The organism is Cupriavidus sp. C3SS-1 (genome assembly GCF_057073755.1).
In genome coordinates this window covers 963,751-1,075,975 of record NZ_CP172700.1, presented here as the reverse complement: position 1 = coordinate 1,075,975, position 112,225 = coordinate 963,751, and the positions used below count along the sequence as shown (strand labels likewise).

Annotated in this window: 109 protein-coding genes and 2 pseudogenes (2 of these 111 running past the window's edge); 45 read left to right on the top strand and 66 right to left on the bottom strand. The window is 65.6% G+C overall.

Going from position 1 to position 112,225, the window contains the following annotated elements:
* Together ACIGJC_RS20940 and ACIGJC_RS20935 are read left to right on the top strand one after the other, a co-directional pair.
* On the top strand, positions 1-131 hold the final stretch of the coding sequence (locus ACIGJC_RS20940; protein WP_483714075.1) for a LysR family transcriptional regulator. Its footprint begins 790 nt before the window's first position; the window shows 131 of its 921 coding nt (coding positions 791-921); its start codon lies off the left edge, out of view; the stop codon is at positions 129-131.
* A 131-nt stretch (positions 132-262) separates the two neighbouring features.
* A complete protein-coding gene (locus ACIGJC_RS20935) occupies positions 263-784 on the top strand; it encodes a DsbA family protein (RefSeq protein WP_483714073.1) in 522 nt (173 codons plus the stop codon).
* A gap of 265 nt (positions 785-1,049) precedes the next feature.
* Here ACIGJC_RS20935 and ACIGJC_RS20930 read toward each other — a convergent pair whose 3' ends face one another.
* Together ACIGJC_RS20930 and ACIGJC_RS20925 are read right to left on the bottom strand one after the other, a co-directional pair.
* Positions 1,050-2,450, bottom strand: a complete 1,401-nt coding sequence (locus ACIGJC_RS20930) for a dihydrolipoyl dehydrogenase (protein WP_483714072.1) — start codon at positions 2,448-2,450, stop codon at positions 1,050-1,052.
* 140 nt (positions 2,451-2,590) lie between these two features.
* Positions 2,591-3,322, bottom strand: coding sequence for a glutathione peroxidase (locus ACIGJC_RS20925; RefSeq protein WP_483714071.1), 732 nt, complete (start codon positions 3,320-3,322; stop codon positions 2,591-2,593).
* A 249-nt stretch (positions 3,323-3,571) separates the two neighbouring features.
* Between ACIGJC_RS20925 and ACIGJC_RS20920 the strand changes: the two genes are divergently transcribed.
* On the top strand, positions 3,572-5,326 hold the full coding sequence (locus ACIGJC_RS20920) for a dipeptidase (RefSeq protein WP_483714069.1): 1,755 nt from the start codon (positions 3,572-3,574) through the stop codon (positions 5,324-5,326).
* Positions 5,327-5,342: 16 nt separating this feature from the next.
* Here ACIGJC_RS20920 and lipA read toward each other — a convergent pair whose 3' ends face one another.
* From lipA to ACIGJC_RS20850, 14 genes are all read right to left on the bottom strand, one after another.
* Complete coding sequence (lipA, locus tag ACIGJC_RS20915; RefSeq protein ID WP_483710086.1) at positions 5,343-6,338, bottom strand: lipoyl synthase; 996 nt, start codon at positions 6,336-6,338, stop codon at positions 5,343-5,345.
* 149 nt (positions 6,339-6,487) lie between these two features.
* On the bottom strand, positions 6,488-8,449 hold the full coding sequence (locus ACIGJC_RS20910; protein ID WP_483714068.1) for a sigma-54-dependent Fis family transcriptional regulator: 1,962 nt from the start codon (positions 8,447-8,449) through the stop codon (positions 6,488-6,490).
* 131 nt (positions 8,450-8,580) lie between these two features.
* Positions 8,581-10,161: a GMC family oxidoreductase gene (locus ACIGJC_RS20905; RefSeq protein ID WP_483714066.1), complete on the bottom strand. Its 1,581-nt coding sequence runs from the start codon at positions 10,159-10,161 to the stop codon at positions 8,581-8,583.
* 32 nt (positions 10,162-10,193) lie between these two features.
* Positions 10,194-10,739: a twin-arginine translocation signal domain-containing protein gene (locus tag ACIGJC_RS20900; RefSeq protein ID WP_483714065.1), complete on the bottom strand. Its 546-nt coding sequence runs from the start codon at positions 10,737-10,739 to the stop codon at positions 10,194-10,196.
* 88 nt (positions 10,740-10,827) lie between these two features.
* On the bottom strand, positions 10,828-11,616 hold the full coding sequence (locus ACIGJC_RS20895; RefSeq protein ID WP_483714064.1) for a lipoate--protein ligase family protein: 789 nt from the start codon (positions 11,614-11,616) through the stop codon (positions 10,828-10,830).
* Complete coding sequence (locus ACIGJC_RS20890; protein ID WP_483714063.1) at positions 11,616-12,326, bottom strand: dihydrolipoamide acetyltransferase family protein; 711 nt, start codon at positions 12,324-12,326, stop codon at positions 11,616-11,618. The genes ACIGJC_RS20895 and ACIGJC_RS20890 overlap by 1 nt, the downstream gene beginning before the upstream one ends.
* Positions 12,323-12,574, bottom strand: coding sequence for a lipoyl domain-containing protein (locus ACIGJC_RS20885; protein WP_483714061.1), 252 nt, complete (start codon positions 12,572-12,574; stop codon positions 12,323-12,325). The genes ACIGJC_RS20890 and ACIGJC_RS20885 overlap by 4 nt, the downstream gene beginning before the upstream one ends.
* Positions 12,571-13,644 carry an alpha-ketoacid dehydrogenase subunit beta gene (locus ACIGJC_RS20880; RefSeq protein WP_483714060.1) on the bottom strand — a complete coding sequence of 358 codons (1,074 nt, stop codon included), beginning with the start codon at positions 13,642-13,644 and terminating at the stop codon, positions 12,571-12,573. Before ACIGJC_RS20880 ends, ACIGJC_RS20885 begins: the two co-directional genes overlap by 4 nt.
* A gap of 30 nt (positions 13,645-13,674) precedes the next feature.
* The gene (locus ACIGJC_RS20875; protein ID WP_483714059.1) at positions 13,675-14,685 is read right to left on the bottom strand and encodes a thiamine pyrophosphate-dependent dehydrogenase E1 component subunit alpha; all 1,011 of its coding nucleotides are present in this window, start codon (positions 14,683-14,685) and stop codon (positions 13,675-13,677) included.
* A 559-nt stretch (positions 14,686-15,244) separates the two neighbouring features.
* Complete coding sequence (locus tag ACIGJC_RS20870; protein WP_483714057.1) at positions 15,245-16,126, bottom strand: alpha/beta fold hydrolase; 882 nt, start codon at positions 16,124-16,126, stop codon at positions 15,245-15,247.
* Positions 16,127-16,184: 58 nt separating this feature from the next.
* Positions 16,185-17,492, bottom strand: a complete 1,308-nt coding sequence (gene mhpT, locus ACIGJC_RS20865) for a 3-(3-hydroxy-phenyl)propionate transporter MhpT (protein WP_483714056.1) — start codon at positions 17,490-17,492, stop codon at positions 16,185-16,187.
* An 85-nt stretch (positions 17,493-17,577) separates the two neighbouring features.
* Positions 17,578-18,366, bottom strand: a complete 789-nt coding sequence (mhpD, locus tag ACIGJC_RS20860; protein ID WP_483714055.1) for a 2-keto-4-pentenoate hydratase — start codon at positions 18,364-18,366, stop codon at positions 17,578-17,580.
* Positions 18,367-18,384: 18 nt separating this feature from the next.
* Entirely contained in the window at positions 18,385-19,344 is a 960-nt protein-coding gene (locus ACIGJC_RS20855) for a 3-carboxyethylcatechol 2,3-dioxygenase (protein WP_483714491.1), read from the bottom strand.
* A 2-nt stretch (positions 19,345-19,346) separates the two neighbouring features.
* Entirely contained in the window at positions 19,347-21,203 is a 1,857-nt protein-coding gene (locus tag ACIGJC_RS20850; RefSeq protein WP_483714054.1) for a bifunctional 3-(3-hydroxy-phenyl)propionate/3-hydroxycinnamic acid hydroxylase, read from the bottom strand.
* Positions 21,204-21,470: 267 nt separating this feature from the next.
* Between ACIGJC_RS20850 and ACIGJC_RS20845 the strand changes: the two genes are divergently transcribed.
* The 3 genes from ACIGJC_RS20845 to ACIGJC_RS20835 all read left to right on the top strand — a co-directional run bounded on the left by ACIGJC_RS20845 (position 21,471) and on the right by ACIGJC_RS20835 (position 24,970).
* A complete protein-coding gene (locus ACIGJC_RS20845) occupies positions 21,471-22,262 on the top strand; it encodes a DNA-binding transcriptional regulator (RefSeq protein ID WP_483714053.1) in 792 nt (263 codons plus the stop codon).
* A gap of 337 nt (positions 22,263-22,599) precedes the next feature.
* A complete protein-coding gene (locus ACIGJC_RS20840; RefSeq protein WP_483714051.1) occupies positions 22,600-23,943 on the top strand; it encodes a sulfatase family protein in 1,344 nt (447 codons plus the stop codon).
* Positions 23,944-24,130: 187 nt separating this feature from the next.
* Positions 24,131-24,970, top strand: a complete 840-nt coding sequence (locus ACIGJC_RS20835; RefSeq protein WP_483714050.1) for a tripartite tricarboxylate transporter substrate-binding protein — start codon at positions 24,131-24,133, stop codon at positions 24,968-24,970.
* A gap of 80 nt (positions 24,971-25,050) precedes the next feature.
* Here ACIGJC_RS20835 and ACIGJC_RS20830 read toward each other — a convergent pair whose 3' ends face one another.
* From ACIGJC_RS20830 to ACIGJC_RS20790, 9 genes and pseudogenes are all read right to left on the bottom strand, one after another.
* On the bottom strand, positions 25,051-26,073 hold the full coding sequence (locus tag ACIGJC_RS20830; RefSeq protein ID WP_483714049.1) for an MBL fold metallo-hydrolase: 1,023 nt from the start codon (positions 26,071-26,073) through the stop codon (positions 25,051-25,053).
* A gap of 77 nt (positions 26,074-26,150) precedes the next feature.
* The gene (locus ACIGJC_RS20825) at positions 26,151-27,242 is read right to left on the bottom strand and encodes a porin (RefSeq protein WP_483714048.1); all 1,092 of its coding nucleotides are present in this window, start codon (positions 27,240-27,242) and stop codon (positions 26,151-26,153) included.
* Between the two features lie 279 nt (positions 27,243-27,521).
* Positions 27,522-27,757 (bottom strand): annotated as a pseudogene (locus ACIGJC_RS20820) (carbonic anhydrase); the annotation flags it as partial.
* Positions 27,758-27,960: 203 nt separating this feature from the next.
* Positions 27,961-28,353, bottom strand: coding sequence for a hypothetical protein (locus tag ACIGJC_RS20815; protein ID WP_483714047.1), 393 nt, complete (start codon positions 28,351-28,353; stop codon positions 27,961-27,963).
* 153 nt (positions 28,354-28,506) lie between these two features.
* Positions 28,507-28,728 (bottom strand): hypothetical protein, encoded by a 222-nt coding sequence (locus ACIGJC_RS20810; RefSeq protein WP_483714046.1) that lies wholly within the window; start codon positions 28,726-28,728, stop codon positions 28,507-28,509.
* Positions 28,725-28,988 carry a hypothetical protein gene (locus ACIGJC_RS20805; protein ID WP_483714045.1) on the bottom strand — a complete coding sequence of 88 codons (264 nt, stop codon included), beginning with the start codon at positions 28,986-28,988 and terminating at the stop codon, positions 28,725-28,727. Before ACIGJC_RS20805 ends, ACIGJC_RS20810 begins: the two co-directional genes overlap by 4 nt.
* Positions 28,989-29,026: 38 nt before the next feature.
* The gene (locus ACIGJC_RS20800) at positions 29,027-30,637 is read right to left on the bottom strand and encodes a DHA2 family efflux MFS transporter permease subunit (RefSeq protein WP_483714490.1); all 1,611 of its coding nucleotides are present in this window, start codon (positions 30,635-30,637) and stop codon (positions 29,027-29,029) included.
* Positions 30,637-31,743, bottom strand: a complete 1,107-nt coding sequence (locus ACIGJC_RS20795; protein WP_483714044.1) for an HlyD family secretion protein — start codon at positions 31,741-31,743, stop codon at positions 30,637-30,639. The genes ACIGJC_RS20800 and ACIGJC_RS20795 overlap by 1 nt, the downstream gene beginning before the upstream one ends.
* Positions 31,740-32,288: a winged helix-turn-helix transcriptional regulator gene (locus ACIGJC_RS20790; protein ID WP_483714043.1), complete on the bottom strand. Its 549-nt coding sequence runs from the start codon at positions 32,286-32,288 to the stop codon at positions 31,740-31,742. The genes ACIGJC_RS20795 and ACIGJC_RS20790 overlap by 4 nt, the downstream gene beginning before the upstream one ends.
* A 122-nt stretch (positions 32,289-32,410) precedes the next feature.
* On the opposite strand from ACIGJC_RS20790, the gene ACIGJC_RS20785 reads away from it, so the two are divergent.
* A complete protein-coding gene (locus ACIGJC_RS20785; protein WP_483714041.1) occupies positions 32,411-33,886 on the top strand; it encodes an efflux transporter outer membrane subunit in 1,476 nt (491 codons plus the stop codon).
* A gap of 27 nt (positions 33,887-33,913) precedes the next feature.
* Here ACIGJC_RS20785 and ACIGJC_RS20780 read toward each other — a convergent pair whose 3' ends face one another.
* The gene (locus ACIGJC_RS20780; protein ID WP_483714040.1) at positions 33,914-34,432 is read right to left on the bottom strand and encodes a winged helix-turn-helix transcriptional regulator; all 519 of its coding nucleotides are present in this window, start codon (positions 34,430-34,432) and stop codon (positions 33,914-33,916) included.
* A gap of 65 nt (positions 34,433-34,497) precedes the next feature.
* Between ACIGJC_RS20780 and ACIGJC_RS20775 the strand changes: the two genes are divergently transcribed.
* Positions 34,498-34,662: a hypothetical protein gene (locus ACIGJC_RS20775; RefSeq protein WP_483714039.1), complete on the top strand. Its 165-nt coding sequence runs from the start codon at positions 34,498-34,500 to the stop codon at positions 34,660-34,662.
* A gap of 77 nt (positions 34,663-34,739) precedes the next feature.
* On the opposite strand, the gene ACIGJC_RS20770 is transcribed toward ACIGJC_RS20775, so the two are convergent.
* Positions 34,740-35,702 carry a GlxA family transcriptional regulator gene (locus ACIGJC_RS20770; RefSeq protein ID WP_483714038.1) on the bottom strand — a complete coding sequence of 321 codons (963 nt, stop codon included), beginning with the start codon at positions 35,700-35,702 and terminating at the stop codon, positions 34,740-34,742.
* Positions 35,703-35,811: 109 nt separating this feature from the next.
* Between ACIGJC_RS20770 and ACIGJC_RS20765 the strand changes: the two genes are divergently transcribed.
* Positions 35,812-36,612: an SDR family NAD(P)-dependent oxidoreductase gene (locus ACIGJC_RS20765; RefSeq protein WP_483714037.1), complete on the top strand. Its 801-nt coding sequence runs from the start codon at positions 35,812-35,814 to the stop codon at positions 36,610-36,612.
* Between the two features lie 74 nt (positions 36,613-36,686).
* Here the strand turns inward: ACIGJC_RS20765 and ACIGJC_RS20760 are convergent, their stop codons facing one another.
* Together ACIGJC_RS20760 and ACIGJC_RS20755 are read right to left on the bottom strand one after the other, a co-directional pair.
* Positions 36,687-38,015, bottom strand: coding sequence for an MFS transporter (locus ACIGJC_RS20760; protein WP_483714036.1), 1,329 nt, complete (start codon positions 38,013-38,015; stop codon positions 36,687-36,689).
* An 85-nt stretch (positions 38,016-38,100) separates the two neighbouring features.
* A complete protein-coding gene (locus ACIGJC_RS20755; protein ID WP_483714035.1) occupies positions 38,101-39,270 on the bottom strand; it encodes a M20 aminoacylase family protein in 1,170 nt (389 codons plus the stop codon).
* A gap of 130 nt (positions 39,271-39,400) precedes the next feature.
* Between ACIGJC_RS20755 and ACIGJC_RS20750 the strand changes: the two genes are divergently transcribed.
* On the top strand, positions 39,401-40,360 hold the full coding sequence (locus ACIGJC_RS20750) for a LysR family transcriptional regulator (protein WP_483714034.1): 960 nt from the start codon (positions 39,401-39,403) through the stop codon (positions 40,358-40,360).
* 81 nt (positions 40,361-40,441) lie between these two features.
* On the opposite strand, the gene ACIGJC_RS20745 is transcribed toward ACIGJC_RS20750, so the two are convergent.
* The 5 genes from ACIGJC_RS20745 to ACIGJC_RS20725 form a co-directional block, all read right to left on the bottom strand.
* A complete protein-coding gene (locus ACIGJC_RS20745) occupies positions 40,442-41,833 on the bottom strand; it encodes an FAD-dependent oxidoreductase (protein ID WP_483714032.1) in 1,392 nt (463 codons plus the stop codon).
* A 30-nt stretch (positions 41,834-41,863) separates the two neighbouring features.
* Entirely contained in the window at positions 41,864-42,982 is a 1,119-nt protein-coding gene (gene ald, locus ACIGJC_RS20740; protein WP_483714031.1) for an alanine dehydrogenase, read from the bottom strand.
* A gap of 53 nt (positions 42,983-43,035) precedes the next feature.
* Positions 43,036-44,478, bottom strand: coding sequence for a phosphonoacetaldehyde dehydrogenase (gene phnY / locus ACIGJC_RS20735; RefSeq protein WP_483714030.1), 1,443 nt, complete (start codon positions 44,476-44,478; stop codon positions 43,036-43,038).
* A gap of 98 nt (positions 44,479-44,576) precedes the next feature.
* On the bottom strand, positions 44,577-45,812 hold the full coding sequence (phnA, locus tag ACIGJC_RS20730) for a phosphonoacetate hydrolase (protein WP_483714029.1): 1,236 nt from the start codon (positions 45,810-45,812) through the stop codon (positions 44,577-44,579).
* Positions 45,813-45,841: 29 nt separating this feature from the next.
* Positions 45,842-46,531 (bottom strand): phosphonate utilization associated transcriptional regulator, encoded by a 690-nt coding sequence (locus tag ACIGJC_RS20725; RefSeq protein WP_483714028.1) that lies wholly within the window; start codon positions 46,529-46,531, stop codon positions 45,842-45,844.
* A gap of 193 nt (positions 46,532-46,724) precedes the next feature.
* On the opposite strand from ACIGJC_RS20725, the gene ACIGJC_RS20720 reads away from it, so the two are divergent.
* From ACIGJC_RS20720 to ACIGJC_RS20705, 4 genes are all read left to right on the top strand, one after another.
* The gene (locus ACIGJC_RS20720) at positions 46,725-47,732 is read left to right on the top strand and encodes a putative 2-aminoethylphosphonate ABC transporter substrate-binding protein (protein ID WP_483714489.1); all 1,008 of its coding nucleotides are present in this window, start codon (positions 46,725-46,727) and stop codon (positions 47,730-47,732) included.
* Positions 47,733-47,803: 71 nt separating this feature from the next.
* Entirely contained in the window at positions 47,804-48,934 is a 1,131-nt protein-coding gene (locus ACIGJC_RS20715) for a putative 2-aminoethylphosphonate ABC transporter ATP-binding protein (protein WP_483714027.1), read from the top strand.
* On the top strand, positions 48,931-50,661 hold the full coding sequence (locus tag ACIGJC_RS20710) for a putative 2-aminoethylphosphonate ABC transporter permease subunit (protein ID WP_483714026.1): 1,731 nt from the start codon (positions 48,931-48,933) through the stop codon (positions 50,659-50,661). The genes ACIGJC_RS20715 and ACIGJC_RS20710 overlap by 4 nt, the downstream gene beginning before the upstream one ends.
* Before the next feature lie 68 nt (positions 50,662-50,729).
* On the top strand, positions 50,730-51,857 hold the full coding sequence (locus ACIGJC_RS20705; RefSeq protein WP_483714025.1) for a 2-aminoethylphosphonate--pyruvate transaminase: 1,128 nt from the start codon (positions 50,730-50,732) through the stop codon (positions 51,855-51,857).
* 199 nt (positions 51,858-52,056) lie between these two features.
* Here the strand turns inward: ACIGJC_RS20705 and ACIGJC_RS20700 are convergent, their stop codons facing one another.
* Positions 52,057-52,968: a LysR substrate-binding domain-containing protein gene (locus ACIGJC_RS20700; protein WP_483714024.1), complete on the bottom strand. Its 912-nt coding sequence runs from the start codon at positions 52,966-52,968 to the stop codon at positions 52,057-52,059.
* A 93-nt stretch (positions 52,969-53,061) separates the two neighbouring features.
* Between ACIGJC_RS20700 and ACIGJC_RS20695 the strand changes: the two genes are divergently transcribed.
* The 5 genes and pseudogenes from ACIGJC_RS20695 to ACIGJC_RS20675 form a co-directional block, all read left to right on the top strand.
* On the top strand, positions 53,062-54,288 hold the full coding sequence (locus ACIGJC_RS20695) for a CaiB/BaiF CoA transferase family protein (protein ID WP_483714023.1): 1,227 nt from the start codon (positions 53,062-53,064) through the stop codon (positions 54,286-54,288).
* 1 nt (position 54,289) lies between these two features.
* A complete protein-coding gene (locus ACIGJC_RS20690; protein WP_483714022.1) occupies positions 54,290-55,435 on the top strand; it encodes an acyl-CoA dehydrogenase family protein in 1,146 nt (381 codons plus the stop codon).
* A gap of 241 nt (positions 55,436-55,676) precedes the next feature.
* Positions 55,677-57,104 carry a purine-cytosine permease family protein gene (locus tag ACIGJC_RS20685; protein ID WP_483714020.1) on the top strand — a complete coding sequence of 476 codons (1,428 nt, stop codon included), beginning with the start codon at positions 55,677-55,679 and terminating at the stop codon, positions 57,102-57,104.
* A gap of 226 nt (positions 57,105-57,330) precedes the next feature.
* Positions 57,331-57,903, top strand: coding sequence for an NADPH-dependent FMN reductase (locus ACIGJC_RS20680; protein ID WP_483714019.1), 573 nt, complete (start codon positions 57,331-57,333; stop codon positions 57,901-57,903).
* 324 nt (positions 57,904-58,227) lie between these two features.
* Positions 58,228-58,758, top strand: a pseudogene (locus ACIGJC_RS20675) (transketolase-like TK C-terminal-containing protein); the annotation flags it as partial.
* A gap of 30 nt (positions 58,759-58,788) precedes the next feature.
* On the opposite strand, the gene ACIGJC_RS20670 reads toward ACIGJC_RS20675, so the two are convergent.
* Positions 58,789-59,757, bottom strand: a complete 969-nt coding sequence (locus ACIGJC_RS20670) for a LysR family transcriptional regulator (protein WP_483714018.1) — start codon at positions 59,755-59,757, stop codon at positions 58,789-58,791.
* 167 nt (positions 59,758-59,924) lie between these two features.
* Between ACIGJC_RS20670 and ACIGJC_RS20665 the strand changes: the two genes are divergently transcribed.
* A complete protein-coding gene (locus ACIGJC_RS20665) occupies positions 59,925-60,830 on the top strand; it encodes a LysR family transcriptional regulator (RefSeq protein ID WP_483714016.1) in 906 nt (301 codons plus the stop codon).
* A 30-nt stretch (positions 60,831-60,860) separates the two neighbouring features.
* Here the strand turns inward: ACIGJC_RS20665 and ACIGJC_RS20660 are convergent, their stop codons facing one another.
* Positions 60,861-62,591: an FAD-dependent oxidoreductase gene (locus tag ACIGJC_RS20660; protein WP_483714015.1), complete on the bottom strand. Its 1,731-nt coding sequence runs from the start codon at positions 62,589-62,591 to the stop codon at positions 60,861-60,863.
* 219 nt (positions 62,592-62,810) lie between these two features.
* On the opposite strand from ACIGJC_RS20660, the gene ACIGJC_RS20655 reads away from it, so the two are divergent.
* On the top strand, positions 62,811-63,515 hold the full coding sequence (locus ACIGJC_RS20655; protein WP_483714014.1) for a YceH family protein: 705 nt from the start codon (positions 62,811-62,813) through the stop codon (positions 63,513-63,515).
* Between the two features lie 256 nt (positions 63,516-63,771).
* Positions 63,772-64,704 (top strand): patatin-like phospholipase family protein, encoded by a 933-nt coding sequence (locus tag ACIGJC_RS20650; RefSeq protein WP_483714013.1) that lies wholly within the window; start codon positions 63,772-63,774, stop codon positions 64,702-64,704.
* A gap of 40 nt (positions 64,705-64,744) precedes the next feature.
* Here the strand turns inward: ACIGJC_RS20650 and ACIGJC_RS20645 are convergent, their stop codons facing one another.
* From ACIGJC_RS20645 to ACIGJC_RS20630, 4 genes are all read right to left on the bottom strand, one after another.
* Complete coding sequence (locus tag ACIGJC_RS20645) at positions 64,745-65,251, bottom strand: hypothetical protein (RefSeq protein WP_483714012.1); 507 nt, start codon at positions 65,249-65,251, stop codon at positions 64,745-64,747.
* A 233-nt stretch (positions 65,252-65,484) separates the two neighbouring features.
* Positions 65,485-66,147 carry an Hpt domain-containing protein gene (locus ACIGJC_RS20640; protein WP_483714011.1) on the bottom strand — a complete coding sequence of 221 codons (663 nt, stop codon included), beginning with the start codon at positions 66,145-66,147 and terminating at the stop codon, positions 65,485-65,487.
* Between the two features lie 13 nt (positions 66,148-66,160).
* Positions 66,161-66,784, bottom strand: a complete 624-nt coding sequence (locus ACIGJC_RS20635) for a response regulator (protein ID WP_483714009.1) — start codon at positions 66,782-66,784, stop codon at positions 66,161-66,163.
* A gap of 207 nt (positions 66,785-66,991) precedes the next feature.
* Positions 66,992-69,022, bottom strand: coding sequence for a hybrid sensor histidine kinase/response regulator (locus ACIGJC_RS20630; RefSeq protein WP_483714008.1), 2,031 nt, complete (start codon positions 69,020-69,022; stop codon positions 66,992-66,994).
* A gap of 212 nt (positions 69,023-69,234) precedes the next feature.
* On the opposite strand from ACIGJC_RS20630, the gene ACIGJC_RS20625 reads away from it, so the two are divergent.
* Complete coding sequence (locus ACIGJC_RS20625; protein ID WP_483714007.1) at positions 69,235-71,136, top strand: ATP-binding protein; 1,902 nt, start codon at positions 69,235-69,237, stop codon at positions 71,134-71,136.
* A 421-nt stretch (positions 71,137-71,557) separates the two neighbouring features.
* Complete coding sequence (locus ACIGJC_RS20620) at positions 71,558-71,800, top strand: isochorismatase (RefSeq protein WP_483714006.1); 243 nt, start codon at positions 71,558-71,560, stop codon at positions 71,798-71,800.
* A gap of 29 nt (positions 71,801-71,829) precedes the next feature.
* Here ACIGJC_RS20620 and ACIGJC_RS20615 read toward each other — a convergent pair whose 3' ends face one another.
* Both ACIGJC_RS20615 and ACIGJC_RS20610 read right to left on the bottom strand, forming a co-directional pair.
* Complete coding sequence (locus tag ACIGJC_RS20615; protein ID WP_483714005.1) at positions 71,830-72,186, bottom strand: hypothetical protein; 357 nt, start codon at positions 72,184-72,186, stop codon at positions 71,830-71,832.
* Positions 72,187-72,271: 85 nt separating this feature from the next.
* Positions 72,272-72,556, bottom strand: a complete 285-nt coding sequence (locus ACIGJC_RS20610) for a hypothetical protein (RefSeq protein WP_483714003.1) — start codon at positions 72,554-72,556, stop codon at positions 72,272-72,274.
* Between the two features lie 221 nt (positions 72,557-72,777).
* Between ACIGJC_RS20610 and ACIGJC_RS20605 the strand changes: the two genes are divergently transcribed.
* Complete coding sequence (locus ACIGJC_RS20605; protein WP_483714002.1) at positions 72,778-73,014, top strand: hypothetical protein; 237 nt, start codon at positions 72,778-72,780, stop codon at positions 73,012-73,014.
* Positions 73,015-73,034: 20 nt separating this feature from the next.
* Here ACIGJC_RS20605 and ACIGJC_RS20600 read toward each other — a convergent pair whose 3' ends face one another.
* Positions 73,035-73,937: a LysR family transcriptional regulator gene (locus tag ACIGJC_RS20600; protein ID WP_483714001.1), complete on the bottom strand. Its 903-nt coding sequence runs from the start codon at positions 73,935-73,937 to the stop codon at positions 73,035-73,037.
* Between the two features lie 116 nt (positions 73,938-74,053).
* Here ACIGJC_RS20600 and ACIGJC_RS20595 point away from each other — a divergent pair, with 116 nt between their 5' ends.
* From ACIGJC_RS20595 to ACIGJC_RS20570, 6 genes are all read left to right on the top strand, one after another.
* Positions 74,054-75,043, top strand: coding sequence for a 2Fe-2S iron-sulfur cluster-binding protein (locus ACIGJC_RS20595; RefSeq protein ID WP_483713999.1), 990 nt, complete (start codon positions 74,054-74,056; stop codon positions 75,041-75,043).
* A 47-nt stretch (positions 75,044-75,090) separates the two neighbouring features.
* Complete coding sequence (locus ACIGJC_RS20590; RefSeq protein ID WP_483713998.1) at positions 75,091-76,344, top strand: aromatic ring-hydroxylating dioxygenase subunit alpha; 1,254 nt, start codon at positions 75,091-75,093, stop codon at positions 76,342-76,344.
* Between the two features lie 4 nt (positions 76,345-76,348).
* Positions 76,349-76,819 carry an aromatic-ring-hydroxylating dioxygenase subunit beta gene (locus ACIGJC_RS20585; protein WP_483713997.1) on the top strand — a complete coding sequence of 157 codons (471 nt, stop codon included), beginning with the start codon at positions 76,349-76,351 and terminating at the stop codon, positions 76,817-76,819.
* A 23-nt stretch (positions 76,820-76,842) separates the two neighbouring features.
* Positions 76,843-77,157, top strand: coding sequence for a non-heme iron oxygenase ferredoxin subunit (locus tag ACIGJC_RS20580; protein ID WP_483713996.1), 315 nt, complete (start codon positions 76,843-76,845; stop codon positions 77,155-77,157).
* An 82-nt stretch (positions 77,158-77,239) separates the two neighbouring features.
* On the top strand, positions 77,240-77,461 hold the full coding sequence (locus tag ACIGJC_RS20575; RefSeq protein ID WP_483714488.1) for a DUF3820 family protein: 222 nt from the start codon (positions 77,240-77,242) through the stop codon (positions 77,459-77,461).
* 218 nt (positions 77,462-77,679) lie between these two features.
* A complete protein-coding gene (locus ACIGJC_RS20570) occupies positions 77,680-78,129 on the top strand; it encodes a BON domain-containing protein (protein WP_483714487.1) in 450 nt (149 codons plus the stop codon).
* A gap of 48 nt (positions 78,130-78,177) precedes the next feature.
* Here ACIGJC_RS20570 and ACIGJC_RS20565 read toward each other — a convergent pair whose 3' ends face one another.
* The 4 genes from ACIGJC_RS20565 to ACIGJC_RS20550 are packed head-to-tail and all read right to left on the bottom strand — an operon-like array spanning position 78,178 to position 82,182.
* Positions 78,178-79,239: a VWA domain-containing protein gene (locus ACIGJC_RS20565; RefSeq protein ID WP_483713995.1), complete on the bottom strand. Its 1,062-nt coding sequence runs from the start codon at positions 79,237-79,239 to the stop codon at positions 78,178-78,180.
* The gene (locus tag ACIGJC_RS20560; RefSeq protein ID WP_483713994.1) at positions 79,236-80,246 is read right to left on the bottom strand and encodes a DUF58 domain-containing protein; all 1,011 of its coding nucleotides are present in this window, start codon (positions 80,244-80,246) and stop codon (positions 79,236-79,238) included. Before ACIGJC_RS20560 ends, ACIGJC_RS20565 begins: the two co-directional genes overlap by 4 nt.
* Entirely contained in the window at positions 80,224-81,237 is a 1,014-nt protein-coding gene (locus tag ACIGJC_RS20555; RefSeq protein WP_483713993.1) for an AAA family ATPase, read from the bottom strand. Before ACIGJC_RS20555 ends, ACIGJC_RS20560 begins: the two co-directional genes overlap by 23 nt.
* 12 nt (positions 81,238-81,249) lie before the next feature.
* Positions 81,250-82,182: a S1C family serine protease gene (locus ACIGJC_RS20550; protein ID WP_483713992.1), complete on the bottom strand. Its 933-nt coding sequence runs from the start codon at positions 82,180-82,182 to the stop codon at positions 81,250-81,252.
* A 74-nt stretch (positions 82,183-82,256) separates the two neighbouring features.
* Here ACIGJC_RS20550 and ACIGJC_RS20545 point away from each other — a divergent pair, with 74 nt between their 5' ends.
* Together ACIGJC_RS20545 and ACIGJC_RS20540 are read left to right on the top strand one after the other, a co-directional pair.
* A complete protein-coding gene (locus ACIGJC_RS20545) occupies positions 82,257-83,321 on the top strand; it encodes a VWA domain-containing protein (RefSeq protein WP_483713990.1) in 1,065 nt (354 codons plus the stop codon).
* A 145-nt stretch (positions 83,322-83,466) separates the two neighbouring features.
* Positions 83,467-84,234, top strand: a complete 768-nt coding sequence (locus ACIGJC_RS20540) for a ParA family protein (RefSeq protein WP_483713989.1) — start codon at positions 83,467-83,469, stop codon at positions 84,232-84,234.
* A 36-nt stretch (positions 84,235-84,270) separates the two neighbouring features.
* Here the strand turns inward: ACIGJC_RS20540 and ACIGJC_RS20535 are convergent, their stop codons facing one another.
* Positions 84,271-85,074 carry a BPL-N domain-containing protein gene (locus tag ACIGJC_RS20535; protein WP_483713988.1) on the bottom strand — a complete coding sequence of 268 codons (804 nt, stop codon included), beginning with the start codon at positions 85,072-85,074 and terminating at the stop codon, positions 84,271-84,273.
* A gap of 79 nt (positions 85,075-85,153) precedes the next feature.
* Entirely contained in the window at positions 85,154-85,627 is a 474-nt protein-coding gene (locus ACIGJC_RS20530) for an Lrp/AsnC family transcriptional regulator (RefSeq protein WP_483713987.1), read from the bottom strand.
* Between the two features lie 411 nt (positions 85,628-86,038).
* On the opposite strand from ACIGJC_RS20530, the gene hppD reads away from it, so the two are divergent.
* The 7 genes from hppD (at position 86,039) to ACIGJC_RS20495 (ending at position 94,995) form a co-directional block, all read left to right on the top strand.
* Complete coding sequence (hppD, locus tag ACIGJC_RS20525) at positions 86,039-87,118, top strand: 4-hydroxyphenylpyruvate dioxygenase (protein WP_483713986.1); 1,080 nt, start codon at positions 86,039-86,041, stop codon at positions 87,116-87,118.
* Positions 87,119-87,255: 137 nt separating this feature from the next.
* The gene (locus ACIGJC_RS20520) at positions 87,256-88,641 is read left to right on the top strand and encodes an amino acid permease (protein ID WP_483713984.1); all 1,386 of its coding nucleotides are present in this window, start codon (positions 87,256-87,258) and stop codon (positions 88,639-88,641) included.
* Between the two features lie 117 nt (positions 88,642-88,758).
* Positions 88,759-89,958, top strand: coding sequence for an amino acid aminotransferase (locus ACIGJC_RS20515; protein WP_483713983.1), 1,200 nt, complete (start codon positions 88,759-88,761; stop codon positions 89,956-89,958).
* A 215-nt stretch (positions 89,959-90,173) separates the two neighbouring features.
* A complete protein-coding gene (locus ACIGJC_RS20510) occupies positions 90,174-90,848 on the top strand; it encodes a (2Fe-2S)-binding protein (RefSeq protein WP_483713981.1) in 675 nt (224 codons plus the stop codon).
* A 9-nt stretch (positions 90,849-90,857) separates the two neighbouring features.
* Positions 90,858-91,847 (top strand): FAD binding domain-containing protein, encoded by a 990-nt coding sequence (locus ACIGJC_RS20505; RefSeq protein WP_483713980.1) that lies wholly within the window; start codon positions 90,858-90,860, stop codon positions 91,845-91,847.
* Entirely contained in the window at positions 91,844-94,054 is a 2,211-nt protein-coding gene (locus tag ACIGJC_RS20500) for a xanthine dehydrogenase family protein molybdopterin-binding subunit (protein ID WP_483713979.1), read from the top strand. The genes ACIGJC_RS20505 and ACIGJC_RS20500 overlap by 4 nt, the downstream gene beginning before the upstream one ends.
* Positions 94,055-94,110: 56 nt before the next feature.
* Positions 94,111-94,995, top strand: a complete 885-nt coding sequence (locus tag ACIGJC_RS20495) for a MipA/OmpV family protein (protein ID WP_483713978.1) — start codon at positions 94,111-94,113, stop codon at positions 94,993-94,995.
* A 74-nt stretch (positions 94,996-95,069) separates the two neighbouring features.
* Here ACIGJC_RS20495 and ACIGJC_RS20490 read toward each other — a convergent pair whose 3' ends face one another.
* Positions 95,070-95,252: a hypothetical protein gene (locus tag ACIGJC_RS20490; protein WP_483713977.1), complete on the bottom strand. Its 183-nt coding sequence runs from the start codon at positions 95,250-95,252 to the stop codon at positions 95,070-95,072.
* A gap of 275 nt (positions 95,253-95,527) precedes the next feature.
* Between ACIGJC_RS20490 and ACIGJC_RS20485 the strand changes: the two genes are divergently transcribed.
* The 4 genes from ACIGJC_RS20485 (at position 95,528) to ACIGJC_RS20470 (ending at position 99,165) form a co-directional block, all read left to right on the top strand.
* On the top strand, positions 95,528-96,031 hold the full coding sequence (locus ACIGJC_RS20485; RefSeq protein WP_483713976.1) for a hypothetical protein: 504 nt from the start codon (positions 95,528-95,530) through the stop codon (positions 96,029-96,031).
* 87 nt (positions 96,032-96,118) lie between these two features.
* Positions 96,119-96,448, top strand: a complete 330-nt coding sequence (locus ACIGJC_RS20480; protein WP_483713975.1) for a DUF3175 domain-containing protein — start codon at positions 96,119-96,121, stop codon at positions 96,446-96,448.
* A 19-nt stretch (positions 96,449-96,467) separates the two neighbouring features.
* Positions 96,468-97,499, top strand: coding sequence for a class I fructose-bisphosphate aldolase (locus ACIGJC_RS20475; RefSeq protein WP_483713973.1), 1,032 nt, complete (start codon positions 96,468-96,470; stop codon positions 97,497-97,499).
* A gap of 61 nt (positions 97,500-97,560) precedes the next feature.
* Complete coding sequence (locus ACIGJC_RS20470; RefSeq protein ID WP_483713972.1) at positions 97,561-99,165, top strand: sensor domain-containing diguanylate cyclase; 1,605 nt, start codon at positions 97,561-97,563, stop codon at positions 99,163-99,165.
* A gap of 45 nt (positions 99,166-99,210) precedes the next feature.
* On the opposite strand, the gene ACIGJC_RS20465 is transcribed toward ACIGJC_RS20470, so the two are convergent.
* From ACIGJC_RS20465 to ACIGJC_RS20400, 14 genes are all read right to left on the bottom strand, one after another.
* Positions 99,211-99,744 carry a cytochrome b/b6 domain-containing protein gene (locus tag ACIGJC_RS20465; RefSeq protein ID WP_483714486.1) on the bottom strand — a complete coding sequence of 178 codons (534 nt, stop codon included), beginning with the start codon at positions 99,742-99,744 and terminating at the stop codon, positions 99,211-99,213.
* Between the two features lie 22 nt (positions 99,745-99,766).
* Positions 99,767-100,033, bottom strand: coding sequence for a PepSY domain-containing protein (locus ACIGJC_RS20460; RefSeq protein ID WP_483713971.1), 267 nt, complete (start codon positions 100,031-100,033; stop codon positions 99,767-99,769).
* A gap of 181 nt (positions 100,034-100,214) precedes the next feature.
* A complete protein-coding gene (locus ACIGJC_RS20455; RefSeq protein ID WP_483713970.1) occupies positions 100,215-100,691 on the bottom strand; it encodes a nuclear transport factor 2 family protein in 477 nt (158 codons plus the stop codon).
* A 10-nt stretch (positions 100,692-100,701) separates the two neighbouring features.
* Positions 100,702-101,295 (bottom strand): TetR/AcrR family transcriptional regulator, encoded by a 594-nt coding sequence (locus tag ACIGJC_RS20450; protein WP_483713969.1) that lies wholly within the window; start codon positions 101,293-101,295, stop codon positions 100,702-100,704.
* A gap of 153 nt (positions 101,296-101,448) precedes the next feature.
* The gene (locus tag ACIGJC_RS20445; protein WP_483713968.1) at positions 101,449-102,216 is read right to left on the bottom strand and encodes an IclR family transcriptional regulator; all 768 of its coding nucleotides are present in this window, start codon (positions 102,214-102,216) and stop codon (positions 101,449-101,451) included.
* A 45-nt stretch (positions 102,217-102,261) separates the two neighbouring features.
* Positions 102,262-103,422 carry a CaiB/BaiF CoA transferase family protein gene (locus tag ACIGJC_RS20440; RefSeq protein WP_483713967.1) on the bottom strand — a complete coding sequence of 387 codons (1,161 nt, stop codon included), beginning with the start codon at positions 103,420-103,422 and terminating at the stop codon, positions 102,262-102,264.
* Between the two features lie 13 nt (positions 103,423-103,435).
* Positions 103,436-104,602, bottom strand: a complete 1,167-nt coding sequence (locus ACIGJC_RS20435) for an acyl-CoA dehydrogenase family protein (RefSeq protein ID WP_483713966.1) — start codon at positions 104,600-104,602, stop codon at positions 103,436-103,438.
* Positions 104,603-104,622: 20 nt separating this feature from the next.
* Positions 104,623-105,603 (bottom strand): Bug family tripartite tricarboxylate transporter substrate binding protein, encoded by a 981-nt coding sequence (locus tag ACIGJC_RS20430; protein WP_483713964.1) that lies wholly within the window; start codon positions 105,601-105,603, stop codon positions 104,623-104,625.
* A gap of 86 nt (positions 105,604-105,689) precedes the next feature.
* Positions 105,690-106,079, bottom strand: a complete 390-nt coding sequence (locus ACIGJC_RS20425) for a cupin domain-containing protein (RefSeq protein ID WP_483713963.1) — start codon at positions 106,077-106,079, stop codon at positions 105,690-105,692.
* Between the two features lie 108 nt (positions 106,080-106,187).
* Positions 106,188-106,781 carry a uracil-DNA glycosylase family protein gene (locus ACIGJC_RS20420; RefSeq protein ID WP_483713961.1) on the bottom strand — a complete coding sequence of 198 codons (594 nt, stop codon included), beginning with the start codon at positions 106,779-106,781 and terminating at the stop codon, positions 106,188-106,190.
* 30 nt (positions 106,782-106,811) lie between these two features.
* Positions 106,812-107,693, bottom strand: coding sequence for a TauD/TfdA dioxygenase family protein (locus tag ACIGJC_RS20415; protein ID WP_483713960.1), 882 nt, complete (start codon positions 107,691-107,693; stop codon positions 106,812-106,814).
* 12 nt (positions 107,694-107,705) lie between these two features.
* On the bottom strand, positions 107,706-108,686 hold the full coding sequence (locus ACIGJC_RS20410; RefSeq protein ID WP_483713959.1) for a tripartite tricarboxylate transporter substrate binding protein: 981 nt from the start codon (positions 108,684-108,686) through the stop codon (positions 107,706-107,708).
* Positions 108,687-108,817: 131 nt separating this feature from the next.
* Entirely contained in the window at positions 108,818-109,789 is a 972-nt protein-coding gene (locus tag ACIGJC_RS20405; protein ID WP_483713958.1) for a quinone oxidoreductase family protein, read from the bottom strand.
* Positions 109,790-109,816: 27 nt separating this feature from the next.
* Positions 109,817-110,875, bottom strand: coding sequence for a beta-keto acid cleavage family enzyme (locus ACIGJC_RS20400; RefSeq protein ID WP_483713957.1), 1,059 nt, complete (start codon positions 110,873-110,875; stop codon positions 109,817-109,819).
* A 279-nt stretch (positions 110,876-111,154) separates the two neighbouring features.
* On the opposite strand from ACIGJC_RS20400, the gene ACIGJC_RS20395 reads away from it, so the two are divergent.
* Positions 111,155-112,165: an AraC family transcriptional regulator gene (locus tag ACIGJC_RS20395; RefSeq protein ID WP_483713956.1), complete on the top strand. Its 1,011-nt coding sequence runs from the start codon at positions 111,155-111,157 to the stop codon at positions 112,163-112,165.
* Between the two features lie 39 nt (positions 112,166-112,204).
* Here ACIGJC_RS20395 and ACIGJC_RS20390 read toward each other — a convergent pair whose 3' ends face one another.
* On the bottom strand, positions 112,205-112,225 hold the end of the coding sequence (locus ACIGJC_RS20390) for a zinc-dependent alcohol dehydrogenase family protein (RefSeq protein WP_483713955.1). 981 nt of this gene lie beyond the right edge of the window; the window shows 21 of its 1,002 coding nt (coding positions 982-1,002); the start codon falls outside the window, past its right edge; it ends in the stop codon at positions 112,205-112,207.

Below are 112,225 nucleotides of genomic sequence, written 5' to 3'. Positions count from 1 at the left end.
TCACGTCGCCGATCATCATGAGCATGCGCGCGATGGACGAGTCACGCGATATCAGGGAAATGCTCGACCTGATCTATCGGCTCTACGAAGAAGAGCAGATTCCATATGTGCCTCGGGCGGACATGGGCTAAGGTTTGAACCGCATATGCCCTACACAACGCTTCGAGAGCGAAAATATGCACCTTATATTGCCCACGCCTGAGCCCCGTCTGCGCCTAAACTAAAAAGTCCCGGGCCGCCTGCCCATGCACCGGAGCGCCTTATGCGAGACGTCGCCATCACGGCCGCCGACCACGCGGTCGGCCCCGACACCGCCAGGGTTACTGTCGTCGAGTACGGAGATTTCGAGTGCGAGTATTGCCGCATGGCGTATGGCGCCATGAAGATCCTGATGGAGCACTACGGTCCGCAGGTGCGCTTCGTCTATCGCCACTATCCGATGTCGCACTGGCACCCGTCGGCCGAAGCCGCCGCCGAATGCGCGGAAGCCGCCGGCGCGCAGCAAAAGTTCTGGCCGATGTACCGCCTGCTCCATGAAAAGCCGGACGGCCTCAGGCCCGACGCGTTGCGCCACTACGCCGGCATGCTCGGCATGGACCTGGACCGATATGACGAGGACATGTCCGCGCATGCGCACTTGCCGCACATCCGCGACGACATGCATGGCGCTGCGCAGTGGCAGGTGCGCGGCACGCCGTCATTCTTCGTCAATGGCGTGGTGCAGGACGTAACGTTCGGCATGGAGCGGCTGCAGCATGCTATTGATGCGGCACTGGCCGCATGACCGTGCCGAGCGTCCGCGGCAGCCGCTGAATCTCACGCGACGAGACTCAGCTCGCCCGCTGCGGCGCTTTCCCGCAAGCGGAACTTCTGGATCTTTCCTGATCCCGGCCTACGGGGCATTTTGCGGCGGCAGGGCCGCGCGGCAATGGTCACGCAGTTCGGAAGCCGCGGGCAGCACTGCGTCCGCGTGCAGGCGGATTGCGGCAGCCACAATCTTCCCCCAGGTCGGGTCGGACAGGCCCCGCCGCCCCGGTGCGCTGGCCCGCTCAGCCCTCCAGCTTTGCCGCCGCATCGCGCAACGCCGTACGCAGGCCCTCTTCCACCACCGGGTGATAGAACGGCATGCCCAGCATCTGCGCGATGGTCAGGCCCTGCTGATATGACCACGCCAGCAGGTGCGCAATGTTCTCGGCGCGCGGGCCAGTCCATTCGGCGCCCAGGAAACGGCCGCTCGCCTTGTCGGCATACACGTGCATCAGGCCGCGGTTCTTCAGCATGACGCGGCTGCGGCCCTGGTCCTCGAAGCTGACCTCGCCGGTGACGAAGCTGCCTTCGGCCAGGTCGGCAAAGCGCTGGCCAACCATGGCGATCTGCGGGGCCGAGAACACCACCGCAATCGGCGCGCGGCGCGCGAGCGGCTTCACCTGCGGGTACGCGGCAGCGTTCTCGCCAGCGGCCTTGCCTTCATCGGCGGCTTCGTGCAGCAGCGGCAGGATATTGTTGGCATCGCCGGCAATGAACACCGGCGATACGCCGCACTGCAGCGTGGCCGGATCGAACACCGGCACGCCACGCGCATCGAGTTCCAGGCCCGCGTTTTCCAGGCCCAGGCCGCGCACATTGGGCTCGCGGCCGGTCGCGGACAGCACGTAGTCGAACGTCTCCGTGACGGATTTGCCCTCGCGATCGGTGTAGGTGATGCGAGCCAGGTCGCCTTCGCGCGCCATGTCCGTGACATCGGCCTCGGTATCGAGGTAGAACTCATTGCGGAAGGTCTCGTTCGCATGGCTGCGGATGACAGGGTCGGTCAGCGGACCGAGCGAGCCGCGCACGCCGAATACCCGGACCCGCACGCCAAGGCGCGACAGTGCCTGGCCAAGCTCCAGGCCGATCACGCCGGGGCCGAACACGACGACGCTGCGCGGCAAGTCTTCCCACGCAAATACATCGTCGTTGACGATCAGGCGGTCGCCGAACACCTTGAACGGCGCCGGCACGACCGGACGCGAACCCGTGGCGATCACCACGCGGCTGGCCCGCACGGTGATTTCGCCCTCGGCGGCAGCCACCTCCAGCGTGGTGTTGTCGATGAAGCGGGCATAGCCACGCACGCGGTCCGCCGCGGGAATGGTTTCCACGCCGCGCTCCACGAAACCGACAAAGCGGTCGCGCTCGCTGCGGACGCGGGCCATGACTTCGCGGCCATCGATGCGGATATTGCCGTCCACGTGCACGCCGAACGGGGCCGTGTGGCGCAGTTCGTGCGCGGCTTCCGCTGCGGCGATCAGCAGCTTGGACGGCATGCAACCCACGCGGGCGCAAGTGGTGCCGTACGGGCCGCCTTCGATGATCACGGCGCGCTTGCCTGCCGCAATGGCGGCGCGATAGGCGGCGAGGCCGGCGGTGCCTGCTCCGATGACGGCGACGTCGGTCTGGATGGTCTTCATGGCGTGCGGTTCCTTCCCTTCAGGGTTGTTCTTGAAATCGATCGGTCATCAATCGGCGGGCTGGATGGCGCCACGCAGGCAGCGCGGTGCCATCGGGTCCGGCGACTGCCGGACCGCGAAGTGCGGTCGTGAGACCGGAGTTACCTGGCCAGGTACTGTTCAAGCGCGGCGGCGCCGCCGACCAGCTTGCCGTTGATGAACACCTGCGGCGCGGTCATTTCACCGGACACGGCGCCCAGCACCTTGCCGCGCACCTTGTTGTCCAGCGGCACTTCGATGTACTCATAGCCGGCATCCGACAATTGCTGCTTGGCCTTGGCGCAGAACGAGCAGCCGATCTTCGAGAACACGACAACCTGGTCCGGGCGCTTGGCATCGGGGGCGATGTAGTTCAGCATGGTGTCCGCGTCGGACACCTTGAACGGGTCGCCCGGCTCATCCGGCTCGATGAACATCTTTTCGACCACGCCGTCGCGAACCAGCATCGAATAGCGCCAGCTGCGCTTGCCGAAGCCCAGGTCGGTCTTGTCCACCAGCATGCCCATGCCTTCGGTGAACTCGCCATTGCCGTCGGGGATCATGGTGATGTTCGCGGATTCCTGGTCTTTGGCCCATTCGTTCATCACGAAGGTGTCGTTGACCGAGACGCACAGGATCTCGTCCACGCCCTGCTTCGCAAACGCGGGCGCCAGCTCGTTGTAGCGCGGCAGGTGGGTCGACGAGCAGGTCGGCGTGAAGGCGCCGGGCAGCGAGAACAGCACGACGGTCTTGCCGTTGAACAGTTCACCGGTGGTGACCGTCTTCCATTCGTTGTCCTGGCGGATACGGAAAGCGACATTGGGAACGCGTTGGCCTTCACGGGATTGCAGCATCGGAATCACTCCTGGTTCTGTGGTTTGCTGCGTGCTGCAGCGATGAACCACATTCTGTCGATCGCGATGTGATTTGTACAATTCATCGTTTAAACCGATGCGATTAACATTTGCTATCGCAACGTGATCCGCCTCCCATTACCCACGGGCAAAAGGGGACTTAAAGTCACACATAACTTTCAGCCGGGCACAAAAGTGCCCTATCATGCGGCCATCTCCCGATATCCATCGGAATTACCGATAGTCCTGATGCTTCGCCCAGACACCCTGAATGCCGGCCGCCACCATGGCCGGCTGATCTCCCTGGCGCTATCGCTGGCGCTGGCGCTGGCCTGTCCGGCCGGGGCCGAGACGCTGCGCAAGCCCGCCCTCGACACCCTGATCGCGACCCATAAATCGAGCCCGCCGGCCAGCCTGGAAGCTTTCCTGGCGAGCGCGGCCAAGGCAGAGCCGGCCGCGGCGCCGGCCGTGGCCGCCTGGCAGGCCGGGACACCGCTCAGTGGCGACAACCTTGTCAATATGGGGCGCTTGCTTGGTGTCTATAACCGGCTGCGCAACGAGGCGGCGGTGATCGACGCCCTGGGCAAGATGGTCGCGCTGCGGACCGTGCGCGACGACAAGGTTCCGCCGCACGAGAGTCCCGCCATCATCGAGTTCGGCAAGCTGGTCGAAGGCATGGCGAAGTCCTTCGGCCTGGTCTATCGCAATATCGACAACCGCGTGTTCGAAGTCACGCTGCCTGGCGCGGGCCTGGACACCTTCGGCATCCTGACCCATGCGGATGTCGTCCCGGCGGTCGCCGACGAATGGGTGCTCGACAACGGCACCCGGCTGGACCCGTTCGCCGTCACGCGCGTGGACGGCTACCTGTACGGCCGCGGCACCATCGACGACAAGGGATCGATTGCCGCGGCGCTCTACGCCATGAAGACCGTCAAGGAAAGCGGCCTGTCGTTGGAGCGCAGCGTGCGCCTGATGATCGAGACCACCGAGGAAACCGGTGGCGACGGCATGAAGTACTACCGCGAACGCAACGCGCTGCCCGACTACAACATCGTGCTCGACAGCAAATACCCGGCCGTGGTGGCAGAGAAGGGTTCCGGCGCATTGCGCGTCATGTTTCCGGCGCTGCGCACCGACAGCAAGCAGCCGGCCATCGTGTCCATGCGCGGCGCCGCGTCCGCCAACAGCGTGCCCGAGACGGCAGTGGCGCGCATCGCCGGGGGCAATCCGGCGACGGTGATGGCGGCGCTCGACGGCGCCCGCGCTGCCTTCCTGCGCAAGACCACGCCGCAGGGCGGCAAGTTCAGCATCGACCTGAAGCGCGATGGCGACGTTGTCGAGGTCAAGGTAACGGGCGTGTCGGCCCACGGCTCGCGCCCCGAAGAAGGCGTCAACCCGCTGCCGCGCCTGGCCATGTTCCTGCAGGCCTCCGGCCTGCAGCTCGCCGACAACCAGTACCTGCGGGCCGCGCGCTACATTGCCGACCTGTATGGGCTGGGCTACCTGGGCGAGAAGATGGGGCTGGCCTATCGCGATCCGTTCATGGGCCCGCTGACCATGTCCCCGACCCAGGTGCGCGAGCAAGCCGATTTCGTCGAGGTCATCACCAATGTGCGCATGCCGCGCGGCAGCACGCCCGAGGCGCTGAGCGGCAAGGCCGTGCAGCGCATCTACAAGTGGGCGGCGTCCACGGGTTCGACGGTTGAGATCAAGTATGACCAGGGCAACTGGATGGCCCGCGACCCCAAGGGTGCGTGGCTTTCCACGCTGCTCAACATCTTCGGCGACACCACCGGCCTCGAAGCCAAACCCGTGGCCACCGCCGGCAGCACCACCGCCAAGCTGCTGCCCAATGCCATCAACTTCGGGCCAGCGATGCCGGGCAAGAAATACACCGCCCATAACGCCAAGGAATACAAGGAAGTCGCCGATCTCGACCTGGACCTGCAGATGTTCACCGAGATGATGGTGCGTATCGGTAACCTGGCAAAGATGCAGTAAGGCGGCAAGGAAACGCTCAGGCAAACCCGGCTTGATGCGCCTGCTGGTCGGCGTGGTACGAACTGCGCACCATCGCGCCCACGGCGGCATGCGTGAAGCCCATCTTGTAGGCCTCTTCCTCGAACATCCTGAAGGTGTCGGGATGCACGTAGCGCAGCACCGGCAGGTGGTGGTTCGACGGCGCCAGGTACTGGCCGATGGTCAGCATGTCGATGTCGTGCGCGCGCATGTCGCGCATGACTTCGAGGATTTCCTCGTCGGTCTCGCCCAGGCCGACCATCAGGCCGGACTTGGTCGCCACGTTCGGGTTGCGGCGCTTGAATTCCTTCAGCAGCGTGAGCGAGTGCGCGTAGTCGGCGCCCGGGCGGGCCTGCTTGTACAGGCGCGGCACGGTTTCCATGTTGTGGTTCATCACATCCGGCGGGCAGCCCTGCAGGATGTCCAGCGCCTTGTCCAGGCGGCCGCGGAAGTCAGGGACGAGCACTTCGATGCGGGTCACCGGCGACAGTTCGCGGGTCTGGCTGATGCAGTCCACGTAGTGCTGGGCGCCGCCGTCGCGCAGGTCGTCGCGGTCGACGCTGGTGATCACCACGTAGTTCAGCTTGAGCTGGGCGATCGTGCGCGCCAGGTTGCCCGGCTCGTTCACGTCGAGCGGATCGGGGCGGCCGTGGCCGACGTCGCAGAACGGGCAGCGGCGCGTGCACTTGTCGCCCATGATCATGAACGTGGCCGTGCCCTTGCCGAAGCATTCGCCGATGTTCGGGCAGCTCGCTTCCTCGCACACCGTCACCAGGTTGTTGGCGCGCAGGATGTCCTTGATCTCGTAGAAGCGCGAGTTGCCGGTGGCGGCCTTCACGCGGATCCAGTCCGGCTTCTTGAGCTTTTCGGCCGGCACGATCTTGATGGGGATGCGCGCGGTCTTGTCGGCAGACTTCTGCTTGCGGGTCGGATCGTACTGCTCCGCGGGGGATTGCGGGGCTTCGCTGGAGGAGGCGATCAGGGCGTCGCTCATAAATTTCTCCGCACGCGATTCACGCGCTTATCGGTTCTGACAGGGAGTCCCGTCCTCTCGCTTTGTCGGACCGCGGAGCAGGCGGGCTCCACTCTCTCGCAAGCGAGGACTAATTCGTTCCGTCGCTAACGCACTGGCACGTGCTTGCCCTACTGGCGGTTCGGGGCGACGATGCCGAAGCGCTCCATTTGCCGATACACCGTTGCACGCGCGATGCCCAGATCGGCGGCAACCTGAGTGATCCGCCACTTGTTGCGGCGCAGGGCTGCGAGCAGGGCTTCACGCTCGCTGGCCGGCGGGACATCGTCCGTGGCCGTGGCTGTAGCCGGGCCCGCCGTGCTGTCCGTGGTGCTTTCGAGAATCTCCGGCGGCAACGCATCGATGTCGATCAAACCGTCGTCGCTCATGGCCAGCGCAAAACGCAGCACGTTGCGCAACTGCCGGACGTTGCCGTGCCACGAATGGCTTCGCAGCAACGCCAGCGCCGCTGGCGCCAGTTCTGCGCGCATGTCGAGCTGGCGCGCCTCGTCTTCGACAATGCGCGCGATCAGGTAGTCCTTGTCGCGCCGTTCGCGCAGCGTGGGCAGGTGCAGCGTAGCACCGCACAGGCGGTAATAAAGATCCTCGCGGAACCGCTGCTCGGCGATCAGCTGACGCAGGTCACGGTACGAGGCGGCAATGACTCGCAAATCAACCGGGATCGGTTTTTCCGAGCCCAGCGGCATGACTTCGCGCTCCGACAGCACGCGCAGAAGCCGGCTCTGCAGGTGCAATGGCATGTCGCCAATCTCGTCGAGGAACAGGGTGCCGCCATCCGACTGCGCGATCAGTCCCCGCATGCCCTTGGTGCGTCCGCCCGTGAAAGTGCCCGGCATGTACCCGAACAGTTCGCTCTCGATCAGCGATTCGGGGATGGCCGCGCAGTTGACGGCAACAAAGGCTTTGGTGCGGCGCTCGCTTGCCATGTGCAGGGCCTTGGCCAGGACTTCCTTGCCGGTACCGGTTTCGCCCTGCACCAGAATATTGAGCGGCTTGTTAGCAAGACGCTTGGCCTGCAGGATCAACCGCTGCATCTGAGGGTCGTCGGCGCCGAGGGCTTCCAGGGCCGCGCTGGCTTCGGCACTTGGCAGCGCCGCCTGCGCGGCCGTTGCAGATGGCATGGAAGGCTTGCCAGGCGCGCCGCGCGGCGGAATCCCGGTCGCATAGTACATGCCGTGATCGTACATGCGGACTGCGGTGCGCTCCGACGAGGTACCGGCACGCGCAATGCGCCACAGCTCGCTCATGTCCTCGCGAAACACCTCGGTCAGCAGGTGGCCTCGCACATCGGCTTGCGGCTCGCGCTCGAGCCGCAGCTTGCGCCGCCCGCCGCTATTGATGCCACGGATCACGCCGTCGGCATCGAAGGCAACCATGATCTCGCTGTCCACGTCCACCAGCGACCAGGCTGAGCCGAGCCGCAATATCCACTGGTTGCGGAAGTAGCGCAGGAAGTTGGCGTCCTCGATCTTCTGGGCATACATGGCGGTCATCTGCAGCGCCAGGTGCTGCGCTTCCCTCGGAGCCGGCGCGGTCAGCGCCGATACGTCGAGCACTCCCAGGAAATTTCCCATCGGATCGAACAGTGGCGCACTGTTGCAGGTGAGCGTGATGTGGCATGCGTCGAAGTGGTCGGTCTGATGACAAGTCACGGGTTCCTGCTCGACGATGCAGGTCCCGACCGCGCAGGTGCCGGCGCGCGCTTCGCTCCAGTCCGCCCCCAGGTAGAGGCCGGAGCGCTTGAGTTCGCGGTCAAGATTGTCATTGCCGATGAAATCCACGGCGACGCCGTACGCATCGGTCAGCAGCAGCACGTAGTCCAGGCCGGATACGCGTTTGTAGAGCTGTTCCATGCCGGTCCGGGCGACACTCAGGAAATCCTCGATCTGATCCTTGTGCTCGCGCAGGCGGCCTGCCTCCACGATGTAGGCCGGCGTGGGCCGGCTGGGGTCGAGGCCGTAGTCGTCCAGGCAGCGCCGCCACGATCGTTCGATCGCGCCATGTGCTTCGCCTGGCTGCTGGGAAAAGGCGAGCAGACGCTCGATGTGGGCGCGGTGTGCTTTTTGCTGCACGACTGTCTCCTTGTCCGCCGCATTGAATGGTGCAACGCCCGCGCTGCCGGTCTGGTGCCGGCATGGCGCGAGCGGCTCTACGCTAATCCATTTGGCCGGCCACCGCAACGAAAGGTGGCGGACGAACCCGTTCAGATATCGCGCCGCTTCAAGGCCCCGGCAATGAACTCCGCCTGCCGGATTGCCAGGGCCACGATGGTGAGCGTCGGGTTGGCCGCCGAACTGGAGGTGAACTGGCTACCATCCGAAATAAACAGGTTCTTCACGTCGTGCGCCTGGCCCCAGCGATTGACCACGCCGTCGCTGGCCTTCGCGCTCATGCGGTTGGTGCCCAGGTTGTGGCTGGCCGGATAGGCCGGCATGTCGATCACGCGCGTCGCCCCCACCGCCTCGGACAGCTTGCGCCACTGGGTCAGGCCGTGGGCCGTGATCTTGTCATCGTTCTCGTGGTAAGTCTTGGTCACGATGGGGACAGGCAGGCCGTACTGGTCCTTCTCCGTGGGATGCAGCGTGATGGAGTTCTGCTCGCGCGCCAGGTCTTCGCCACAAACCCAGACGCTGCTCATGTGGTCATACATCTCGATGGCCGAAGTGAAATCGCGCCCCCAGCCGCCCGGCTTCATGAAGGCGGCCGTATACGGCAGGTGAATGGCGAGGCCTTCAAGGTAATAGCCACCGACAAAGCCACGCTTGGTATTGAGCGGTACCTCGTCGGCCACCACCGCCGCGATATCGAAGCCGCGGTACATATAGACCGGCTTCTTGTGGATCGACACCGCCGCGGCGGTGGAGTGATTCATGTAGTTCTTGCCAACCTGCCCGGATGAGTTGGCCAAGCCATTGGGGAACAGGCTCGATGCCGAGTTCAGCAGCAGCCTGGGCGACTCGATGGAGTTGCCCGCCACGCAGACCACGCGGGCCTTCTGCAATTGCTTGCGGCCCTTGTTATCCACGTAAAGCACGCCGTTCGCACGCCCCTTCCTGTCGTGCTGGATCTGCAGGACCATCGACTCGGGCCGCACTTCGACATTGCCTGTCGCTTGCGCGCGTGGCACCTCGGCGTAAAGCGTGGACCATTTCGCGCCGATCTTGCAGCCCTGCATGCAGAACCCGATCTGCTGGCAGCCGGGCCGTCCATCGTAAGGCTGGGAGTTCGAAGCGGCCGGACGCACGATCTTCTTGTAGCCAACCTTTCTTGCCCCCGCCTCGATCACCTTGTAGTGGTTGTTCGGCGGCATGGGCGGCAGGCCACTGGCCTTGGTGCCACACACCCCCATCTTCTTCTCGGCCAGCTCGTAATAGGGCTCCAGCTCGGCCAGCGTGATCGGCCAATCGAGCACATTGGCCCCATTGATAGCGCCATAGGTGGTCCTGGTGTGGAAATCGTGCTCCTGAAAGCGCAGCGCAACACCGGACCAGTGGACCGTAGAACCGCCCACACCCTTCACGATCCAGGCTGGCAGATTGGGATATGTCTTCGTGTGGTGCCAGCCGCCGGCTGAAATGCGCTTGTCCAGCCAGGAAATCTTGTTGAACATCGCCCATTCGTCGTTCTCGAAATCGGCCTGCGTATAGTGCTTTCCGGCTTCCAGAACCACGCATTTGACACCGCGTTGCGCCAGCTCGTTGGCTAGCGTGCCCCCGCCCGCGCCCGAACCGACAATGACGACGACGCCGTCATCGTCGAGAGAGAACTTTGTCTGATCTGCCATGATGCTTGTCTCCATTCTTTGTATTCCGAGGCTCAGAGCCAGTCGATATCGTCAAAGCCGCGGTGCAGATAGCCACCCTTCTCCCATGATGAGCCCTCGTAGCCGAACAACGGCCATAGCTTTTTGTTGTTGTAGAGACTCGTCACCAGATCGCCCTGGATCTTCTTGAAGAACGGGGTGGCCTCGATGTCCTTGAGCAAGGCCACGCGCTCGCTCTCGGTCTTCACCGAGACATAGGGCAAGCCATGGCGCTGCTTCGCGCGTTGATTCAGGTTCTGCACGCCGTCGGTCAACAGCATTTTTACCGCCGGGTCCTCGGCCGCTGCCGCGTCATATGGCGCCACAGCCTCGACATAGAACTTGTCTGCAAGCTTGTCGTGCGGATAGATGTCGCGGGCCATGCGCAACAAGGTCTTGCCGGCGCCGACACCCAAAGTGCGAAAGCTCTTTTGGTCTGTCGCATCCCTGGCTGCCGCAATGCCGGTCGTGGGAATAACCGTAACGCTGATCGCGGCAAGGCCGCTGCCGCGCAGAAAACCGCGGCGCGACACCTTGGGCTGTTTGTCCAATACGCGCATGGCGGAGCCAGCGGGTGGCATGGATTTCATGTTGTCTCCATTTATGGCACGCTCATGGCGAGCCTTGTTTTGTCGATATGCACTACGTTCACCGTTGACTGGCGGCCCCGGCGGCGGACACGATTGCCGGCCTCTCGCGCGACACATGGCGTGGATGCCGGGAATCGCCCGGATCCTCGTGCTCGCCGAGCACGTCGATCAGCATGTGATGCAGACCCTCGGCCAATACGGTTGCCATCAATGGCGCGCCCAGTTGCTCGGTGCACGACGTCGTGCAGGCTTGCAGGCGATTGGCATCGGCGGGATGCGCCTCTACCATTTCGCACAACAGTGGCCAATCCGGCGGTGAAACGAGCGTCCCTGAAGTCAGCAGCACACCCGTGCGTCGCCGCACCTGCGCCAACCCGACGATCTTGCGCTGGCCGACCACCACCTCCCAGGGCGAAAGGGAACCGAAGCATGCCCATTTGAGCGATGGGTCGGGCCGTGCCATCTGCAACTCCTCGGGCGGTACCGCATAGGCGGCAATTCCGTGATCTCGCAGCAGCCCGGCGTACAGCACCCCCAGCCAGCGATAGCTCGACACCGTGCCGGTTCCCACCAGCGGGTGATCCGCCGGCAGTACGATCGAGGCTGACAACATCCACGGCCCGGCCAGCACTGCACCGCCCCCGGAGTCGCGCACAATCACCGGCGCACGACCGCCCGCCAGCCTTGGGTGCAAGGCAGCCTGAGCGCGGCCAAGCACGATGCCCGGCGCGGCATACGTCCACAGCCGCACGGCCGGCCGCAGGACAGGCTCGGCCAGTTGCGCGCGGTTCCAGTCCTGCTCCTCTGCACAGTGAATACCGTCGGCGAGAAAGGTGGGGGTCAGCATCACAGGCCTTCGACCGTTTCCAACCGCGTCTTCAGGTCGGACAGAAAGCGCGCTGCGGGGTAGCCGTCCACCGCCCGATGGTCGAAAACCAGATGCAGCCCCAGCATGGGCACGATCGCGATGCTGTCGCCTTTGACCACCGCCCGCCTGGCGACGCGCGTCACGCCCAGTATGGCGACCTGCGGCACGTTGATGATCGGCGTGAAGCTGTCGATGGCCGTCATGCCGAGGTTCGTGACGGTGAAGGTGCCATGCTGGTAGCTGCCCGCCGACAGCGTGCCGGCACGCGCACCCTCGGCGAGACGACGGCTTTCCGCGGCGATGTCCGCGACCGGCCTGGCATCCACCTTGCGCAGCACGGGCACCATCAACCCTTCGTCCAGGCTGACGGCGAGACCAATGTTGATGTCGGGCATCACCTCGATCCCCTTCTCCAGCATGCGGGCGTTCAACCGCGGGTGCTCGCGCAACGTCAATGCCGCCGCGCGCAGAACGAATGCGGTCAACGTGACCTTGCACTGGGGACCGAGACGTTGCTGCAGCGCCGACACCTCGAGCTCCAGTCTGGTCGCGTCTACCTCGATGGACTGCGCCACGCGCGGAACCTCCCACGCGGCACTCATGCTGCGGGCGATGGCACCACGTATCCCGGCGAGCGGAACGACGCGGCGTTCGCCGGCGTCCGGGGCAGAAACCAGGCTGTGCGTCATGATTTGGGCTCCAGCCGTGCCAGCACGGTGCCTCGACCGAAGGTGTCCTGTGCTCCCACTGTCAGCGCGGCGACCACACCGTCGGCCGGCGCCGTGATCTCATGGGTGGTCTTGACCAGTTCGGCCACGCCCAGCACCTGGCCCGCGCGGACGGTATCGCCGGACTGAACCGACCATTCCTGCAGCAGGGCTTCGGTGCCCTCTTCCACGTCCTGCCAGACGGCGTCAGACATCAATACGTCGATCATGCTGCTTCTCGCTTGAGTGAATAGGAAACGGGTTGGTGCTGCACCAGCGCGCGCACCTGGTCGGCGATGCTGTCGACCTGCGGAATCACGAACTGTTCGAGCGGCCGCGAGAACGGGATCGGCACATCGGGCACGGCCAGCCGGCGCACCGGGGCCCGCAGAGCCACGCTGTCAAGGTTCTCGGCCACGATGGCGGCGATCTCTCCGGACAGGCCGAAGCTGAGATAGTCCTCGTCGGCCACCAGCAGGCGGCCTGTCTTGGCCACCGAGCGCAGCACGGTTTCGCGGTCAAGCGGCACGATGGTGCGCAGGTCGATCACCTCGGCCTCGATGCCTTCTGCCGCAAGCTGCTCCGCCGCCAGCAGCGACTTCTGCACCATCTGCGACAGCGTGACGATGGTCACGTCGCGGCCGCTGCGTGCCACGCTGGCCTGGCCGAAGGGAATGGCGTAGGGCGTTTCGGGAACAGCGTTGGTGCTGCCCTCGAAGTACGACATCCACGACAGGCCCATGATGCCCTTGTGGTAGCAGAACACCACCGGGTTGTCGTCGCGGATGGCCTGGATCATCAGGCCCTTGGCGTCATAGGCGTTGGAGGGCACCACGACCTTCATGCCCGGCATATGCGCAAAGCTCGCGTAAAGGCACTGCGAATGCTGGGCCGCATCGTTGTAGCCGCCGCCGATACCGGTCATCACCACTGCCGGCAGTGATATCCGCCCGCCGGACATGTAGGTGTTCTTGGCCAGGTGGTTGTAGATCTGATCGAAGCAGACGCCGAAGAAATCGACGAACATCAGTTCCGCGATCGGACGCAGCCCCTCCGCGGCCGCGCCGATGGCCGCGCCCATGAAGGCCGTCTCGGAAATCGGTGTATCCATGATGCGTTCGGGGCCAAAGCGGTCCAGCAGGCCGGCGGTGGCACTGAAGATGCCGCCGTACTTGCCGATGTCCTCACCCATCGCGAATACGCGCCAGTCTCGCTCCATCTCCTGGCCGATGGCCTCGGCGATGGCCTGGGCCATGGTCAGCGTGCGCGTGCCCTGTCCCGCGTCTTGTGCCGTTTGCATAGTGGTCTCCTGTCTCGTGGAATGCGGGATTTACTGCACGAAGACGTGCTGCAGCGCGTCAGCGGGTGCCGGGTAGGGGCTATTGCGGCCGAATTCATAGGCGGCCTCGATGCGCGCGGTGACTGCAGCGCGAAGCTCGGTCTCGGTCGCTGCGTCGAGCAGGTCCCCGGCGCGCAGCGCGTCGCCAAGGATCTGGATCGGGTCATTGGTGCGCAGAGTCTTGGCCTCATCGCGCGGGCGATAGGTTTCGGGGTCGCCCTGGAAGTGGCCAAGATAACGGTCGGTCTTGACTTCGATCAGCGTGGGGCCTTCGCCGCGCCGTGCGCGTGCAATGGCCTCGCCGGCCGCGCGGTAGACGGCCACCGCGTCATTGCGTTCCACCAGTACGCCGGGCATGCCATAGCCGGCAGCGCGAATCTCGTTCGTCGGCACGGCGGTGGAGGCGCTCTTCTCCACGGAGATGCCGTACTTGTTGTCCTCGCAGACAAAGATCACCGGCAGTTTCCAGAGTGCGGCGAGGTTCAGCGACTCATGGAAAGAACCCTGGTTGGCCGCGCCCTCGCCAAAGAAGGACACCGCCACCCAGTCCTTGCCGAGCTTGCGCGCAGCAAGTGCGGCGCCGCAGGCTTGCGGCGAGCTCGCGCCGACGATACCGCTGCACGAGAACTTGGTCCCGGCATGGAACAGGTGCATGTGGCCGCCCTTGCCGCGACCCAGACCCGTGGCCTTGCCGAACATCTCGGCGGTCATCGCGTCAAGCGGTACGCCCTTGGCGATGGCAAAGTGGTGCGAGCGGTGCGCGCCGACCACGGTGTCCTCTGCTCGCAGATGGGCGCAAACGCCCACGGCCACCGGCTCCTGCCCGGCCGACAGGTGCATCTCGCCGGGAACCGGGCCAGCTCCGATGTCAAAGGCCAGGCCCTTCTGGATCTTCGGCGGCAGCTTGCCCTCCAGGTACACCTTCGCCATAGTCTCTTCGTACTGGCGGATCTCGATCATCTTCTCGTACATCCACAGAAGATGTTGCGGTGTGGGGTCCATGCAAAGTCTCCTCTTGCTCTCGTATCGGTTTCCGGCCGATGTGCCGGATGCCCTATAACTGCAAGAGGGATGCCAGCCCTGGACGGGCACGGCCCACGTTACTCAGGAAACCCCGTGGATCCTTTCTGGACAAGGCATTGCAGCGATCGGGGCGACAGAGGGGGAGGCGTTGGGGAGGGCCGCGAAAGCGGCCTTGTCGCGAGACACACGTCGCAGTCGCCGAGACATTTGTCTCATTCGCCTTTGTCACGCGACGGATTGCAGGTCGGCATCGGTGTCACCAACGCCGGTCCGGTCAGAGGCGATGCAGGCAGTGAACGATGACGCCGCTGCTGCCCCTTCCCGGCCTGCGTCTCAGGACCAAGGGGCGGCGACGTGGGGATCTGATGGGTGTAAACAGGAGGCTACGGTATTTGACTTTGGGTCTGCCCGACCGCGGGCGTGGGTGCCTGGCACTGCGCCGCCCAGGCCATCACCGCACGCCCCGTTTCCAATCCGCAAGCGGCAGGGCCAGCGCCGCAACGGCTAGCGGCAGACGCCCTGCAGGGGATCTACCGCCTCAGCGCGCCAGGAAGTCGAGAACAAGGCGATTGAAGGTCTCCGCATGCTCCCACTGCGCCCAGTGCCCGCAGCGATTGAAGATATGCATCTGCGCATCCGGAATCCCGGCGATCAGCCGCAGCCCGACATCCATCGGCACGAACCGGTCATCACGTCCCCAGATCACCAGCGTCGGCGACGCAATCTCGCCGAGCCGCGGACCGTAGTCCGTGAACTGCTTCGGGTTGGCAGCCAGGCTCTTGACGAAGTTTTCCAGGTGATCGCGCCGCGCCAGCATATTGTCCAGCCGCGCCTGCATCAGCTCGTCGGTCAATGAGCTCGCGTCGTAGACGAACACGTTCATCATGCGCTTCAGGTTGTCGATGGACGGCTCGCGGTAAAGCCCATTGAGCAGCTTGATTCCTTCGGTCGGCATCGGCGTGAACAGGCTCGGGCCGCCGGTGCCGCCGCCCATCAACACGAGCTTGCCGGCGCGCTGCGGATGGGCCAGCGCGAACGCCACCGCGCTGTGGCCGCCCATCGAATTGCCAAGGATGTGCACGCGCTCGATGTCCAGCGCATCGAGCACGCCCTTGAGCACGCGGCCATTGAGTTCCGAGCGCGAGCCCGTATTGACCACCGGGTCGCTCTTGCCCCAACCCGGACAGTCGACCAGCAGCACGCGATAGCCGGCAGCCGCCAGCGGTTGGACGTTGCGGTTGAAATTGGCCCAGCCGGTCGCGCCCGGCCCCGAGCCGTGCAGCATGACGACCGTCTCGGCACCGGCGCCGGTGTCGTTACAGTGGATGCGAAACCCGGTGTCGCCATCCTTCACGGTGACGAACCGGCTCGTATTGGCTTCGGTAATGGCTTCGGTAATGGCTGGTGCAGTAGCTTGCATGATCGTCTTCCTTACTGGACTGAATCCGTTCTGAATGAAATGTGTGCCAACGCGCGGCTCAGGCGCCGCGCCCGCCCGGCAATGCCGCCCCGGCTTCGAGCCGCGGCCGGCATGAACCCACCACCGCCAGCGCGGCAACCGCCGCGACCACGATCAGTGGAATGCTGGCCGCCACCAGCATCGATGCGCTCTGGCCCAACGCGAACAACTGACCCGCAACGAGCGGCCCCAGGATCGAGCCGAGCCGGCCAATCGCGACCGCCGCGCCCACGCCGGTGCCGCGCACTTGTGTCGGATAGGCCTGCCCGGCCAGCGCATACAGCACCGACTGCCCGCCCACCAGGAACAGGCCGCAGAAGAACGCGCCCCATGCCATCGAGACGCTGCCACCCGCCCCGGCAAGCCCCGCCAGCGCGGCCGCAATGCCTGCATACATGCCCACCACCGTGAGGCGCGGGCTGAAGCGGTCCATCACGTTGGCGATACCGACCGCGCCGATGCCGCCGCCGATGTTGAACATCATCATGGCGACGCCGGCCTGCACACGCGTCAGGCCGTTGGACAGCACCATCGACGGCAGCCAGTTCATCAGGAAATACAGCACGACGAGCGTGCCCAGATAGCTGATCCACAGCGCGATCGTGGTACGTGTCCGGCGGTCGCCACACAGCGCTTCGACAAACCCGGACGAAGCTTCCGCACCCTTCGTCGCTGGTGACTTCGATTGAGACTTCGATCGGTACCTGGATCGGGACTTCGCTTCGACGAACTGGGCGGACTCGGGCAGCCACAGAGCTAGCAGCGGCACCATCAGCAGCGGCCCGAATCCGCCCACATAGAAGATGTGCCGCCAGCCCTCGTCGCCAGGACTGGCGATGCCGATCGCGGCGGCAAGCGCGGCCCCGAATGGCATGCCGCAGTACATCGCGCCCACGGCCGTGTTGCGCTGCCCGGGCGATGCCGCTTCCGAGCACAGCGCGATCAGGTTAGGCATGGCGGCACCCAGGCCCAGGCCAGTCAGCAGGCGTGCGGCCAACAGGCTTTCGAAGCTCCATACCAGCGTCGTCGCCAGCGAGAATCCGCCGAACAGCGCCACCGACAGCATCAGCACGCGCTTGCGGCCCAGGCGGTCGGCAAGGCGCCCGCCGAGCGCCGCGCCCGGGAGCAGACCGATGGCACCGGCGCTGAAGGCCCAGCCCATCTGCGCCACGGACAGCGAGAATTCCTTCGCGATACGCGGCGCTGCAACGCCGGCGGACTGCAAATCTAGTCCTTCCAGCAAGGCGATCGCCAGGCACAGGCCGATCGTGGTGATGCTGCCGTTCGTGCGGCGCGCGTCGGCACCGCGGGTGTTCATTGTCTGCATGGCTTGTCTGCGCTGTCTCTGTGTTCCGCTCTTGGTGGGCGGTTCCGGGTTGTGTGCGTTGGGTCGGGCGGCGATGACGTCCCTGCTATGCGTCAAAAGCCGCGCGGACACTGCCGAGCCCTTCAATCTCCGCGGCATAGGTGCCGGGCTCGGTGACGGCGACCATGGGCCCGAGCGCGCCGGTCAGCACCACGTCGCCGGCGCGCAGCGGCGTGCCGAGCTGCACCATGCGGTCGGCAAGCCAGACCGCCGCGTTGAGCGGGTTGCCAAGGCACGCCGCGCCGCTGCCGCGCGAGAGCACTTCGCCATGGCGCGAGAGCGTCATCGCGCAGGCAGTGAGATCGAGCGCGGACAGCGGCACCGGACGGCTGCCGAGCACGAAGCGCGCGCTCGACGCATTGTCCGCCACGGTGTCGACGAAGCGGATGTCCCAGTTGCGGATGCGGCTGTCGACAACCTCGATCGCCGCTAGCGCGTAGGCGCTGGCGCGCAGGATGTCGGCAAAGGTATGGCGCGCGTGCGTCAGGTCGTGCTCGAGCACCAGCGCGATCTCTGCCTCGACCTTGGGCTGGATCAGACCCGACAGCGGCATAGGCTGGCTGTCGCCACAGGCCATGCTGGCGAACAGCGCGCCGAAGTCCGGCTGGTCGACGCCGAGCTGCTTCTGCACGGCCAACGATGTCAGGCCGATCTTGCGGCCGACGATGCGTTCGCCGCTGGCCACGCGGGCGTCGACGTTGACCTGCTGCACGGCGTAGGCCGTGGCAATGTCGTCGATCGCGATCTCGCCGCGCACGGGGGCGATGGTCTGGCGCGAGGCCTCGGCGCCGCGCAGGCGCGCTGCGATGTCGTTGATGAGGGTACGGTCGGTCATTTGTTGTCCTGGATGAGGTCAGGCCGCAGCGACCAACGCGGCGCGCGGCCCGGCGTGCATGGTGGCGAAGCCCGCGATCCATTCGGGAATGGCGCGGTAGAAGTCGAGCGATGCACGGTACGGCCCGTACGCGGCCAGGGCGCCGAACGCCGCCACCCACGTGCGGATCTCGTGCGCCGACTTGCCGCCATCGCGCGTGATCGCCTCGTTGGTCATGCCATCGACGGCCGTGAGTTCGCCGCGCTCGAGCAGCGAGAGGAAGGCGCGGTCCCACTCCGGATTGAGCGGATGCAGGTGGCTGTCACCGGCCACGAAAGCCTTTGCGGCGGCAACCGTGCGTGCCTGGCGCGCGGCGCGCGATTCGGCCGACGGGTTGCGCCCGGCGATCAGGCGTTCCGCAACCTCTTCGCTCGCACCGGCCAGTTCCGGCACCGGCGGTTCGTGCGAGATGCCGCCCGAGCCAACCACCAGCACACGCTTGCCGGTGCGCGAAGCGAAGCGGCCGACCGCATCGCCGAGCAGGCGCGCGCGGCGCAGCGTGGCCATCGGCGGCGCCACCGAATTGATGAAGACGGGGATGACCGGGTAGCGGTCCAGACCGCCGCTCAGCACCGCAAGGGCGTCCGCGCAGCCGTGGTCGACCTGCATCCGGTATGACAGCGCCACATCGATATCGGCCGCCATCACGCTCTCGGCCAGCGACAGCGCCAGGTCCGCGGGCACCTGCAGCTTGCCGGCAAGGCTGTTGAAGTCGCCAATGGCGGTGGCAGCCGCGCCGATGCAGAACGGCGGCATGACGTCATAGAAGAAGCCGTTGAAGTGGTCCGGCGCGAATACCACCACCAGTTCCGGATCGAACGCACGCACGCGCTCGCGCGCCGCGGCCTGCACGCGCTCGACCTCGGCGACGATCTCGGGCGCGGGGTCGACATAGCCGTGCAGCGGTGTATGTGACAGACATTCCAGGTGAATCGGCATCCTCATGCTCCTGCTGCTTGGGTAACGTTGACGGGGTCGTGCGCCGGACGCTGCGTCGCGCAGGGGCTGGCGGCACCGGCATACGGCGGCACCTGCGCCATGCCGAGCTTGCCGGCCAGTTCGGTGATAGCCTCCGACACCTGCTGCGGCGAGCACACGCCGGCGACGAAGCGGTCGGGGCGCAGCAGCACGACCGAATGCGGCTGGCGGCTGAACCACTCCCTCAGGCGACCGCCGGCATCGCCGATGGCGGTCACGCCTTCGGGCACGTCGTCGGCGTGGCGCAGCTGCACGTCGGGCTTGGCCAGCACGAAACGCATGCCGGCCTTCTCGGCCAGGGCGCGCGCCTGCGGCGTCAGGCCAAAGGTCGGATCAGTGCCCCAACCGATCACGGCAAAGTGGTTGCCGATGGCGTCGTCGAGCAGCGTGAGACGGCCATCGCCGGTACGCACGCGCGGCTGGATGAACATACGGCCCACCGGCGAGCCGGCAAGCGGATCGTTCCCATACACCAGTCGGCCGAGGAAGGATTCGCGCTTCTCGCTCATCAGGCCGAGCAGGCGGCCCGGCGCCGAATTACCCGAGCGTTCCAGCACGCGCGCGAGCCAGCCACCGCGAGGTTGCGGCGGCGGCAGCAGCACCACGCCCTCTTCGTAGCGCGGCATGGGCTTGAAACGCATCTCGATGAAGTAGCGCTTGACCGACGGCAGTATGTTGAAACTTCGCACGAAGGCGTCGCGCAAACGCACGCCAAGGCGCGTGTTCGGCGCAAAGATGTCCCCCGCCACTTCGGACAGGTGGATCATCGAACGCGCATGGGCGCGGCGTTCGGCGGTATAGGTGTCGAGCAGGCTCGCACCGGCCAGGCCCTTGGCGACCATGGCCAGCTTCCAGCCCAGGTTGCTGGCGTCACGGATGCCGCTGTTGTAGCCCTGCCCCTGCCACACCGGCATGATGTGCGCGGCGTCGCCGGCCAGCAGCACGCGGTCGACGCGGAACGTCGATGCGAGCCGTGCGTTGTGCGTATATACGCGCTGGCGGATGTAGTCGACCTTGTCAGGATCGGCCACCACCTTGCGGATCAGCGCGGCCATGTTCTCCGGCTTCGACAGCTCCTCTTCGGTCTCGCCTGGCATCACCATGAACTCGAAGCGACGAATGCCGTGCGGCAGCGCGGCCGAGACATAGGGACGTTCGTGATCGCAGTGCATGTAGATGTGCGGCGAGCCGACCGGGTCGTTGCGCACGTCCACGACGATCCACTGGTTCGGCTTGGTGCGGCCTTCGAAGGGCACCTCCAGTGCGCGGCGCACCAAGCTGTTGCCGCCATCCGCACCGACCATGTAGGCAGCACGGATGGTGCGGCGCTGACCGCCGCTCGTGGTGACCTCGACGCTCACGCCGGCGCTGTCCTGCTTGAACGATTCGACGCCATGGCCGAACAGCACCTGCACGTGCTCGAAGCGCCGCAGGCCTTCGTACAAGACCCGGTCGGCCAGCGGCTGAATGAACGCGTTGCGGCGCGGCCAGCCGAACTCGTCGGTGCGCGGTTCGATGGACGCGAAGCAATAGCCGTCCTTGGTGACAAAGCGCATCCAGTGGTCAGGCGTGGTGTGCGGCAGCAGCGTGTCGGCCAGGCCCACTGCCTGGAAGACGCGCAGCGCTTCGTCGTCGAGCCCGATCGCGCGCGGATAGTCGATGAGCTGCTCCAGCTTTTCCACGACCGTGACGCGCACGCCGTGAAGGCCGAGAATATTGGCAATCATCAACCCGACCGGGCCGGCGCCGATGATGGCAATGTCAGTGTCGACTCGGGGAAGACGGTCGGCTTGCGACGTCTGCGTGGCCATGGTGTGCATAGGTCTCCTACTGGCAAGGCACGAGCACGCCCCCGCGCTGATTCCGCGCGTACTGGCTGTGCTGCGATGAAGTGGCAAGGGCAGCCGGGAAGCCGGCTGCGGATCAGGCGCCGCAGCGACGGCGCGGGCGGCGGATCAGGCAGGACATGGGGGGCGTCTCCATTGAATTTGCGATTTTGAGAGGAGTCTAGGGATCAGGCGACGCCTGCTCAAACATTTCTATAAAATGTGCAAGGCATGCACATGATTGATTTTTAAGGAATTTCAGTGAGCAAGTACGCGAATGTGCGAGGGTTGTCACGTGGTCTGCAAGTGCTGCGGGCATTGAATGCCATGGAAAACGGCCGCGCCTCCAGCCAGCAGTTGAGCGAGGCCACCGGGCTGCACCGGACCACGGTGCGGCGTCTGCTGGAAACGCTGGTCGAAGAGGGATTCGTGCGGCGCAGCACATCGGACGACAGCTTCCGCCTGACGCTGGACGTACGCGCGCTCAGCGAAGGCTTCACCGACGACGAACGTATCGCCACGGTCGCACCGCCGATCATGGGTCGGCTGATGCAGCGCGTGGTCTGGCCATCGGACCTGACCACACCCGACGGCGACGCCATGATCATCCGTGAGACCACGCACCGCTTCAGCCCGCTGTCATTCCACCGCGCCATGGTGGGCCGGCGCCTGCCGATCCTGCTGACCTCGGCCGGACGCGTGTATTTCGCGATGTGCCCGGATGCCGAACGCGAAGACATTCTTGAAGTGCTGCGCTCGGGCGCTGGCGGCGAGCAGCAACTCAAGCTCGCGATGGACGACGGCTATATCCGCAACCTCATCCGGCAGACGCGCAAGGACGGATTCGGATCTAACCACGGGGACTGGGCGGACCAGCGCAAGATCGGGGCGGTGGCGGTCGCCATCCAGGCGCAGGGGCGGGTGCTGGCCAGCCTGAATGTCATTTACCTCGAGCAGGCGATCAGTCCTGCGGAGGCGACACGGCGCTTTGTCCCGGAGTTGCAGCTGGCGGCGAAGGAGATGGTCGAGGCGCTGGAGATCAGTGACAGATAGCCGGGAATGGGCTTGCCCGACCCCGGGTAACGGGGACGACCCCCGTTCGGCGATTGGCAGAAGGTGGTCTCCATCAGCCTCGGCGCGTGTCCGCAGGCAGACGCGTTTCCTCGTGACTCTTCTCGCTTGGACAAGAAGTCACCCGCCGGCCGCGCGGCGGAACAACGGCGCTGCCTTGTCCCAATTTTCTTCTTCCAGATCAACGCTGTGCAAGGCTTGCACATTCCGCAAGTTTATTTGTTAGGCGCGCTCATGGTACGTAGACTCGGCGGCCAGAGGACTGCTTCAACACGAGAGGCCGCGCCAGCGGCCCGCCACCGATTTCAGGAGACACAGCATGTCGCGCCCCGATTCCCTTTCAGAGGGAAGAGCACCATTACGGCCTAATTTCGTCTTCATCCTTGCCGACGACCTTGGCTTTGCCGATCTTGGCTGCACGGGCGCTCGCGCGCCCAGCCCGTCGCCGAATCTTGACGCCATGGCGGCCGATGGCCTGCTTTTTCGGCACGGTTATGCCAACTCTCCGGTCTGCTCGCCCACGCGTTTCGCCATGATGACCGGCCGCTGGCAATACCGGCTGCGCGGCGCCGCCGAAGAGCCCATGACCGGCAAGGCTCGCGGCAGCGAAGTGATTGGTCTGCCGCCGGCCCATCCCACTTTGCCTTCCCTGCTGCGCGACGCGGGCTACCGTACCGCGCTCTCGGGCAAGTGGCATCTTGGCTATCCTCCGAACTTCGGCCCGCTGAAAAGTGGCTACCAGCAATTCTTCGGCCCCATGTCGGGCGGCGTCGACTACTTCTCCCATATCGACAGCAGCGGCAAGCATGATCTCTGGGATGGGGAAGCGGCCTCGCATGAAGAGGGTTACCTGACCGATCTCATCAGCGACCGCGCGGTCGAATTCATTCGTGCGTGCCAGGGCGACAAGCCGTTTTTCCTCAGCGTTAACTACACCGCGCCGCATTGGCCGTGGGAAACACGCGAAGACCGCGCGGAATCCGTTCGTATCGGGCAGCGTCTGAGTCATACCGATGGCGGCTCCATCGAGACCTATCGCCGGATGATTCACCACATGGACGAGGGCATCGGCCGCATTTTCAGCGCGTTGCGCGATAGCGGCGCGGATCGCCATACGCTCGTTGTATTTACCAGCGACAACGGCGGCGAACGGTTCTCGGACAACTGGCCTTTTGTTGGCCAGAAGATGGATCTTCTGGAGGGTGGCATTCGCGTGCCGCTGATTGCGCGCTGGCCTGAGGGCATTGCCGCCGGCACGCAGTGCGATACGCCGGTCATGACAATGGATTGGGCCGCCACCATGCTCGCCTGTGCGGACGTGCCTGCGGCTGCCGGCCACCCCATGGACGGCGTCGATCTGCGCCCCTTGCTCGATGGCGGGACGCTGGCGTCCCGTGACCTGTTTTGGCGCATGGCACACCGCCAGCAACGCGCGGTGCGCAGCGGGACGTGGAAATACCTGGCGGTCGAAGGCAACGAGTATCTGTTCGATCTTTCTTGCGATGAACGCGAACGCGCCAATCTCGCCAGCCGTTATCCCGAGCAGCTCGCTTCATTGCGCCGGCGCTGGGAGCAATGGGCGGCGCAGATGCCAGGCATCCCCGCCGACGCGGTGACCACGCTGGTGTTCGACGAGACCACCATCCCGCGCCCGACGCACTGAGCGGTAACCGCTTAGCGGCGACGCGCGGACAGCGAAGCACGATATCGAAGGAGACAAGATGGATCGCAGGAAATTTTCGGCAGCACTTGGGCTCGCCGCGCTCGGCACGCATGGCGCACCCGCGCGCGCCCAGGACAGCCGTCCCGGCGTCATTGTGGTCGGGTTCGCGCCAGGCGGGTCGGTCGACGTGGCCTCGCGTCTGATCGCCAGTGCAATGAGCACGGCCCTCAAACGTACCTATGTGGTGGAAAATCGAAGTGGCGCGGCAGAACGGCTGGCGCCGGAGTTCGTGCGGCGAGCCCAGCCCGATGGCGCAACGCTGATGATCGTGCCGCATGGACCGATGACGCTGTTTCCCCATCTTTACAGCAATCTGCGTTTTGATCCGGCGCGCGACTTCACGCCGATCGCGAGGCTGGTCAGCTACGACTATGCGCTGATCGCCGGCAACGGCATCGCGATTTCGAACGGCACCGAACTGCGCAAATGGGCCGGCGCTGCCGGGGCGAGGGCCAATTTTGGTTCACCGGGCGCAGGATCGGTACCACATTTCGTCGGCATGGCCGTGGCGCGGGCATTGGGCATCAAGCTCACCCATGTCCCTTACCGCGGCGCGGCGCCCGCTCTGACCGACGTCATGGGCGGGCAACTTGCCCTCGCCGTCGCGCCCACGGCCGACGCATTGCAGTTGAGCAAGCAGGGCAAGCTGAAAATCATCGGTACGAGCGGGGTGGCGCGCTCGCCAGTCAGCCCCGACATTCCTGCCTTCAGGGAGATCGGCATTCCATTCGAACTGCCCGGCTGGTTTGGTCTGTACGGACCGGCCGGTATGCCGGCTGCGATGCAGGACACGCTGAATCACGCTGCCGCGCAGGCATTGGGCGATGCTGCCGTGTCCGCCAGTCTGCGCCGCATCGGCTTGGTCGCCGCACCGAGCACGCCGGCTGCCTTGCAACAAATGCAGTTGGCGGAGTTGCAGACGTGGAAGCCGGTCGTTCAGTCTTCGGGATTCCGTCCGGAAGACTGAACGAAAACGGCCGCCCATCCAACAGCGGACCGCGCTTCTTCCACCCAGGGGATAACGGCAGGCTGCGGGCTTGAGCAGGCTTACGGCTTCTCCTGCCACACCGCGATGCCACCCGGGTTCCCGGGCGAGTCATCGAGGCCGATCTCCACGCGCGTCAGGTCTTCGCCGATCAACAGTTCACCGGCATATGTCTTGCGGACCCGCTCGACGATCTGCCCGACCGTGGCATCGCCGTTCAGGCCGATATGGCTGAACACCGCCAGCCTTGGCCCCGCCGTCCGGAAGACCCGTGCGGCGTCCTCCGGCGAGGACAGGTGATCGTAGATGGCACGGTACGCCGGGTTCGACGCCAGCAGCGCATCGGGGATCAGCGTGACGCAATGCACCAGCACGTCGGCGTTCTTTGCCTGCGCCACCACGGCGGGACTGAAGCGGGTATCCCCCGACAGCACCACCACCCGGCCCCGATAGTCGATCCGGTAGCCATACGACGGGCGGATGTTGTCGCCATGATCATTCTCGAAGGCCGTCACGCGAACGCCGTCCTTTTCATAGACGACCCCCGGCGCCACGTCGCGCGCGTCGATGGTGATGCCCGCGAGCGCGCTGCCCTCATCCTTGTGCCGGATCGCAATGTCCGCGGCGAAGGCCTGGCGCAGACCGTCCGCCAGCGCGCGCGTGCCCGCGGGGCCGTACAGGGCCATGGGCTTGTCGCGGCGGCCGTAAGGCGGGCGCAGCCAGCCGGTCAGCCAGAGGTCGGGCAGTCCCACCAGGTGGTCCGAGTGGAAGTGGGTCAGGAAGTGCGCGTCGACGCTGCCCAGCGGAATCCGCAACTGCCACAGGCGCACTGCCACGTCGCGTCCAAAATCAAAGACCAGCTTCTGCCCACCTGCTTCCACCAGCGTGCTGTAACCCGCGCGCGCCGCCGAGGGCACCGGAGTGCCCGTGCCCAGGAGCGTCACGCGGAAATGGTCGCTGCGGTCCGGGGCCACAGCGGCTGCCGGAGCGGCCAAAGCCGGAGCCGGCGTGGCGGCAGCCGAAAAGACCGCGGCGCACATCAGGGCGCTGCCCGTCAGTATCGTCAGCAATCGGGATGGTTTCATGCTTTACCTCCTGGATACGGTGGCAGCGGTGATCTGCGCGCAAACCGGCCACGTTCATTGTCTTGAGCCGCAGCGGCTCAGAAGATCTGCTTGATGCCGAGCATCACGCCGGCCTGGTTTCCGCCCGCGACCGGATTGCCCCCGGGGCTGCCGCCACTGACCGACAGCGCCGACTGGCCGCCGTTGTCGATATAGCCCGCCGTGGCATACACGGAGGTGCGTTTCGAGAACGAGTAAGCGCCCCGTATCGCGCCAAGCCAGGCCTTGTTCTGGCTGTGCCGGTATTTCAGGTAATAGATTTCGCCAGCCAGGTTGAACGCGGGCGTGATGTCGTAGGACGCCCCCGCAAACCAGAGATCGCTGCGTGGGGTGCTGCTTGCTTCATTGTTGCGCGACAGCAGCCCCAGGCCCAGCTTGCTGCGCGGCAGCAGCATGTAACCCCCCAGCGAGAAGCGGTCATCCTTCAGGCTGCTGCGGGTCAGGCCGCCGAAGGCGCCGGGACCGCCGCGCAGCGAATCGTAGGCTGCGCTCACGCCCCACCAGGCGGTCTCGTACATCAGCATCGCCGACCATTCGCGGCAGGCGCGCGAGTCCGCCGGGTTCTCGCCGGCACAGTTAGTGCCGGCCGGGCCCGGTCCCCCATTGACGGCATCGCGGCCCATGCTGTACGTGGCACCAACGGTGACGCCGCCGAACTTGCCCTTGTACGAGACCGCATTGTCGGCACGCGCGTTGGGGATATAGCTGTCGAGCGAGCCGACGCCATAGACGTTGGAGGTGAGGATATCGGTATCCAGACGCACCCAGAACAGCATGGTGTACTGGCGCCCGAGCCCGATCTGCCCCCACTGGCCGCTCAGCCCCGCGAAGGCCTGCCGCCCGAACAGGCGCGGCCCCTGATTCGAGACACCGGTGTCAGGCGCGAAGCCGGATTCCAGCACGAACACGCTCTTCAGCCCGTTGCCGAGGTCCTCCGAACCGCGCAAGCCCCAGCGCGATGGCACGGTCGCGGCCAGCGCAGGCTGACGCACCAGGTCATGTCCCGCCGCACCGACGTGATTGAGGTATTCCACGCCCGTGTCAATGACCCCATAGATCGTCACGGACTGTGCCGCCGCCACCAGCGGCACGGCGGCGGCCACGCCGGCAACCCCGTTGCGTAACTTCATGCTGTCTCCCCGATTTCCGCGATGGCGATCTACCGGCCACACCAGCGCCCCTGTATTATGTTCATATTTGAACATTTAGTTCTACATTGAACCAAACAGGGCGAATGGTACCGGCCTTGGTATCCAGGGCAGATTGGGGAAACTACTGATATTTAGCGATTCACCAGTTGACTCGTCGGTGAAGCATTGGAGAGTGTGCAAAAAACCGTTGCGATGCCGGGCGCGCGCGTCACTGCGGCGTCGGACTAGGTCCCGCGCAGTCGCCCGCGAAGGCAAATATCACACTTGCCGAAGGTTGCGCGAAGCCACCGCTACCGTGGTCGGCGACTCGGCGAGCGGCACAAAGCTTGTGTTGCGCCGTCGAGCGCATCGATGCTGCCGGTCTCGATGTCGTAGACCCAGCCGTGCAAGTTCATGCATCCCTGTTCGAGCGCCAGTGCCACCGACGGACGTGTGCGCGGGTTGGCCAGTTGCGCGATCACGTTCTCGCGCACAAGGCCGTCCAGCTTGGCGCGGGGCGTATCGAACTGATGCCCGCGCTGCCATCCAGCGCCTGGGGAAGGAACTCGACATCCGCATGTTCGCGCGGTCCAATTTGTGTGGCGACGGCGAACTCGCGGGGACGACTTTGTCGCCGCCCGCTACCACGATCCTGCTGATTGCCCCGTCTTGCCGGGCAATCCTTGAAACGCGTGCGGGCACGAATCACGTGGCCCGCTCAGGCCCCGTCGAGGAACGGGTTTCGCCGGCCAAGGCGGGTGCCGAGCGCATCGGGCGCCAGGCTCGCGCTGGCCGGATCGATGCCCTGGCCCGGTCCCCCGGCCACGGCCGGATCGACCGGTGCGGGCATCATTCCCGGCTGGCTCGGCTGTCCAGCGGTCTGCGCGTATGTATTGCCGCCGGCAGGCATGGTCCCGGCTCCCGCGTTGGCTGACGCCGGTGCGGCCTGGATTGCCTGAGCGCCTTGCATCGGCTGGGCTGCCGGCGCCGCCGGCTGGATCGATTGCATCGGCTGAGTCGGCTGAACGGGCTGGACCTGCTGCGCGAACAGCGGGTACGACGCGAGCATCGCGCCAGCCATCAACAGGGATTTCGCCAGATGTTGCTTCATTCGATTACCTCCTTGAATAGCCCTAAGGCCTGGGAGTAATCACTGTAGCGGCACGGCGTCTGACATTCTGTTCGATTTTGCAACGGGCATTTACGAGGCTTGCCATCGGGCATGCGAGGCGTTATCCGCATGCGCGCATCCGTGCGAAGCCCATCAAGCCGGCTTCCATACGGGCGAGGCCGCCACCGTCACCTTGCGTGGCAGGATACCTTGCGAGGTGAAGACGTCAGCAATACGCTGCTGCTCGTCGAGCGCCGCGCCATCGACGGGCTGAACGCGATACGTGCGCCTGGCGTTGGCCAGTTCCACCGTCGCGGGATCGAGGCCGATCAGCGGCGCATGCCAGGCCGCCGCCGCCTCCGGATTCGCAGTCATTCAGCCCGCTTCCGATAGTCCCCCAATGCCCCCGACTCGATACGGCCGCCTCGGCAGTCGAGGAACTGCAGCGTCGTGCCGCCGCTTCCGGGCCGCACGGCGTGCGCTTCGGAATCGGCCAGTGGTTGCGGCGTCTGGCAATAGCTATTGCCCGCGCGTGCGCACGCCACGCCGGTCTGGCGCGGCCGGTCGGTATTGGCGTGCACGGCCGAGCACGCGCACGCGGCAAGCATCGCGGCGCAGTTCAGAAGTATCTTCATGTCTGATTTCATGGCGGGCCTCCTCTTGCCGTGCAAGCTCAGTGCGCATCCGCGGACGGTGCCTTCGGCGGCGCGACTTTGCGCATCAGGGGGACCATCGCGGTGGCAATCACGAAACACGCCATGACGATCAGGAACGCATCGCTGAACGTCTGTGTCTGTGCTTCACGCCAGGCGAGCGCGAAGAGTTGCTTCAGCGCGGCCGTTTGCGCCTCGGCCAGATCGTGGCCGGCCGCGGCCATCTGGCTGGCAGCGCCTTGCAGGAACGCACCCATGGCTTCGTTGCGGATATTCAGGTGCTCCGCCTCGCGCAGGAAATGCAGATTGCCGCGATCGTTGAGCACGGTGGCGCAGGCCGCGATGCCAATGGCGCCGCCAAGGTTGCGCATCAGGTTGAACAGGCCCGATGCGAGCTTGAGCCGTTCGGGCGGCAGGCTTCCCAGTGTCAGCGTGACCGTCGGTGCCACAGCGAACTGCTGTGCCATACCGCGAAGTGCCTGCGGCAACAGCAGTTCGGACCCGCCCCAATCGTGCGTGATCGGCGCAAAAAACCACATCGACAGCGCGAACAAGCCGAGTCCGAACATCATCAGCCAGCGCAGGTCGACGCGATTGGCCAGGAACGCGTAGAACGGGATCGAAGCGACCTGGAACAAGCCCGTCGAAAAGATTGCCAGGCCGATGTCCAATGCGCTGAAGCCACGCACGCGTCCCAGGAACAAGGGGGTCAGGTAGATCGTCGCGAAGATGCCGATGCCGGTGACGAACGAGAAGAAGCAACCCAGTGCGAAATTCCGGTCGCGCAGCGCGCGCAGATCGACGACCGGATTCGCATACGTCAGCGATCGACAGACAAAGGCCACGCCGGACAATCCGGCGATCCACGCGGTGGCGACGATCACATCGTCCCCGAACCAGTCCCAGCGCGGACCCTCTTCCATTGTGTATTCGAGGCAGCCAAGGAACAGCGCCATGAGCGTGATACCCAGATAGTCGGCACCGCGCAGCAGCGACCAGTTCGGGCGATCGACCTTGACCAGCATCGGCACGGCCACCGTGACAAAGATGCCGGGCACCAGGTTGATGAAGAACAGCCAGTGCCATGAGAAGTTGTCGGTAATCCAGCCACCGATGGTCGGGCCGAGCGTCGGCGCGAGCGACGCAAGTGCGCCGATGGTGGCCGCGGCGATCACGCGCTGCGGGCCCGCAAAGAATGCAAAGGCCGTGGTGAATACGAGCGGAATCATGGACCCGCCCAGGAAGCCCTGGGCCGCGCGGAACGCGATCATGCTCTGGATATTCCACGCCACGCCGCAAAGCAGGCTTGTCGCCGTAAAGCCCGCGGCCGATGCGGCAAACAGCCAGCGTGTCGACATCACGCGCGAAAGCCAGCCCGAAAGCGGGATCACGATGATCTCCGCAATCAGATAGCTGGTCTGAACCCAGACCGTCTCGTCGGCACCCGCCGACAGGCCCCCGCCGATATCGCGCAGCGACGCGGAGACGATCTGGATGTCGAGCAGCGCGATGAACATGCCTACGCACATGGTCGCGAACGCGAAGATCTTGGCTGGCGTGGATAGCGCGGCCGGTGATTGCAGCGCCGGTGCCGGCGCGGCGGCCCGCCGCTCGAGGGTGGCCGTATTCATCATTGCACCCGCTTCGAAGGGTGCGTATCGACCTGCGCGATCACCGACAGCCCTGGGCGAATGAGGCCTAGCGTCGCATCCTTCTCGTCGAGCTGGATGCGAACCGGCACGCGCTGGACGATCTTGGTGAAGTTGCCGGTCGCGTTTTCGGCTGGCAGCACGCTGAATTGTGCGCCCGTCGCCGGCGCGAGGCTGCCGACACGGCCATGGAAGACGCGCCCCGGAAGCACATCGGCCTCGATCGTGACGGGCATGCCCTCGCGCATATGCGCGAGCTGCCCTTCCTTGAAGTTCGCATCGACCCACAGTCCGCTGGACGGGACGATGGACAGCAACTGGCTGCCGCTGCCTGCATAGGCGCCGACGCGCGCGCGCCGGTTGCCCACCGTGCCGTCGACCGGCGCGCGCAGCTCGGTGTAGCCAAGGTTCAGCCTGGCGATGTCGCGCTCGGCAACGGCCTGTGCGAGCGCCGCCTTCGCCTGCAGCTTCTGCGTGCCGATGACCTCGAGCTGGCGCTGCGCCGCGAGCAGCGACGCCTGCGCTTTTTCGCTGTTGGCCGCCGCCTGCTTGTAGTCGGCGTCGGCCTTCTGCGAACTCTGGATGGACACCGCCGATTTCTCGACCAGACTCGCATAGCGCAGCTGATCCTGGCGCGCGCGCACGGTATCGGCATTGGCGCCCGAGATACCGGCCCGCGCCTGCCCGATCACGGCCTCCTGCAGCCGCTGCGTGGCATCGAGGTTTTCAAGCAGCGCCTGCTGCGCCGCCACCGCGCCTTCCGCCTTGGCGAGCGCGGCACGGTAGTCGCGATCGTCGATACGCACTAGGACGTCGCCCGCGTGCACGGGCTGGTTGTCGGTCACGGCGACTTCGGCAATATAGCCGGCAACCTTCGCGCCGATCACGGTCACATCGCCGCCGACGTAGGCGTCGTCGGTGCTCTGCACGAAGCGCGCTTCATTCCACCAGTGGTAGCCGTAGCCTGCGCCGGCCATTCCCGCGACCAGCAGCGCGCCGGTCGCGATCAGCCTCTTCGTAGCGGGGCGCGGCTTCGCGGCCGGAACGGGCTGCTCGCCCGCGCGTTCGGTCATGGTGTCGCTCGTCATGGCACTTCCTTTCTGCACTGAGGTTCGAGGGTATTTGGATTCGGGGCGGACGCGGCCGGCGCTTGCGCCACGCGATGCAGTCTCTGCCGCATGCGCTCGCTGGCGGCCGGACCGGGGCCAAGTACATAAGCCGCTTCGGTGATGCGCCTGCCGTTGGCGGCATCGACCAGCACGGGCTCGACGCGTGCGCCGGTCTCGCGGTCCAGCAGTTGCACGCTTTCGCCTTCGGGAGAGAAATGCCGGTTGCCCCACGCCAGCAGTGCCACCAGCACGGGGCGGAAGTCGCGGCCGCGCGGGGTCAGCACGTATTCGAAGCGCAGCGGCCGTTCACAGTAACTGTGCCGTTCCAGCAGTCCCTCATCGACGAGCGAACCGAGCCGCCGCGCGAGCATGTTGGGCGCGATGCCGAGGCTCTTCTCGAAATCGTCGAAGCGCGCCGTGCCATAGAACGCCTCGCGCAGGATCAGGACGCTCCACGCGTCACCGATGCGCGCAACAGTCCGGGCGATGGGGCATGGCGCCTTGTCCAGTGGCCTTCTCTGCATGATTGTCATCCCTTTCAATTCGGGGTTGCTATCAAGTTGAAAGTTAGTCTAGAGTGGTGACTATCATGTTGCAAGTTAATTTTTCAACATGCATGACAGATCACGAACGAGAGGTGTATGACATGACGCAAGGGCAACCCTTCCCTCCAGCACGGCGCTTCGGGCGCAGCCTCGCGGCGGTCACTGCCGCAGCCATGGCCGCCAGCCTGGCTGCGTGCGCGGTCGGCCCGGACTACCGCGCCCCTGAGGCGAAGCTGCCGGCGACCTACGCGCATGCAGCGGCTCTGCAGGCCGGCGGATCCAGCGAAACGGCGCCCGCGGCGCCCGCCCTCGACAGCTGGTGGAAGGGCTTCGACGACCCCGCGCTGACCCGGATCATCGAGCGCGCGCTTGGGCAGAATCTCGACCTGGCCGCCTCCATCGCCCGTGTCGACCAGGCGCGCGCGGCCGCCGACTATGCGGGCGCATCATTACTGCCGGAGGGGTCGTTGTCGGGCAGCGTCGCGCGGCAGCGGCAGTCGCTCGAAAGCCCGCTCGGCAAGATCGCCAGCAAGTCTCCCGGCTTCGAGCGCAACAACACGCTGTACAACGTGGGCGCGGGAGCCAGCTGGGAGATCGACATCGCCGGCGGGCTGCGGCGGGGTGCCGAAGCAGCGAACGCGCAAGCGCAGGCAGCGCAGGCCGAGCACTTGGGCGTGCGCGTGCTGGTGGCGGCAGAAGCCGCCGATTCGTACTTCCGCGTGCGCGGCGCGCAGCAGCGCATCGCCATCGCGCAGCAGCAGGTGCAGACCAATGCGCGGCTGCTGGATCTGGTGAATCTGCGCCTGGCCGACGGTATCGGCGCCGAGCGCGAGCGCGCGCAGGCCGAAGCCCGGCTCGCGCAGACCCGCGTCACCATTCCGCCGTTGCAAATTGAACTCGACACGCAACTCAACCGCCTCGACGTGCTGATGGGTGCGGCGCCGGGCACCTATGCTGCCGAACTGGCCGCACCGGGCATGCGCACGGAGGTGCCGCAGATTCCGCTTGCGCAGGGCCCCACCCAGCTACTCGAACGCCGCCCGGACGTCATCGCCGCCGAACGCCGGCTCGCGGCGTCCAGTGCGCGCATCGGCGTGGCCACGGCCGAGTATTACCCCAAGCTGTCGCTGTCGGCGCTGCTCGGCTTCGAAAGCCTGTCCGCGGGCAAGATGTTCACGGCGGCGACGTTCCAGCCGGCGGCCATGGCCGGCCTGCGCTGGCGCCTGTTCGACTTTGGCCGTGTCGATGCCGAAGTCGCGCAGGCACGCGGCGCGACCGCGGAGGCACTCGCCGCCTATCGCCAATCGATGCTGCGCGCGACGGAGGACGTGGAGAACGCCATCGTCACGCTGACCCAGCTGCAATGGCAAAGCAAGGACCTCGCAGTCGAAGTCAATGCACAGACCCGCGCGCGCGGCGCGGCCGAAGAAGCCTACAAGGGCGGCGCGGTCAGCCTGTTCGAAGTGCTCGAGGAAGACCGCCAGCTGCTGTCCGCGCGCGACCAGCAGGCCCGCGTGGGCACCGACAATGCGCGGGCCGCGGTGGCGGCGTTCCGCGCGCTCGGTGGCGGGTGGTAAGAGACGGCAGGGAATACGCGCGCCGCGTCAGTCGGCGTCGTCCTGGCCGGTTGCGGACAGATAGGCGGCAGCATCTGCCAAGCGCCGGCGCACACCCTCACCCGCGGCCGGCCCGGGCGCCAGTGCATAGCGCGCAAAATCCACCGGCGCGCCGCTCGCGGCATCGACCAGCACGGGCTCGATGACGTCGCCTGTCGCCTTGTCCACAAGTTGCACGCTCGCGCCCTCGGGTGCGAAGTGTTTATTGCCCCAGGCCATCATCGACAGCATGACCGGCAGGAAATCGCGGCCGCAGCCGGTCAGCACGTACTCGTAGCGCGGAGGACGCTCCGAATACTGGCGCCGCTCCAGCAAACCTTCCTCCACTAGCCCGTTCAGGCGGCGCGTCAGCATATTGGGCGCGATGTCGAGGTTCTTCTGGAACGTGTCGAAACGGGTCGCGCCGTAGAACGCCTCGCGCAGAATCAGGATGCTCCACCACTCTCCGACCCGCTCGAGGCTGCGTGCGATGGGACATTGCATGTCCCTGAAGGTCTTTCTTTGCATGGTGTGGCTCGTAGGATGCCAGGTAGCTGCTGAATCGCTTCCATCCTACTGCCGCAACTTTAATCATGCAAGTTACAGACCGCGCAGGCATGTGCCGGCACTTGCAGGCAGTCTCCATGGGCGGAGCCGAGATCGTCTGGTCCGAACAGAAACTGACGCCGCTGCTGGCGTCCACCATGATCCGGGACCCGGAGGGGAACCTGATCAATATCTTCGGCAAGCCAGCCTAGCAGGGCGGCGGACGCGGAGCCGGCATGCCCTGGCTTCGTGCCAAGGGGAACTGGCTGCCGGCAGGCATTCCAGGGAGTTAAGCTTCAGCCAGCTCGGCGCCGCTTCTCGCTTCCCGCCTCACCGCTTGCGGCGGCACCCCGAATCCTCGCACAAACGCTTCGCGCAGATGCCGACGGTCGCGAAAGCCCGTCTCGCGCGCCACCACCTCGAGCGGATGCCGGCTCTGCTCGATCATCAGCCGCGCCGCCTCCAGGCGCAGTCCCTCCACCGCCTTGGCCGGTGACTGCCCGGTTTCCTGCATGAACGCCCGGCTAAATTGACGCGGGCTCAGGTTTGCGGACTGCGCCAATGCATCGACGGTCAGCGGCTCGCTCAGATGCTGGCGCGCGTAGTTCAAGGCATGCTGTATGCGGTCGGACTTCGGCGCAAGGTCGAGCATTTCGGAATGCTGCGACTGCCCGCCAGAGCGCCGCTGGTGCATGACAAGCTTGTGCGCGACCGAACGCGCTATGGCCGCACCGAGATCGCGCTCGACCATCGCGAGGGCGAGATCGAATGCCGCCGTCATGCCTGCCGATGTCCAGACCTGGCCGTCAACGATAAAGATGCGGTCTTCCTCGACCTCGACGTCCGGGTGCCGCTGGCGCATCGCGCGGGCGAACGCCCAGTGAGTCGTCGCCCGCCGTCCGGCCAGCAAGCCTGCCTCGGCGAGCACGAAGCCTCCGGTACAGAGTCCGGCGATGCGCCGGGCGCGGGGCGCTGTATCGCGCAGGAACTCGAGTTCTTCCTGCGCCGGGCGAGAGACGACCGGATCCGTCACGCCCAGCACCATCCAGGTGTCGACGATCTCTCGCGGGTCGGGCCGCCGCGTGCCGACGGTCATGCCGAGCGAGGATGTCATCACACCGCCGGAGGCCGAGAAATTCTCCACGCAGTAAAAGGGTTCGCCGCCCGTCGCATTGGCAAATTCGAACACCGCCTGGGTGCCGAGCGCCATGATCTGGAAGCCATCCGCCAGCAGGTAGCCGATGCGATGCATGTTTCTTTCTCCGAAAAGCGCACGTCCCAAATACGCACTATATACGTCATTTACGCCATGCGCAGGGATACCTACGATTCAGTCTCCGAACCACACCAGGAGTCATGACATGAACCGAACCACCCACGCCGGCACTGCCCTCGTTACCGGCGCCTCCTCCGGCATTGGCGCCATCTACGCCGACCGCCTGGCCCGCCGAGGCTATGACCTGATCCTTGTTGCGCGCAACCGCGACCGCCTGGCCGCTCTCGCCGACCGCCTTACCACCGAAACGCGTCGCAACGTCGAAGTGATCGGCGCAGACCTGAACGACCGCGCCGAGCTGTCCCAGGTCGAGGCCCGCCTGAGGGAAGACGAAAGCATTGCGCTGCTGGTCAACAACGCCGGCGTCGGCACACACACCCCGCTGCTGGACAGTGATGTCGACCGGATGACCCGACTGATCGAGTTGAACGTCACGGCGCTTACCAGACTGACCTATGCCGCCGCGCCATCTTTCGTCGCGCGCGGCAAGGGCGCGATCATCAACATCGCGTCGGTCGTCGCCATCGCTCCCGAGATCCTGAATGGCGTGTACGGAGCCAGCAAGGCATTTGTGCTGGCGCTGAGCCAGTCGCTGCACCACGAACTGCATGACAAGGGGGTACGCGTACAGGCGGTGCTGCCGGGTGCAACCGCCACGGAGTTCTGGGCCACAGGCGGACGGCCCGTGGAAAATCTGGACCCGGACATCGTGATGTCAGCCGCGGCCCTGGTCGACGCGGCGCTGGTTGGGTACGACCGCGGCGAACTCGTCACGATCCCATCCTTGCATGACGTGGCCAAATGGGACGCTTATGCGGCAGCACGCGTGTCGATGATGGGTGAACTGTCGACCAGCGTGCCGGCCGCGCGCTACCGTGGCGCTTGAAAAGCCGGACGCGCAGAGTCCGCAAATTGTATGCATGACAACATTCATGTCTTGCGGACTCGCCCGACGATCTGTCAATCCAGTGGCTTGCCCGCCTTCTCCGGCACCATCACCAGCCCGCACAGCGATAGCACGCCACAGCCAATCACATACAGCGCCGGCGCGCTGGCATTGCCAGTCAGCTCGATCAGCCAGGTAGCGATCAGCTGGGCGAAGCCGCCGAACACCAGCACGCCAATGCAATAGACGACCGACAGGCCACTGGCGCGGATGCGGCGGGGGAACAGTTCGGTGATGAGCACCACGGTAGGCACCACGTTCAGCACCAGCGGCAAAGCCAGCACGGCGACCACGGCAAGCAGCGTGCCAAGAGATGGCCTGGCGTTGAGCAGCAGGAAGGCGGGATAGACCAGCACCAGCATGGCCAGGCGGGACCACAGGATGGCGGGCTTGCGTCCGATGCGGTCGGACAGCCTGCCGGCGTACGAGGACAATGCCACCTGCACCAGGGCTGCGACACAGCCTGCGCTCATGCTGAGCCCGAGCGGGATCTTCAGCACAGTCGCCGCGTAGCTGGTCATGTAGTGCAGCACGATATAGGTAGCGGAGGTGCCGCCAATCGTCAGCAGAACGCCAGCTACCACCACGCGGCCATGCCCGCGGAAGACCTCGGCCAGGCCGGCGCGTTCGTGGCTCGTCGCCGTTGCGGCGGCGGGTGATTCGGCGGTTTCGTCCAGGTGGCGGCGGATATAGAGGCCGAGCGGAATGACCAGGATGCCGATTGCGAACGGCACGCGCCACCCCCAGCTTTGCAGCGCGTCAGGCGACAGGCCGTTAGTCAGCGACAGCCCCACCACTGCACCGAGCAGCACGCTGACGCCCTGGCTGAACAACTGCCAGCTGCCGTAGTAGCCGCGTGAATGGTCGTCGGCGTACTCCATCAGCAGTGCTGTGGACGCGCCGACCTCGCCGCCCAGTGCAAAGCCCTGCAGCAGCCGCGCCAATAGGATCAGCATCGGCGCGGCCAGCCCGGCCTGTGCATAGGTCGGCGAGACCACGAACAGCAGCGAGCCCAGCCCCATCAGCCAGAGCGTCAACGTCATGGCCGGCTTGCGTCCGGCCCGGTCGGCGTAGAGCCCGATCATCAGGCCGCCGAGCGGGCGGGCAACGAAACCCACGCCAAACGTCGCCAGCGAAAGCATCAGCTGGCCGAAGCTGCCGCTGACGGGGAAGAAAAGCTTGCCGATCAGCACCGCGAAGAAGCTGTAGACGGTGAAATCGTAGAACTCAAGGCCGTTGCCGATGGTGATGGCGGCAATGACGCGACGGCGCGGTACGGCGTGGCCGGCCGCAGGCGCGGCGCAAGCGCCCTCCAGCGGCTGCGCAGGCAGGGAAGTGGGCATTCGGTGTCTCCGTGGGTGAGGCGGCGCCGGCCTTGAGGGCCGGTCATTGTCGATGGTGATTGGGGTGCGGCTCAGCGGATGCGGCTCAGCGCAGGTAGCGCTCGACCAGCTTGACCCAATAGGTGGCGGCAAGCGGCAGGCATGCGTCGTTGAAGTCGTAGCCCGGGTTGTGGACCATGCAGCCGCCCTCCCCGTCACCGTTGCCGACGATCAGGTAGCAGCCAGGACACGCCTCCAGCATGAAAGAGAAGTCTTCGCTGCCGGTCAGCGGCACCATGTCGCCGATCAGGCCGCTCTCGCCCAGCCACTCGCGGGCAACCTCGCGCGCCAGTTCCGTGGTGGCGGGGTCGTTGACCAGCACCGGATAGCGGCGGTCGTAATGCACCTCGGCACTGGCACCAAAGCTGTCCGCCTGGGCATGCGCCAGCGCGGTGATGCGCGCCTGCAGCAGGTCGCGCACTTCGGCCTTCAGCGCGCGCACCGACAGCCGCAGCTCGGCACTCTCGGGAATGACGTTGGACGCCTTGCCGGCTTCGATCGCGCCGACGGTTACGATGGCCATGTCCAGCGGGTTGACGTTGCGCGACACCACCGACTGCAACGCCATCACCATCGACGCGCAGGCCACCACCGGATCGACCGCCCGATGCGGAACCGCACCGTGGCCACCGCGCCCCGTCACGCGGATCGTGACGGTGTCGGAGGACGCCATGAATGCGCCGGGCAAGAAGCCGAACTTGCCGGTCGGGTGTCCGGGCATGTTGTGCAGCGCGAACACGGCATCGCACGGGAACAGCCGGAACAGTCCGTCCTTGATCATCTCGCGCGCGCCGCCCATGCCTTCCTCGGCCGGCTGGAAGATCACGCGCAGCGTGCCCTGGAAGGACTTGTGCCCGGCCAGGTAGCGCGCCGCGGCCAGCAGCGTGGCAGTGTGGCCGTCATGGCCGCAGGCGTGCATCTTGCCGTCGATCTTGCTGGCATACGGCAGGCCCGTGGTCTCACGGATCGGCAGCGCATCCATATCGGCGCGCAGGCCGACGGCGGGGCCGTCGCCGTGGCGCAGCGTGCCGACCACGCCGGTGCCGCCCAGGCCGCGATGTACGGCATAACCCCAAGCCTGCAGGCACTCGGCCACCAGGTCGCTGGTGGCGAATTCCTCGAAGCCCAGCTCGGGGTGGGCATGGATGCGGTGGCGCAGGTCCACCATCTCGGCTTCGATGGCGCGGATGCCGGGCAGGACGGGATCTGGATGCATGGGGTCTCCGGGGATGTTCTTGGCGGGGAATTGCGAGATTGCGTGCCGCGATCTTAGGCATCGCCCGCCCGGGCCGATAGCCGCAAAGCTGTTATCCTGACAACCGCCGGTTGTCACCCAAAAGTCCATCATGTCGATGAAACTGCATCAGATCCAGGCGCTGGTCGCCGTTGCCGATGCCGGCAGCATCCGTGCCGCCGCACGGCTGGCCGGACTGTCGCAGGCAGCGGTTACCAAGGCGCTGCGCGAACTGGAAAGCGAAGCCCGGCTGCCCTTGCTCTCGCGCACTGCGAGTGGCGTGGCGCTGACCGCGGCGGGACAGCGGATGCTGGGCCATGCCCGTCTGGTGGTGGGCCAGCTCGCACGCGCCAGTGAAGAACTGGCCACGCTGCGTGGCGAAGGCGTGGGGCGGCTGTGCATCAGCGTCACGCCGTGGATCATGCTGACGTTCCTACCGCGGGTGCTGCTGCGTTTTCGCGAACGCATGCCGGGCGTGCAGGTGGAGATCTTCGAGGGCCTGACCGCGGTGGCCTTGCCGCGCTTGCGCGAAGGCACGCTGGACTTTGCCGTGGGGCCGTTCACGGCCGCGATGTCCACGCAAGAATTCGAGTGCGAGCCGCTGCTTGCATACACCTCGTGCGTGATCGCCCGGCGCGGCCATCCGTGCGCGCAGGCACGCGCGCTGCACGAACTGCTGGCGCAGGATTGGGTCGTCAACTACACCGCAGCCAGCTACGAGCCCTTCATGCGCAACCTCTTCTGGCAGCATGATGCACAGATCGACCCGTGCCGGCTGCATTGCGCGCACTCCACCGCGTTGCTGCTGGAACTGGTCCGCAATGCCGGCATGATCAGCTATTGCCCGCGGCCACTACTGCTGTCCGAGCCGATGCGCGGCTGGGTCCACGCCTTCGCCCTGGCCGAGCAATTCGAAACCAGCCGGCTCGGCATCATCACGCGCCACAACGCGGTGCGCAGTCCCGCGGCGCAGTGCTTCACCGACTGCCTGCTGCAGGAGATCCGGCGCCGTGCGCGCTCGGCGGCGCAGAAGGACAGCGAGCTGTTCGACGAGCTGGAGGTCTTGTACTGAGCGTCGGGCGTTCGGGCTCTCACGATTCATGCGTACCCAGTGTCATGTACGCGTCGGTCCGTGGCGGCTATCCGCTTGCGCTCAGGCCGCCTTATCGGCCTTGCCGGCGGCTTGGGCGAAGCGGGCCAGGAACTTGTCGAACAAGAACGGTTCCGTGTGACGGTCTTCGGCGCTTTCCTTGCGGCGAATCGCGTTGCGAACCAGCAGTGACCCAAGGTAACGCACCGGTTCGGGAGGAAACTGGCCAAGGGGGCCCCTGGCAAGGCCGGAACGCGTCCAGGCATTGTCCTCGCCCAGCGCCAGCGACGACAACAGTTGGCCACCCATATAGCTTGGCGCCACGCCATTGCCGGAATAGCCGAAACCGTAGGAAATTGCCCGGTTTCCGTTCAGGTAACCGAAGAAAGGGAATCCGGTTGCAGACCGGTCCGAGGGGCCGTTCCAGCTGGCAATCACCGGCACATCGCTCAGGGCCGGGAAAAACGCGCGCAGACTGTGCGTGAGCATGGTCTCGTAGGGGGATGCCTGATTAAAGACCGGCACGATGCGCCCCCGGTAGGAAAAGGTGTTACCCCCCTTGCCAAGCATGAGGCGCCCGTCGCGGGTGGTGCGGTAGTAATAGACGAACGTGCGCGAGTCCAGCACCGAGGTGCCATGATCCAGGCCGATGCCGGCAAGCAGGTCGGGACAGCGATCGGTCATGATCATGTCGCTCGACACAATGGCCACTGAACGCTCGAACTGGGGGAACACAGTTGGCATCCAGGCATTGAGCGCCAGCACAACGTGGCCGGCATCAACGCGTCCACTCGGCGTCACGACCGCGGGACGCGCGCCATCTTCGATGGAGATCATCGGCGAGCGCTCGTGGATCTCGATGCCCTGGCTCAGCGCCACGCGACGCAGGCCACGAACCAGCTTTCCCGGATGCACCGTGGCCGCCAGCGGCGAAAAGAAGCCGGAGCGGTTGCGGGCCGAGCCCGTTCGCGTAGCAACCTCGACCGTGCTCAGGCGCCGCCAGCTATTCAGCCCCCAGTCCTCCAGCGCCTGCACTACCGGATCGAGCAAACCCTCCTGCGCGGGGTTGGTGGCGGTATAGATGGTGCCATCCATGCGCAACTCGGCGTCGATACCATGAGCGCGGCAAAACTCGGCGATGGCGGGGATCGCATCCTCGGACGCCCGGATCAGCCGCCTTGCTTCCGTTTCCCCGAACAGCCGGGCCAGCGTAAAGAGCTTGGTTGACCAGGTCAGCATGCAACCGCCGTTCCGTCCGCTCGCGCCTGCACCACAGATGTCTGCTTCGAGAACCGTAATCTTCAGGGACGGCCGCTTTTGCCTGAGTTGCAGCGCAGTCCACAGGCCGGTGAATCCGCCGCCAACGATGCAAATGTCGGCCTGCCTGGTTCCGCGCAATGCAGGGGCGAGATCCGTATCGCCGAGAAGGGCTTGTTCCAGCCAGAATGGGCGCATGGATGGCTCCGAAGTTGTTTGCGGTTCAGCTCAATGCATCAGCAATTGCCCGGCATCGTGGCACTCATAGCCGAGAGCGTGCGCGACTTCCTTGCACGTCACCTTGCCGAACGCCACGTTCAGGCCATTGGCGAGGTGCGGATTGTCGGCCAATGCCGCCTTCCAGCCTTTGTCGGCGATCTGCAGCGCAAAGGGCAACGTGGCGTTGTTGAGCGCGTAGGTCGAGGTACGCGGCACCGCCCCCGGCATATTGGCGACGCAATAGTGCAACACGTGGCCAACCAGGTAGGTGGGATCGGCGTGCGTCGTGGCCTTGGCGGTCTCGCAGCAGCCGCCCTGATCGATTGCCACATCCACGATAACCGAACCCGGCTTCATCGCGTCCACCATGCCGGCCGTGACCAGCCTGGGTGCGGCCGCGCCCGGAATCAGCACGCCGCCGATGACGAGATCGGCTGACAGCACGTGGCGCTCGACATTGTCCTGGTTGGAGTAGACCGTCGTCACACGGGCGCCCAGCAGGCGGTCCATGCGCCGCAGCACATCGATATTGCGGTCGATCACCACCACGTGGGCGCCGGTTCCCACTGCAATCTGCGCCGCATTGCTGCCCACCACGCCCCCGCCGAGAATCACGATCCGGGCGGGCTCCACGCCCGCCACGCCGCCCAGCAGAACACCCATGCCGCCGCGCGCCTTTTCCAGGCAGTGCGCCCCGGCCTGCACCGACATGCGGCCGGCAACCTCCGACATCGGCGCCAGCAGCGGCAGGCCACCGCCGGCCTGCGTGACAGTCTCATAGGCAATGCACACTGCACCGCTGCGGACCAGGTCGGCGCACTGGTCCGGATCCGGTGCCAGATGCAGGTAGGTATAGAGGATCTGTCCGTCCCGGAGCATGGCGCGCTCGGCGGCCTGCGGCTCCTTGACCTTGACGATCATTTCCGCCGTGGCAAAGACTTCCGCCGCCGTATCGACGATCGTGGCACCGGCCTTGCGGTAGTCGGCATCGCTCGCGCCGATGCCTGCGCCAGCCGTGGTTTGTACCAGCACGTGGTGGCCATGTGCCGTCATCTCCCGCACGGAAGATGGCGTCAGGCCGACGCGATACTCATGGTTCTTGATTTCCTTCGGTACTCCGATCCTCATTGCTGTCTCCTGCTCGTGTGTATGCAATTCCGGTACGGTGGCGCTGCCCGCCCCTACCAGGGCAGCGAATAGGTCTTGGTATTGCAGAAGCTCTTCATCGCTTCGAGCACGCCTTCCTTGTAGCCCAGCCCGGAATCCTTGATGCCGCCGAACGGCGTCATCTCCAGCCGATAGCCCGGGACTTCGCGGACGTTGACCGTCCCCACATGCAGTTCGCGGATAAAGCGGGTGATGTAATCGAGCCGGTTGGTGCAGACCGATGACGACAGCCCATAGGCCGTGCCGTTGGAAATCCGGATGGCGTCGTCGATATCCTTGAAACGGATCACCGGGGAGACAGGGCCAAAGGTCTCGTGCCTGACCACGGTCATTTCCGGGTCCACGTGGTCGAGCACCGTAGGCGCGTAAAGTGCGCCGTCGCGCTTGTGGCCGGCCAGCAAGCGCGCGCCGCCGGCAATGGCTGCATTTACCACCGACTCGAACTGGATGGCTGCTGCCTCGTCGATCACCGTGCCCATGTCCATGGCGGGATCCAGCGGGTCGCCATACTTCACTTCCTGCGTCCTGGCCACGAGCAACTCGACAAAGCGGTCGGCCACGGATTCCTGCACCAGCATCCGTTTCACCGCCGTGCAGCGCTGGCCGGAATTCTTGTACGACCCGCCCGCAGCGAGCGTGGCGGCTTCCTCCAGATCGGCGTCCTCCATCACGATAATCGGATCGTTGCCGCCCAGCTCAAGCACCTGGCGCTTGTAGGCGGCCTTGCCAGCAATGTACTTGCCGATCGACACGCCGCCGGTGAAGGTGACAAGATCCACGTACTGGCTGGTCAGCAGTTCGTCGGCGATCTCGCGGGGGTCGCCGGTGACGACCGACAGCATCTGCGGCGGCAGGCCGGCCTCATAGAGGATATCGGCCAGCGCGAACGCGGCCAGCGGCGTCTTCTCGCTCGGCTTGAGGACCATGCGGTTATTGGTAGCCACCGCCGGCGCGACTTTATGAATGACCTGGTTGAGAGGGTGATTGAATGGCGTGATGGCCGAGATGGCGCCCAGCAGCGGTTCCTTGAGCGTATAGACCTTGCGGCTCTTGCCATGGGGCGTGAGATCGCACGAAAAGACCTGTCCGTCGTCAACCAGCGCCTGGTTGGCCGCGAACAGCAGCACGTCCGAAGCGCGGCCGACCTCGTAGAGCGTGTCCTTGAGCGACAGACCCGATTCCAGCGTGATCAGGGTCGCGATCTCTTCCTTGCGCTGCGCGATGATTTCGCCGGCGCGCATCAGGATGCGATAGCGCTCGTAGCGGGTCAGGGTCGAGCGGTACTGGTGGGCGATGCGCAGGGCCCGGCGCACGTCTTCAAGGTTGGCCTTCGGCACCGTGGCAATCACTTCCCCGGTGTAAGGATAGGTCACCTCGATCACGCGATCGCGATAGACCTTTTCGCCGGCAATGCGCAGCGCTTCATGGCGGATGCCGGGGGTGGCAGGCATGTTCATCTTTGTCTCCTTTTGATCTCGGTCGGCAGGCTTGATGTCCCCCGCCACTGCGCGAAGAGCGGGTCGGGACAGCAGGCAGGCATGCTGGGAAGGCGCCGTCAGGCGGCGTAATTCAACGCGAGGTCGAGAGCGTCGAAGTTGCGCAGGCGGCGGGCCGGCTTCAGTCCGACCATCACACGGTTGCACAGCAGCGGCACGACTTGCTCCGACATCCCGCCATGGGAGCGCAGCGGCGCATCCAGGCCGGACAGGTCGTGCCGGGACTTCGATGTGCCGATCACCACGTTCCGTCGCGAGACCGCGACGATGTCGCCGATGCGGTCGGGCGGCAGCCCGAAGCGCTCGGCGGCCTCCTGGCGTGTGAGCACGCTGTCCATGCCCTCGATGTCCGCGATCCGCGGAATCCAGCGCGCGGCGCTCTCGGCGTCCGGCGCATAGATGGTGGCGAACGAGCCCAATGCGCCGTGGTGGACCACATAGGGGTCGGTAATGGGCAGGATCACGCGCGCCGCGCCCTCCCCGTACCAGCCGTCAAGCTGGTCCTGCAGGTAGATGACGTTGGGCTCGCCGGTCGCGCCGTGCTTGTCGTTCATGCCGTGGTCGGCGGTCAGCACGATGGTGGCGCCCAGCGCGTCGAGCTGGCTCAGGTAGCCGTCCATCATCTGGTAGAACGCGTTGGCGGCCTTGCTGCCCGGGGCCGCCTTGTGCTGAACGTAGTCCGTGGTGGACAGATACATCAGGTCAGGCCGCTCGCGCTCCATGAGTTTGACGCCGGCGGCAAAGACGAATTCGGACAGCTCGGCACTGTAGACCGACGGTACTGGCATGCCCACCATTTCCACGACACCGGTGATGCCGTTTTCCTCCTGCGTGACCTGGTCGGCCTTCTCCGACGAAAAGCAAATGCCGCGCATGCCATGGCCGAGCAGCTTGCGCAGCTTGTCCTTGGCGGTGACCACTGCCACTTTCGCCCCGGCGTTCGCAAAGGCCGCCAGCACAGTGCCGGCGCGCAGGTACTTCGGATCGTTCATCATCACTTCGGCGCCCAGTTCGCGATCGAAGAAGTAATTGCCGCAGATGCCGTGGACCGACGGCAGTGCACCAGTGACGATGGACAGGTTGTTGGGGTTGGTGAATGAGGGAATCACGCAGTCGCCCAGCAGGCTCGTCCCGTGCTGCATGACGGACTGCAGGAAAGGCGCTACGCCTGCTTCGGTGGCGGCGTGGAGGTATTCCGGCGCGCAGCCGTCCACGCATACCACGACCACCGGGCGGTTCATCCAGCGGTAAGTCCTGCCATTGACTTCAATGCTTTCTGCCTTCGTCGTTCCCATTTCCAATCCCCTTGATGATGAGCCTCAGCTCATGGTTCCTTGTTACTGCCCGGATGCACCTTGCGGTGCGCCTTGAGCATGCGTACACGGCTGGCGGCCACGTGCGCGCGCAATGCGGCACCGGCGCGCCGGGCATCGCCCGAAACGATGGCGTCCATGATCGTGCGGTGTTCGTCGGCGGACACATCGAGCCCGCCGCCCTGGGTCAGCGCCTGCATGCGAAACAGGTGCAGTTCCTTGACCAGGCGGCGGTAGGTCTCGGTCAGCTTGTTGCTGCCCGCGTGTTCCAGCAGAAGTTCATGGAACCGCAGGTTCAGCGACGCGTACTCGGCCGCTTCCTTCTTGTTGGCGACCTCCTCCATGGCGCCCACCAGCTGCTTCAGTTCGCTCACCAGCGTGGCGTTGATGCGCTGCGCCACACGCTTGCCGATGATTTCCTCCAGGGCCTCGCGCAGTTCGTAGATTTCATCGGCCTCCTCGACCGAAATCTCGCGCACGAAGACCCCGCGGTTTTTCTCGTTGCGGACCAGCCCGGCTTCCTCCAGCGCCCGCAGCGCTTCGCGAATCGGACCCCGGCTCGTGCCATAGCGGGCAGCGATGTCGCTCTCGTTGATGCGCGTGCCCGGCGGCAATTCGCCGGTCATGATCAGGCGTTCGATCTCCTCCTGCACCAGCATTGGCAGCGAGCTTGAACGCAACAATTGGATGGCGTCGGTCATTCCCATGGCTCCATTAAAGTTTGCACATTGTAAATTGTCAACAGTTTTCAATCTTACGTTGACAGTCATCATCCTACGTTCTACATTGGTTTCATCTTACCGTAGGGCGTGTTACGGCACACTGCGGAAGGCAACAGGGCAGACACAGATCTGGCTAACAGGAAGGAGACAGAGCATGAAGATTTCCCTCGCCATGGCGCTTTGCGCCTCCGCGCTGGTAGTTCGCGCGGGCAGCGCCTGCGCGCAGCAAAAGACCACGCTCACGGTCTATACCGCGCTGGAAACGGACGCGATGAAGCTCTACAAGGACGGTTTCGAGAAAGCCAACCCGGATATCGAAGTGCGCTGGGTACGCGATTCCACCGGAATCGTGACCGCCCGCCTGCTGGCCGAAAAGGCCAATCCGCAGGCTGACGTGGTTGCCGGACTGGCCGCCAGCAGCCTCGTGCTGCTGTCACAGGAAGGCATGCTGCAGGGCTACGAGCCCAAGGGCTTCCAGCAGCTGACCCCGAACTATTCCGATACCGCCCGGCCGCCGCAGTGGGTCGGCATGGACGTCTGGGCGGCCACGATCTGCTTCAACCGCGCAGAGGCGCAGAAGCTGGGCTTGCCCAAGCCGGAAAGCTGGAAGGACCTGGCCAAGCCGGTCTATAAGGGCCGCATCACGATGCCGCATCCGGCTTCCAGCGGCACCGGATACCTCGATGTGGCGGCCTGGCTGCAGATGTGGGGAGAAGCCGATGGCTGGAAGTACATGGACGGCCTGCACGAGAATATCGCCCAGTATGTGCATTCCGGTTCGAAGCCGTGCAAGCAGGCGGCTACGGGCGAATTCCCGATTGGCATCTCGTTCGAATTCCGGGGTCACCAGGTGCGCAAGTCCGGGGCCCCGGTCGACCTGATCTTCCCGACCGAGGGCCTGGGCTGGGACATCGAAGCCACCAGCATCATGAAGACAACCAGGAAGCTGCCGGAGGCAAAGCGCTTCGCCGACTGGATGGCCAGTCGAGACGCAAACCAGATCAGCGCCAACTGGTGGGCCGTAGTGGCCTACCCCGGCGTAGCCAAGCCATTGGACGGCATTCCTCCGAACTATGAGAGCCGCTTCGCCCGCAACGACTTCCAATGGGCGGCAAAGAATCGTTCGCGCATCCTGGCCGAGTGGAGCAAGCGCTACGACAGCAAGGCGGAAGCCAAGTAAGCCTCGTCCGCGGGCGCCTGGCGCGCCCCTTTTTCCACCACCGTAGTCATCACCACATTGTGGGGACACACATGGAAATGACCAGCGCCAAGTTCGTCGCCACGCGCGCCGGCCGCGTGCCCGCCCTCGAGATCCTGGGCGTGCGCAAGGAATTCGAAACATTCACCGCCCTGCGGCATATCGACCTGACCGTCTACCAGGGCGAGATGCTGTGCTTCCTCGGGCCGTCGGGGTGCGGCAAGACCACGCTGCTGCGCATCATCGCCGGGCTGGAGACGCAGACCGCCGGCACTATCCTCCAGCTCGGGCGCGACATTTCCTCCCTGCCTCCCGCCCGGCGCGACTATGGCATCGTGTTCCAGTCGTATGCCCTGTTCCCCAACCTGACGATTGCCGATAACGTGGCCTACGGTCTCGCTAACCGTCGCACCAATCGGACCGAGATTGCGCAGCGGGTGCAGGAACTGCTCGACCTGGTAGGCCTGCCGGCCTCCGGCCGCAAGTATCCCAGCCAGCTTTCCGGCGGCCAGCAGCAGCGCGTCGCGCTGGCCCGGGCGCTGGCAACCCGCCCCGGACTGCTGCTGCTCGACGAACCGCTGTCGGCGCTCGATGCCCTCGAACGCGTGCGCCTGCGCGGCGAGATCCGGCGCCTGCAGCAACAGGTGGGCGTGACCACCATCATGGTCACGCACGACCAGGAAGAGGCACTGTCCATGGCCGACCGGATCGTGGTCATGAACCACGGGGTCATCGAGCAGGTCGGCACACCGCTGGAGGTCTACGAACGCCCGGCCACGCCCTTTGTGGCGGACTTTGTCGGACGCGTGAACGTGCTGGCCGGCACTGCGCTGGGTGACCGGCGCTATCGCGTGGGCACGCTGGAGCTGACTTGCGAGGGCTGCAGCCGCGAGTTCGAGCCAGGCACGGCAATCAACCTCTACCTTCGCCCCGAGGACCGCCATATCGGCCAGTTCGGAGTCGACACACCGAACCAGCTGACCGTCAATATCGAAAAGGTCGAGTTCCTGGGCGACACCTGCATGGCCGAGGTGAGCTGCGAGCAGTTGGCGGGACAGCCGCTCTGCCTTCAGTTCACACTTGACCAGTTCCACGACCACGGCATCCGGGCCGGCCAGCCCCTGCGCATCGCGCTGCGCGCGAGCCGCATCCAGGCCTTCGCCGCGAGCGGAGCAAAACGATGAAAGAGATCGCGCTTCCTCAGACGCCCGAACCCACCCAGGCGGGCCGGCTGGCACGGTGGAACTGGGACGAAATCATCGCCCGTGCGGTGCTGGCCTGCGTGCTGCTGGCGCTGCTCTTCTTCCTGCTGGCACCGATGTGCGCCATCCTGGCCAATGCCGTATTCGATCGTGACGGCCATTTTGTCGGGCTCGCCCACTTCGCTGCCTACATCAGGACACCGTCGCTGATGCAGTCGGCACGCAACTCGGTGGTGTTGGCAGCCAGCGTGGTCGGCATCTCGGTGCCCCTGGCTTTCATCTTCGCCTATGCCCTGACACGCAGCACCCTGCCAGCGCCGCTGAAGGCGGTCTTCCGGCTGGTGGCACTGATCCCGCTGCTGGCGCCGTCGCTGCTTTCCGCCATCTCGTTCGTGCAGTGGTTCGGCAACCAGGGCGTGCTCAAGCCGCTGCTTGGCGGGGCATCGATCTACGGTGCGCGGGGCATCATCATCGCGGAGGTCTACAACACCTTTCCCCATGCGCTCATGATTCTGGTCACGGCGCTGTCGCTGGCGGACGGACGCCTCTACGAAGCTGCCAGCGCCCTCGGTGCCAGTACCCGGCGCAAGTTCTTTACCGTGACCCTGCCCTCCTGCAAGTACGGCCTGATCAGCGCGGCGACGGTGACCTTCACCTACGTCATCTCCGACTTCGGCGCACCCAAGGTGATCGGCGGCGACTTCAACGTGCTTTCCATCGACGTCTTCAAGCAGGTGATCGGCCAGCAGAATTTTTCGATGGGTGCCGTGGTGGGTGTGCTGCTGCTGGTGCCATCGGTGCTCTCTTTCATGATCGATACCGTGGTGCGCCGCAAGCTGCGCGCCCAGCTTACCGCGCGCTCGGTGCCCTACGTGCCCAAACCCAACGCCTGGGCCGACGCACTGCTGGGCAGTTACTGCACGCTGGTTTGCGCACTGTTGCTGGCAGTGGTGGGCATGGCCGTCTATACCTCGCTGATCAAGCTGTGGCCCTACGACCTGACGCTCAGCCTCCAGAACTACCGCATCGTGCTGTTCGAGAGCGACATGGCAGGCGCCTACAAGAACAGCCTGGTGCTTGCCACCGCTACGGCGCTGACCGGCTCGCTCATTGTCTTCACCGGCGCCTACCTGATCGAGAAGACCCGCAATCTCGGGCTGATGCGGCCGGTCATGCATTTCCTGGCGGTGCTGTCGATGGCCGTGCCGGGACTGGTGCTTGGCCTGGGCTATGTGATCTTCTTCAACCACCCCGCGAACCCCCTCAACTTCCTCTACAACACGATGGCCCTGGTGATGCAGTCGACCATCATTCACTACTACACATCCAGCCACCTGACAGCCATTACCGCGCTCAAGCAGATCGATGATGAATTCGAAGCGGTATCGGCTTCGCTCAAGGTCCCGCAATGGCGCACCTTCCTGCGTGTCACGCTGCCGGTATGCCTGCCGGCGGTGCTCGATATCGCCCGGTATTACTTCGTGGTGTCGATGGCCACGCTGTCCTGCGTGATCTTCCTCTACACGCCTGAAACCATCCTTGCCTCCGTTGCCATCATGCATATGGACGATGCCGGCGACATCGGTCCCGCAGCAGCCCTTGCCAGCCTGATCGTGCTGACCTCCACCGCTATCTGCCTGATCTATGCCCTGTGCACCCGCGTGCTGCTGCGACGCACGCAGGGCTGGCGCGAGCTGGCCCGCCACTGAGCGCTCCCATCCGACCTACCAGTATGCCCACAGACCGACCGCCTGAAACCCAACGTCAGGAGACACCCGTGACCGCTTCGACCTGCCCTATTCTGCTCACTCCCGGCCCCCTCACCACCTCGGACCGTACCCGCGCTGCCATGCTGCGTGACTGGGGCTCGTGGGACTCTGACTTCAACGCCATTACCGCCCGCATTCGCCAGCGGGTGCTGGCCATCGTCCACGGCGACGGCACGCACGAATGCGTACCCATGCAAGGTAGCGGAACGTTTTCCGTGGAGGCCGCCATCGGCACGCTGGTGCCGCGCGACGGCCATGTGCTCGTGCCCGTGAATGGCGCCTACTGCCTGCGCATCGCCAGGATATGCAAGACGCTTGGCCGGCGCCTGTCCACCATCGAGTATGCCGAGGACCGCCCCATGCGGGCCGCGGACATCGACCGCCTGCTGGCCGCGGACCGCTCCATCACCCACGTCGCGGTCGTGCACTGCGAGACCGGCACCGGCGTGCTCAACCCGCTCGATGAAATCGCCCAGGTCGTGGCAAAGCACGGGCGCGGATTGATCGTCGATGCGATGAGCTCGTTCGGCGCGATCGATATCGACGCGCGCACCACCCCGTTTGACGCCGTCATTGCCGCCTCCGGTAAATGCCTGGAGGGGGTGCCGGGCATGGGCTTCGTCATCGCCCGCCGCAGCGCGCTGGAATGCTGCGAAGGCAACAGCCACTCCCTGTCGCTCGACCTCTATGATCAGTGGAAATACATGGAAAGAACCACGCAGTGGCGCTTCACGCCGCCAACGCACGTGGTCGCGGCGCTTGACCAGGCGCTCCAGCAATATGTCGAAGAAGGCGGGCTCCCGGCGCGCGGCGCGCGTTACGCCCGCAACTGCCAGTTGCTGGTGGACGGCATGGAGGCGCTTGGCCTGAAGCCCTATCTGGAGCGCGAGGTGCAGTCACCGATCATCGTCACATTCCATGCGCCGAGCGACCCCCGCTACGACTTCAAGACCTTCTATGAGGCCGTCAAGCAGCGCGGCTACATCCTGTATCCGGGCAAGCTGACCGAGATCGAAACCTTCCGCGTAGGGTGCATCGGCCATTTCGGAGACGCCGGCATCCCCGGTGCGGTGAAGGCCATCGCCGAAGTCCTGGCCGGGATGGGCATCGAGATCGGGCCGACCGTTGCCGCGTGACGGTTGAGCCGGGACGATTCGAAAGATCTTCGTGCCATGACATGGCAGAGCGCCGCCGGGGATTGTCCCCGGCAGCGTCTCCGATGCCTTACGACCAAGCTTGGGGGTGCCAAGCGCTCTGGCATGGCCAACGCCACCCTGTTTTGCGGCAGGCTCGTACAGGCCGCAGAAACGCATTCCTGCAGTCCGGCTCCCCATCTCACGCGTCGTTCATTTCCGGCCTGAAGACCTTGCGCACGATAGCAGCAAAGGGCTCGGCCAGTACGGTGCGAAAGCTCTTCTCGGCCGGATATGCGATCGCCACGGCCTGGGTGGCCACCGCCTCTCGTAGCGGACGGCAGACCAGCCGACGGCCATCCTGAGTGCGATCATGAGTGGGCCGCGTGGTCAGCAGGGAAACTCCAAGACCGTTGGCGACCAGCGACCGTACCAACTCAAGAGACGACGCCTCGTACGCAATCACCGGCGTCACACCGGCATCGCGGAACAGCGACAGAAAGTACTCCCGACTGTGCGGCAGATTGATGAGGACCAATGGTTCGCGGCCCAAAACCGAGAGCGTGAGGCGTGAGTTGGCCGCAAGGCGGTGGCGCCATGGCAGCAAGGCATAAGGCCTGAGGTTCACGACGGGCTCCAGCGTGACACCTGCGCGCGCAAGACCCAGGTCATACAGCAGGGCGACATCGATAGCGCCCCGCTCCAGCATGCGCGTAAGTTCTTCCGAGTCCCCTTCGTGCAGCTGTACTTCGATACGTGGATGCGCCAGCCGCAGCTGCGACAGGATGCCGGGCAACCAGCGTGGCGCCAGCGTGCTCAGGCATCCCACGCGCAGCAAGCCAGCCATATCGATGGCCCGCGGCCCCTCAAGTGCCATCGCCTGCATCAGCAGCGCGTGGGCCTCACGATGTCGGATAGCACCGGCAGCCGTTAGCGCCAGTCCCCGCGCATGCAGGCGGACGAAAAGCGACTCTCCCCACAAGGCTTCCAGCTCGGCAATTGCCTTGGAGACGGAAGGCTGCGAAACATTGAGCGATTCGGCCGCGCGGGCTGCGCCGCCGTATCGCGCCGCCGCGACGAAGTACTCAAGCTGCCTCAGGCTCAGATGGATCATTTTTTAGAATGCAGCGGATCATAAAAGAATATTTTTATTTTATTCAGAATTGCCCGAGCATGAGTGAAACATTGCCACCTGCGAGGAGCCATTTTGACCACCACACCCGCTTCACGGCCGCTTGACGGACTGCGTATCCTTGACTTCACCCGGGTCCTGGCCGGGCCGATAGCCACGGCCCTGCTGGCCGATCTGGGCGCTGAAGTCATCAAGATCGAACCGCCACAAGGGGACGACTATCGCACGATCGGCCCGATGAAAAACGGGGAGAGCGCGCTCTTCACGGTCATGAACCGCGGCAAGAAGAGCCTGGTGCTGGATCTGAAGACCTCCCAGGCCATACAGGTTGTCCGGGATCTGGCCGCTCGCGCCGATGTGGTCATCGAGAACTTTCGCCCCGGCGTTGCGGATCGGCTTGGGATCGGACCCGCTGTGCTGCGCGGCATCAACCCGGCGCTCGTCTACGTGAGCATCTCCGGTTTCGGCCATACCGGCCCCTTTGCCCATCGGCCTGCCTACGACATCGTGGTGCAGGCCATGAGCGGACTGATGGAGGCAACCGGTGACCCCGAAGGGCCGCCGACCCTTGTCGGGGAAGCCGTTTCGGACGTGGTCGCGGGCCTGTTTGCCTCCTGGAGCATGCTCGCAGCCTTGCTACAGGCGCGGCGTACCGGCGAGGGACAACACGTCGACGTGGCCATGTTCGACACGACGCTTTCATTTCTGGCCACGTCGGTCGCCCGGTATCTGTTCACCGGCCGCCCCGCTCGACGTGTCGGGAATCGCCACCCGCTGTCAGCCCCGTTCGGCGTGTATGGTGCCGCTGACGGCCATTTCGCGCTGGCGGTGCTCAACGAAAAGCTCTTCCTGACGCTGGCCCAGACGATGGGACAACCCGGCCTGACTCAGGATCCAAGGTTCGCCAGCGACGAATCGCGCTCGGCGCACGAAGCCGAGTTGCGCGAAATCATCGAGACATGGGCGACTGGATTGGGCACCGACGAGGTAATTCGGCGACTCGAACAAGCAGGCGTGCCCGCCGCGCCGATCTGGAATATCGAGCAGGCGCTGGAGTCTTCGCAGGCGCTCGCCCGCGGCCTGCTTACGCCTGTAGCGCATGACGCATTGCCCGGGCTTCGACTGCCAACACAGCCAGTGCGATTCAGCGGCGCCGCGCCCAATCGCGCGGAACGCGCCCCCCGGCTGGGAGAACACACCCAGGACGTCCTGGCTTCACTGGGCTTTGATGCCGCTCGGCTCGATCAACTGCAGGCGTCGGGCGCATTCGGGCCACTGAATTCCACTGCAAAGGAAATTTGAAATGACTTCCCTACGTTTGGGCATCTCTGCCGACGATCAGGCACTGGCCGACGCAATCGACCGCTACGCGCAGGAACAACTGGCACCACGCGCGCAAGACATTGACGAACTGGCATGCTCAGCCACCTGCCATGTCCCCGGGCTCGCCAGCCTGGGCGTGATGGGTATGAACATTCCAGAGCGCTTCGGCGGCCCCGGCGTTTCGCCGACAGCCATGCTGCTGTCACTCGTAGCGATCTCCAAGGCCTGCGCTGCAACGTCCTCGATGATAGGTGCCCACTATCTTGGCACGGATGCCATCCTCGTTGGCGGTAACGACGCCCAACGCGAACAGTGGCTCCCGGACTGCGCACGGGGCGTATCTCTTGCCGGTTTTGCACTGACCGAACCGCGCGGCGGATCTCACCCGGCCGACTTGCGCACCAAAGCCGTCCGCGATGGCGACGACTATGTCATCGATGGCGTGAAGCATTTCATTTCGAACGCGGGCGAAGCAAAGGTACTGGTGGTCTTTGCCAGGACGGACCCCGACGCGGGTGCTAGGGGTGTCAGCGCATTTATCGTGCCGACCGACACATTGGGTCTGCAGGTGTCCCCGCCGGAAAAGCTGATGGGCATCCGCGGCGCACATGCCTTTGAGGTATCTTTTGAAGCTGTCCGCATCCCGGCAGCCTATCGCCTCGGAGAGGAAGGCACCGGCTTCAAGACTGCCATGATGGTCCTGGATAACAGCCGTCTTGATGTCGCGGCAACGTCCCTTGGCATCGCGGAGGCCGCGCTCTGCGCCTCCATCCAGTGGAGCAAGGACCGCCATATTGGGGGCGAAGCGCTTGCGCAAAAGCAGGGAATCCAGTGGATGCTCGCCAACATGAAGCTCCAGCTGGAGGCTTCATGGGGTCTGACGATGCAGGCACTCGCGCTGCGCGAGGCTGGCAGACCTTTCACCCTGCAGTCGGCCATGGCGAAGCTGCACGCATCAGAAATGGTGGGCTTCGTTACCGATACCGCCCTGCAACTCCACGGCGGCTACGGCTTCACGCGCGAGTTGCCTTTGGAGCGCTATGTCCGCGATGCGCGCATCCTGCGCATCTACGAGGGCTCGTCCGAGATCCAGCGCAACATCATCGCGCGCACCGTACTAGCATGAGACCAATGCTGCGCGACGGGCTTTCTGACCTGCTGCATCAGGTCCGACGCTTATATCGGCCGTCTAGCGGGTCAACAAGATGAATTGCAAGTCTGCGGAGGTTGCGACCACGCAGGCATGCAATGAGAAAAGCGCGGCTCTCGGGGCATTAGGCACGTCGCGCAAATACGCTGGCCGAACTAGCTTCCGCGTGCCCCTTCATGACGGAATCGCCAGACTCGGCAAGGCACAAGGAGACAGCATGGCAGTAAAAATGGAGCGCCGGACCATCGAGTTCATTCCCCACGACGAACGGCATGGGACGCCGTTCGGCCAGTTCACACTATGGTTCGGCGCCAATCTGCAAATTACGGCGATCGTTGATGGCGCGCTTGCCGTCGTCTTTGGTGCCGACCCGCTCTGGGCCATTGCTGGCCTCCTGATCGGCAACCTGTTCGGGGGAATCATCATGGCGCTGCACTCGGCGCAGGGGCCCGGAATGGGCATTCCCCAGATGGTTTCGAGCCGCGCCCAGTTTGGCGTCTACGGTGCCTGCCTGCCATTGGTGCTCGTCATCCTGATGTATCTGGGGTTCGCTGCCACTGGGACGGTGCTGTCCGGCCAGGCGATCAACAAGATCGTCGGGGCCGACACGCCCGCGGTCGGCATCCTTATCTTCGGTGCGCTCACGATGCTGGTCGCGACCGTGGGTTACAGGCTTATTCATACACTTGGGCGGATCTCCAGCATTGTTGGCGCCATCGGCTTCACGTACCTGGCCATACGATTGTTTGCCACGGGCAACGTGCCGGCTCTGATTGGCGCAAAGCCGTTCGAATCGCCGACGTTCCTGCTCGCCGTCGGCTTGGGAGCGGGATGGCAACTCACCTTCGGACCCTATGTGGCCGACTACTCGAGATACCTGCCGCAGAATACAAAAATCAGCAGCACGTTCTGGTGTACGCTGCTTGGCAGTGTGCTCGGCTCGCAATGGTCGATGACCATTGGCGCACTGGTTGCCGCGGCCTGGGGGGCGGCGTTTCTCAAGTCGCAAGTGTCCTTCATCGGCGACCTGGCAGGAGGAGGCGCCGTTGCCTTGCTCTTCTACGCGGTGATTGTCACGGGCAAGCTGGCCGTCAACACGCTCAACGCGTATGGCGGTTTCATGACGATGCTGACGACGGTCACCGCATTCACTGGCACGCGGCGGGTTACCGGCGTCGTGCGCGCGCTGTTCGTCTTCAGCTTTGTTCTGGCATCGGTGCTCGTCGCGCTTCTCGCCTCGAAAGACTTTCTGGCAACGTTCCGCGACTTCGTCCTGCTGCTGTTGATGGCGTTCACGCCGTGGAGTGCCATCAATCTCATCGACTATTACCTGATCTCAAAGGAACGCATCGACATTCCTGCGCTATACGACCCAGACGGCCGCTATGGGCGCTGGAACTGGCCGGCACTGTTCTGCTACGCGGTGGGCGTGGCCGTGCAGATTCCGTTCCTGGCGCAGCATTTGTACACGGGCCCGCTAACCATCGTGCTGGGAGGCGCGGACATTTCGTGGCTCGTTGGACTGATCGCCACGGGTTTCGTGTATTACTTGCTTGCCAGGAAGTCGACGACGACGCCGGTCCGGACAATCTATCCCGCGCAAGCATATAGCCCCACCGAGCCTGGATCAGGCAGCGGCGGCTGACCCTGACGGCACGGGCAAGGTAATGGCCAGGAATGCGTGGCTAAGAACATCGCCCCGGTGCGCGACGTTCCCAAAGCCTCCTATCATAGAGAGCACCGCAGCAGAGATTCCCTGTGGACAAGTCGCACGCGTTGGTTTCACTTCGTGCCATGGATGAAGCCTGGGACCCGCGGTCGAAGCACTCTCTCTTGGGCCGGTCGTTCAAATCACCAATAAAGGAGTCCGTATGGCAACCTATAAAGTCGGCTACCTGATCGGAAGCCTGGCCAAGGCTTCCATCAATCGCACGCTGTCCAGGGCGCTGATCAAGCTGGCCCCGCCGGAGTTGGAGTTTGCCGAGATTTCGTTCAAGGAGCTTCCGCTCTACAGCTACGACTATGACGACAACTTCCCCCCGGCGGCCAAGGCATTCAAGCAGGCCATCGCCGATGTCGATGCGGTGCTGTTCATCACGCCCGAGTACAACCGCTCGATACCCGGTGGCCTCAAGAACGCCATTGACTGGGCCAGCCGTCCGTATGGGAAGAATTCATTCACGCACAAGCCCTCGGCCGTCATTGGCACGTCCCCGGGAGCCATCGGTACCGCGGTGGCGCAGCAGCACCTGCGCGGCCTGCTGAGTTTCTGCAATTCACCGCAGATGAACGCGCCGGAAGCCTACATCCAGTTCCGGCCCGGCCTGATCACCGAGGCGGGAGAGGTCACCGATGCCTCGACGGAAGAGTTCCTGCGTCATTACATGTCAGAGTTCCATGCCTTTGTCGTCAGGGTTCTGACGGTACTGCCGAGAACCGCCTAGCCCGACATTCCGGCTGGCCATCCAGGCTCACGTGGACGGCCGCGCTGCGCCGTCGGACTGAGGCTGCTCCAGTCCGATAGCGTGGTGGAGCAAGCGGCGGTTGCCGACCCCGTAGGTGCAGCGGCGCGCGGGGCAATACCAGCCGGTCATGTCGGCCGCGACGTGACGGCCGAGCACGAGGCCATCGTCAGAGCCGTGGTCGCGCGCGATGCGGACCGGGCCTGCAAGCTGTGGGTGTTCTGCGGCGACGGCGAGATGGACGAGCCCGAGTCGCGCGGCGCGCTCGGCATGGCCGGGCGCGAACAACTCGACAACCTGGTCTTCGTCATCAACTGCAACCGGCAGCGCCTGGACGGACCGGTGCGCGGCGACGGCAAGATCATCCAGGAACTCGAATCGGAATTTCGCGGCGCGGCCGCCATGCTGGAGCAGGACTGGGGCGTGCAGGCCGACCTGTGGGGCTGCCCGAGCTTCACCGAGCTGGCGCGCGACGGCAATGCGGCGGTGCGCTGGAACCTGCTGCATCCGGACGAAACGCCGCGGCAATCGCACGTGGAGCGTTGCCTGGCCGAAACGCTGGGCCCGGTGATTGCCGCGACCGATTACGTGCGCATGCTGGCCGAGCAGATCCGCCCGTTCGTGCCGCGCGCCTATACCGTGCTGGGCACCGACGGCTACGGGCGCTCGGACACGCGCGAGAAGCTGCGCGATTTCTTCGAGGTGGACCGCCGCTGGATCACGCTGGCGGCCCTGAAGGCGCTGGCGGACGAAGGCAAGCTGGAACGCGGCGTGCTGCGCGAGGCCATCGGAAAATACGGGATCGATCCGGAGAAGCCCGATCCGTTGTTTGCCTGAGCGGCCGCTGGTGCCGCCGCGCCGCGCGGCTCAGGCGGCGGCGCCTTGCAACAGCCTGAGCGGCCCGGCCCCGGCCCCGGCAAATTCCGGGTCTTCCCACGGCGGCCGCGCCAGCGAGGCCTGGAGATACTGCACCAGCGTGCGCAGCTTGACCGAGCCGAAGCCACTGCGCGGATAGACGGCAAAGATGCCGTCGTCCACGGGCGGCAGCTCCGGCAGCACTTCCACCAGGCAGCCGGCACGCAGATCATCCCAGACGATGAAGCGTGGCAACACGGCCAGGCCCTGCCCGGCCAGCGCCGCGTCGCGCAGCACTTCGCCGTTATTGGCGGTGAACACGCCGCGCGGCGTGGTGCTGCGCAGGCCGGCCTTTGCCGACGGATCGGCGAAGGCCCACACCTGCCCCGGCGGCGAGTTGCTGTAGGCCAGGCAGGCGTGCTGCACGATATCGTCGAGCATGCGCGGCAGGCCCGCGCGCTCGGCATATGCGGGGCTGCAGCACAGCACGCGCCGGCTGACCGCGAGCTGGCGCGCGATCAGCGAACTTTCGCCGAGACGCGTGATGCGGATGGCCATGTCGTAGCGCTCGTGGCCCACATCGGCGAGCTTGTCGTCGAGTTCGAGAATCAGGTTCAGGCGTGGATGGTCGCGCGCAAAGGCCGCGATCAGCGGCGACAGCCAGCGCGTGCCGAAGGTCATCGGCGCCAGCACGCGTAATTCCCCGCACAGCTCGCGCGCGGCGTCCGAGACCGCCTGCGCCGCATGGTCGAGCTGGCTCAGCGCGGCGCGCGCCTGCTCGTAGAAGTAGCGGCCGCTCTCCGACGGCCGGATGCTGCGCGTGGAGCGCTGCAGCAGCGATACCCCCAGCTCGCGCTCCAGGTCGCTGATGCGCTTGCTGACCACGGATTTGGACAAACCCATGCGCCGTGCCGCGGCGCTGATGCCGCCAAGCTCGACCACATGAAGATAGGCCTGGATATCTTCGGTTCGCAATGACATCAATGTCCCCTTGCAGGTCCGCCGAGGCCGCCCGCCTTGGCGGCGCCCCATGATGGTGGACCTCTGTTGCTCGATACGACAGTCCAAGCATAGTATTGGGACGAATTCGCCTCTAGATGGCAAATGCGCGCATCAGAGTCCTGTTCCATGAACGATGAGGACACGGTTTGCAAGACCTGAACGATCTCTACCTCTATGTGCAGGCCGTCGACCATGGCGGCTTCGCGCCGGCCGGCCGCGCGCTGGGCATGCCGAAATCCCGCCTCAGCCGCCGCATGGCGATGCTGGAGGAACGACTTGGCGTGCGCCTGATCCAGCGCTCGACGCGCCGTTTCGCCGTGACGGAGATCGGGCGCATCTACTACGAGCACTGCAAGGCCATGCTGGTGCAGGCGGAGGCCGCGCAGGAAGCCATTGAATTCACGCGTGCCGAGCCGCGCGGCACGGTCCGCGTGACTTGCCCGGTCGCGCTGCTGCAAGCCCATGTGGGAACGATGCTGGGCGAGTTCATGGCGCGGCATCCCCAGGTGACCATCCATCTGGAGGCCACCAACCGGCGCGTCGATCCGGTGGCGGAAGCTATCGATGTCGCCATCCGCGTGCGCCCGCCACCGCTCGAAGACAGCGACCTGGTCATCCGCCCGCTGGCGGAGCGCAGCCAGTGCCTGGTCGCCAGCCCGTCACTGGTGCAGGCATTCGGCATGCCGCAGTTTCCCGCCGCGCTCCATGACTGGCCGAGCCTGGCCATCGGCACGCCACAGGCGGACCACGCCTGGCGGCTGTTCGGCCCCGACGGGGAGCAGGCCAACATCCATCACCGCCCGCGCTATGTCACCGGCGACATGGTGGCCGTGCGCAATGCGGCCGTCGCGGGCGTCGGGGTCTGCCAGCTGCCGGTGATGATGGTGCGCGACCAGCTCGGCGACGGCTCGCTGGTGAAGGTCCTGCCAGGGTGGGCGCCGCGGCGCGAGATTCTGCATGCCGTCTTTGCCTCGCGGCGCGGTCTGCTGCCGGCGGTCAGAATGCTGATCGACCACCTGGCCGAGCACTTCGGACAGATGGAGGAAGAGTAGCCGGCGGAATCCCCTCGTCCGGGCCGCAGATCAGGCGGCCTGTGTGGCCGGCAATCCGGCGAGATAGCTGTGGATCTGCGCGACCACGGCTGCGCCCTCGCCTACTGCCGCGGCGACACGCTTGGTCGACCCCGAACGCACGTCACCGATCGCAAATACGCCTGGCACGCTGGTCTGCAAGGGATACGGCACCGCCGACACGCAGCCCAGCGCGCCCCCGCCCGTGCGCACGAAGCCCTTGTCGTCGGTCTCCACATTGCAGGTACGCAACCACGACGCATTGGGATCGGCACCGATGAACAGGAACAGGTGGCGCACCGGCAGCGACACCAGGGCGTCGCTTTCCGCGGGCGCGTGATAGCGCACGTCGGAAAGCCAGCCGTCCCCGTTGAGCGCACGGATTTCCGCATGGGTGTGGAGTTGTACGTTCGGCAGCCCGGCGATCCGGTCGATCAGGTAGCGCGACATGGTGGCAGCCAGCCCCTGTCCGCGCACCAGCATATGCACTTGTGCCGCATGCGTCGCCAGGTACACGGCGGCCTGTCCGGCGGAGTTGCCGCCGCCCACGAGCATCACCGGCTCGTTCTTGCACAGCTTGGCCTCCACGGGGGAGGCCCAGTAGTACACGCCGCATCCCTCAAAGCGCTCGAGCGCGGCAATCGCCGGCCGGCGGTATTGGGCGCCGGTGGCGATGACCACCGTGTGCGTCGGGATCATGCGGCCATCGGCCAGCTCCAGCCGGATCGGGTCCGAACCGCAATGCAGGGCCTTGACCTCGAGCGGAATGGCAATGTGGGCGCCGAACTTGAGCGCCTGCACGAATGCGCGCCCGGCCAGCGCCTGGCCGGAAATGCCGGTGGGAAAGCCAAGGTAGTTCTCGATGCGCGCGCTGGCACCGGCCTGGCCGCCCGGCGAGCGGCAATCGATCACGGCGACCGACAGGCCTTCGGACGCGGCATACACGGCCGTGGCCAGGCCGGCCGGACCCGCGCCCACCACCACCACGTCATAGACGTGCGCCGGGTCGAATTCAGGCAGCAGGCCAAGGCAAGAAGCCAGCTGGCCTTCGTCGGGTGCGCGTAACACGCGGCCGTCCGGGCAGATCACGAGCGGAAAGTCCGACGCCGGCGCGTTCGCGAACTCGCTCAGGCAGGTGCAATCGCGCTCGGTGTCCATGTCGATCACCGTGTACGGATGCCCGTTGCGGCGCAGGAACGCCTGCAGCGCCAGCAGCAATGGCTCCGTGCCGTGCCCGACCAGCACCGGACCGCTGCCGGATTCGATCAGCCCGACGCGGCGCAGGATCAGCGCGCGCATGATGCGCTCGCCCAGATCGGCCTCCGCCACCAGCAGCGCGCGCAGGCGGTCGGGCGGAATGACGAATCCCTCGGAATCGTTCAGTGCGCGGCCGTCCACCAGCGACGGGCGGCCACTCAGGGTGCCGACTTCGGCCGAGAACATGCCCGGCCCGAGGTCGGTGATCAGGTTTCCGCGTCCGAGGCCGTCGCGACGGACGATCTGGATGCAGCCACTGACCACCACGTACATGCCGCGGCCGGCCTGCCCGACCGAAAACAGGTGCTCGCCGGCGTGCCAGTGCTGCGTGGTGCCGAAATGGCGCATGCGAGCGACTTCCTCGGCGCTGAGCGTCGGGAACATCTGGTGCTGCCGCGATTCCAGCGTCGAATAGGGCGCGTCGAGGCCGGCTGCCGCCTCGGTGCCCGGCCCTTCAACGCCCGCCGTCAGTTCCGCCTGCGCCATGCTTGCCCCCCCGGTCATCCCTGGATTTGTCGGCTTGCGCCTGCAGCAGGCGCGGCCGACCCTCGCGCCTCATCGATAGTAGTCCGCAGCAGCGCGAATGCGAGCGCGAGGGCGCGAGCGAGCCGCCTCGGGGCCGCCGGGAGTTGCGCATTCCGCCAGCTTGCGCTTGAATGTCCGACTTGCCGGCTTCGGCCCACCGCACTACGATACGGACCCCTGATGAGCGCCACGCCCGAAACTCCTTCCCGCCAGCCGATACGGACCCTGACCCCGATCGAAGGGCGCGTACTCGGCGTCCTGCTGGAAAAGCAGCACACCGTGCCAGACACCTATCCGCTCTCGCTCAATGCGCTGACCGCGGGCTGCAACCAGAAGACGGCCCGTGCGCCGGTCATGAACGTCACGGAAGCGGAAGTGGTGGTCGCCATCGACGGCCTGAAAGGACTGAGCCTGGTGTTTGAAGGCAGCAGCAGCCGCGTGCCGCGCTTTGAACACAATATGGGCCGCGTGCTGGGCGTGCCGTCGCAATCGGCCGCGCTGCTCGCCATGCTGCTCCTGCGCGGTGCGCAGACGGCGGCGGAGCTGCGCCTGAACACGGTGCGACTGCATTCCTTCGCGGATATCTCGTCGGTCGAAGCCTTCCTTGACGAGCTGGCCGAACACGAACCGCCCTATGTCGTGAAGCTGGCGCGCGCACCGGGCGAGCGCGAGCATCGCTGGATGCACCTGCTCGGTGGCGAAGTCAGCGCGGAGAGCCTGGCCCCGAGCGGGCCAGCCACGGCCGAGGAATCGGTGGCGCCGTCCGAACTCGAACGGCTGCGCGCCGAGCAGCGCGAGCTTTCCAACCGCGTCCAGCGGCTGGAAGCCCTGGTCGAGCACATGGCCAGCCAGCTGGGCATCGACCCGGACGCGCTGGCCAGCTGACCGGCTTGGCCGCCGCCCCTTTCCTGCAGGCCGATGCGACCGCAGGTCGATTCAAGGTATGGTTGAAATTTCTGTCGGTTAATTGCGTAAACCGTTCGAACGCGGTTCCCCGCGCAAGGTGCTGCGGCGCCACGTACGCCAACACTTCGTGATGTGCGATGCCAGCACAGGCAGTTGCGCCACCGGCCTTGGTGTCGCCTAAGCTTTGCTCAAGACGACTTCAACCAGCCGGCGCTGGCCGCGCCGGACCCATATCATGGAAAAAACCGCTTTCGTCTTTGCCGGCGGCGGCAGCCTGGGGGCGATCCAGGTCGGCATGCTGCGGGAACTGGTAGCGGCGGGCCTGACCCCCGACCTCGTGATCGGCGCCTCCGCAGGGGCCATCAACGGGGCCTACTTCGCCTGCAACCCGGGGCGCGACGGGGCAGCGCGGCTCGAACAGCTGTGGCGCACGATCCGGCGCACGGAGATCATGCCGTGGTCCTGGCGCAGCGTACTGGGCATGCTGGGCGGCAGCCGCGGCTATCTGGTGGACGCCTACGGCTTGCGCACGCTGCTGAGCCGCAATTTTGGCGACGCGCGGCTGGAAGGCTCGGCGCTTCCACTACACGTCGTGGCCACCGACATGCAGAGCGGCGCGGAGGTCCTGCTTTCCAGCGGCGCGATCGTGGATGCGGTGCTGGCCAGTGCGGCCATTCCGGGCGTCTTCCCGCCCGTGCAGTTCGACGGTCGCACGCTGATCGATGGCGGCGTGGCGAACAATACGCCAGTGTCGACCGCCGTCCGGCTCGGGGCCACGCGCGTGATCGTGCTGCCGGCGGGCTTTACGTGCTCCGAGCGGCGGCCGCCGCGTGGCGCGCTGGAGCATGCCTTCAATGCGCTCTCGCTGCTCGTCGCGCGCCAGCTCGTCCATGATCTGCAGCACTGGAGCAGCCATGCGCATATCTCCGTGGTGCCGCCGCTTTGCCCGCTCGATATCTCGCCCTACGACTACTCGCGCTGCGGCGAGCTGATCGACCGCGCGGCAAGCACCACCGCGCAATGGCTGTCGCATGACGGGCTCGAAAGCGCGAATGTGCCAGGGGCACTCCATCCGCATACGCATGATGCGCAAGCGCCCAGCTGCAGTGCCGACATAACGCCGCCACGGCCGCCGCAGGCATCGTCCGGCGCGGAACACCACTTATAGCGCGGAGGGCACTCGCTCGACCTCCGGACTGAAGGGGACCTCAGGGCAGGCGTGCCAGCAAGCGGTCGCGCAAGCTGGGCGGCAGCGCGAGCCGGCCCTTGCCGTCGACGGCGCCCGGGTCGAAGACCAGCACGCCGCGGTCCCAGTGCAGGCGCACGGGACCGGAGTTCGCGAACGTACGCTGGGCCAGCAGGACGTTGCGGCGGGCGCTGTACACGCGCACCAGCACCTTGTGCTCGGAAAGGTAGCAATACTCGGCCTCGTAGCGCGCCGAGGGGTCGGGCGTGGGCAGGCGCCGGCAGTTGTGGGCGTCCGCGCGCTCCCAGGCCCCGTTGCCGTAGAGGATCGCCGTCCACGTTGCCCCGAGCGCCAGCCCCCAACGCGTCCCGGTCGCGGCAAGCTGCATCGCCCGCGCGCGCCGTCCTTCGTCGCGGGAAAACACGAACCACACTGCGTGTGCCACCCCCACGACCAGCAGCAGTACCGCCACCCCGGCCAGATGGAAGTAAAAGGAGGATTCCGGCATGGCCGCCATGGCATGAGTCATGACCCGTCCCCAGACAAGCGTGAATGGAAACCCGAAGGGAAAATGCCTGGAGGACTGCGACGCGCGATGAGAAGCCATTACCCGGGACGCGGACCTCCGCGATTCATTCCGCACCCTCATATAAAGATCGCTTTAATTCTTTATATAATTATTTCGATGCGGAATTTAAATAATAATAATGCCGGCAATGGATTTTTAAATCCGGTGAATTACTGAATCCAAATGAACCCGGGTTATTCGCCGGCTCCGCCAACGAGCATGGCGTGGAATTCGCGGGCGGTCGGTGTGAATATCGCGGCCACCGCACTGGCCAGCGCGGCATCGCCGCTGCGGGCGGCATTTTCCAGCCTTTGCGCGAGCCGGTGGAAGCCCTGGCAGTCGGCAAGGTGCGCCGACGCTTTCACGCGATGCGCCACGCTGCGCAGGCTTTCCAGGCTGTCGCCTTCCGCTTGCAGCCTTTCGAGATCGGACTCTGTCGATGTCGCGAGCGCCTGCGCCAGTTCCGCGGCAAGCGCGGGATCGCCGAATGACTGGCGCGCAATGGCATCGGCCAGCCCCGCACGCTCCCTGCCTGAAATGGCCAGGTAGCCATGCCGGGCCAGCAGTCGGAAAACGGCTTCCTCGGTGACAGGCTCGGCCAGGGCATCGTCGTAGAAGTCGCCCTGCGCCTGGCCTACACAGACCAGCAGTACACCATCCCGGCGCGCGCGCTGCAGCAGGCACGTGGCGACGAAGTCCGGAGCGGCCACGATCAGGCGCGGCACCGCAGCGGCAAGTACCGCGTCCGTCTCCGCGGCGGTCACGCATTGGGCGGACAAACCCGCGTCACCGAGCCACTGCGCCAGCCGCTCGCTCCAGGCGCTGCCCGACTGGGCCAGGATGAATGCGTCATGCATGGCAGTTCCTTCTTCACCCGATGGCGATATGGTGCCGCCGGGCGAAATCGATGACATCGACCAGCGAGCGCGCGCCCAGCTTTTCCATGATGCGGGTCTTGTGCGTACTGACGGTCTTGTTGGAAATGAACAGGACCTCGCCGATCTGCTTGTTTGACATGCCCTTGGCCAGCATCTGCAGTATCACCAGTTCCTTGTCGGACAGGCTGCCGAGGCGGCCCGCCTCGTCGCCCCCTTCAACGCGTCCAACAGCGGCGTCGGGCATGACCGAGTAGCCGGCCAGCACCGATTCCACGCAGCGGACAATCTCCGGCAGCTCCTGGGTCTTGCTGACAAAGCCGTTTGCGCCGGCCTGCCGGGCACGCGGGGCGAAGGTGTTCTGGTCCTGGCCCGAGATCACCAGGATACGCACGGTCGGCTGAATTGCCTTGAGCCGCGGGATAACGTCCAGGCCATTGATGCGTGGAATATCCAGATCCAGGATCACGACGTCGGGCGCATACTGGCGCACGATTTCGACGGCGGCCTGGCCATTGTCCGCCTCCAGAACGTGCGTCACGCCGAGGACCTGCGACAGGTGCGTCTTCAGCACGACACGCACCGCGGGGTGGTCGTCGACAATCAGGATTGTGGCCAAGGCAAGGGCTCCGTCTCAAATGGCATTGCCTGCAACGGCAGGCATTTATTGTCTGGCACACCATTGTGTTCAGCATTTTTCCGCATAGGCGCAGGAAATTTCCGAGTGCCGGTACGACTTTTCCCGATTCAACGAAACGTTAACAATTAAGCACTTTTAAGAGTTTGAGGTCCCCGGGACCCGTTGCCGACCGCATCATGATGCGCCCTAACGCGCCCACCGGGCAATGCAGGCGCGCAGTGCCTCCATGCGCACGGGCTTCGCCAGACAGGCGTCCATGCCCGCGTCGCGACACTGCCGCTCGATCTCGGTGCCCACCGAGGCTGTCAGCGCAACGATCGGCACATCGGCATTGGCTCCGGACCCGGACGCCCGAATCCGGGTCGCCAGTTCGAAGCCATCCATCCCGGGCATCTGGCAGTCCGTGAGCACCAGGGCGAAGGCGTGTTGCCCAAGCAGTTCCAGCGCCGCTTCGCCGTCCGACGCCACGGTGCAGTCCTGGCCCAGCTTTTCCAGCTGGCGCCGCATGATGACCTGGAACGGCAGATGGTCTTCTACCACCAGGATGGCCTTGCACTCGTCGAGTGGCGCGATCGACAACGGCCGCGGTGCAGCCGGATCTCCCGCCGCAAGCGCCGGTACGGGTTCGGCCACCGGCAAGGTCACGCACAGGGAGACCGTCGTGCCCGCGCCAGGCTCGCTGCTGAGTGTCAGCGTGCCGCCCATGTGCTGCGCCAGCCGCCGGCAGATCGCCAGGCCCAGCCCGCTGCCCCCGAAGCGTCGCGAGATGGTGCTGTCCGCCTGGGAGAACGGCGCGAACAGCAGTGCCTGCTGCTCGGGCGCGATGCCGACGCCCGTATCGGTCACACTGAGGGCCACGCGCTGGCGCTCGCCCTGGTCTTCCAGCAGCGCCAGCCGGACCCGGATCCCGCCGTGTGCCGTGAACTTGACGGCGTTGCCGACCAGGTTGAGCAAAATCTCCTTGAGCCGGGTGGGATCGCCGAGCAAGGCCGCAGCGACGTGCGGATCCGCATCGAACGTGAAAGCCAGCCCCTTGGCCGCGATCGCGGGCCGATGGACGGCCATGACGGATGCGACGAGCGCGCGCGGATCAACCGGCAGCGATTCCAGCTTCAGCTGGCCGGCCTCCAGCCGCGAATAGTCCAGGATGCCGCCGAGGATCTCCATCAGCAGGCCCGCGGCATTGTCGGCCAGCGCGACCTCCGAGGCTTGCTGCGCGCTCATCGGGCTGCCGCGCAGCAATTCCAGCGCACCGATCACGGCGGCCAGCGGGGTGCGGATCTCATGCGTCATGGTCGCCAGGAAGCGCGCCTTGGCCTGCGCCGCCTCTTCCGCGGTCGCGCGCGCTGCGGCCAGCGCGTCGAGCTGCCGATGTTCGTCGGTGGCGTCGCCGGCGTAGCCACTCCAGCGCAGTTGCCCCGATCCGGTCCGCACGGGCGCGCCGACGAACAGCCGCAGCCAGCGGATTTCGCCATCGACCACGATGCGCAGCTCGAACTGGGCTGCCGACTGCGCGGCCGCGGACTGGCGCAGGGCTTCGGCCATCTTGAGCCGGTCGTCAGGCAGCACGGACGCATACCGGCCGTCCACCACCGCGAGCAGCCGCTCGGCCGACCATCCGCGGTAGCGCTCGGCCTTGGCCGCGAAATACGAAAACCAATGCCGGCCGTGGGGATCGGCGCAAAGCTGGAACGACGCCACCGGCAAGGCATCGGAGATCTCGTCGAGCATGCGCTTGGCATCGAGCGCGGCGTGTTCCGCGGCCAGTTGCCCGGTGAGGTCGATGGTCGCCGAGACGACGCCCGCCACGGTGCCATCCGGCAGTCGCAGCGGCTGCGTGGCAAACAGGAGGTCGTGCCAGTCGCCGGCGGCGTCCTGTACGTGCAAGGCTTCCTCGACGCGCTGGCCGGACGCCTGGGCTCGCCCGACGGGCGACGCCACGGCCGCGATGATGTTGGCCGGCAAGTCGACCTCTGCGAGGGTCCTGCCCAGCACCTGCTCGCGGCCGATGCCAAGAAAGGACTCGAGCGCCGCGTTGACCACCATGTAACCGCCACGCTCGTCGCGCGCGGCAATCGGATAGGGCGCGGCATCGACAATGGCAGCCAGCACATCGCGCTGTTTGCCCAGCGCGCGCAGGCGACGGTAGAGGCGAGCCAGGCAGGCACCCATCAGCACCAGGCAGGCCGCCAGCAGGCCAGTCAACGCAGTCGGCATCGCAAGCTCCATCGCTAAGGGGGACGCGCAGAACAATAATACCGCTCCACAGTGCCTTGCACGCCGCACCTGCAGGCTACTGGCAAGGTGCTCGGCATGGGAAGCCCACACCCTAATAGGAAGTTTCCGCACAGAAACTCAGACGATTCTGAAACTGCGGCGATGCAGGCATCCATAGAGTGTGCAGACAGAGATTGCGCCCGGCGACGTCCATGCCGTGCGGCGCGCTCCTTCATGCCCAGTTGCCTGCCTCCTCGATGCTGTCCGCCCTGCCCCCGCCGCTCCTCTGGCTGGCCGTGTGCCTGCCGGTGCTGCTCGCGTCCGCGCTGCTTGGCGCGCGGTTGCGCGTGCTGCGGCGCCGGCTTGCGCGCAGCCAGGCCTGCGCGGCAAGGCTGCGGCAGCGCTTGGCGCTTCATACCGCGGTGCTGGACAGCATCCCGCAGCCCGTCTACGTGCGCGACGCCGAGCAACGGCTCATCACCTGCAACCGCCGCTACGAGGAACTGGTCGGGGCCTCGCTGGCCTCGCTGCGCGGCCAGCCGCCGGACACACCGGGACAGCTTGCGGGCGTGATCGACGATATCGCCGAATTGTCGGAAGACTATCGTGACGTCATTGCCTCGGGCCGCCCGCTCAGCAAGGACCGCTGCCTGCATATCCAGGGCGCAAAGCGGCACGTGCTGAACTGGGTCGCGCCCTTGCCCGGCCCCGGCGCGGGCGAGACGGTGACGGCCCTGGCCGGCGGCTGGGTGGACCTGACCGAGCGCCACGACATGCTGGCGCAGCTGGCCGAAGCCAAGGCGCGCGCCGAAGCCGCCAGCCGTGCCAAGTCCACCTTCCTTGCTTCGGTCAGCCATGAGATCCGGACCCCGATGAACGCGGTGGCCGGCATGCTGGAGCTGGCGCTTAAACGGCCGGGCCTGCCGCCCGAGGATCAACGCATGCTGTCGACCGCGCATGATTCGGCGCTGGCATTGCTGGCCCTGATCGATGACATCCTCGACCTGTCGAAGATGGAGGCCGGCAAACTGCGCGTCCACGCCGTCCCGGCAAGCCTGCCGCAGTTGGTGGACGAGGTGCTGCAGATGCTCGGGCCGGTGGCCGCGCAGAAGCGATTGCCGCTGGTACCGGTCGTCGATACCGGCGTCGCGCCCGGGCACAAGGTAGATCCGCTTCGCTTCAGGCAGATCCTTGGCAACCTGGTTTCGAACGCCATCCGCTTTACCGATCATGGCGAGGTCCGCGTGCATCTGCGGGGCGGCCCGGTGAGCGCGGGCATGCAGGAAATCGAACTGACGGTGTCGGATACCGGCATCGGCATCGCGCGCGCCGACCAGGGCCGCCTGTTCCAGCCGTTCGAGCAGGCGCACGACCGCTCGCGCCCGCAATCCGGCGGCACCGGACTGGGCCTGGCCATCTGCCGACGCCTGGTCGCGGCCATGGGCGGCCAGATCCGACTGGAGAGCGCACCGGGCTCCGGCACGTGCGTGCAGGTCACCCTGCGGCTGCCAACGGCCTGCGCACCAGCCGCCGCCCCGGAACAGATCGTGCCGCCACCTGGCGCCGCAGCCACTAGTCCGCTGCATGTCCTGGTCGTCGACGACCATGCGCCCAACCGCCTGTTGCTGAAGTGGCAGTTCGAATACCTGGGCCACCGCGTCGAGACCGCCGCCGACGGCCACAAGGCCCTCGCACGGTTGGTCACGCCCGCGTCCGTGCAAGAGGATCCGTTCGATTTGATCCTTTGCGACTGCGCCATGCCGGTCATGGACGGCCTGGCGTTCGTCCGGGCACTGCGCGGGCGCAACGACGCACTGGCGCGCATTCCCGTGATCGGCTGCACCGCCAGCGCCGTACCCGAGGATCACCATGCCGCGCTGCAGGCGGGTATGGACGGCATTCTGGTCAAGCCGGTCGGATTGCAGGCGCTGGGCGAAGCCGTGCGCACTTATGCCTGCGGCGCCGGCCCCGCGCCGGCATCCACGCCTGTGGCCCTTCCCCGGCCCTGCGGCGAGACGTCGCTGCCGTCTCCGGCCCCCAAAGCAGACCGATGGTGCGAGATCTGCGAGGCCATGAATGTGCAGTGCGACCGGTTCCGCCAGTCGTCTCCGTGACCGGCAAGCGGCCAGCCCGGCACAGGCCAGCAGGGAGAGGATCTTCCAACGGTGGTATCATGGACCCCACTTGCCATTCATCGATACCTGTCGGACTGAATGTGCTGGCCGCCAGACCACATCGGTCAACAGCGTGATCGAACATGCATTGGCGGTCTGTCGGGCGTACACCCGATTCCTCAGGGCGACCTAGCCCACCACCCTATCGACCGGCGGCACGTCCGCTCCGCAATCATCGCGCATGTACCTGGCGCGTCGGCTTGCGCAAGCACGGTCCTCTCACGCCAGTAATGCCGCCCGCGCCTGATGCACGGGACGCGACACTGGCTATTCATCCATGGCGCCCGCTTGCCGGGCAAGCACGCACGGTACATGGCCGTGCGCGACGCCGCCCAAGGCCGCGCCACTAGCAGGAGACAATTTGAATCTCAACATCACACCCTTCACCGTTTCGGTGTATCCCATCCAGCAGCAACCGGGTGTCTGGTTTGCGAACTACATGATCGCCGAGTACCGGAACGGCGCCGAGCGCATCGTGGCCAACGTCTCGATGCGGCACGCCACGCACCGCTCGGAAGCCGATGCCAGGAAGGCCGCCCGCCGCGCTGGCGAAACCGCAGTCGCGCGCATGCGCCAGCAGCGCTTGCCGCACCGGCAGGCATAGTCGTCAACGCAGGGCCGAGCGGACCGGCGCTATCGTGCCCGACCCGGTACGCCCCCGCCTACCGGCCTGAGTTCGCCATCCCAAGGCGCGGCATGCAGATCCAGGACAGAATCGCCCTCACGCGTCTTCTCATAGAGATGGTCCCGGACCGCCTGCCCGATTGCCAGGCGGCATAGTGTCTCGCTGTTCTGCGGGATCGTGTCCGGCGACAAACCGGTTGCCACCATCACGCCGAACGAACGCCTGCCATCTCCGACAAAGCTGGCGAACCTGACGCCGGTGGGATGTCCCGCCGCGGCAAAACAGGTGGCGACATGGTAGGCAATCCCTTTGCCTGCGCCCGGCAGCGTGCACAGGAAACTCGATGATTCCGCGACTTTGTTCATGGTTGTACTGGCGCTCCAGGCGGCCTCATGCCGCCGTTGTCCCAGTGACCTCATGGGCGCGATTGAGAATTCCCGTCGACGATACTCAGAGGGAAACGACGGATTGGCCGGGAATGGCGCCGTTGATGATGTCCTCGGCATAGCGAAGCACTGCGCGCCGTGCCGCCCCAACGTTGTCCCAGGGCGTTTCGTCAAGACGGAAGGTACGCGCCTTCTCGCCTTCTGGCTGTCCGCCTTCACGGCAGATCACGACGGCTGCGTTGAAGGATCGGTCTGGCTTCGGCTCCATCCAGGCCCGTTCCGCAGTATGTCTGTACACCAGAGGGTAAAGGTCATACCCCTTGTAAGTGGCAGTCGGAAAAGCATCCATGACTCGCTCCGGGGCGTTTGCGATGTATTGCCCACTCTACTCCTCTTGCAGGCTGCGAGTGCCTTTATTTCTCCCGGGATCGCAACTGTACGACAGTGCCGGAGAAAGGCTTTGCAATGCGAAGTCATTTGTGGCCACTCTCTGCCGATACCGCAATGCGAATATGCAAGCCATATCGTGATGCGTGCTACAGTGAGCCTTCCCTAATGCAAGAGGCCAGTATGTCGCTCTGTGCAAATTGCCTGGCACTGATACCCGACACCCCCGGCGTCGCTGGCCACCCCGCACTGCGCATCGTGGACACCCAGCGGCGCAAGGTTCCGCGCTCGGTCACCGTCACCCTGAGTACATTCCGCTGCACGGACTGCGGCGCGATGTGGCGTTACCGCGAAGCGAAGGACGACGGGCCGCAAGGCTGGGCGCTGCTGGCAACGGAAACGGCGAGCCAAGGATCCTGAGCACGGCGCCGCGAACATCGTCAATCCGAAAACAGGCCGACGAATTCCTTGCGCAACCACTGGTTGGCGGGGTCGCGATGGTACCGGGCATGCCAGAAGAGATTGATCTGGATTTCCGGCAACTCGACCGGATGCGCAATATGCCGCAGTCCAAAGTAGGCGGCGCTGCGACGGGCAAAGGTCTCGGTAACCGTCGCGACGAGATCCGTGCTCGCAACAATGTCCGCCAGCGCGGCGAAATGCGGCACGCGCAAGCGAATCTTCCGCTGCACGCCCCGCTGGGCGAGGATTTCATCGACGCGCGCATGTCCAGTGCCCGCCGCCGTCACCACCACGTGCTCCGCTTGCTCGAAGTCGCCCTGGCTGACGTCGCGCTTGTCCAGTGGATGGCCGGGCCGGAACATGCACACGTAGCGCTGGCGGAATAGCCGACGCTGGAAGAATTCAGAACCCAGTTCAGGCAGCGGCCCCACCGCAAGGTCGATCTTGCCCAGGCTCATTTCCGATGCGAGATCGACGGCCGTGTTGCGCACGGTCGCTACCGCGACCCCCGGCGCGCGTTCCCGCAGCGCGCCCATCAGCCGCGGAATGAAGTGCACTTCGCCGATGTCGGTCATCGCAATCCGGAACGACCGGTCACTGCGCAACGGATCGAACGAGACTTTCTGGCTCAGCGCAACCTGTAAGGCTTCGAGTGCGTATGCAACCGGCTCCCCGAGGTCCTGAGCAAGCGGCGTCGGCAGCATGCCCTTGCTGCTGCGCACAAAGAGCTCGTCGTCGAACAGCCGGCGCAGCCGCGCTAGCGCATTGCTGACGGCCGGCTGGCTCAGGTTGAGCGCCCGGGCCGCTCCCGATACCGTGCGCTCGCGCAACAAGTGCTCGAACACCACCATCAGGTTCAGGTCCACATCCTTCAGTTCCACGGCGCACCTTTATTGATTTGGTGAATAGTCGATATTGCCGTGATTCTATTGGTTAATTTCACTCGTTGCACCATGATTCCTCCCAGGCCACAAGACAGACCACTGCCGGAGACATCATGGAAGTCCTCGTCCAACCCCTGGGCAAACGCATCGACATTGCCGGTGGCGAAAATCTGCTGACCGCGCTGCAAAAGCACGACATTCCCATTTCGTATAGCTGTATGGCCGGTCGCTGCGGCACCTGCCGCTGCCGTGTGATCGACGGCGACATCCATGAAGCCGGCGGCTATGAATTCCACCACGGCGATCACGCGACGCACCGCCATGTACTGGCATGCCAGTCGGTCGTCACCGGTCACTGCACCATCGAGATCCCCGAGCCCGACGAAGTGGTCGTGCATCCCGCGCGCATCGTCAAGGCGACCGTCACCGCACTGACCGAACTCACCCACGATATCCGGATGATCCGGCTGGCACCGTCCAAGCCGCTGTCGTTCTCGCCGGGCCAGTACGCGATGCTGCAGTTCACGCCGGACCATATCCGCCCTTACTCCATGGCGCGGCTGGCCAGCGACGGCGAGCTGGAGTTCCATGTGCGCAGCGTGTCCGACGGCCGCGTCACCCGCTATATCCGCGACAAGCTCAAGGTCGGCGACACGGTTCGCGTCAGTGGCCCGCTGGGCACGTCGTACTTGCGCACCCGCAATGACGACCCGATCCTCTGCATCGCCGGCGGCACCGGGCTCGCACCCGTACTGTCGATCGTGCGCGGTGCGATCGCGGCGGAATTGCCGAACCCGATCCACCTCTACTTCGGCGTGCGCGCGCCGCGCGATGCCTATGGGCTCGACTGGCTGCGCGAACTCTCGCAACGGCATCCGCGGCTGCGCGTCGAGATCGTGTCGACACTGCCTGGCGATGACGCCGGATTGCGCACCGGCCTGGTCACCGAAGCCGTTGCCGCCGACTTCCCCGACCTGCAGGGCTGGCGTGCCTACCTGTGCGGCGCGCCGCCGATGGTCGACGCCGCCACGCTGCTACTGCGCAGCAAGGGCGTAGCGCCCGCGCACATCTACGCCGACGCCTTCTACGCAACCGGCACCTGACACCCCGCCACAACCAGATGGACACCACAACGATGGAGACGACATCCATGGCCAGCCCCCCCACGCAAGACCGGCCTGTCTGGGCCGACGACGGCATCAGCCGCATCCCGTTCCGCGTCTACACGGACCAGCAGCTTTACCAGCGCGAACTGGAACGCGTCTTCTACCAGGGCCACTGGAACTACGTCGGCCTGGAAGCGGAAATCCCTAGTCCGGGCGACTTCAAGCGGACCACCATCGGCGAACGCTCGGTCATCCTCGTGCGCGACCAGGAAGGCGGGATCAACGTGGTCGAAAATGTCTGCGCCCATCGCGGCATGAAGTTCTGCCGCGAACGCAGCGGCAACCGCAAGGACTTCCACTGCCCCTACCACCAGTGGAACTACGACCTGAAAGGCAACCTGCAGGGCGTGCCGTTCCGCCGCGGCGTGAAGCAGGACGGCAAGGTCAATGGCGGCATGCCGGCCGACTTCAGGCCGCAGGACCATGGCCTCACGCAACTGAAGGTCGCCGCGCGCGGCGGCGTGGTGTTCGCCTCGTTCGACCATGACGTGGAGCCGCTGGAGGATTACCTCGGACCGGAAATCCTCTGTTACTTCGACCGCCTGTTCAACGGCCGCAAGCTGAAGGTCCTTGGCTACAACAAGCAGCGCATCCCGGGCAACTGGAAGCTGATGCAGGAGAACATCAAGGACCCGTACCACCCAGGGCTGCTGCACACGTGGTTCGTCACGTTCGGCCTCTGGCGCGCGGACAACAAGGCGCGCCTGGTCATGGACCCGCACTTGCGCCATGCCGCGATGGTCTCCACGCGCGGCCAGGGCGGCAAGGGTGAGGTCACGTCAGGCGTGACCAGCTTCAAGGACCAGATGACGCTGCAGGATGACCGCCTGCTCGACATCGTCCACGAGCCCTGGTGGGGCGACCCGACCGCCGTGATGATGACGGTCTTCCCGAGCGTGATCTTCCAGCAGCAGGTGAATTCCGTCTCGACGCGCCACATCCAGCCCAACGGCCCGGATTCGTTCGATTTCGTCTGGACGCATTTCGGCTTCGAGGACGACACCGAAGACATGACGCGCCGCCGCTTGCGGCAAGCCAATCTGTTCGGGCCAGCCGGCTTTGTCTCGGCCGACGACGGCGAAGTCATCGAATGCTCGCAAGAGGGCTTTTCGCAGAAGCCGTGGCACCGCGTCGTCGCGGAACTCGGCGGGACCACCGCGGAGAACACCGACCACATGGTCACCGAGACGCTGATCCGCGGCATGTACGCCTACTGGCGCAAAGTGATGGAGATCTGACGACATGGATTTCGCAACGTATCATGCGCTGCTGTCGCTGTACGCCGACTACGCCAGCGCCGTCGACCAGGGCGACTGGGACCGCTGGCCCGAGTTCTTTACCGACGACTGCCTCTACCGGGTCCAGCCGCGCGAGAACTTCGAGCGCGGCCTGCCGCTGGCGACCATGTCGCTGGAGAGCCAGGGCATGCTGCGCGATCGCGTCTTCGGCATCCGCGAAACGCTGTTCCACGATCCCTACTACCAGCGCCATATCACCGGCGTGCCGCTGGTCCGCGAAAGTACCGATGCGTATATCGTCGCCGAAGCGAATTACGCCGTACTGCGCACCAAGCCGGACCAGGTCAGCGAGGTCTTCAACACAGGCCGCTATCTCGACCGGATCGCGCGCACGCCGCAAGGCCTGCGCTTCGCCGTCCGCCAGTGCATCTTCGACAGCGAGATGATCCCCAACTCGCTGATCTACCCGATCTGATGACGACAACCGGAGACAACCCCATGACCGAAACCTGGATCGAGGCGGCCCCGCTCGCCAGCGTGCCGCAGGACGATGTGGTCGCCGTGCAGGTGCAGGACCGCGAGATCGCCCTCTATGGCGTCGACGGCGAGGTGTTCGCCACCGACAATCTCTGCACGCACGGCCACGCCCGGCTCTGCGACGGATTCCTCGATGGCCACGAGATCGAATGCCCGCTGCATCAGGGCAAGTTCGATGTACGGACCGGTGCGGCCATGTGCGCGCCGTTGACCGAGGCGGTGCGCGCCTATCCCGTCAGGATCGAGGACGGCAAGGTGTTTCTCGACCTGGGCTGACCCGCGCAGCCGGACCACGGCCCACGTGGTCCGGCTGCGCGGCGGCGCTACAATGCCCGCCACGCCCCCGAAATCAACCGCCATGCTGCCGGACAGCGAATCCCTTCTCCTGCTTGTCACCCGCCAGATGCCGTTCGGCAAACACAAGGGCACGCTGATTGCCGACCTGCCCGGCAACTACCTGAACTGGTTCGCGCGCGAGGGCTTTCCGCCCGGTGAAATCGGCCGTTTGCTGGCGTTGATGCACGAACTCGACCACAACGGACTGGCGGACCTGCTCAAGCCGCTGCGCGGGCGGCCCTGAAGCGCAGCGGGATGGATTTACATCCTGCGGTAAGAAAGCGCCGGCAGCCGGGCTGTCGCCGCCGCGCACCGCGCCTCCCGTGGCAAGAAGATCACCTGAACCGCAGGCACGCCTCATGCGAGAACGCGCGGATATGCGGCGGGATCGGAACCGCCGCTGACCTGTTCATCTTCGAAGGAGAGGCATCCATGCGTACAGGAAACCGCAACCTCATCGATATGGCCGTCGCGGCAATAGGCGGCGCCGCGCTGATGTACCTGCTCGATCCGGAGCTCGGTGCGCGGCGGCGGGCCATGCTTCGGGACAAGGCGGAGGCAAAAAGCCATGACCTGAGCGACTACGCGCAGGCCCAGGCGAAGCGCGCGCTCGATCACGCGCGTGGCTTCGCTGCACGGGCGGGAACCCGCGTGGCAGCAGGCGAAAAAGCGCGTTCGAGCGACTACGACATCGGCGAGCGGATCCGGACGCGGCTGGACGACGTGGTCAGCCATCCCCGTGCGATCGGCGTCGATGTGGCCCGCGGATCTGTCTGCCTGAGCGGCCATGTCCTCCGCCACGAGCACGACGCCGTGCTGACCGCCGTGTGGGCAGTGCCCGGCGTCGCGGACATTGAAGACGGACTGACCGTGCACGAGGAAGCCGGCAACATTGCGGCGCTGCAAGGCTAGCTTCGCCCTGATAGCGGCGTTCGGGCGGCAATGCGCGCGGGGCCGGGCCTACAACACCCGACCGAACCACCACAGCGACAGCAGCCCCGCGCAGGCCGCCAGCAACGCTCCCGCGGCCGCGAAGAACGCCGTCACCTCGACCTGGTCGCGCTTGTCGAATGCCAGCCTCGCATTGAGCGCGCGATACACCCGCTTCAACGACGCTGCATCTTCGAGCCGGAAGTATTCGGCCCCGGTCGCGTCGGCGACCTGCTTCAATACCTTCTCGTCCAGCCTGACGCGCGCCGACCAGCCCTCCGCCGACAGCACGACCCCCTCGGTCGTGCCGACGCCGACGGTATAGACCCGCACGCCATACATCGCCGCGAGCTGGGCGGCCTGCTCCGCCGCCGGCCCCGCGTTGTTTTCGCCATCGGAGAACAGGACGATCGCGCCCGAAGCATAGGAGCCCGGCACTGGCGGATTCTCGTCGCCGGACGCCCCCGGTTTCTTCACTTGCGGGACATCGCCGCCATTCATCAGTCGCTCGGCGTCGTCGGCGGCCTCCGGCAGCAGCGTCGTGAGCGCGATCAGCAGGCCATTGCCCAGGGCGGTGCCGCCCTGCGGCTTCAGCCCTTCAATGGCCGCGGCCACGTCGTCCTTGCTGCGGCTGGGCGCCTGTGCCAGCGCGGCCGTGCCCGCCATCGCCACCACGCCCACACTCACGCCCGCCGGCTGGGCGTCTAGCAGCACCCGGGCCGCCTGCTGGGCGGCGCGGATGCGGCTCGGATGCACATCCTGCGCGCGCATGCTGCCTGACAGGTCCATGACGAGGATGACGGTCTTGATGCGCGAGGGCAGCGTCATCACCGCCTGGGGACGGGCAATGGCAAAGATGAGTGCACTGAGGGCCAGCAGCGTCAGCACGGCCGACACGTGACGGCGCCAGCCCGTGCCACCCTTCATGGCCATGCCGATGGAGCGCATGGCCGGATGGTCGACCGTTGTTCGCCGCCGGCGCAGGTCGAGCCAGACGTAGCCCGCGCCGAGCACCAGCACCAGCGCCAGCAGCCACAGCATGCTGGGCCAGAGGAAGCTGAACAGCGGCAGCCGGTTGAGGGTCTCGGTCATGTCGCCCCCACGGGCACGCCCCTGGCCGCCCCCTGGCGGAAGCGGCGCTCGCGCATGAACTGCAGGAGCGCCAGGTCAATCGGCGCGTAGGTCGAGAGCGTCAGGCATTCCACGCCGGCGCGCGCGAACGCGAGGCGCAGTTCGGACTCGCGCGCCTGGGCGATCGCGGCGAAGCGTTTGCGAAACGCGGGATCGTGCGTATCGATGAACATCTGCTCGCCCGACTCCGCATCCTGCAGCACGACCAGCCCGAGGTCGGGCAACGCCATCTCCAGCGGATCGACCAGCCGCACCGCGACGACTTCATGGCGCCGGGCCAGCATGGCGAGCGACGTCTGCCATCCCTGGGCACTGATGAAATCCGACACGATGAACATCACCGAGCGCCGTTTGGCGACGGCGCGCGCGCGCTCCAGCAGGTCGCGCAGGCGGGTCTCGCCGGGGCACACGGCCGGGGTGGTGTGCATGCGGTCAAGCAGGTGCAGCAACTGGCGGCGGCCGGAGCGCGGCGGAATCATCGAGGCCTGCGCGTCGCTTGCCCCGCCGTCGAGCACGGCGCCGATGCGGTTGCCATAGCGCGTCAGCAGCAAGGCCATGACGGTGGTGAAGTCGCTCAGCAGGTCACGCTTGCGCACCGTGCCGGAACCGAACTCCACCGACCCGCTCAGGTCGAGCACGAACCACGCCGAGAGGTCGCGATCCTCCTGGAACTCGCGCACGTGCGGCACCTGCAGCCGCGCCGTCACGTTCCAGTCGATGTGACGGACGTCGTCGCCGGGACGGTATTCGCGCAGGTCGGCAAGATCCAGCCCGAAGCCGCGGAACAGCGTGCGGTAGTCGCCCTGCAGCAGCCCGTCGAGGCGCCGCACCACGGTCCACTCCAGCCGCCGCAGCAGCGTCTCGGCCTGCCGTGCGCCGACGCTCGCCAGCGCCGCGCCCGAACGCGCGGGCGCGGCGGCCGCCGGCGCGTCGCCGCGCGGACGCTTACCGAACAGCCGCGCGAACATGGGATTCGAGCGGGCGCTCCGGAACCGGCAGCGCCTGCAGGATGCGCGTGATGAGCTGGTCCGCCGTCGCGCCATCCGACATGGCCTCGTACGACAGCGACAGGCGGTGGCGCAGTACATCGGGCACGAGATCGATCACGTCTTCGGGCACGGCATAATTGCGGCCGCGTAGGAACGCCAGCGCCCGCGCGCCTTCCACCAGCCCGATGGTGGCCCGGGGGCTCGCGCCGAACGCGATATAGCGCCCCATGTCTTCCAGGCCGTAGTTGCCCGGCTTGCGCGTGGCCGCCACCAGGCGCACCGCGTACTGGACCAGCGACGGGTCCACGTAGACGCGGCGGCACTCCTCCTGCAAGGCCGCCAGGTGCTCCGGCGTGGCAATCGCACTCACGCTGATGCGGGCCCCGGTGACCCGATTGACGATGACGACCTCTTCCTCCTCGCTCGGATACCCGACCAGCACCTTCATCATGAAGCGATCGACCTGCGCCTCGGGCAATGGATAGGTGCCTTCGGTCTCGATCGGATTCTGCGTCGCCATGACGAGGAACGGCGTGGGCACGCGATGGGTCTCGCCGGCAATGGTGACCTGCTTTTCCTGCATGACTTCCAGCAGCGCGCTTTGCACCTTGGCCGGCGCGCGATTGATTTCGTCGGCCAGCAGCAGGTTGGCGAAGACCGGCCCGCGCACGGTCGAGAACTCGCCCGTGCCCTGGTTGTACATGCGCGTGCCGACCAGGTCCGCCGGCAGCAGGTCCGGCGTGAACTGGATGCGCTTGAAGGTTCCGCTCATGGTGCGGGCCAGCGTATTGACCGTCAGCGTCTTGGCCAGGCCGGGCACGCCCTCCACCAGCAGGTGGCCGCCGGCCAGCATGGCCACCAGCACGCGTTCGAGAAAGTGGTCTTGCCCGACCACCACGCGTTTCACCTCGTACAGCAGGCGCTCCATCAGGTCGGCGCTGTCTGTCGCGCCATGGGCTTGCTCGTTCATAGGCCTCCGCGTCTAGAAAGGAGAAGTTCCGATAGAAGCGCCGGCGCTTTCGATCGTGACGGCAAAGCCGATCCCGAGGAAGGTGCCGCTCTGGTTGGGGTTGAGGATGGCGGTGACAATGCCGACCACCTCGCCATCCATGTTCACCAGCGGGCCGCCCGAATTGCCGGGATTGGCAGCCGCGTCGAACTGGATCAGGTTGTCCAGGCTCTGCGTCTTGTCGGGCGACACGAACTGCCGGTCGAGTCCGGACACCACCCCGGCGGACACCGACGGCCCGATGCCGAACGGAAAGCCGACCGCCACGACCTCGGAGCCCGGCGCAAGGTTGCGGCTGGAGCCGAGTGTCGCAGCCGGCAAGTCGTCGGGAATGGATTTCGGCCTGACGAGGGCGAGGTCTTTCTCGGGGATCGCCTGCATCACCGTCGCCTCGGAAGTCTGGCCGTCGTAGAAGCGAATCTCCACGCGCTTGGCATCGGCAACCACGTGGTAGCTGGTCAGCACCAGTCCGCTTTCGGTCACGACCACGCCAGAGCCGATGTGACGCGCTTCGCGCTTGTCCTGCTTGTCCTTTGTCGCGTCCTTGTCGGCCTGCGGATCGCTCTTCGCGAGTTCGTCGGAGGGCGCCCGCCGGGATGGCGGCGGGGACTTCCGCCGGTTGGCCGGCGGATCACGCCGGGCACGCGGCACGGAGGCGGCTTCGGCCTCCGGCTGCGCCGGCGAGAAGCTGCGCACCTCCACCACGGATTCGCGGATGGCCTCGGCCGCGCGAGCGGTGCGCGATGGCAGGCTCTTGGTCTGCAGCGTATGCAGCACCGCAGCATCGATATCGGCCTGCCTCAGCACCCGCGGCGACGGGCGCGACAGCCACGCAAGGCCCAGCGCCGCCGCGACCATCACCGCGACCGCAGCCGAGAGCCATCCGTAGATCGTCACACGCTTCATCGCACGCTCCCGAGTCCCGTGCCGCCTTAAAAAATACAGTACCATCCTCTTAACCATGCGCCAAGGAGCAGGGCATGCAGTTTCTCTGGCCGCAAATGCTCTGGTTGCTGCTTGCGCTTCCGTTGCTGGCAGCCGCTTACCTGTACCTGATCGCGCGACGCAAGAAGTCTGCCCTGCTTTACGCCAGCCTTGCGTTGCCCCGCGCTGCGCTCGGCACCGGCCAACGCCTGCGGCGTCACATTCCCCCGCTGCTGTTCCTGTTTGCCCTGGGCGCCGCCCTGCTGGCCTGCGCCCGGCCGACCGCCACCCTCACGCTGCCGTCCGACACCATCACGCTGGTGCTGGCGATGGATGTTTCGCGCAGCATGGAGGCCACCGACGTGACGCCCACGCGCCTCAGCGCCGCGCAGCAGGCGGCGCGCGAACTGATCGTCGGGCTGCCGGGCAGCGTCCGGCTTGGCATCGTCTCGTTCGCCGCGACGGCTACCGTGGTCCTGCGTCCCACCAGCAACCGGCAGGACATGCTCGACGCGATCGACCGGTTCCAGCTCCAGCGCGGCACGGCGACCGGCAGCGGGCTGATCCAGGCGCTGGCCGTGCTGTTTCCGGACGATGGCATCGACCTCGAAGCGATCCTGTTCAACGACGACCCGCCCTTCGCTTCCGCGCGCCGCGCCACGCCACTCGATGAAGCCGCCGCGGCCGACGCCGCGCGCAAGCGCGCGCAGGACCGGCCGCCAGCGCAACCGGGTTCCTATCGGCACGGCGCGGTCATCCTGCTCAGCGATGGCCGCCGCACCACCGGACCCGACCCGATCGAGGCCGCGCGCATGGCCGCCCAGCGTGGCGTGCGTGTCTATACCGTAGGCTTCGGCACGCTGGGCGGCAATGCGCCCGAGACCAGCCTGTCCTACTACATGCAGCTCGACGAGCCCGCCTTGCGCGCGGTGGCCACGCTGACCGGGGCCGAGTACTTCCAGGCAGGATCGGCGGCGGACCTGAGCCAGGTGTACCGGCAACTGAGCGCGCGCTTCGCGATGGAGCGCCGCGAGACCGAAGTCGGCGCGCTGCTGGCCGCGGCGTCGGTCGTGCTGCTGGTCCTGGCTTGTGCACTCTCGATGTTGTGGTTCCGTCGTTGACGGGCATTGACGATATCGGCGGAGCCGCCGAGCGCACCTTGCTTCGCCTGTCAACGAGCGTCCACACCCCCCATCGGCGCACTCCCGAGGCCATCGTGTTGAGGTATGCTTTCGCCCTCCAAAACGATCTTCTCCAGAGGGACCCATGCGGCGCGTCGTGTTCAATCAGAAAGGTGGCGTGGGCAAGTCGACCATCGTATGCAACCTCGCCGCGATCAGCGCCCGTGAAGGCCTGCGCACGCTGGTCGTCGACCTCGACGCGCAGTGCAACTCGACCCAGTACCTGATGGGCGCAAAGGCCGCCGAGGCAAACCCGACGGCGGCGCACTTCTTCGAGTCGTCGCTGACCTACAGCTTCAAGCCGGTCGACCTGGGCAGCTTCATCCACGCCACGCCGTTCGAGAATCTTGATGTGATGCCGGCGCATCCTGACCTCGACGCGCTGCATGGCAAGCTGGAATCCCGCTACAAGATCTACAAGCTGCGCGATGCCCTGATCGAGCTGGAGTCAGTCTATGACGCGATCTACATCGACACGCCGCCGGCGCTCAACTTCTACACGCGGTCCGCGCTGATCGCGGTGGAGCGCTGCCTGATCCCGTTCGACTGCGACGACTTCTCGCGCCGGGCGCTGTACACGCTGCTCGACAACGTGAAGGAAATCCAGCAGGACCACAACGATGCCCTGCAGGTCGAAGGCATCGTCATCAACCAGTTCCAGCCGCGCGCGAGCCTGCCGGTCAAGCTGGTCGAGGAGCTGGTCGGTGAAGGGCTGCCGGTGCTGGCATCGCGGCTGTCGTCATCGGTGAAGATCCGCGAATCGCACCAGCACGCCACGCCCATGATCCACCTGGATCCGCGCCACAAGCTGTCGCAGGAGTACCTGGCGCTGCACAGCGAACTGGCTGGCTGAGGAATACGGCAGGTCCACCCGCTGGCGATGGCCGCGTCAGTCCAGGGCCAGGCCGCCGTGCGCCAGCACTTGGCGGAATACCGCCAGCCGGGCATCACCGGTCTCCGCCAGCCTGTGGCAGATGTGCACGTACTTGTCCATGTCGCTGTGTCCGCGCAGGGCTTCCTCGCACTCCTGCTCCGAGACTTCCAGGTGGACACCGGTCAGGATCGCGCGGCCCTTCCCGACCTGCGTGCTGACGATGGCCGGTGGCATGCCTTCCATATCCGCATAGACGGCCAGGACTTCCGTATCGGCAGCCGGCGCGCCGTCGAAATCGAAACGGCAGCCACCGTGATAGTGCGTGTAGACCGACATCGGTACCGAGGCCAGCCGCTCGGTGGTCCGCAGTTCGACCGCGGCCGTGGTGCGCGGCGTGCCGTCATAGAGGCGGCCGCCGGTCAGTTCGGGCAGCGAGCCAACCGCGACGGCATCGACGAAGCCCAGTTCGCGCGGACCGCAGATGGCCCCGCGGGTGCCGGCGTGGAACGCCAGTTCCCTGCATGCGTAGTACGCGCCCGCGCAAATACCCAGGTAGGTGCCGCCGTTCTCGACAAAACGCCGGATGCGCGCGTTGGGCGCGCCATTGAGTTTCGCGCAGTACGGCAGATCAGCCCCGCCCGGCATGACGAACATGACCGCGTCGTCGAACAGCGTCGGGTCGTGCCGGATGTCCGAGGCCATGACCGCACGCATTTCATAGGTACCGGACTGCAGCTGCTGGCCGATCGTGCGCATCAGGCAGGCGGTCCAGTCGGAGGCGCCGGCGTCGATATAGGTCAGGATGTGGGGCTTGGGCATCTTCGGGGGCGAGAGGTCGGTCCGTATTGGCACGCTGAACCGAGTGTATTCCACGGACGGACGCCCGGCCGCATGCGCCTTACATATCGAGCGGCACGGCACTCGTGCACTTGATTTCGTCGAGGCACACGCTGGACTTCACGCCGCTCACGCCGGGGATGCGCATCAGCGTATCGAGCAGGAAGTCCGACAGCGACTTCAGGTCCTTGGCGACCACCTTCAGCACGTAGTCGATATCGCCCGTCACCGAGAAGCATTCCTGGATCTGCGCCAGCTCCGCCACCAGGCTCTTGAAGTTCGACAGGTCGCGGATATGGCCGCGCTCCATGGTCACGTGGATGAACGCGACCACGCCGAGCCCCAGGCTCGCCGCATCGAGCCGCGCCTCGTAGCACTTGATGATGCCGCTCTCTTCCAGGCGGCGGTGACGCCGCAACGTTTGTGCCGGCGACAGCGCAATCGCCTCGGACAATTCCAGGTTCGAAGCCCGTCCCTGTTGCTGCAAAACGCCCAGCAGGCGGCGGTCCGTACGGTCAAGCTCGATGGCAGGCACTTTTATTTCCCCTCAATATAATTTCACGAAATCAGATTTCTCGTTTCAGGGTTTCCCTGCGTGAGGAATGAAATCCAATTTTGCCGGCCAGAATATACACTGCATTCCAGATTGGCAATGCCAGCGAGGGGCCAGAGAGAGTTCCCGACATTGCCCGAACGCGCCGCAGGCCAGGATCGCGGCGCACTGTTCGCAATATTATTTCCCGGCCGCCTGGCCGACAAAGACAGCGCCCCATGAACTTCCGCACACCGTCCCTGCCGCGTCCGCATGTCCCCCATCCCGACGCCCGGCTGCGGACGCCCGCGTGTTGATCGCGGCGGCCTGCCCGATTTCCTTTGCCTCCGCGGCCGACGGCACTCCGTCCGGTGCGCGAGATCGAAACCCTTACCTTCCTCTCTGAGACACACCATGGCCGATCTCTTTGACAACCCGATGCAGCTGATGGGCTTCGAATTCGTCGAATTCGCCTCGCCGACCCCCAATGTGCTGGAGCCGCTGTTCGAAAGGATGGGCTTCACGCTGGTGGCGCGCCACCGCTCCAAGGACGTGGTGCTGTATCGCCAGGGCGAGGTCAACTTCATCGTCAACCGCGAGCCCCACAGCCACGCCGCCTACTTTGCCGCCGAGCATGGCCCGAGCGCCTGCGGCATGGCCTTCCGCGTGAAGGATTCGCACAAGGCCTACGCCCGCGCGCTGGAACTGGGCGCGCAGCCGGTCGAAATCCCGACCGGCCCGATGGAACTGCGCCTGCCCGCGATCAAGGGCATCGGCGGCGCGCCGCTGTACCTGATCGACCGCTTCGAGGAAGGCAAGTCGATCTATGACATCGACTTCGAGTTCATCGAAGGCGTGGACCGCCACCCCGAAGGCCACGGCCTGAAGCTGATCGACCACCTGACGCACAACGTCTACCGTGGCCGCATGGCCTACTGGGCGAGCTTCTACGAGAAGCTGTTCAACTTCCGCGAGATCCGTTACTTCGACATCAAGGGCGAGTACACCGGCCTGACCTCCAAGGCCATGACCGCGCCGGACGGCAAGATCCGCATCCCGCTGAACGAGGAATCGTCCAAGGGCGCCGGCCAGATCGAGGAATTCCTGATGGCCTTCAATGGCGAGGGCATCCAGCACATCGCCTTCCTGACGGACAACCTGATCGAAGTCATCGACAACCTGCAGCTCGCGGGCGTGGAACTGATGACGGCGCCGAACGACTACTACTACCAGGCCCTGGACACCCGCCTGCCCGGCCACGGCCAGCCGGTGGACCAGCTCAAGGCCCGCGGCATCCTGCTCGACGGCACCACCGAAGGCGGCAAGCCGCGCCTGCTGCTGCAGATCTTCTCCAAGACCGTGCTCGGCCCGGTGTTCTTCGAGTACATCCAGCGCAGCGGCGACGACGGCTTCGGCGAAGGCAACTTCAAGGCGCTGTTCGAATCGCTGGAACGCGACCAGATCGCACGCGGCACGCTGAAGGTCGAGGCCTGACCGGCACCGGCCCGTCCCCGTCGCCGGGCACGGCACCCCGTGCCCGGCGATCCCCAAGGCCCAGGCGTCCTACCCGCACAGCAAGAGACGCCAGGCCCCGCATGCCATTCCATAAGAGTGGGTAGAGGAAACAATCCATGGTTTCAAGCAACAATGACGGCACGCTCAAGCGTGGCCTGAAGAACCGGCACATCCAGCTGATCGCGCTCGGTGGCGCCATCGGCACCGGGCTGTTCCTGGGCATCGCCCAGACGATCAAGATGGCCGGCCCCTCGGTCCTGCTCGGCTATGCCGTCGCTGGCATCGTGGCCTTCTTCATCATGCGCCAGCTGGGCGAGATGGTGGTGGACGAGCCCGTCGCCGGCTCCTTCAGCTACTTCGCCAACAAGTACTGCGGCCACTTCGCCGGCTTCATGTCGGGCTGGAACTACTGGGTGCTGTACATCCTGGTGAGCATGGCCGAGCTGTCGGCGGTAGGCATCTACGTGCAGTACTGGTGGCCCGGCATCCCGACCTGGATCTCGGCGCTGGCCTTCTTCCTGATCATCAACGCCATCAACCTGTCGAGCGTGAAGTCGTTCGGCGAGATGGAGTTCTGGTTCTCGATCGTCAAGGTGGCTGCCATCGTCGGCATGATCGGCTTCGGCGGCTACCTGCTGATGTCGGGCAATGCCGGTCCGCAGGCCAGCATCACCAACCTGTGGCAGCACGGCGGCTTCTTCCCGAATGGCCTGGGCGGACTGGTCATGGCCATGGCGGTGATCATGTTCTCGTTCGGCGGCCTGGAACTCGTCGGCATCACGGCGGCGGAAGCGGACCAGCCGGAAAAGAGCATCCCCAAGGCGACCAACCAGGTCATCTACCGCATCCTGATCTTCTACGTTGGCGCGCTGGCGGTACTGCTGTCGCTGTACCCGTGGGAAAACGTCGTCACCGGCGGCAGCCCGTTCGTGCTGATCTTCCATGCGCTGAACAGCAACTGGGTGGCCAATGTGCTGAACGTGGTGGTGCTGACGGCCGCGCTGTCGGTCTACAACAGCGGTGTGTACTGCAACAGCCGCATGCTGTTCGGCCTGGCCCAGCAGGGCAATGCGCCGAAGTCGCTGCTCAAGGTCAGCAAGCGCGGCATTCCGCTGACGGCGCTGGGCGTGTCGGCGGCCGCTACCGGCCTGTGTGTGCTGATCAACTACTTCATGCCGGGCAAGGCCTTCGAACTGCTGATGGGCCTGGTGGTCTCGGCCCTGATCATCAACTGGGCCATGATCAGCATCATCCACCTGAAGTTCCGCGCCGATAAGCGCAAGGCCCGCCAGGAAACGCGCTTCAAGAGCTTTGGCTACCCGCTCACCAACTACCTGTGCCTGGCGTTCCTGGGCGGCATCCTGTACGTGATGTACCTGACCGACGGCCTGCGCATCTCGGTGTACCTGATCCCGGTGTGGCTGGCCGTGCTGGGCATCAGCTACCGCCTGCGCCAGAAGAACGCGGTGCCCGCCCTGCAGGGCAGCGTCTCGGCCCAGTAAGGCAAGATCCCGGCGGCGCCGCATCGCGCGCCGCCGGTTACACTTCAGCCTGTGCGTCCGGGCCTGAAATCCTGTTCCGCACGCGCTCCAGCCCCGTCCCAGAATCCAGAGAATCCCATGTTTGCACATATCGAAGCCTTTCCCGGCGACCCGATCCTCTCGCTCAACGAAGACTTCCAGAAAGACCCGCGCACCGAGAAAGTCAACCTGAGCATCGGCATCTACTTCGACGACAACGGCCGCCTGCCGGTGATGGAAGCCGTCGAAAAGGCTGAAGCCGCGCTGCTGGCCGACATGGGCCCGCGCCCCTACCTGCCGATGTCGGGCCTGGTGGCCTACCGCAACGCCGTGCAGGCACTGGTGTTCGGCGAAGACAGCCCGGCGCGCGCCGCCGGCCGCATCGCCACGCTGCAGACGCTGGGCGGATCGGGCGCACTGCGCGTGGGTGCCGATTTCCTCAAGCGCTACTTCCCGCAGTCGCAGGTATGGATCAGCGACCCGAGCTGGGAAAACCACCGCGTGGTGTTCGAGCGCGCGGGCTTCACCGTCAACACCTACCCGTACTATGACGATGCCACCGGCGGCCTGAAGTTCGACGCCATGGTCGACGCCATCGGCAAGCTGCCCAAGCAGAGCATCGTGCTGCTGCACGCGTGCTGCCACAACCCGACCGGCGTGGACCTGAACCAGGACCAGTGGCGCCAGCTCGCCGGCGTGCTGAAGGCGAAGGAACTGCTGCCGTTCGTCGACATGGCCTACCAGGGCTTTGGCGAAGGCCTGGAGGACGACGCGTTCGCCATCCGCGAACTGGAGCGCCAGGGCGTGCCGTGCCTGGTGGCCAACTCGTTCTCGAAGAACTTCTCGCTGTATGGCGAGCGCTGCGGCGGCCTGAGCGTGGTGTGCCACAGCGCCGCCGAAGCCGCCAACGTGCTGGGCCAGCTGACCGGCGCCGTGCGTGCCAACTACAGCAACCCGCCCACGCACGGCGCGCGCGTGGTGGCCAAGGTGCTGACCACGCCCGAACTGCGCACGCTGTGGGAGAAGGAACTCGCCGAGATGTGCGGCCGCATTGCCCGCATGCGCGAGGCGATTCACCACAACCTGCGCGACCATGTCAGCGGCGAGGCGCTGTCGCGCTACCTGACCCAGCGCGGCATGTTCACCTACACTGGGCTGAACGCGGAACAAGCCGACCGCCTGCGCGAACAGCATGGCGTGTATCTGCTGCGCTCCGGCCGCATGTGTGTGGCCGGTCTCAACGAGCGCAATGTGACGGTGGTGGCCAAGGCCATCGCCGCCGTGCTCGGCGGCAAATAAGTCGCTTCCGCGCCGGCCGCTCGTCCATGGGGACATCCGACGAGCGGCCGCAGCCGAGGTAATTCCTACACCGCCCCGGCAATTCTGACACCCTAACCGCGCCAGCAGACCCCCGCGCACCCGGTGCACCCGACCATGGGCACCGATCTTGCTGCCCTTGCCCCTGACAGCGAAGCCCCTCCTGCCCTGCTTCGCGAACAGCCCAAGGACCGCGCATGCCCCGCCTCCATCCTGACGGCCCCGACCGTCCCACCCGCCGCCGCTTCCTCCAGTCCGCCGCGCTTAGCGCTTCCGCAGCCGCCTTGCCTACGGTCCAGGCAGCCGGCCCGCCCGCTCTGCAAGATGCGCCGACTGCACCCTTGTCCGTGCCGGCCCGACCCGTCCGCCTCCATATCAACGGCAGGGAACATGCGCTCTCGCTGGAGCCGCGCGTGACGCTGCTCGATGCGCTGCGCGAGACCATCGGCCTGACCGGCGCCAAGAAGGGTTGCGACCATGGCCAGTGCGGCGCCTGCACGGTGCTCAGCGACGGCCGGCGCATCAACGCCTGCCTCACGCTCGCCGTGATGCAGGAGGGCCGGCATATCACCACTATCGAAGGCCTGTCCGACGGCCATGCGCTGCACCCGATGCAGGCGGCCTTCGTCGCGCGCGATGCGCTGCAGTGCGGCTTCTGCACGCCGGGCCAGATCTGCTCGGCCGTCGGCATGCTGGCCGAGGCGCGGGCCGGCGCGGCCAGTACGGTGCGGCCGCCGCCGGCGGCCTTGCCGCCCGCGCTGAACGACGCCGAGATCCGCGAGCGCATGAGCGGCAATATCTGCCGCTGCGGCGCCTACCAGAACATCGTCGCCGCCGTGCAGGACGCCGCCGGCGCCACGCGCCGCGCGTGAGGCGCCACGATGATCCCGTTCACCTACCACCGCGCCACCACCGTTGAAGAAGCGCTGCAGCTCGGGCGCCAGCCGGGCACGCGCTACATCGGCGGCGGCACCAACCTGCTCGACCTGGCCAAGGCCGGCGTCGAGCAGCCGCTGCACGTGGTCGATGTCGGCTGGCTTCCGCTCGCAACGATCGAGTCGCTGCCCGATGGCGGCGTGCGCATCGGCGCCACGGCCAGCAACACCGACACCGCCAACCACACACTGATCCGCGAGCGCTACCCGCTGCTGTCGCAGGCACTGCTGGCCGGAGCTTCGGGCCAGTTGCGCAATATGGCGACGGTCGGCGGCAACCTGATGCAGCGCACGCGCTGCCATTATTTCTACGACACCGGCTTCAGCGCCTGCAACAAGCGGGCGCCCGGCTCGGGTTGCGGGGCGCTGCAAGGCGTGCATCGCACGCACGCCATCCTTGGCGCAAGCGAGCAATGCGTAGCCGTGAATCCGTCCGACATGAGCGTGGCGCTGGCCGCGTTGGAGGCCGTGGTGGTAGTGCGCGGCGAGGCTGGCGAGCGCCGCATCGCGCTGGCCGATTTCCACCGCCTGCCGGGCACCGCGCCGCAGTTCGACACGACGCTGAATCCCGGGGAAATGATCATCGCGGTGGACCTGCCGCCATCGCGTCTCGCGGCGCATTGTCATTACCTCAAGGTCCGTGACCGCGCCAGCTACGCGTTCGCGCTGGTGTCGGTGGCCGCCGCGCTGGAGCTCGACGGCGGCACGGTACGCACCGCGCGGCTGGCGCTCGGCGGCGTCGCGCACAAGCCCTGGCGCGTCCCGGCGGCCGAGCAGGTCCTGGTCGGAAGGCCGATCGATGCGGGCAGCGCCGGCGAGGCGGCCCGGCTGCTGCTGGACGGCGCCCGGCCGCTTCCCCAGAACACCTACAAGCTCGCACTGGCGCAACGCGCCATCGTGCGGGCGCTTGGCATTGCCGCAGGAGACACCACATGAGCGTGATCGGCGCCCCGCTTGACCGCACGGACGGCATTCTCAAGGTAACCGGGCAAGCGCGCTACGCCGCGGACCATCCGCTGCCGGGCCTGCTGCATGCCGTGCTGGTGACCAGCACCATCGCCAGCGGCGAGATCGCGGCCATGGACACCGCCATGGCCGAGCGCATGCCGGGCGTACGCAAGGTGATGACGCCGTTCAACGCGCCGCGGCTGCCGGAACACGGCAAGGCCGCATCGGGCACCCCGCCGGCCGGGCGCGTGCTGAACCTGCTGCAGGACCCGGTCGTCCACTACAACAACCAGCCCGTGGCCGTCGTCATCGCCGACACGCTGGAACAGGCGCGCGATGCCGCCGCGCATCTCGTCATCCGCTATCGCGCGCAGCGGCCAGCGCTGGATTTCGCCGCGGCGCGTGCGGGCGCCTACAAGCCGAAACAGGCCAAGGATGAGCCGGCGGATACCACGCGCGGCAGCCTGTCGGGCGCGGAAGGTGCGGCGGCGACGATCGATGCCACCTATTCCACGCCGTTCGAGAACCACAACCCGATGGAGCCGCACGCCACCGTGGCGGCCTGGCAAGGCGACATGCTCACGCTGTACGACGCCACCCAGTACGTCAGCGGCGTGCGCAAGACCGTTGCCAAGACGCTGGGCGTACCGCCCGCGCAGGTGCGCGTGGTCTGCCCCGTCGTCGGCGGCGGCTTCGGCTGCAAGGGTTCGACGTGGTCGCACGTGGTGCTGGCGGCGATGGCCGCACGCGAGACCGGACATCCGGTCAAGCTCGTGCTGGAGCGCCCGCAGATGTTCGGCCCGGTCGGCGGGCGGCCCCACACCGAGCAGCATGTCGTGCTGGCAGCGCGGGCCGACGGCACGCTCACGGGCATGCGCCACGAGGTCGTGGCCAGCACCTCGTTCATGGAAGACTGGCTGGAGCCGTGCGCGCTGCTTACACGGATGCTGTATGCCGTGCCGAACCAGCAGACCAGTCACCGGCTGCTCAAGCTCAATGTCGGCACGCCCACGTTCATGCGCGCGCCGGGCGAGGCCTCGGGCAGCTTCGCGCTGGAGTGTGCGATGGACGAACTGGCCTACAAGCTGGGCATGGATCCCGTCGCGCTGCGCCTGCGCAATTACGCGGACACGGACCCCGGCAAGGGACTGCCGTTCTCGAGCAAGTCGCTGCGCGAATGCTACCGCGACGCGGCCGAGCGCTTTGGCTGGGCGCATCGCAATCCCGCGCCGCGCTCCATGCGGGCCGAGGGCCGGCTGGTGGGCATGGGCATGGCCACCACGACCTATCCGGCCAATCGCTCGGCCGCCAGCGCGCTCGCGCGCATCCTGCCGGACGGCACCGCGCTGGTCCAGTCCGGTTCGCAGGACCTGGGCACCGGCACCTTCACCGTGATGACGCAGGTGTCCGCCGACGCGCTCGGCCTGCCGCCGGACAAGGTGCGTTTTGAACTGGGAGACACCAATTTCCCCGAAGCCCCCGTGTCGGGCGGCTCGCAGTCCGTCGCCAGCGTGTCGCCCGCGGTGCAGGCCGCCTGCGCGGCGGCGCGGCTGGAACTGGTGAAGCTGGCGGTCGCCGACCGGGCGTCGCCGCTTGCCGGGGCGTCGCCCGAGGACGTGGATATCGTCGATGGCTGGCTGCTGCGCCGCTCCGACCCGTCGCGGCGCGAGCCGATCGCGGCGCCGATCGCGCGCCGCGGCGGGCAGCCTGTCGAAGCCCGCGTGACCGCGCGGCCCGGCGACGAGCGCAAGGCGTTCTCGATGCACAGCTTCGGCGCCGTGTTCGCCGAAGTCCACGTCGATCCCGATCTCGGCGAGATCCGCGTGCAGCGGATCGTGGCGACCTACGGCGTGGGCCGGCTGCTGAACCGGAAAACCGCTCACAGCCAGCTCATGGGCGGTATCGTATGGGGCATCAGCATGGCGCTGCACGAGCAGGCCGAACTGGACCCGGCCAGCGGCCGCATCGCCAATGCCAACCTGGCCGAGTACCATGTGCCCGTCAATGCCGATATCGTCGCTATCGACATCGTCGTGCTGGACGAGGATGATCCGCATATCAACCCGCTCGGCACCAAGGGCATCGGCGAGATCGGCATTGTCGGCGTGGCCGCGGCGGTGGCCAACGCGGTGTATCACGCCACCGGCCGGCGCCTGCGCGACCTGCCGATGACGGTCGACAAGTTGATGACCTGAGCGGCCATGCGCCTGCAAGAACAACCAACGAATAAATGAATCAACGGGAGAAACCATTGGCAGAGCTGGAAACCCTCGGGCCGCGGGGCGGCTTGCGCGCGCTTGTGCCGCGCGCGGTACGGCCGTGGCTGTTCGCGCTGTCCGCCTGCGCGTCGGCTCCGGCCTGGGCCCAGACACCGGCCCCACTGGCCGAATGGCAATTCTCGGTCGGCATACCGCTTGAAAAGCTGTACGAAGACACGATTCCGGAATGGGAAGTCCGCCTCGGCGCCGCGGCAATGCTGCGCCCGCGCTATGACGGCTCGTCGAAATACATCGTGATCGCCGGGCCCAGCATCGATATCCGCTATCGCGATATCGCGTTCGCCTCGATCGGCGAAGGCTTCGGCGTCAACGTCCTGCGCGGCAAGAACTACCGGGCAGGGATTGCGCTGACCTACAACCTGGGCCGGCGCGCCGAGGAGAATTCGCCGCTGCTGGACGGCATGAAGAACATCAACCCGGCGCCGGAAGCCAAGCTCTTTGCGGAATACGCCGTGTCCAAGGAGTTTCCGCTGGTGATGCGCGTCGACGCGCGGCGCAGCATGGGCGGCTCGGACGGCTGGATCGCCGATATCGGCGCCTACATGCCGCTGCCGGGCAGCTCCGAGAAGTTCTACTGGTTCGCGGGCCCGACGCTGACGCTCGCGGACTCGCGCTACATGAATGCCTGGTACGGCGTGAGCGCGTCACAGGCGCGGGCCGGTCGCCCGCAGTTCAACCCCGCTGGCGGCGTGCGTTCCTACGGCTTCGGCCTCAGCGCGGTCTGGTTCTTCGACAAGCATTGGTTCGCCAGCAGCGACGTGTCAATCGTACAGCTCGTGGGCGATGCGAAGCGCAGTCCGCTGACGCAGAGTTCGACTGGCGGAGCCTTCGATCTGTCGATCAACTACCAGTTCTGAGCGGCGCGGCAAGAAAAGACGCGGCGGGCCTCCTGCCGAGGCCGCACCGCGCGGCAAACCCATCAGCCGGGCACTTATTGCGCTGCTGCCTTGTCGGCGGCAGGCTTCTTCGCGTGCTTGTGAGCGTGGGTCTTCTCCTTGTGGGTGCTCTTCTCCACCTTGGCGGGTTCCTTCGACTCCGGCGCGGCAGCCGGCGCTTGCGCATACGCACCAGCGGCAAACAGGCCCAGGGTCAGGATGGCAAGTGCTTTCTTCATTGTCGGTCTCCGGATGGACGCGCGGTGTTGCGCGCCGATTGTGAAAACGTCGACCCGCGGCGCACTGTTGACGGTCCATCGACGGATGTGTGTAACGGAATATTTCAGTCCATCGGACTTCCTTGCGCTGCCGCAATGTTCTATGGATGTGACTTAAAGCTGGCAATCTGCTGCCGATAACGGTGAAATCCCCCCGCGTAGACTTTTTACCCTCGTACCTACGTTGCCCCCGGCGTGGCGTGCGGCAACCCGCTGTCCGTCAACAGGAGCGCCTCATGAGCATGATCGAAGCCACCATGGCAAGCCCGCCTGCCTCCCTCTCCATGGAGGCCAGTGCCACGGCAGAAGACCTTTCCGCTGATCCCGCGAACGCCGCCAATGCGGCCGGCAACACGATGGGCAGCGCCACGGCGCAGCCCAGCGCCGATGTCAGGATTTCCATGTCCGGCAGCGCCCTGGCTTCCGGGCACGCGGCTGGCAAGTCAGCCGCCAGGGACAGCGACATCGACGACAGCAGCCTGCCCGACAACGTGAAAAAGCTGGTCAAGCGCCTGCGTGAACTGCGCGAGAAGCTTGAGCAGAAGGCCCAGGAACTCCAGGAACTGAGCAACAGCACCACGGGCAACGCCGAGCAGCGCCGCATGCGCATCGAAGCGCTACGGGCCGAGGTCGGTGCGCTGACCTCGGCCATGGACAGCGTCAGCGCCGACCTTGCCCAGGCTACGCGCAAGTTCAGCAGCGATGAGAAGGCCGCCTTGGCCGGGCTGATCATGGGCTAGACCTCGCGGCAAGGCAACGTCCAGGCCCCCACACCGCTCCCCAAATCGCCTAGTCTGAGAGTGACACCAGCGTTTCGGGGAGACCCAGTGCCCGCAGCCAGATCCACGCGCCAGTCCGGCAAGCAGCGCCGCCACGGCCGCCATGCGCGACGCTGGTCAAAGCAGGTCAGCGAGCACAGTGACGCGCTCGACCTGCAACCCGATCTCTTCAAGCATACCGACCCGAAGGAAATCGCCGCTTCGCTCAAGCGCTCGGCGGAACACAGCCGCCGGCGCAAGGGCACGGCGTTCCAGTCGGCCATGTCGATGCTCAATTTCTATATCAACCGCGCGGGCCGCAATCTGCCCAAATCGCAGCTGGCCGTCCTGCAGCGTGCCAAGGGCAAGCTGCGCGAGGCCTTCGGGCGCGCGCCGTGAACGCACTCCAGGAGATGCCATGGATACCGCAAGCGAACTGCAGGCCACGGTGAAGGCGATGGTGCAGCCAGGCAAGGGATTGCTCGCGGCCGATGAAAGCGGCCCGACCATTGCCAAGCGCTTCGCCACGATCGGCGTGGAATCCAATGAAGAGAACCGCCGTGCGTGGCGCAGCCTGCTGTTATCGACGCCGGGCCTCGGCGCGCATATCAGCGGCGTGATCCTGTACGAGGAAACGCTCGGCCAGCGCGCCGACGATGGCACGCCCCTGCCCGAACTCTGCGCGCGCCAGTGCATCGTGCCCGGCATCAAGGTCGACAAGGGCAAGGTGCCCCTGGTGAATGCGCCGGGAGACGAGATCACCGAAGGGCTCGACGGCTTGCCGAAGCGGCTTGAGACCTACCGCCAGCAGGGCGCGCGCTTTGCCAAATGGCGCGCGGTGATCAATGTCTCGGACACCTTGCCCGGCACGCTTGCGGTGCAGGCCAACGCGCAGGTGCTGGCCGCGTATGCGGCCATCTGCCAGGCATCGGGCATCGTGCCGATCGTCGAGCCGGAGGTGCTGATGGACGGCGACCACAGCATGGCGCGCTGTGCGGCCGTAACCGAACGCGTGCTGCACGCGGTGTTCCATGCGCTGCATCGCTATGGCGTGGTGTTCGAACACATGGTGCTCAAGCCTAGCATGGTGATTGCCGGCAAGAAGTGCGCGCAGCAGGCGGCCGTGCAGGATGTGGCCAGCGAAACCGTGCGCGTGCTCAAGCGCACGGTGCCGGCCGCGGTGCCCGGCATCTTCTTTCTCTCGGGCGGACAGACGCCCGAACAGGCGACGGCGAACCTCGATGCCATGAACCGGCTCGGCCCGCTGCCGTGGCCGCTGAGCTTTTCCTATGGGCGCGCGCTGCAGGAGCCGCCACTGGCCGCGTGGGGCGGGCAGGCCGCCAACGCCGGGCAGGCGCAGCAGGCGCTGCTGAAGCGCTCGCTGCTGAATGGCAAGGCGTGCCTGGGGCAGTATGATGCGATGCAGGAATCGATGGGGAAGGTAGGCTGATCCGGGTGCGTCCTGCATTCGCAACCCGCTCGCCTGTTGAACCGCACGCGTCCTCTGGTCCGTGGGGCTTCCGATCGACAAGGAAGCCCCATTCCGTTCGCTCGCCGGATGCACCCTTCAAGTCAACCACATGTTCCTTATGCGAGAACAGCCACCTTTTTCGCTGCTGCGCCTGTTCGACTATGGGCAAAGGCACCTGAGCCTTAACATCAAGCGCGGCCTGCTGGCGTTGTTCCTGTTGCTCCAGGCGATATTCATCGGTGGCTACCTTGCTCTCGAGCGTGCAAGAATCGAGGACGACGTGGTGCGAGTGCTGCGCAACACGGCCCTGCTGGCGTCGCAGAACTTCGAAACCAGTATGGATGCCATGCGTTTTCAGCTCCGCGGCATCGGCAGCGCGCTATTGCTGAATCATATTGTCGCCCCGCAAGCTTCTCAGGGGTACTTGTTACAGGAATTGAAGAAGGACTGGCTGGATGCGGTGATTGTCACCAATCCGGACGGGGATTTCGTCGCGAAGAGCAGCCTGTTTCCCTTTGAGCAAGCGTTGGATTCATCCATTCTCGGCCGCGCAACATTTCGAGACCGCCCTCAGTTCAGTGGCCTAACCCGCGATGATGCGAACGAACGGCTGCGTTTCTGGCGCGGCGATGGCACCGACCCGAATTTCAGGGGCTTCTTCATCTACAGTTCTGTGCGTGATAGCCTGGGCCAGAACCTTGGTGGCGTGATCGGCTTTCTCAATTCTGCCTCTCTCCAGCGCCAGTTCGCCGACCTGGAAAAGAGAGGCCTTTATCTCGGCCCCGGGGGTGTTGTGGTTGTGGTCGATCGCGACAGTGGCCAGCTCCTTGCCCGCATCGGAACGCCAGCGTCCGACACGCCGTCCGCCCAACACCTGATGGGATATGCAAGCGATACCGCGTTGCAGGCGCACCACTATGTGTCGCCGTTCGACGGAGTGAATCGCCTGGGGGTCTTCCTCAACATCAACGGTCACAGATGGGTGGTCCTGGTCGCCGCTGCGGAGCACGACTATCTTCGTGGGTGGTATCTTCGCACCGTTCTTGCCACTGCCGCGTTTGCCGTGATGGCAGTGTTGCAGTGGATGCTGCTGCATTATGCCCACGCCAACTTCGTGCAGCGCGAACGCCTCGCGCGCCAGGCCCGCTTTGATCCGCTGACTGACCTCGCCAACCGACGGCATTTCGACGAGTGGGCGCGGGGCGCATGCAACCTGGCTCGGCGCCAGGGACAACCACTGAGCGTCCTGTCATTTGATCTGGACCGGTTCAAGAATATCAACGACACATACGGGCACGACGCCGGCGACGTTGTACTTCAGCGCGTGTCACAGACTGTTCGCGGCATGCTGCGCGATGGTGATATCGTTGCCCGATTCGGGGGCGAAGAATTCGTCGTGGCCCTGCCTCAGACCGCTCTGGACGAGGCGGCGCAAATCGCGGAGCGCATTCGCGTTGCCTTCGGTGCTCAGGAGGTGAAATTCAACGGCCAGATCATCCGCTTCACTGCCAGCTTCGGCGTCGCCCAGACGACGCCGGGCGAACTGGAAGCCAGCGATGGCATCCATGCCGCCGTGACCCGATCCGACCAGGCACTCTATCAGTCCAAGCAAGCCGGCCGCGATCGCGTGACGGTAGCGCAATAAGCCCCTGGAATCGCCCTGGGCCCGGTATCCAGCCAGGCCCGTGCGCTAATCGCGGGGATTCTTCCGCTTGCGACCGGTCACCATGGCCAGCACCAGGTTCTCCCTGCCGGCCACGCTGAAGACGATCGCAGCCAGCACATGCACGATGACCAACCCGGTCAGCATGTCCGCGAGCGCGGCGTGGAGGTCGATCGGCCAGTCCTCGCCCCACAGCGCATCGAGCCGCGACATCCATCCGGTAACGGCCAGCGCCAGGATCAGCGCCCACATCAGCAGCATCATGACTGCGCCGAGCGGCGTGTGGCTGAGGAATCGCGGCGCGCGGCGCTGCACCAGCGCCTTGCTGTAGGCCAGCACCCCAGCCGGCCGCGGCACCCAGGCGCGGAAGCGCGCGTGTTCGCTGCCGACGAGGCCCCAGACCATGCGCAACAGTACGAGACCGGCAGCCACATAGCCGAGCACGCGATGCAGGCGGCCGCCGGAATCTTCGATCAGGTCCCAGAAGACGATCGCGGCCACGCTCCAGTGCGTGATGCGGACGATCACGTCCCAGACACGGACCGATGCGGTGTCCGGCATGGTGGCAGCGAGCCGGAGGGGATTACTTTCCAATCTCGGACTTCACGATGTCCAGGGTCTTGGTGTCGAAGTAGATCTCGGCCTTCTTGCCGTCCTTGGTGGTGCCGTAGATCTCGTAGCAGTTGCCGTCCACCTTGAATTTCTTGATGACATAGCCCTGCGCTTCGATCTTGGCGCGCGCGTCGGTCTCCGTCATCCATTCGGTCTTGGGATGGGCCACGCATTTGGCGCTGGCCAGCGCACCGGTGGACAGCGCGGCGGCCGCGGCAAAGGCGATGATTTTCAGCATGGGAAGTCTCCGTCAGGGTCGCCCGGATCGGGCAATTGTCAGATCGTACCGCTAAACGGGAACCATTCTCAAATTCGGGTTTCCCCACATTGCCTCGCGCCGCCATTTGCGTAGCTTCCCCTCCCATCCAAGGCGCCCGCCCGGGGCGATGGCGGTGACCCCCAGGCGGCGCGGAGCTCCATCAGAGCCCGAGGTCCGACAGCCCCGGATGATCATCCGGACGACGGCCGAGTGGCCAGCGGAACTTGCGTTCCGCCTCCTTGATCGGCATGTCATTGATGCTGGCGTAACGGTTGACCATCAGGCCGTCGTCACCGAACTCCCAGTTCTCATTGCCATACGAGCGAAACCAGTTGCCCGAGTCGTCGTGCCACTCATAGGCGTAACGCACCGCGATACGGTTGCCGCCGAAGGCCCACAACTCCTTGATGAGGCGGTAGTCCAGTTCCTTCTTCCATTTGCGTTCCAGGAAACCGCGTGCCTCGTCGCGGCCATTGGCGAATTCGGCGCGGTTGCGCCAGCGGGTATCGGCGCTATAGGCAAGCGATACCTTCGCGGCATCGCGCGTGTTCCAGCCATCTTCCGCAAGACGGACTTTCTCGATGGCAGTTTCGCGCGTGAACGGCGGCAGCGGCGGACGGGTTTCAGCATTGGACATTGGCAGCACCTCAATGGTGGGAGGGAGATGGCCCGTTTCCGGACCGGGAAGATTCGAGCAGCAGGGCCGCGGCCCTGCCGGCGCTGTCGGCGGCACTGGCGTCGCCACTGACCATGGCGACAGCGGTGGCCCCGTCGATCAGGACCAGCAGCTGGCGCGCGGTCTCGCGCGGATCGGGCAGGCCGCAGTCCTGCGCCAGTACATCGAGATAGTCGAGCAGCCGTTGCTTGTGGAGGCGGGAAACGGCGCGGATCTCGCTGTCCGGATCTTCGATCTCGCCCGCGGCATTGATGAAGGCACAGCCGTGAAATCCGTCGGATTCGAACCATAGCCGCAGCGCCGGGAAAACGGACATCACCCTGTCAAACGGATCGTCCGTAGGCGGCGTCGAACGGATAAACCACGCCATCCAGCGCGCATCGCGGTTCAGCAACGCAGCCGCGACCAGTGCTTCCTTGGTCGGATAGAGCCGGTAGATGCTCTTGCGGGCCACGCCCGACGCCTTGACGATGGCGTCCATGCCCGTGGCATGGATGCCGCCGGAATAGACCAGTTGCTCGGTGGCCTCTAGCAGCCTGGATTGCGTGGAGGAGTCGTCGGACATAGGGTCTTCCTGCTTGCTTGAGAACGATCGTTCTCCGTATGCAGGATAGTAGAACGATCACTCTCCAAGGTCAAGCCTTGCTCGCGGGGCCCTGGCATGAAGCGCATCCGCCGCTCGCGCGAACGCGCCGTGGGCCGAGGTGCGGCTACTGGTTTATCCCTGCAGCGAAGCCTGTCCGCTGCGCAGCGCGTCGACGATCGGCGCGACGCTGGATTCGACGCGATGGATCGGCCCCGCTACGGACATTCCGTACACCACGCCGCCGATCTCCACCGGCACCGCGATCGCCCCCAGGTCGGGGAACGACTCGCCGAAGTTCGGATACCAGCCCTGCTGCCGCCACTGCGCGATGTCTTGCTCCAGGGCTGCGCGCGAGGCCACGGTGCGCGCCGTGCGGGGCTCGAACGAGACCTTCGCCAGTACCACGTCCCGCGCCGGCCCCGGCATGACTCCGAGGATCGCGCGTCCGATCGAATTGATATGCACATCGCGCAGTTCACCGGGCGTGGCAATGTAGCGCACCGGGTTCTGCGACTCGCGCACGTCGAGATAAAGCACGCGCCCGTCATCCTGCAGCTTGCCGAAGATGACGGTTTCGCCCGTGGCATCGCGCAGCGCTTCCAGCACGGGCTGCACGCGCTCCAGCAACGGGTCGTTGCGCGAGATGCGCTGGGCGATGCTGAGCAGGCGGCTGGTCGGGTAATAGCCCTGCCGCCGGCCAGTCTCGTAGAGATAGCCGAGCGATGCCAGCGTGCGGATCAGGCCGAGGCAGCTCGACATCGGCGCGCCGAGCAGTTTCGCCAGTTCCGTCAGCGTGAGCGAGCGGCCTTCGCGCGCATAGATCTCCATGATCTCGATCACGCGCAGCGCCGTCTTCACGCTGGCCTGCCCTGCCTTGTCGCCCGTCTCGGATTCCGCCATCTCCCTGTTCCTGTCAGCCTTGCCGTGCGCGGATTGTACGCGTCTTCAGGCGTCGTCCGACGACGCCGGCGGCAGCGGCTGCGCCCACGTGCGGATATTGCCGGGCGTGCGCGAGAAACGCGTCGGGATGCCGATGCCGCGCAGGCGACCTTCGCTCGGATGCTCGTACTCGAACACCATGCCGGTGGCGCGCAGGTGCGGGTCCTCCATCACCTCTTCGAACGCCGGCACTTCGCTGTGCGGGATATCGGCGCCTGCCAGCAATGCGAGCCACTGCGCCGTGGTCTTGCGGCTCACGATATCGGCCAGCGTCGCATACAGCTCGTCGATATTGGCGCTGCGCGCGGCCGGGTCGAGGTAGCGCGGGTCCCGCGCCAGTTCCGGGTGACCGGAGAGCGCGAAGAAACGCGCCCATTGCGGCGTGGTGTACGGCAGCAACGCGATATAGCCGTCCTGCGTGCGGTAAGGCTTGCGGTGCGGCGACATCACGCGCGGATAGCCGCACGCGCCCTGCCCGGGCACGAACGTCTGGCCGGCCAGTTGTTCAGGCGCCAGGAACGACACCAGCGTCTCGAACATCGGCACCTCGATGGCCTGCCCCTGCCCCGAGCGCTCGCGCTCGTACAGGGCCATCGGGATGGCATAGGCCACCGTCAGGCCGGCGACCTTGTCGGCGAGGATGGTATTGACGTACTGCGGACCCTCGGCGCTGTTGGCGCCCTGGAATTGCGCCAGGCCGCTGCGCGCCTGGATGATGTCGTCGAACGCGGGCATGCCGGCGTACGGCCCCGTTTCCGAGTAGCCATAGGCACCGCAGTAGATCAGGCGCGCGTTGGAAGCGCGCAGCGACTCATAATCCAGCCCCAGCTTGCGCAGCGATTGCGGACGCACGTTGGAGATGAACACGTCGGCCCCGGCGATCAGGTCCTTCAGCCGCGCCAGGTCTTGCGCGCGCTTCACGTCCAGCACCACGAACTGCTTGTTGCGGTTCAGGTTCAGGAAGGTGGCGCCCATGCCCGCGTGCAGCGCCGGCTCCGCATGGCGGAAGACATCGCCGGCCGGCGCCTCCACCTTGATCACTTCGGCGCCCATGTCGGCGAGGATCTGCGTGGCATACGGCCCCATGCCGACCGAGGTCATGTCGACCACGCGCACGCCCGCCAGCGGACCGGTTGCCTTTGCCGCTTCCGCATTTTGCATCGTCATCGCTGGCTCCCGCTCAGTACGACTTTGGCAGGCCCAGCACGCGCTCCGCAATGAAGCACATGATGAGTTGCGGGCTGACCGGAGCGATGCGCGGGATATACGACTCGCGCAGCAGCCGCTCGACGCGGTATTCGCGCGAATAGCCCATGCCGCCCAGCGTCAGGATGGCGGTCTGGCAGGCGTTGTGCCCGGCTTCGGCCGCAAGGTACTTGGCGGTGTTGGCCTCGGCGCCGCAGGACTGGCCCGCGTCGTAGCGCGCGGCGGCCTTGAGCATCATCAGGTTGGCCGCTTCGAGCTGCATCCACGCCTGCGCGAGCGGATGCTGCACGCCCTGGTTCATGCCGATGGGCCGGCCGAACACCACGCGCTCCTTCGCGTACTGCGTGGCAATGGCGAGCGCCGCACGGCCCAGGCCGATGGCTTCGGCCGCAATCAGGATGCGCTCCGGGTTCAGGCCATGCAGGATGTACTCGAAGCCTCGCCCTTCCTCGCCGATGCGGTCTTCATCGGGGATGAACAGGTCGTCGATGAACAGCATGTTGGTATCGACGGCCGAGCGGCCCATCTTGTCGATCTCGCGGATCTCGATCTTGCTGCGGTCCACCTTCGTGTAGAACAGCGACAGGCCTTCGGTCGGCTTCTTCACCGCTTCCAGCGGCGTGGTGCGCGCCAGCAGCAGCATGCGGTCGGCCACCTGCGCGGTGGAGATCCAGATCTTGCGGCCCGTCACCGAATAGCCGCCCTCCACCTTGCGCGCGTAGGTCTTGAGCTTTGTGGTATCCAGGCCCGCGTCGGGCTCGGTCACGCCGAAGCAGGCCTTCTCCTTGCCGGCGATCAGCGGCGGCAGGAAGCGCGCCTTCTGCTCGTCGGTGCCGAACACCACCACCGGGTTCAGCCCGAACACGTTCATGTGCACCGCCGACGCACCGCTCATGCCCGCGCCGGACTCGGAGATGGTCTGCATGACCAGCGCCGCTTCCAGGATGCCCAGCCCCGCGCCGCCATACTGCTCCGGCATGGCCACGCCCAGCCAGCCGCCTTCGCACAGGCTCTTGTAGAACTCGTGCGGATAGGTGTGGGAGACGTCGAGCTTGTTCCAGTACTCCATGTCGAACTGCGTGCAGACCTGCTGCACGGCTTCGACGATCGACTGCTGTTCGGCGGAGAGATCGAAATTCATATTGGTGTTCCTTCTGTTTTTTATTCGGCCTGGATGCCGGCATCCTTCACCAGCCGCGACCATTTCTGCAATTCCGCCACCACGAACTGGCCCAGTTCGCCCGGCGTGCTGCCGAACGGTTCGAAGCCGAAGGCGTGGAATTGCGGCGCGTATTGCTTGTTGGACGCAATCGCAACCAGCTCGTGGTTCAGGCGCTCGACCACCGGTGCGGGCGTGCCGGCCGGCGCAAACACCCCATTCCACGACGTAATGTCAAAGCCCTTGAATTCCGGCTCGCTCGCCAGCGGCGGCAAGTCAGGCAGCAGCGCGCTGCGCTGCGCGGTGGTCACGGCCAGCGCATGCAGCTTGCCGGCCCTGACGTTGGCGATGCCGGCCGCGAAGTCAACGAACATCACCTGCACTTGCCCGCCGATCACGTCGGTCATGGCCGGAGGCGTGCTCTTGTACGGCACGTGCAGCATCTTCAGCCCGGCCATCTTCGACATCGTCGCGCCAGCCACGATGCCGGTGCTATTGCCGCTCGCATACGACATGCCCGGGTGCGCCTTGGCATAGGCGACGAATTCCGGCAGCGTCTTGACCGGCAGCGACGGGCTGACCACCAGCATGAACGGCAGGTTGCCCATGCGCGAGACCGGCGTGAAATCCTTCACCGGGTCATAGCGCAGTTGCTTCATCAGCGACGGGTTGGCCGAATGCGTGGTGTTGGTGGTCATGAACAGCGTGTAGCCGTCCGCCGGCGCCTTGGCCACGAACTCCGCGGCAATGGTGCCGTTGGCGCCGGGCCGGTTGTCGACCACCACCGGCTGCTTGAGCGCTTCGCCAAGGTACTTGGCCGTCAGGCGCGCGACGGCATCCGTGCCGCTGCCCGCGGCAAACGGCACCACCAGCCGCAGCGGCTTGGACGGGAATGGATCGGCCGCGCCCGCCGGGGAAATCATCGCCATGGCGGCACCACAGCCCACCGCCAGGGTGAGCAAAGCCTGTTTTGCGAACTTCACGATGCTGGTCTCCTGTTTTCAGCGTGTCCGTGCCGGTCTGTGGCGCCGGCTGCCGGACGGGTAAATCGGAAGCTGGGCGCGCGGCGCTATGCGGGCCGCACGACGCGCTCCGGGGATTCTTCGTAAGGCGGGGAATAGATCACGAGGATCTTGGCGGGCTTGTCGCTCACGACGGTGAAGATGTGCATGGTGTCCGGCGGGAAAAAGCAGCAATCGCCCGGCCCCATCTCCTTGCGCTGGCCGCCGACTTCCGCAATGGCGCGGCCTTCCAGCACGTAGACGACCTGCTCGATGCCGGGGTGCGCGTGCGGCAGTGCGCCCTTGCCTTTCTCGATCGTGCCGTGCAGCACTTCCAGGTGGCGCGCGCCGACCGTCTCGGGGGAAATAAGACGTCGGTTGAGCGTGCCGGTGTGGTTGGCCGGGTGATAGCCCGGGGTGTCCTCGGTGGAAACGAAGTAGACGGGAGGCTGCGGCATGTTGCGTGTCTCTAATTCATGTCTGTGAATTTAAGTTTATCACCATGAATTTACGAGGCAAGCCCGATGGGCCCGATATCGGGTTTACACCGGTGCCGGATACTGCGCTCAGTTCTCCAGCGCCATGGCGACCAGCTGCCGCAGCCGCGGCACCACGTCGGTCTCGAACCATGGGTTGCGCCGCAGCCAGAGCCGGTTGCGCGGGCTCGGGTGCGGCAAGGGCAGGAATTGCGGCAAGTAATCGGCGTAGGCCGCGACCGTTTCGGTCAGCGTCGGCCTGGCGTTGTCCCGCAGGTAATACGCCTGTGCGTAGCGGCCGATCAGAAGCGTCAGCCGGATATGCGGCAGGGTCGCAAGCAACTGCGCATGCCAGAGCGGCGCGCACTCGGGCCGGGGCGGCAGGTCGCCACTGGCGCCCTTGCCGGGGTAGCAGAACCCCATCGGCACGATCGCCACCCGGCTGGCGTCATAGAACTCGTCGCGCGTCATGTTCAGCCAGCCGCGCAACTGGTCGCCGGACGGATCGTTCCATGGGATGCCGGTTTCATGCACGCGCCGTCCGGGCGCCTGGCCGACGATCAGCACGCGCGCGCTGGCGGCGGCACGCACCACCGGGCGCGGTCCGAACGGCAAGTCGCAGGCGCGGCAGCCGGTGATGTCGTTGAGGAGGATGTCGAGCGGGGAACGGGGGTTGGCAGGCAATGTGGCGCGGCGGGGTTTCGGTCGGGAGTTTCAGTGTAGTCCCGCACCTGCGCCCACCACCGATCCGAAGGGACGGTCTCCGATGATCGTTGCGCGGTCCATCCGCCGGTGGCACGGCGGATAGTCCATGACGGCGTAATGCTGGGTCGACCGGTTGTCCCAGATCGCCACGCTGTTCTTCTTCCAGCGCCAGCGGACCTGGTACTCGGGGATGTATGCCTGCGTCACGAGGTAGCGCAGCAGGTCGGCGCCGCCGGGGTTGTGGTCCTGCCCGAAGCGCACGCGTGCCGGCGTGTGGAAGTTGGTGAAGTGCGTGGTGAAGCCATTGACGAACAGCACCTTTTCGCCAGTCTCCGGATGGGTTCGCACCACCGGGTGCTCCGCGTCGGGGAACTGACTCTTCAACGCCAGGCGCTTTTCGATCGGCATGGCGGCGCCAAAACTCGCCTCGATGCTGTGGCGCGCCCGCAGGTCGGCGACCTGCTCCTTGACGTGGGCCGGCAGGTTTTCGTACGCCAGCGCCATGTTGGCCCACATGGTGTCGCCCCCGAAGGGCGGGCACTCCCGGCACCGCAGGACGGCGCCGAGCGGCGGTGCTTCGCGCCAGGTGGCATCCGTGTGCCAGGCGTTCTCGTAACGATCCGGCGGGTTCTCGGGCGTCTTGTAGATCTGCACCAGCCCCGGGTTCTCCGGGTCGCTACCCGTCACGGGGTGATCCTCCAGGTCCCCGAAGCGGCGCGCAAAGGCCACGTGCTGCGCGGCCGTGATGTCCTGGTCGCGCAGGAACAGGACGCGATGCCGGAGCAGCGCTTCGCGGATGCCGGCGAACAGGCCGTCGTCATGGATCGCATCGGCCAGGCTGACCCCAATGAGTTCCGCGCCGATTGCGCAGGTAAGTTGTTCAACTCGCATGGTCGATCGGTGTCATTCCGGCTGGATATGGAAGGTCTTCACGATTCCGGCATTCCGCTCGAAATCGGCGCGCAGATCGTGGCTGAGCTGGCCAATGCTTTGAGGCGGCAGCGGCTCGAACCCGAGCGCGGCAATCCGTTCCTGCACACTGGCCCTCGAGGCTGCCTTGTAGACTGCGGCCTGGATCTTCTCGGTCAGCTCCGCCGGCATCCTGGACGACACGAACACGCCGGACCAGTTGCTGAAGTCGACTTCCGGATAACCGAGCTCGGCGAACGTGGGCACCTGCGGGAGCAGCGGCGACCGCTGCTTCCCTGCCACGGCATAGGCTTTCAGCTTGCCTGCCTTGAGATACGGCAGCGAGGTCACCATGCCGTCATACATCACGGCGATCTGCCCGCCCATCACCTGCGTCAGGGCCGGCGGCGATCCAGGGAACGGAACGTTCTGGAGGTCCATGCCGGCCTTCTGGTTCATGATCATGCCGGCGTACTGCGAAGCCGTGCCCGGGCCATAGGTGGCGAAGCTCAGGGTGCCCCGATGCGCCTTCGCATAGCTGATCAGCCCCGGCAGGTCCTTCGCCGGCAGGCTGGGCGCACTGACGAGCAGCAGCGTCGATCTGGCCACGGCTGCAACCGGCTTCACGTCCTTCATCGGATCGTAGGGCACCTTCATCACGTGCGGGATTTCCGCCAGCACATTGGTCGCCGACACCAGTATGGTCTGCCCGTCGGGCGGCGCCGCCAGCATTGCGCCGATCGCGATGGCGCCGCCGGCTCCGGGCTTGTTGTCGACGATCACCGGCTGCCCCAGGTCCGCCGTGAGTTGCTCGGACAGCATGCGGGCCATCACATCCATCGTGCCGCCGGCCGGTGCGGGCACCAGCACCCGCACCGGTTTGCTGGTCCACGCCATGGCGGCAGGCATGGCAAGCGCCAGGATCGTCGCGGCGGCAACGCGGCGCGCGCGCGGGAAGGCAGGTCGATTCGACATCTCTAGTCTCCGTTTCGGAACTTCCGGCAATGTGCACTTGCCTTGTTGGAAGCAGGCGCCTTGCCAGGTGAGCGAGGCGCCTGCCGGTTGGATTGCGTCAGCACTGCATCCGCTGGAACAGCAGCCTCGCCTTAAGGCACCAGTACCGTCGCGCCGCTCGTCTGCCGGTTCTCCAGCGCGCGATGGGCCTGCGCGGCGTCCTCCAGTGCAAACTGCTGCTTCGGCTCGCTGGTGATCTTTCCGGCCATCACCATGTCGAACACCTCGTTGGCCATGGCGAGCATGTGCGAGCGCGGCGTGGCGTAGTGCACCATGGCCGGACGCGTGACCCACAGCGAGCCTTTCGCCGCAAGCGTGCGGCTGTCGATCTCGACGGGGCCGGAAGTCGTGCCGTTGCTGACCAGCGTGCCGCGCACCTGCAGGCAGGAGAGCGACGCGTCCAGCGTCGACTTGCCGACCGAATCGAACACCACCGGGACCTTCTTGCCGTCGGTGATTTCCATCACGCGCTCGACGATGTTCTCGCGCGAGGTGACGATGACGTGCGAGCAGCCGCTGGCCCTGGCCAGTTCCGCCTTCTCGTCGGTGCTGACCGTGCCGATCATGTTCACGCCAAGCGCGCGTGCCCACTGGCAGGCGATCAGTCCCACGCCGCCGGCCGCGGCGTGATAGAGGATGGTCTCGCCGCCCGTGAGCGGATAGACCTGGCGAAACAGGTATTGCGCCGTCATCCCCTTCATGATGAGCGTGGAGGCAACGCGGTCAGAGACGCCGTCCGGCAGAGGGATCAGCCACTCGGCGGGCATGACGCGCACATCCGAGTAGGCGCCCTGCGGGCCGAGCAGGTAGCCCACGCGGTCGCCCACGCGGACGTCCGTCACGCCCGGCCCCACCGCCTCGACGACACCAACGGCGTCGGAGCCCAGTCCGTTAGGCAGTTCCAGCGGATAGTGGCCAGTGCGGAAATAGATGTCGATGAAGTTGACGGCGATATAGGTATGGCGTACGCGAGCCTGCCCCGGGCCGGGATCGCCCACCTCCACGGACTCGAGCTTGAGGACATCAGCGCTGCCTGTTTCGTGAAATCGAATTGCCTTTGCCATGCTTTGTCTCCTGCAAACTTGGCCGGCTCAGGCGGCGTTGCGCAGCGGCACGTTCTTGACACCAGGCTTGCGGTTCGGCGTCATACCGTTGGCGGCCAGGGTTTCATCGACATCGCTGTACCAGGTACCAATGCGGTAAATTTCACGCGCTTCCTTGCCATTGGCGATTTCGCGGCCCAGTTCCTTGGCGATACGCACGATCTGCTGAATCTGCTGCACCGAGGTGAAGCGATTGCCGTGCTGGTCGATGAGGGTGTCCTCGATGCCGCAGCGCACGTGCATGCCCATTGCCAGCGCCATCGTGTTCCACGGCAGTACGTTCTTGAACAACGACTCGGCGGTGATGGTGCAGCCATCCGGCGCACGCTGGATAAAGTCGAACAGGTTGTACGGATGCGGTCCGTGGTGGCCACCGCCGATGCCGATGCAGGTCAGGTTCAGCGGGCCCTTGTAGAGGCCTCTGCGCACCATGCGGTCCAGCGTTTCGAGCGCATGCATGCCGACCAGCTGGAAGTGCGGCTGGATGCCGGCCTCCTGCAGGCGGCGCAGGTGCTCTTCCGCCCAGGCCGGACCGGCCGGAACGATCATTTCCCGGTACGCGTCGTAGACGGCCGGGTTGGCCATGTGCGTGCTCTCGTAGAACTCCGGATAGATCAACTCCATGATGTTCATCTGGATGGTGTTGAGTGCTACCGTCACCTGGTCCGGCTTGGGGTCGAGGTCTGCCAGCGCGTGACGCGTGTCATCATCGAGCCATTTCGCCGCCTGGCCTTCGTCTTCCGGTGCGAACGAGATCGAGCCGCCGACCTGGATGATCATGTCCGGCACCGCCTTGCGCACGCCGGCGATCAGTTCGTTGAACATGGACAGGCGCTTGGAGCCCTTGCCATCCGGCTCGCGCACGTGCAGGTGCAGCACGCTGGCGCCGGCTTCATAGCAATCCACCGCCTTCTGGATCTGCTCTTCCATGGTCACCGGGATGTCTTCCGGGAAATCCTCAGGCATCCACTCGGGGCCATACGGGGCCACGGTGATGACGACCTTGTCCATGTTTTCCGGGTGCAGCGAATCGTCCAGGAATTGCATTGCTCTTCTCCTTGATGAGGGATTTATTGATTGGCGTTGCAGCGAGTTGCGCCGGCCGGGCCGGATATGTGAATGCCGCCCGTTACGGCGAAGGAGCTTGTTCCGAGGGGCTGCCATCGGGTTCCGCCGGTCGTCGATTTACGCGATCAGTCTAGTAATCCCGGGGCGGCCGTATCCTCTCATTTCACGACATTCGTGTCTCATTTCGTGACAGAATGTCGAAGCCTTCGGGTTTCCCCGGAATAATGGTTCCGGGGAAACCCGGATAAGGGAGCGGCAATGGGCACACTGATTCGCACTGGCGTACTGACGCACTATTTGAAGGTTGCACAGCAACTGAAGCTGGAACCGCGGCCGTTGCTGCGCAAGCTTGGGTTGAGCAGCGAGATGCTTGCGGATCCGGACCACTGGATTTCAGGAAGTGCGGCCGTGACCTTGCTGGAAGCGTCAGCGCTACTCGCGCAATGCCCGACATTCGGGCTGCGCATGGCCGACCTGTGGCAACTGTCCGACCTCGGTGTCGTCAGCGTGTTGCTCACGCATCAGAAAACGCTGCGGGACGCGCTTGGAACCATGGTTCAGTATCGGCACCTGATGAATGAGTTCCTGGTCATCCGCATCGAGGAAACACGCGGGAAGGTCATCGTGCGGGAGGACGTCGTCGCGGATGAAGCGGGACCGACCGTGCAGTCGGTCGAGCTGGCACTGGGCACGCTTTCACGTCTGTGCAGCACCCTGATCGGCACGTCCTGGCAACCGATTGGCGTTCATTTCACCCATGACGCTCCCGATGATCTGCGGCTGCACCGCCGCATCTTCGGGGGAAAGCTTGAGTTCGCAAGCGCTTTCAACGGCCTGATCTGCCGCGCTGCCGACCTGGACTTGCCCAATCCCATTGCCGACCCTGTCATGGCACGCCATGCGCAACGCCTGCTTGCAGGTCTGCCAGGGGCCAACGAGCCGTCAATCGTGCTCGAGGTACGCAAGGCAATCTACCTGATGCTGCCGGCAGGGCGCGCGACGATCGAGCAGGTTGCCCAGGGCCTGGGGATGAACGTGCGTACCCTGCAGCGCCAGCTCGAAGGCGCCGGGAAGGTCTTCTCGGACATGGTCACCGGCGTGCGGCGCGATCTCGTTATCCACTACATGGAAAACCGAAGCGACTCGCTCGGACGCATTGCCGAATCGCTTGGCTACTCCACTTATGGCTCGTTCGTGCGCTGGTTCGCTGCGCAGTTCGAGATGACGCCGACGCAGTGGCGCAACAGCAGGCCGGCAAGAACGAGGTGAGCCGCAAGCCCTGGCTGGCGCGCCCTTCCCGCGCCGCGCTCAGAGCTCAAGCACGATCTT

Excerpts from the sequence above, each read along its gene's own strand:
- ACIGJC_RS20710 (WP_483714026.1), top strand. The coding sequence starts at position 48,931 with ATGAAAGAGATCGCGCTTCCTCAGACGCCCGAACCCACCCAGGCGGGC.
- ACIGJC_RS20630 (WP_483714008.1), bottom strand. The coding sequence starts at position 69,022 with ATGCCGACTGCGTTGACTGGCCTGCTGGCGGCCTGCCTGGTGCTGATG.
- ACIGJC_RS20505 (WP_483713980.1), top strand. The coding sequence starts at position 90,858 with ATGATCCCGTTCACCTACCACCGCGCCACCACCGTTGAAGAAGCGCTG.
- ACIGJC_RS20580 (WP_483713996.1), top strand. The coding sequence starts at position 76,843 with ATGACCGAAACCTGGATCGAGGCGGCCCCGCTCGCCAGCGTGCCGCAG.
- ACIGJC_RS20440 (WP_483713967.1), bottom strand. The coding sequence starts at position 103,422 with ATGACGATGCAAAATGCGGAAGCGGCAAAGGCAACCGGTCCGCTGGCG.
- ACIGJC_RS20930 (WP_483714072.1), bottom strand. The coding sequence starts at position 2,450 with ATGAAGACCATCCAGACCGACGTCGCCGTCATCGGAGCAGGCACCGCC.
- ACIGJC_RS20455 (WP_483713970.1), bottom strand. The coding sequence starts at position 100,691 with ATGTCCAATGCTGAAACCCGTCCGCCGCTGCCGCCGTTCACGCGCGAA.
- ACIGJC_RS20585 (WP_483713997.1), top strand. The coding sequence starts at position 76,349 with ATGGATTTCGCAACGTATCATGCGCTGCTGTCGCTGTACGCCGACTAC.
- ACIGJC_RS20475 (WP_483713973.1), top strand. The coding sequence starts at position 96,468 with ATGGATACCGCAAGCGAACTGCAGGCCACGGTGAAGGCGATGGTGCAG.
- ACIGJC_RS20670 (WP_483714018.1), bottom strand. The coding sequence starts at position 59,757 with ATGTCATTGCGAACCGAAGATATCCAGGCCTATCTTCATGTGGTCGAG.
- ACIGJC_RS20555 (WP_483713993.1), bottom strand. The coding sequence starts at position 81,237 with ATGAACGAGCAAGCCCATGGCGCGACAGACAGCGCCGACCTGATGGAG.
- ACIGJC_RS20645 (WP_483714012.1), bottom strand. The coding sequence starts at position 65,251 with ATGACTCATGCCATGGCGGCCATGCCGGAATCCTCCTTTTACTTCCAT.
- ACIGJC_RS20540 (WP_483713989.1), top strand. The coding sequence starts at position 83,467 with ATGCGGCGCGTCGTGTTCAATCAGAAAGGTGGCGTGGGCAAGTCGACC.
- ald (WP_483714031.1), bottom strand. The coding sequence starts at position 42,982 with ATGAGGATCGGAGTACCGAAGGAAATCAAGAACCATGAGTATCGCGTC.
- ACIGJC_RS20465 (WP_483714486.1), bottom strand. The coding sequence starts at position 99,744 with ATGCCGGACACCGCATCGGTCCGTGTCTGGGACGTGATCGTCCGCATC.
- ACIGJC_RS20885 (WP_483714061.1), bottom strand. The coding sequence starts at position 12,574 with ATGATCGACGTATTGATGTCTGACGCCGTCTGGCAGGACGTGGAAGAG.
- ACIGJC_RS20690 (WP_483714022.1), top strand. The coding sequence starts at position 54,290 with ATGACTTCCCTACGTTTGGGCATCTCTGCCGACGATCAGGCACTGGCC.
- ACIGJC_RS20445 (WP_483713968.1), bottom strand. The coding sequence starts at position 102,216 with ATGGCGGAATCCGAGACGGGCGACAAGGCAGGGCAGGCCAGCGTGAAG.
- ACIGJC_RS20565 (WP_483713995.1), bottom strand. The coding sequence starts at position 79,239 with ATGACCGAGACCCTCAACCGGCTGCCGCTGTTCAGCTTCCTCTGGCCC.
- ACIGJC_RS20925 (WP_483714071.1), bottom strand. The coding sequence starts at position 3,322 with ATGCTGCAATCCCGTGAAGGCCAACGCGTTCCCAATGTCGCTTTCCGT.
- ACIGJC_RS20595 (WP_483713999.1), top strand. The coding sequence starts at position 74,054 with ATGGAAGTCCTCGTCCAACCCCTGGGCAAACGCATCGACATTGCCGGT.
- ACIGJC_RS20775 (WP_483714039.1), top strand. The coding sequence starts at position 34,498 with ATGCAAGTTACAGACCGCGCAGGCATGTGCCGGCACTTGCAGGCAGTC.
- ACIGJC_RS20450 (WP_483713969.1), bottom strand. The coding sequence starts at position 101,295 with ATGTCCGACGACTCCTCCACGCAATCCAGGCTGCTAGAGGCCACCGAG.
- ACIGJC_RS20625 (WP_483714007.1), top strand. The coding sequence starts at position 69,235 with ATGCCGTGCGGCGCGCTCCTTCATGCCCAGTTGCCTGCCTCCTCGATG.
- ACIGJC_RS20655 (WP_483714014.1), top strand. The coding sequence starts at position 62,811 with ATGAGCGCCACGCCCGAAACTCCTTCCCGCCAGCCGATACGGACCCTG.
- ACIGJC_RS20520 (WP_483713984.1), top strand. The coding sequence starts at position 87,256 with ATGGTTTCAAGCAACAATGACGGCACGCTCAAGCGTGGCCTGAAGAAC.
- ACIGJC_RS20435 (WP_483713966.1), bottom strand. The coding sequence starts at position 104,602 with ATGAATTTCGATCTCTCCGCCGAACAGCAGTCGATCGTCGAAGCCGTG.
- ACIGJC_RS20870 (WP_483714057.1), bottom strand. The coding sequence starts at position 16,126 with ATGCAAGCTACTGCACCAGCCATTACCGAAGCCATTACCGAAGCCAAT.
- ACIGJC_RS20770 (WP_483714038.1), bottom strand. The coding sequence starts at position 35,702 with ATGCATCGCATCGGCTACCTGCTGGCGGATGGCTTCCAGATCATGGCG.
- ACIGJC_RS20685 (WP_483714020.1), top strand. The coding sequence starts at position 55,677 with ATGGCAGTAAAAATGGAGCGCCGGACCATCGAGTTCATTCCCCACGAC.
- ACIGJC_RS20700 (WP_483714024.1), bottom strand. The coding sequence starts at position 52,968 with ATGATCCATCTGAGCCTGAGGCAGCTTGAGTACTTCGTCGCGGCGGCG.
- ACIGJC_RS20720 (WP_483714489.1), top strand. The coding sequence starts at position 46,725 with ATGGCGCTTTGCGCCTCCGCGCTGGTAGTTCGCGCGGGCAGCGCCTGC.
- ACIGJC_RS20825 (WP_483714048.1), bottom strand. The coding sequence starts at position 27,242 with ATGAAGTTACGCAACGGGGTTGCCGGCGTGGCCGCCGCCGTGCCGCTG.
- ACIGJC_RS20500 (WP_483713979.1), top strand. The coding sequence starts at position 91,844 with ATGAGCGTGATCGGCGCCCCGCTTGACCGCACGGACGGCATTCTCAAG.
- ACIGJC_RS20515 (WP_483713983.1), top strand. The coding sequence starts at position 88,759 with ATGTTTGCACATATCGAAGCCTTTCCCGGCGACCCGATCCTCTCGCTC.
- ACIGJC_RS20680 (WP_483714019.1), top strand. The coding sequence starts at position 57,331 with ATGGCAACCTATAAAGTCGGCTACCTGATCGGAAGCCTGGCCAAGGCT.
- ACIGJC_RS20760 (WP_483714036.1), bottom strand. The coding sequence starts at position 38,015 with ATGCCCACTTCCCTGCCTGCGCAGCCGCTGGAGGGCGCTTGCGCCGCG.
- ACIGJC_RS20880 (WP_483714060.1), bottom strand. The coding sequence starts at position 13,644 with ATGCAAACGGCACAAGACGCGGGACAGGGCACGCGCACGCTGACCATG.
- ACIGJC_RS20400 (WP_483713957.1), bottom strand. The coding sequence starts at position 110,875 with ATGCAATTCCTGGACGATTCGCTGCACCCGGAAAACATGGACAAGGTC.
- ACIGJC_RS20425 (WP_483713963.1), bottom strand. The coding sequence starts at position 106,079 with ATGCCGCAGCCTCCCGTCTACTTCGTTTCCACCGAGGACACCCCGGGC.
- ACIGJC_RS20875 (WP_483714059.1), bottom strand. The coding sequence starts at position 14,685 with ATGGACCCCACACCGCAACATCTTCTGTGGATGTACGAGAAGATGATC.
- ACIGJC_RS20800 (WP_483714490.1), bottom strand. The coding sequence starts at position 30,637 with ATGAATACGGCCACCCTCGAGCGGCGGGCCGCCGCGCCGGCACCGGCG.
- ACIGJC_RS20395 (WP_483713956.1), top strand. The coding sequence starts at position 111,155 with ATGGGCACACTGATTCGCACTGGCGTACTGACGCACTATTTGAAGGTT.
- ACIGJC_RS20545 (WP_483713990.1), top strand. The coding sequence starts at position 82,257 with ATGCAGTTTCTCTGGCCGCAAATGCTCTGGTTGCTGCTTGCGCTTCCG.
- mhpT (WP_483714056.1), bottom strand. The coding sequence starts at position 17,492 with ATGCAGACAATGAACACCCGCGGTGCCGACGCGCGCCGCACGAACGGC.
- ACIGJC_RS20490 (WP_483713977.1), bottom strand. The coding sequence starts at position 95,252 with ATGAAGAAAGCACTTGCCATCCTGACCCTGGGCCTGTTTGCCGCTGGT.
- ACIGJC_RS20660 (WP_483714015.1), bottom strand. The coding sequence starts at position 62,591 with ATGGCGCAGGCGGAACTGACGGCGGGCGTTGAAGGGCCGGGCACCGAG.
- ACIGJC_RS20895 (WP_483714064.1), bottom strand. The coding sequence starts at position 11,616 with ATGCTGACCCCCACCTTTCTCGCCGACGGTATTCACTGTGCAGAGGAG.
- ACIGJC_RS20460 (WP_483713971.1), bottom strand. The coding sequence starts at position 100,033 with ATGCTGAAAATCATCGCCTTTGCCGCGGCCGCCGCGCTGTCCACCGGT.
- ACIGJC_RS20550 (WP_483713992.1), bottom strand. The coding sequence starts at position 82,182 with ATGAAGCGTGTGACGATCTACGGATGGCTCTCGGCTGCGGTCGCGGTG.
- ACIGJC_RS20405 (WP_483713958.1), bottom strand. The coding sequence starts at position 109,789 with ATGGCAAAGGCAATTCGATTTCACGAAACAGGCAGCGCTGATGTCCTC.
- ACIGJC_RS20935 (WP_483714073.1), top strand. The coding sequence starts at position 263 with ATGCGAGACGTCGCCATCACGGCCGCCGACCACGCGGTCGGCCCCGAC.
- ACIGJC_RS20570 (WP_483714487.1), top strand. The coding sequence starts at position 77,680 with ATGGCCGTCGCGGCAATAGGCGGCGCCGCGCTGATGTACCTGCTCGAT.
- ACIGJC_RS20890 (WP_483714063.1), bottom strand. The coding sequence starts at position 12,326 with ATGACGCACAGCCTGGTTTCTGCCCCGGACGCCGGCGAACGCCGCGTC.
- ACIGJC_RS20575 (WP_483714488.1), top strand. The coding sequence starts at position 77,240 with ATGCTGCCGGACAGCGAATCCCTTCTCCTGCTTGTCACCCGCCAGATG.
- phnA (WP_483714029.1), bottom strand. The coding sequence starts at position 45,812 with ATGGGAACGACGAAGGCAGAAAGCATTGAAGTCAATGGCAGGACTTAC.
- ACIGJC_RS20610 (WP_483714003.1), bottom strand. The coding sequence starts at position 72,556 with ATGGATGCTTTTCCGACTGCCACTTACAAGGGGTATGACCTTTACCCT.
- ACIGJC_RS20805 (WP_483714045.1), bottom strand. The coding sequence starts at position 28,988 with ATGAAGATACTTCTGAACTGCGCCGCGATGCTTGCCGCGTGCGCGTGC.
- ACIGJC_RS20715 (WP_483714027.1), top strand. The coding sequence starts at position 47,804 with ATGGAAATGACCAGCGCCAAGTTCGTCGCCACGCGCGCCGGCCGCGTG.
- phnY (WP_483714030.1), bottom strand. The coding sequence starts at position 44,478 with ATGAACATGCCTGCCACCCCCGGCATCCGCCATGAAGCGCTGCGCATT.
- ACIGJC_RS20840 (WP_483714051.1), top strand. The coding sequence starts at position 22,600 with ATGTCGCGCCCCGATTCCCTTTCAGAGGGAAGAGCACCATTACGGCCT.
- ACIGJC_RS20850 (WP_483714054.1), bottom strand. The coding sequence starts at position 21,203 with ATGCACACCATGGCCACGCAGACGTCGCAAGCCGACCGTCTTCCCCGA.
- ACIGJC_RS20510 (WP_483713981.1), top strand. The coding sequence starts at position 90,174 with ATGCCCCGCCTCCATCCTGACGGCCCCGACCGTCCCACCCGCCGCCGC.
- ACIGJC_RS20795 (WP_483714044.1), bottom strand. The coding sequence starts at position 31,743 with ATGACGAGCGACACCATGACCGAACGCGCGGGCGAGCAGCCCGTTCCG.
- ACIGJC_RS20810 (WP_483714046.1), bottom strand. The coding sequence starts at position 28,728 with ATGACTGCGAATCCGGAGGCGGCGGCGGCCTGGCATGCGCCGCTGATC.
- lipA (WP_483710086.1), bottom strand. The coding sequence starts at position 6,338 with ATGAGCGACGCCCTGATCGCCTCCTCCAGCGAAGCCCCGCAATCCCCC.
- ACIGJC_RS20785 (WP_483714041.1), top strand. The coding sequence starts at position 32,411 with ATGACGCAAGGGCAACCCTTCCCTCCAGCACGGCGCTTCGGGCGCAGC.
- ACIGJC_RS20535 (WP_483713988.1), bottom strand. The coding sequence starts at position 85,074 with ATGCCCAAGCCCCACATCCTGACCTATATCGACGCCGGCGCCTCCGAC.
- ACIGJC_RS20765 (WP_483714037.1), top strand. The coding sequence starts at position 35,812 with ATGAACCGAACCACCCACGCCGGCACTGCCCTCGTTACCGGCGCCTCC.
- ACIGJC_RS20615 (WP_483714005.1), bottom strand. The coding sequence starts at position 72,186 with ATGAACAAAGTCGCGGAATCATCGAGTTTCCTGTGCACGCTGCCGGGC.
- ACIGJC_RS20905 (WP_483714066.1), bottom strand. The coding sequence starts at position 10,161 with ATGGCAGATCAGACAAAGTTCTCTCTCGACGATGACGGCGTCGTCGTC.
- ACIGJC_RS20750 (WP_483714034.1), top strand. The coding sequence starts at position 39,401 with ATGTCGATGAAACTGCATCAGATCCAGGCGCTGGTCGCCGTTGCCGAT.
- ACIGJC_RS20830 (WP_483714049.1), bottom strand. The coding sequence starts at position 26,073 with ATGAAACCATCCCGATTGCTGACGATACTGACGGGCAGCGCCCTGATG.
- ACIGJC_RS20415 (WP_483713960.1), bottom strand. The coding sequence starts at position 107,693 with ATGCGAGTTGAACAACTTACCTGCGCAATCGGCGCGGAACTCATTGGG.
- hppD (WP_483713986.1), top strand. The coding sequence starts at position 86,039 with ATGGCCGATCTCTTTGACAACCCGATGCAGCTGATGGGCTTCGAATTC.
- ACIGJC_RS20605 (WP_483714002.1), top strand. The coding sequence starts at position 72,778 with ATGTCGCTCTGTGCAAATTGCCTGGCACTGATACCCGACACCCCCGGC.
- ACIGJC_RS20790 (WP_483714043.1), bottom strand. The coding sequence starts at position 32,288 with ATGCAGAGAAGGCCACTGGACAAGGCGCCATGCCCCATCGCCCGGACT.
- ACIGJC_RS20410 (WP_483713959.1), bottom strand. The coding sequence starts at position 108,686 with ATGTCGAATCGACCTGCCTTCCCGCGCGCGCGCCGCGTTGCCGCCGCG.
- ACIGJC_RS20650 (WP_483714013.1), top strand. The coding sequence starts at position 63,772 with ATGGAAAAAACCGCTTTCGTCTTTGCCGGCGGCGGCAGCCTGGGGGCG.
- ACIGJC_RS20745 (WP_483714032.1), bottom strand. The coding sequence starts at position 41,833 with ATGCGCCCATTCTGGCTGGAACAAGCCCTTCTCGGCGATACGGATCTC.
- ACIGJC_RS20815 (WP_483714047.1), bottom strand. The coding sequence starts at position 28,353 with ATGAAGCAACATCTGGCGAAATCCCTGTTGATGGCTGGCGCGATGCTC.
- ACIGJC_RS20590 (WP_483713998.1), top strand. The coding sequence starts at position 75,091 with ATGGCCAGCCCCCCCACGCAAGACCGGCCTGTCTGGGCCGACGACGGC.
- ACIGJC_RS20855 (WP_483714491.1), bottom strand. The coding sequence starts at position 19,344 with ATGCCGATTCACCTGGAATGTCTGTCACATACACCGCTGCACGGCTAT.
- ACIGJC_RS20725 (WP_483714028.1), bottom strand. The coding sequence starts at position 46,531 with ATGACCGACGCCATCCAATTGTTGCGTTCAAGCTCGCTGCCAATGCTG.
- ACIGJC_RS20900 (WP_483714065.1), bottom strand. The coding sequence starts at position 10,739 with ATGCGCGTATTGGACAAACAGCCCAAGGTGTCGCGCCGCGGTTTTCTG.
- ACIGJC_RS20485 (WP_483713976.1), top strand. The coding sequence starts at position 95,528 with ATGAGCATGATCGAAGCCACCATGGCAAGCCCGCCTGCCTCCCTCTCC.
- mhpD (WP_483714055.1), bottom strand. The coding sequence starts at position 18,366 with ATGACCGACCGTACCCTCATCAACGACATCGCAGCGCGCCTGCGCGGC.
- ACIGJC_RS20920 (WP_483714069.1), top strand. The coding sequence starts at position 3,572 with ATGCTTCGCCCAGACACCCTGAATGCCGGCCGCCACCATGGCCGGCTG.
- ACIGJC_RS20640 (WP_483714011.1), bottom strand. The coding sequence starts at position 66,147 with ATGCATGACGCATTCATCCTGGCCCAGTCGGGCAGCGCCTGGAGCGAG.
- ACIGJC_RS20560 (WP_483713994.1), bottom strand. The coding sequence starts at position 80,246 with ATGTTCGCGCGGCTGTTCGGTAAGCGTCCGCGCGGCGACGCGCCGGCG.
- ACIGJC_RS20780 (WP_483714040.1), bottom strand. The coding sequence starts at position 34,432 with ATGCAAAGAAAGACCTTCAGGGACATGCAATGTCCCATCGCACGCAGC.
- ACIGJC_RS20755 (WP_483714035.1), bottom strand. The coding sequence starts at position 39,270 with ATGCATCCAGATCCCGTCCTGCCCGGCATCCGCGCCATCGAAGCCGAG.